86 protein-coding genes, 2 tRNA genes and 1 pseudogene (2 of these 89 cut by a window edge) are annotated in these 115,343 nt (G+C 41.2%); 45 read left to right on the top strand and 44 right to left on the bottom strand.

What is annotated here, in order from left to right:
- The 3 genes and pseudogenes from DW103_RS04460 to DW103_RS18365 all read left to right on the top strand — a co-directional run.
- A protein-coding gene (locus DW103_RS04460; protein WP_122274454.1) for a polysaccharide deacetylase family protein crosses the window boundary here: on the top strand, nucleotides 1-954 show its 3' portion. Its footprint begins 348 nt before the window's first position; 954 of the gene's 1,302 nt are visible here — the last part of the coding sequence; the start codon falls outside the window, past its left edge; its stop codon occupies nucleotides 952-954.
- Nucleotides 955-1,154: 200 nt separating this feature from the next.
- Nucleotides 1,155-2,777 (top strand): annotated as a pseudogene (locus tag DW103_RS18370) (pseudouridine synthase); the annotation flags it as partial.
- A gap of 84 nt (nucleotides 2,778-2,861) precedes the next feature.
- Nucleotides 2,862-3,776 (top strand): GNAT family N-acetyltransferase, encoded by a 915-nt coding sequence (locus tag DW103_RS18365; RefSeq protein ID WP_255418437.1) that lies wholly within the window; start codon nucleotides 2,862-2,864, stop codon nucleotides 3,774-3,776.
- Here the strand turns inward: DW103_RS18365 and DW103_RS04450 are convergent.
- Entirely contained in the window at nucleotides 3,758-4,597 is an 840-nt protein-coding gene (locus DW103_RS04450) for an SDR family NAD(P)-dependent oxidoreductase (RefSeq protein ID WP_122274452.1), read from the bottom strand. The two genes, DW103_RS18365 and DW103_RS04450, sit on opposite strands and share 19 nt — an antisense overlap.
- Nucleotides 4,598-4,986: 389 nt before the next feature.
- On the opposite strand from DW103_RS04450, the gene DW103_RS04445 reads away from it, so the two are divergent.
- The 4 genes from DW103_RS04445 (at nucleotide 4,987) to DW103_RS04430 (ending at nucleotide 11,461) form a co-directional block, all read left to right on the top strand.
- Complete coding sequence (locus DW103_RS04445; RefSeq protein WP_122274451.1) at nucleotides 4,987-6,924, top strand: ABC-F family ATP-binding cassette domain-containing protein; 1,938 nt, start codon at nucleotides 4,987-4,989, stop codon at nucleotides 6,922-6,924.
- 88 nt (nucleotides 6,925-7,012) lie between these two features.
- Complete coding sequence (nagA, locus tag DW103_RS04440) at nucleotides 7,013-8,179, top strand: N-acetylglucosamine-6-phosphate deacetylase (protein WP_122274520.1); 1,167 nt, start codon at nucleotides 7,013-7,015, stop codon at nucleotides 8,177-8,179.
- Between the two features lie 19 nt (nucleotides 8,180-8,198).
- A complete protein-coding gene (gene nagA, locus DW103_RS04435; RefSeq protein WP_122274450.1) occupies nucleotides 8,199-9,365 on the top strand; it encodes an N-acetylglucosamine-6-phosphate deacetylase in 1,167 nt (388 codons plus the stop codon).
- Nucleotides 9,366-9,472: 107 nt separating this feature from the next.
- Complete coding sequence (locus DW103_RS04430; protein WP_122274449.1) at nucleotides 9,473-11,461, top strand: glucosamine-6-phosphate deaminase; 1,989 nt, start codon at nucleotides 9,473-9,475, stop codon at nucleotides 11,459-11,461.
- A 72-nt stretch (nucleotides 11,462-11,533) separates the two neighbouring features.
- Here the strand turns inward: DW103_RS04430 and DW103_RS04425 are convergent, their stop codons facing one another.
- Nucleotides 11,534-12,127 (bottom strand): DUF4251 domain-containing protein, encoded by a 594-nt coding sequence (locus DW103_RS04425; RefSeq protein ID WP_122274448.1) that lies wholly within the window; start codon nucleotides 12,125-12,127, stop codon nucleotides 11,534-11,536.
- A 215-nt stretch (nucleotides 12,128-12,342) separates the two neighbouring features.
- Here DW103_RS04425 and DW103_RS04420 point away from each other — a divergent pair, with 215 nt between their 5' ends.
- The 3 genes from DW103_RS04420 to DW103_RS04410 are packed head-to-tail and all read left to right on the top strand — an operon-like array spanning nucleotide 12,343 to nucleotide 16,096.
- Complete coding sequence (locus DW103_RS04420) at nucleotides 12,343-13,056, top strand: 2-phosphosulfolactate phosphatase (RefSeq protein ID WP_122274447.1); 714 nt, start codon at nucleotides 12,343-12,345, stop codon at nucleotides 13,054-13,056.
- Between the two features lie 19 nt (nucleotides 13,057-13,075).
- Nucleotides 13,076-14,104: a Gfo/Idh/MocA family protein gene (locus tag DW103_RS04415; protein ID WP_122274446.1), complete on the top strand. Its 1,029-nt coding sequence runs from the start codon at nucleotides 13,076-13,078 to the stop codon at nucleotides 14,102-14,104.
- A gap of 39 nt (nucleotides 14,105-14,143) precedes the next feature.
- The gene (locus tag DW103_RS04410) at nucleotides 14,144-16,096 is read left to right on the top strand and encodes a glycoside hydrolase family 97 protein (protein ID WP_122274445.1); all 1,953 of its coding nucleotides are present in this window, start codon (nucleotides 14,144-14,146) and stop codon (nucleotides 16,094-16,096) included.
- A 109-nt stretch (nucleotides 16,097-16,205) separates the two neighbouring features.
- On the opposite strand, the gene DW103_RS04405 is transcribed toward DW103_RS04410, so the two are convergent.
- Both DW103_RS04405 and DW103_RS04400 read right to left on the bottom strand, forming a co-directional pair.
- On the bottom strand, nucleotides 16,206-17,465 hold the full coding sequence (locus tag DW103_RS04405) for a DUF3843 family protein (protein WP_122274444.1): 1,260 nt from the start codon (nucleotides 17,463-17,465) through the stop codon (nucleotides 16,206-16,208).
- Nucleotides 17,466-17,513: 48 nt separating this feature from the next.
- Nucleotides 17,514-19,559, bottom strand: a complete 2,046-nt coding sequence (locus tag DW103_RS04400; protein ID WP_158576668.1) for a HAMP domain-containing sensor histidine kinase — start codon at nucleotides 19,557-19,559, stop codon at nucleotides 17,514-17,516.
- Nucleotides 19,560-19,800: 241 nt separating this feature from the next.
- Between DW103_RS04400 and DW103_RS04395 the strand changes: the two genes are divergently transcribed.
- On the top strand, nucleotides 19,801-21,567 hold the full coding sequence (locus DW103_RS04395; RefSeq protein WP_122274442.1) for a DUF4114 domain-containing protein: 1,767 nt from the start codon (nucleotides 19,801-19,803) through the stop codon (nucleotides 21,565-21,567).
- A gap of 182 nt (nucleotides 21,568-21,749) precedes the next feature.
- Here the strand turns inward: DW103_RS04395 and DW103_RS04390 are convergent, their stop codons facing one another.
- Together DW103_RS04390 and DW103_RS04385 are read right to left on the bottom strand one after the other, a co-directional pair.
- Nucleotides 21,750-23,285: a hypothetical protein gene (locus DW103_RS04390; protein ID WP_122274441.1), complete on the bottom strand. Its 1,536-nt coding sequence runs from the start codon at nucleotides 23,283-23,285 to the stop codon at nucleotides 21,750-21,752.
- Nucleotides 23,286-23,332: 47 nt separating this feature from the next.
- Entirely contained in the window at nucleotides 23,333-26,161 is a 2,829-nt protein-coding gene (locus DW103_RS04385; protein ID WP_122274440.1) for a TonB-dependent receptor, read from the bottom strand.
- Nucleotides 26,162-26,380: 219 nt separating this feature from the next.
- Between DW103_RS04385 and DW103_RS04380 the strand changes: the two genes are divergently transcribed.
- Nucleotides 26,381-26,857 (top strand): toxin-antitoxin system YwqK family antitoxin, encoded by a 477-nt coding sequence (locus DW103_RS04380; RefSeq protein ID WP_122274439.1) that lies wholly within the window; start codon nucleotides 26,381-26,383, stop codon nucleotides 26,855-26,857.
- A 139-nt stretch (nucleotides 26,858-26,996) separates the two neighbouring features.
- Here DW103_RS04380 and DW103_RS04375 read toward each other — a convergent pair whose 3' ends face one another.
- On the bottom strand, nucleotides 26,997-28,835 hold the full coding sequence (locus tag DW103_RS04375; protein ID WP_122274438.1) for an LTA synthase family protein: 1,839 nt from the start codon (nucleotides 28,833-28,835) through the stop codon (nucleotides 26,997-26,999).
- Nucleotide 28,836: 1 nt separating this feature from the next.
- Nucleotides 28,837-30,450, bottom strand: coding sequence for an ABC-F family ATP-binding cassette domain-containing protein (locus DW103_RS04370; RefSeq protein WP_122274437.1), 1,614 nt, complete (start codon nucleotides 30,448-30,450; stop codon nucleotides 28,837-28,839).
- A 165-nt stretch (nucleotides 30,451-30,615) separates the two neighbouring features.
- Between DW103_RS04370 and DW103_RS04365 the strand changes: the two genes are divergently transcribed.
- The 4 genes from DW103_RS04365 (at nucleotide 30,616) to DW103_RS04350 (ending at nucleotide 36,806) form a co-directional block, all read left to right on the top strand.
- Nucleotides 30,616-31,014 carry a hypothetical protein gene (locus DW103_RS04365; RefSeq protein ID WP_233545597.1) on the top strand — a complete coding sequence of 133 codons (399 nt, stop codon included), beginning with the start codon at nucleotides 30,616-30,618 and terminating at the stop codon, nucleotides 31,012-31,014.
- Nucleotides 31,015-31,258: 244 nt separating this feature from the next.
- Nucleotides 31,259-32,368: an efflux RND transporter periplasmic adaptor subunit gene (locus DW103_RS04360; RefSeq protein ID WP_122274436.1), complete on the top strand. Its 1,110-nt coding sequence runs from the start codon at nucleotides 31,259-31,261 to the stop codon at nucleotides 32,366-32,368.
- Between the two features lie 6 nt (nucleotides 32,369-32,374).
- Nucleotides 32,375-35,500 carry an efflux RND transporter permease subunit gene (locus DW103_RS04355; RefSeq protein WP_122274435.1) on the top strand — a complete coding sequence of 1,042 codons (3,126 nt, stop codon included), beginning with the start codon at nucleotides 32,375-32,377 and terminating at the stop codon, nucleotides 35,498-35,500.
- Between the two features lie 49 nt (nucleotides 35,501-35,549).
- Nucleotides 35,550-36,806: a TolC family protein gene (locus DW103_RS04350; protein WP_122274434.1), complete on the top strand. Its 1,257-nt coding sequence runs from the start codon at nucleotides 35,550-35,552 to the stop codon at nucleotides 36,804-36,806.
- Between the two features lie 86 nt (nucleotides 36,807-36,892).
- On the opposite strand, the gene DW103_RS04345 is transcribed toward DW103_RS04350, so the two are convergent.
- Both DW103_RS04345 and DW103_RS04340 read right to left on the bottom strand, forming a co-directional pair.
- A complete protein-coding gene (locus DW103_RS04345; protein WP_158576666.1) occupies nucleotides 36,893-37,117 on the bottom strand; it encodes a type II toxin-antitoxin system RelE/ParE family toxin in 225 nt (74 codons plus the stop codon).
- On the bottom strand, nucleotides 37,111-37,386 hold the full coding sequence (locus DW103_RS04340; RefSeq protein ID WP_122274433.1) for a hypothetical protein: 276 nt from the start codon (nucleotides 37,384-37,386) through the stop codon (nucleotides 37,111-37,113). Before DW103_RS04340 ends, DW103_RS04345 begins: the two co-directional genes overlap by 7 nt.
- A gap of 87 nt (nucleotides 37,387-37,473) precedes the next feature.
- On the opposite strand from DW103_RS04340, the gene DW103_RS04335 reads away from it, so the two are divergent.
- Genes DW103_RS04335 through DW103_RS04325 form a run of 3 tightly spaced genes read left to right on the top strand, consistent with a single transcriptional unit; the run spans nucleotide 37,474 to nucleotide 39,873 of the window.
- Nucleotides 37,474-38,247 (top strand): EFR1 family ferrodoxin, encoded by a 774-nt coding sequence (locus tag DW103_RS04335; RefSeq protein WP_122274432.1) that lies wholly within the window; start codon nucleotides 37,474-37,476, stop codon nucleotides 38,245-38,247.
- Nucleotides 38,248-38,263: 16 nt separating this feature from the next.
- Nucleotides 38,264-39,250 (top strand): TlpA disulfide reductase family protein, encoded by a 987-nt coding sequence (locus DW103_RS04330; RefSeq protein ID WP_122274431.1) that lies wholly within the window; start codon nucleotides 38,264-38,266, stop codon nucleotides 39,248-39,250.
- A complete protein-coding gene (locus DW103_RS04325) occupies nucleotides 39,247-39,873 on the top strand; it encodes a hypothetical protein (RefSeq protein WP_233545596.1) in 627 nt (208 codons plus the stop codon). The genes DW103_RS04330 and DW103_RS04325 overlap by 4 nt, the downstream gene beginning before the upstream one ends.
- Nucleotides 39,874-39,916: 43 nt before the next feature.
- On the opposite strand, the gene DW103_RS04320 is transcribed toward DW103_RS04325, so the two are convergent.
- From DW103_RS04320 to DW103_RS04270, 11 genes are all read right to left on the bottom strand, one after another.
- Nucleotides 39,917-40,351, bottom strand: a complete 435-nt coding sequence (locus DW103_RS04320) for an RNA-binding S4 domain-containing protein (RefSeq protein WP_122274430.1) — start codon at nucleotides 40,349-40,351, stop codon at nucleotides 39,917-39,919.
- A gap of 151 nt (nucleotides 40,352-40,502) precedes the next feature.
- Nucleotides 40,503-41,066: an aminoacyl-tRNA hydrolase gene (gene pth / locus DW103_RS04315; protein ID WP_122274516.1), complete on the bottom strand. Its 564-nt coding sequence runs from the start codon at nucleotides 41,064-41,066 to the stop codon at nucleotides 40,503-40,505.
- A 109-nt stretch (nucleotides 41,067-41,175) separates the two neighbouring features.
- A complete protein-coding gene (locus DW103_RS04310; protein WP_122274429.1) occupies nucleotides 41,176-41,760 on the bottom strand; it encodes a 50S ribosomal protein L25/general stress protein Ctc in 585 nt (194 codons plus the stop codon).
- 190 nt (nucleotides 41,761-41,950) lie between these two features.
- Entirely contained in the window at nucleotides 41,951-42,805 is an 855-nt protein-coding gene (locus tag DW103_RS04305) for an SDR family oxidoreductase (RefSeq protein WP_122274428.1), read from the bottom strand.
- A complete protein-coding gene (locus DW103_RS04300) occupies nucleotides 42,802-44,028 on the bottom strand; it encodes an NADH:flavin oxidoreductase (protein ID WP_122274427.1) in 1,227 nt (408 codons plus the stop codon). Before DW103_RS04300 ends, DW103_RS04305 begins: the two co-directional genes overlap by 4 nt.
- A gap of 22 nt (nucleotides 44,029-44,050) precedes the next feature.
- Entirely contained in the window at nucleotides 44,051-44,812 is a 762-nt protein-coding gene (locus DW103_RS04295) for a DUF1295 domain-containing protein (RefSeq protein WP_370453453.1), read from the bottom strand.
- 54 nt (nucleotides 44,813-44,866) lie between these two features.
- A complete protein-coding gene (locus DW103_RS04290) occupies nucleotides 44,867-45,160 on the bottom strand; it encodes a PG0541 family transporter-associated protein (protein WP_122274426.1) in 294 nt (97 codons plus the stop codon).
- A 14-nt stretch (nucleotides 45,161-45,174) separates the two neighbouring features.
- A complete protein-coding gene (locus DW103_RS04285; protein ID WP_122274425.1) occupies nucleotides 45,175-48,294 on the bottom strand; it encodes an efflux RND transporter permease subunit in 3,120 nt (1,039 codons plus the stop codon).
- A 13-nt stretch (nucleotides 48,295-48,307) separates the two neighbouring features.
- Entirely contained in the window at nucleotides 48,308-49,330 is a 1,023-nt protein-coding gene (locus DW103_RS04280; RefSeq protein WP_122274514.1) for an efflux RND transporter periplasmic adaptor subunit, read from the bottom strand.
- Between the two features lie 38 nt (nucleotides 49,331-49,368).
- Nucleotides 49,369-50,724 carry a TolC family protein gene (locus tag DW103_RS04275; protein WP_370453457.1) on the bottom strand — a complete coding sequence of 452 codons (1,356 nt, stop codon included), beginning with the start codon at nucleotides 50,722-50,724 and terminating at the stop codon, nucleotides 49,369-49,371.
- 64 nt (nucleotides 50,725-50,788) lie between these two features.
- On the bottom strand, nucleotides 50,789-51,391 hold the full coding sequence (locus DW103_RS04270; protein ID WP_122274513.1) for a TetR/AcrR family transcriptional regulator: 603 nt from the start codon (nucleotides 51,389-51,391) through the stop codon (nucleotides 50,789-50,791).
- 238 nt (nucleotides 51,392-51,629) lie between these two features.
- Here DW103_RS04270 and DW103_RS04265 point away from each other — a divergent pair, with 238 nt between their 5' ends.
- Nucleotides 51,630-52,535, top strand: coding sequence for an AraC family transcriptional regulator (locus DW103_RS04265; RefSeq protein ID WP_122274512.1), 906 nt, complete (start codon nucleotides 51,630-51,632; stop codon nucleotides 52,533-52,535).
- 21 nt (nucleotides 52,536-52,556) lie between these two features.
- Here DW103_RS04265 and DW103_RS04260 read toward each other — a convergent pair whose 3' ends face one another.
- Entirely contained in the window at nucleotides 52,557-53,075 is a 519-nt protein-coding gene (locus DW103_RS04260; RefSeq protein ID WP_122274511.1) for an HdeD family acid-resistance protein, read from the bottom strand.
- A gap of 382 nt (nucleotides 53,076-53,457) precedes the next feature.
- Here DW103_RS04260 and DW103_RS04255 point away from each other — a divergent pair, with 382 nt between their 5' ends.
- Nucleotides 53,458-54,636: a glycoside hydrolase family 99-like domain-containing protein gene (locus DW103_RS04255; protein ID WP_122274510.1), complete on the top strand. Its 1,179-nt coding sequence runs from the start codon at nucleotides 53,458-53,460 to the stop codon at nucleotides 54,634-54,636.
- A gap of 28 nt (nucleotides 54,637-54,664) precedes the next feature.
- Here the strand turns inward: DW103_RS04255 and DW103_RS04250 are convergent.
- Nucleotides 54,665-54,740: transfer RNA gene (locus tag DW103_RS04250), tRNA-Gly, on the bottom strand.
- A gap of 74 nt (nucleotides 54,741-54,814) precedes the next feature.
- Here DW103_RS04250 and argB point away from each other — a divergent pair.
- Nucleotides 54,815-55,582: an acetylglutamate kinase gene (gene argB / locus DW103_RS04245; protein ID WP_122274423.1), complete on the top strand. Its 768-nt coding sequence runs from the start codon at nucleotides 54,815-54,817 to the stop codon at nucleotides 55,580-55,582.
- Nucleotides 55,583-55,841: 259 nt separating this feature from the next.
- The gene (locus tag DW103_RS04240; RefSeq protein ID WP_122274422.1) at nucleotides 55,842-57,311 is read left to right on the top strand and encodes an ATP-binding cassette domain-containing protein; all 1,470 of its coding nucleotides are present in this window, start codon (nucleotides 55,842-55,844) and stop codon (nucleotides 57,309-57,311) included.
- A 132-nt stretch (nucleotides 57,312-57,443) separates the two neighbouring features.
- Here DW103_RS04240 and DW103_RS04235 read toward each other — a convergent pair whose 3' ends face one another.
- The 4 genes from DW103_RS04235 to DW103_RS04220 form a co-directional block, all read right to left on the bottom strand.
- Nucleotides 57,444-60,332: a pitrilysin family protein gene (locus DW103_RS04235; protein ID WP_122274421.1), complete on the bottom strand. Its 2,889-nt coding sequence runs from the start codon at nucleotides 60,330-60,332 to the stop codon at nucleotides 57,444-57,446.
- Nucleotides 60,333-60,422: 90 nt separating this feature from the next.
- Nucleotides 60,423-61,292: a hypothetical protein gene (locus tag DW103_RS04230; protein WP_122274420.1), complete on the bottom strand. Its 870-nt coding sequence runs from the start codon at nucleotides 61,290-61,292 to the stop codon at nucleotides 60,423-60,425.
- Between the two features lie 20 nt (nucleotides 61,293-61,312).
- Nucleotides 61,313-62,851, bottom strand: a complete 1,539-nt coding sequence (locus tag DW103_RS04225) for a RagB/SusD family nutrient uptake outer membrane protein (RefSeq protein ID WP_122274419.1) — start codon at nucleotides 62,849-62,851, stop codon at nucleotides 61,313-61,315.
- Nucleotides 62,852-62,876: 25 nt separating this feature from the next.
- Nucleotides 62,877-65,828 (bottom strand): TonB-dependent receptor, encoded by a 2,952-nt coding sequence (locus DW103_RS04220; RefSeq protein WP_122274418.1) that lies wholly within the window; start codon nucleotides 65,826-65,828, stop codon nucleotides 62,877-62,879.
- Between the two features lie 903 nt (nucleotides 65,829-66,731).
- Here DW103_RS04220 and DW103_RS04215 point away from each other — a divergent pair.
- The 13 genes from DW103_RS04215 (at nucleotide 66,732) to DW103_RS04155 (ending at nucleotide 87,595) form a co-directional block, all read left to right on the top strand.
- Complete coding sequence (locus DW103_RS04215) at nucleotides 66,732-69,890, top strand: TonB-dependent receptor (RefSeq protein WP_122274417.1); 3,159 nt, start codon at nucleotides 66,732-66,734, stop codon at nucleotides 69,888-69,890.
- Between the two features lie 31 nt (nucleotides 69,891-69,921).
- Nucleotides 69,922-71,463, top strand: coding sequence for a RagB/SusD family nutrient uptake outer membrane protein (locus tag DW103_RS04210; protein WP_122274416.1), 1,542 nt, complete (start codon nucleotides 69,922-69,924; stop codon nucleotides 71,461-71,463).
- Nucleotides 71,464-71,489: 26 nt separating this feature from the next.
- Nucleotides 71,490-72,281, top strand: a complete 792-nt coding sequence (locus tag DW103_RS04205; RefSeq protein ID WP_147381173.1) for a hypothetical protein — start codon at nucleotides 71,490-71,492, stop codon at nucleotides 72,279-72,281.
- Between the two features lie 520 nt (nucleotides 72,282-72,801).
- Nucleotides 72,802-75,741: a TonB-dependent receptor gene (locus tag DW103_RS04200; protein WP_122274414.1), complete on the top strand. Its 2,940-nt coding sequence runs from the start codon at nucleotides 72,802-72,804 to the stop codon at nucleotides 75,739-75,741.
- 18 nt (nucleotides 75,742-75,759) lie between these two features.
- Complete coding sequence (locus tag DW103_RS04195) at nucleotides 75,760-77,295, top strand: RagB/SusD family nutrient uptake outer membrane protein (RefSeq protein WP_122274413.1); 1,536 nt, start codon at nucleotides 75,760-75,762, stop codon at nucleotides 77,293-77,295.
- Nucleotides 77,296-77,311: 16 nt separating this feature from the next.
- The gene (locus DW103_RS04190) at nucleotides 77,312-78,109 is read left to right on the top strand and encodes a hypothetical protein (protein ID WP_122274412.1); all 798 of its coding nucleotides are present in this window, start codon (nucleotides 77,312-77,314) and stop codon (nucleotides 78,107-78,109) included.
- 483 nt (nucleotides 78,110-78,592) lie between these two features.
- Complete coding sequence (locus tag DW103_RS04185; protein ID WP_122274509.1) at nucleotides 78,593-79,753, top strand: site-specific integrase; 1,161 nt, start codon at nucleotides 78,593-78,595, stop codon at nucleotides 79,751-79,753.
- A gap of 77 nt (nucleotides 79,754-79,830) precedes the next feature.
- The gene (locus tag DW103_RS04180; RefSeq protein WP_122274411.1) at nucleotides 79,831-81,105 is read left to right on the top strand and encodes a replication-associated recombination protein A; all 1,275 of its coding nucleotides are present in this window, start codon (nucleotides 79,831-79,833) and stop codon (nucleotides 81,103-81,105) included.
- A 188-nt stretch (nucleotides 81,106-81,293) separates the two neighbouring features.
- Nucleotides 81,294-82,361: a 3-phosphoserine/phosphohydroxythreonine transaminase gene (serC, locus tag DW103_RS04175; RefSeq protein WP_122274410.1), complete on the top strand. Its 1,068-nt coding sequence runs from the start codon at nucleotides 81,294-81,296 to the stop codon at nucleotides 82,359-82,361.
- A 2-nt stretch (nucleotides 82,362-82,363) separates the two neighbouring features.
- On the top strand, nucleotides 82,364-83,287 hold the full coding sequence (locus tag DW103_RS04170; protein WP_122274409.1) for an NAD(P)-dependent oxidoreductase: 924 nt from the start codon (nucleotides 82,364-82,366) through the stop codon (nucleotides 83,285-83,287).
- A gap of 152 nt (nucleotides 83,288-83,439) precedes the next feature.
- A complete protein-coding gene (locus DW103_RS04165; RefSeq protein ID WP_122274408.1) occupies nucleotides 83,440-84,687 on the top strand; it encodes a DUF1015 domain-containing protein in 1,248 nt (415 codons plus the stop codon).
- 192 nt (nucleotides 84,688-84,879) lie between these two features.
- Complete coding sequence (locus DW103_RS04160) at nucleotides 84,880-85,503, top strand: HAD family phosphatase (protein ID WP_122274407.1); 624 nt, start codon at nucleotides 84,880-84,882, stop codon at nucleotides 85,501-85,503.
- A 97-nt stretch (nucleotides 85,504-85,600) separates the two neighbouring features.
- Nucleotides 85,601-87,595: an ATP-binding protein gene (locus tag DW103_RS04155; protein ID WP_122274406.1), complete on the top strand. Its 1,995-nt coding sequence runs from the start codon at nucleotides 85,601-85,603 to the stop codon at nucleotides 87,593-87,595.
- Between the two features lie 162 nt (nucleotides 87,596-87,757).
- Here the strand turns inward: DW103_RS04155 and galE are convergent, their stop codons facing one another.
- From galE to DW103_RS04110, 9 genes are all read right to left on the bottom strand, one after another.
- Complete coding sequence (gene galE / locus DW103_RS04150; protein WP_122274405.1) at nucleotides 87,758-88,798, bottom strand: UDP-glucose 4-epimerase GalE; 1,041 nt, start codon at nucleotides 88,796-88,798, stop codon at nucleotides 87,758-87,760.
- Between the two features lie 26 nt (nucleotides 88,799-88,824).
- Entirely contained in the window at nucleotides 88,825-89,397 is a 573-nt protein-coding gene (gene rsxA, locus DW103_RS04145; protein WP_122274404.1) for an electron transport complex subunit RsxA, read from the bottom strand.
- An 11-nt stretch (nucleotides 89,398-89,408) separates the two neighbouring features.
- The gene (locus tag DW103_RS04140; protein ID WP_122274403.1) at nucleotides 89,409-89,993 is read right to left on the bottom strand and encodes an RnfABCDGE type electron transport complex subunit E; all 585 of its coding nucleotides are present in this window, start codon (nucleotides 89,991-89,993) and stop codon (nucleotides 89,409-89,411) included.
- Nucleotides 89,986-90,636: an RnfABCDGE type electron transport complex subunit G gene (locus tag DW103_RS04135; protein ID WP_199652966.1), complete on the bottom strand. Its 651-nt coding sequence runs from the start codon at nucleotides 90,634-90,636 to the stop codon at nucleotides 89,986-89,988. The genes DW103_RS04140 and DW103_RS04135 overlap by 8 nt, the downstream gene beginning before the upstream one ends.
- A 2-nt stretch (nucleotides 90,637-90,638) precedes the next feature.
- Complete coding sequence (locus tag DW103_RS04130) at nucleotides 90,639-91,610, bottom strand: RnfABCDGE type electron transport complex subunit D (RefSeq protein ID WP_122274401.1); 972 nt, start codon at nucleotides 91,608-91,610, stop codon at nucleotides 90,639-90,641.
- A 12-nt stretch (nucleotides 91,611-91,622) separates the two neighbouring features.
- Nucleotides 91,623-92,954 (bottom strand): electron transport complex subunit RsxC, encoded by a 1,332-nt coding sequence (gene rsxC / locus DW103_RS04125; RefSeq protein ID WP_122274400.1) that lies wholly within the window; start codon nucleotides 92,952-92,954, stop codon nucleotides 91,623-91,625.
- Between the two features lie 12 nt (nucleotides 92,955-92,966).
- Nucleotides 92,967-93,845 carry a Fe-S cluster domain-containing protein gene (locus tag DW103_RS04120; RefSeq protein ID WP_122274399.1) on the bottom strand — a complete coding sequence of 293 codons (879 nt, stop codon included), beginning with the start codon at nucleotides 93,843-93,845 and terminating at the stop codon, nucleotides 92,967-92,969.
- Nucleotides 93,846-93,852: 7 nt separating this feature from the next.
- Nucleotides 93,853-94,272, bottom strand: coding sequence for a SoxR reducing system RseC family protein (locus DW103_RS04115; RefSeq protein ID WP_122274398.1), 420 nt, complete (start codon nucleotides 94,270-94,272; stop codon nucleotides 93,853-93,855).
- A gap of 101 nt (nucleotides 94,273-94,373) precedes the next feature.
- Nucleotides 94,374-95,942 (bottom strand): DUF3078 domain-containing protein, encoded by a 1,569-nt coding sequence (locus DW103_RS04110; protein ID WP_233545595.1) that lies wholly within the window; start codon nucleotides 95,940-95,942, stop codon nucleotides 94,374-94,376.
- A 507-nt stretch (nucleotides 95,943-96,449) separates the two neighbouring features.
- On the opposite strand from DW103_RS04110, the gene DW103_RS04105 reads away from it, so the two are divergent.
- From DW103_RS04105 to DW103_RS04095, 3 genes are all read left to right on the top strand, one after another.
- Nucleotides 96,450-98,060, top strand: a complete 1,611-nt coding sequence (locus tag DW103_RS04105) for a CTP synthase (RefSeq protein WP_122274397.1) — start codon at nucleotides 96,450-96,452, stop codon at nucleotides 98,058-98,060.
- Nucleotides 98,061-98,066: 6 nt separating this feature from the next.
- Complete coding sequence (gene yidC / locus DW103_RS04100; protein WP_122274396.1) at nucleotides 98,067-99,974, top strand: membrane protein insertase YidC; 1,908 nt, start codon at nucleotides 98,067-98,069, stop codon at nucleotides 99,972-99,974.
- A 317-nt stretch (nucleotides 99,975-100,291) separates the two neighbouring features.
- The gene (locus tag DW103_RS04095) at nucleotides 100,292-101,119 is read left to right on the top strand and encodes a DUF6057 family protein (protein WP_122274395.1); all 828 of its coding nucleotides are present in this window, start codon (nucleotides 100,292-100,294) and stop codon (nucleotides 101,117-101,119) included.
- On the opposite strand, the gene kdsB is transcribed toward DW103_RS04095, so the two are convergent.
- Nucleotides 101,094-101,858: a 3-deoxy-manno-octulosonate cytidylyltransferase gene (gene kdsB / locus DW103_RS04090; RefSeq protein ID WP_122274394.1), complete on the bottom strand. Its 765-nt coding sequence runs from the start codon at nucleotides 101,856-101,858 to the stop codon at nucleotides 101,094-101,096. The genes DW103_RS04095 and kdsB overlap by 26 nt on opposite strands.
- Before the next feature lie 13 nt (nucleotides 101,859-101,871).
- Complete coding sequence (locus DW103_RS04085; protein ID WP_122274393.1) at nucleotides 101,872-104,139, bottom strand: cation:proton antiporter; 2,268 nt, start codon at nucleotides 104,137-104,139, stop codon at nucleotides 101,872-101,874.
- A 70-nt stretch (nucleotides 104,140-104,209) separates the two neighbouring features.
- Between DW103_RS04085 and DW103_RS04080 the strand changes: the two genes are divergently transcribed.
- On the top strand, nucleotides 104,210-104,848 hold the full coding sequence (locus tag DW103_RS04080; protein ID WP_122274392.1) for a helix-turn-helix domain-containing protein: 639 nt from the start codon (nucleotides 104,210-104,212) through the stop codon (nucleotides 104,846-104,848).
- A gap of 6 nt (nucleotides 104,849-104,854) precedes the next feature.
- Here the strand turns inward: DW103_RS04080 and DW103_RS04075 are convergent, their stop codons facing one another.
- The gene (locus DW103_RS04075) at nucleotides 104,855-106,249 is read right to left on the bottom strand and encodes a nodulation protein NfeD (protein ID WP_122274391.1); all 1,395 of its coding nucleotides are present in this window, start codon (nucleotides 106,247-106,249) and stop codon (nucleotides 104,855-104,857) included.
- 261 nt (nucleotides 106,250-106,510) lie between these two features.
- On the opposite strand from DW103_RS04075, the gene DW103_RS04070 reads away from it, so the two are divergent.
- The 5 genes from DW103_RS04070 (at nucleotide 106,511) to xpt (ending at nucleotide 112,016) form a co-directional block, all read left to right on the top strand.
- A complete protein-coding gene (locus tag DW103_RS04070; RefSeq protein ID WP_122274390.1) occupies nucleotides 106,511-107,020 on the top strand; it encodes an RNA polymerase sigma factor in 510 nt (169 codons plus the stop codon).
- A 98-nt stretch (nucleotides 107,021-107,118) separates the two neighbouring features.
- Complete coding sequence (locus DW103_RS04065; protein ID WP_122274389.1) at nucleotides 107,119-108,141, top strand: low specificity L-threonine aldolase; 1,023 nt, start codon at nucleotides 107,119-107,121, stop codon at nucleotides 108,139-108,141.
- 58 nt (nucleotides 108,142-108,199) lie between these two features.
- Entirely contained in the window at nucleotides 108,200-110,059 is a 1,860-nt protein-coding gene (locus tag DW103_RS04060; RefSeq protein ID WP_122274388.1) for a metallophosphoesterase, read from the top strand.
- A gap of 14 nt (nucleotides 110,060-110,073) precedes the next feature.
- Complete coding sequence (locus DW103_RS04055) at nucleotides 110,074-111,444, top strand: nucleobase:cation symporter-2 family protein (protein WP_122274387.1); 1,371 nt, start codon at nucleotides 110,074-110,076, stop codon at nucleotides 111,442-111,444.
- A 5-nt stretch (nucleotides 111,445-111,449) separates the two neighbouring features.
- Nucleotides 111,450-112,016 (top strand): xanthine phosphoribosyltransferase, encoded by a 567-nt coding sequence (gene xpt / locus DW103_RS04050; protein WP_122274386.1) that lies wholly within the window; start codon nucleotides 111,450-111,452, stop codon nucleotides 112,014-112,016.
- A gap of 86 nt (nucleotides 112,017-112,102) precedes the next feature.
- On the opposite strand, the gene aldA is transcribed toward xpt, so the two are convergent.
- The 5 genes from aldA to DW103_RS04025 form a co-directional block, all read right to left on the bottom strand.
- On the bottom strand, nucleotides 112,103-113,539 hold the full coding sequence (gene aldA / locus DW103_RS04045; RefSeq protein WP_122274385.1) for an aldehyde dehydrogenase: 1,437 nt from the start codon (nucleotides 113,537-113,539) through the stop codon (nucleotides 112,103-112,105).
- Nucleotides 113,540-113,717: 178 nt separating this feature from the next.
- Complete coding sequence (locus DW103_RS04040) at nucleotides 113,718-114,242, bottom strand: histidine phosphatase family protein (protein WP_122274507.1); 525 nt, start codon at nucleotides 114,240-114,242, stop codon at nucleotides 113,718-113,720.
- Between the two features lie 68 nt (nucleotides 114,243-114,310).
- Nucleotides 114,311-114,382, bottom strand: a tRNA-Met gene (locus tag DW103_RS04035).
- Between the two features lie 133 nt (nucleotides 114,383-114,515).
- Entirely contained in the window at nucleotides 114,516-114,833 is a 318-nt protein-coding gene (locus DW103_RS04030) for a chaperone modulator CbpM (RefSeq protein ID WP_122274384.1), read from the bottom strand.
- Nucleotides 114,834-114,848: 15 nt separating this feature from the next.
- A protein-coding gene (locus tag DW103_RS04025) for a DnaJ C-terminal domain-containing protein (RefSeq protein WP_122274383.1) crosses the window boundary here: on the bottom strand, nucleotides 114,849-115,343 show its 3' portion. Its footprint extends 417 nt past the window's final position; only the last 495 of its 912 coding nucleotides appear in the window; its start codon lies beyond the right edge, outside the window — the gene reads right to left on this strand; the stop codon is at nucleotides 114,849-114,851.

Raw genomic sequence — 115,343 nt, 5'->3', positions numbered from 1 at the left:
CCAGCTGAATTTAAGCACCAAGTAGAGAAACAGGAAGACAAGATTAAAAGTCTTTTTGGAGTTAAACCGAAAGTGTTCCGGAATACTGAACTAATCTATTCCGATGAAATATCAGAATTAGTTTACAGCATGGGATACAAAGGAATGCTCACTGAAGGAGCCAAGCATATTTTAGGTTGGAAAAGTCCGAACTATGTTTATTCCTCCTGTGTGGAACCCAAATTGAAATTGTTGTTGAAGAATGACCGTTTCAGCGAAGACCTGTCCGACCGTTTCAGTAATTACAATTGGAACGAATATCCGTTGACTGCCGATAAATATATGTCGTGGATTGCCGCAACACCCGAATCGGAACAGATTATCAATCTCTTTATGAATTACGAAGTATTAGGTTCGCTGCATCCTGCAGAAACCGGAATCTTCGAATTCTTCAAGGCTTTACCCCGTTTTGCTGCGGAAAAAGGTATCGGTTTTTCTACTCCGTCGGAAGTTTTCACTTTGATGAAACCTGTGGATTGTATTTCAGTCCCTTATCCGATGTCGTGGGTGGATGAGGAAAGAGACTGTAGTTCCTGGTTGGGGAACGTTCTGCAACAGGAGGCATTCCGTAAATTGAACGAAATCGGCGAACGTGTCCGTCTGAGCCAGACCCGTCGTATTCATCAGGATTGGTATTATTTGCAAAGTAGCGACCATTTCTACTATATGAGTACGAAGCATATAGGAGCCGGCTTCAGTCCGTATGATAATCCCTATGATGCATTTAATAACTATATGAATGTCCTGTCAGACTTTATTGTCCGTGTGAACGCCGAATTCCCGGAAACCATCGAGAATGAGGAGCTGAACTCACTCCTGACGACAATTAAGAACCAGGGCGAAGAAATTGAACATTTGCAGAAAGAAATCGACAAACTGAAAAAGAAAACAGCAAAGAATGCTGTCACCGAATAAGACAAACTAACTGAAAAGAGGTAAAGAAAGGTTGTCCTTATAAAATGCTCCGATAAAATAGTTCTATTTTTTGGAGCATTTTTGCTGTTTGCTGATGAGCTTTTTCTTTGATTTTTAAATTATTTGAACCAATTCAGATAAAGATTGCCTTTTCTTCAGATTTACCTTACTTTTGTTATCCAATGTATTTAAGTAAAAAAATGAACAAATTCCATCCTTTCCCCCAGTCGGTTTCCCGGATTTCTTTGCCGGAAAAGTTCACTTATCCGTTTCATTATACACCACATCCTCTTTGTGTAATGGCTGCGGAAGAGGTACAAAAATATTTGGAGGAGAAAGAAGAATGGAAAAAGGAATTGGAGAATGGGAAGATGTTCGGAGTGTTGGTTGTCCGGACAGATGCAGGGGAAATTGGTTTTCTGGCTGCATTTTCCGGTATTCTTGGAGGTAGAAACCTGCACGCTTATTTTGTGCCTCCGGTGTATGATTTGCAGAAACCGGATGGTTTTTTCCTGGTTGAGGAAGAACAAATTTCTGCTATTAACGTCTGTATCCGGCAACTTTCGGAGGATAAAAATTATATAGACTGTAAACAGAGGTTATCCGAAGAAACGGTTCTTGCCCAACAAACAATAGAAGAGGCTAAAAGACTACTGAAAGAGGCAAAAGAGATACGTGAAAACCAACGTCGGAATAATCCGGACGAGGGGCTGCAGGCAGCTCTGATACGGGAAAGCCAATTCCAGAAAGCGGAATTGAAAAGGTTGAAACAATACTGGAATAACCGTATCATATCCCTACAGGCTGAAGTCAAAGCGTATGAAACCGAAATTGAAAGACTAAAAACAGAGCGTAAGAAACGTTCTGCTGCCCTCCAGCAAAAGTTGTTCGAACAGTTCCGAATGCTGAATGCCCGCGGGGAAATAAGGAGTCTATGCGACATTTTCAAAGACACAGTGCAGAAGATACCACCTGCCGGGGCCGGTGAATGTGCGGCTCCCAAATTATTGCAATATGCCTATTCTAACGGACTTCGGCCCATTGCGATGGCTGAGTTTTGGTGGGGCAATTCTCCTAAGACGGAAATACGGAAGCACGGACTTTATTATCCGGCTTGCAAAGGGAAGTGTGAACCTATATTGAAACACATGTTGCAAGGGTTGGACGTAGAGACAAATCCTTTGTCGGAGGACCTTTGTCGGGATACGGAGCTTGAAATCGTATGGGAAGACAGCTATTTGTTGGTTGTCAACAAGCCAGCCGGGATGTTGTCCGTTCCCGGCAAACTGGGGCTCGATTCTGTTTACCGGCGACTTAGAAGCCGTTATCCGGAGGCTACCGGGCCGATGATTGTGCACAGGCTGGATATGGCCACATCCGGACTGTTACTTGTAGCGAAAACAAAAGAAGTGCATCAGAATCTGCAAGCACAATTCAAAAACCGGACGGTCAGGAAACGGTACATTGCACTTCTTTCCGGTATTATCCCGGCAGACAAAGGGAGTATAGAACTTCCATTATGTCCGGATACGCTCAATCGTCCCCGGCAAATTGTAAGTTACGAATACGGAAAGCCGGCTGTCACCTTCTATCAGGTACTTGCACGGGAAAACGGGCAAACATGTATCGCATTTTATCCACAGACCGGACGGACGCATCAACTGCGTGTGCATGCTGCTCACCCGCAGGGACTCAACACTCCAATCACCGGTGACGAACTTTACGGAATAAAAGCGGACCGGCTCTATTTGCATGCGGAATATCTGGCATTCAGGCATCCGGTCACAGGTATTACTATCGAGGTGGAAAAGAAAGCCGGATTTCATTCTGACGTGCCATTACCCCCTATCCGCCAAGAAGAATACCGATTAGACTGGTCTTCTTTGAACCCGAAAGAAATAGAAAATATGAAAGACGAACTGACGGAACTTTGGGAAGCGTCGGTTCGAAGCACGCATCATTTCCTGACTGAGGCCGATATTCAATTCTACAAGCCATTAGTCCGGAATAATTATTTGACAGCCGTCCAGCTTTATCTGATTAGAAATGAACAGAATAAAACGGTAGCTTTCATGGGGCTTAGTGATGATATGATTGAGATGCTTTTCGTTCTCCCCGATGAGCAAGGGAAGGGATATGGTAAGCAACTGATTGATTTTGCTGTTCGCGAACAACATATTTATAAAGTCGACGTCAACGAACAGAACCTGCAGGCAACCTTTTTTTACCTGAACCGTGGGTTCGAAATCGTAGGAAGGGATGAAACGGACCCTTCGGGAAATCCTTTTCCTATTTTGCATTTATATCTGAAGGAATTTTATTTACAAGGTAAAAAGAGTACAGGGTTGAGAATTAGAAGAATTACAGATAACAAGAAAAACTTCCTTGACCTTCTTTTACTGGCAGATGAACAGGAATCGATGATTGACCGGTATCTGGACCGGGGAGAGATGTTTGCTTTATATAAGGGTGACAGTTTGAAATCCGTATGTGTCGTGACAGATGAAGGGAATCGCACTTTCGAAATCAAAAATATTGCCACTTATCCGCAATATCAAAAACAGGGCTATGGAAAGCTTTTGATTCAATTTCTCTTCGGATATTATCGAGGCAAATGCCGGAGCATGCTCGTCGGCACAGGCGACAGCCCGTTGACTATCCCTTTCTATGAACATTGTGGTTTCACCTACTCTCATCGTATCCCGAATTTCTTCACAGACAATTATGAGCATCCGATATTCGAGGGAGGAAAACAACTGGTGGATATGGTGTATTTGCAAAAGAGCCCGGATGAGGGAGGCGTCTATGTATTTTCCTCATAAATCATCTTCTTCGTCATTCCTCCGTCAATCGTAATGTTTTCGCCGTTGATAAAATCATTTTCTTCCCGGCAAAGGAATAAACACATATTGGCAATATCCTCCGGTTTGCCAACCCGTCCGGATGGGTGTTGTGCATGGTCGCCCGGATAAAGCAGATCATAGTCGTGTGTTTGTATCCATCCCGGTGAAATTGAATTGACAGTAATATGCCATTGTGCGAGCGACAAAGAGAGGGCATGCGTCAATGAATAAATTCCCCCTTTGGAAGCCGCATAACCTTCGCTTCCGGGTTCACTCATCAGGTAACGGGTAGAACAGATATTGACAATTCTTCCGAAAAGATTAGGAGTCTGCAATGCCTGCCGGTGAATAGCCAATTGTCGTGAAGTAATAAATGCCGGTCTCAGATTGACGGACAAAATCTTGTCGAAATCTTCCACACAAGTCTCCGTGATAGGAGAGAAGCGGCTTATACCTGCATTGTTGATGACAATATCAATATCGCCCCAATCCTCGAAGATACGCTGCATACAGTTCTCCAGAGCCTCTTTGTCGCTGACATCCAGATGATAAAAGGATGTTCCGGTTTTTCCGGCCGTTTCTTTGCCTGCTGTTTCATTCAGGTCGCAGAACGCTACTCTGTGTCCGGCAGCCCGAAACGTTTTTACGATAGCTTTGCCGATACCTTCAGCCCCTCCGGTTACAAAAACTCTCCTGGTTTTGTGAAGAGCAGTGTTCTTTTTTCCATAACCGTTTTTACTTCCACCGGACTTCTTCGCCTGGTAATCTTCATATTTCTTTTCAAGATAGTTGTCTGCCATGATGAGTTTCTTTAAAAGGAAAATCGACCGTATTCGGTTATGCAAAGTTATAAAGAATTAGCTATACTTTTCACAACTATTCAGTTTCTCTTTCATTCCTATAAAGGTCAACCTTTATTATGTTTTAGTTTTAACCGAGTCAACCTGACTTATATATAAGACGGATAGTAGTCAACGATAATCGTTAACATACAACGTTGTCGTAGTGCCATGCCGATGGCACAGGAGTGCCACCACTATGGCATAACTGTGCCACTATGATGGCACTGTAGTGTCACGCTATTGGCACTGGTCGGGACTAATGGAGTCTCTAAAGATTATCGCAAGCCTTGTAATCTTGCAAAACCGAACTATTTTGTATACGTTTGTGCCTTTAAAAGAAGAAGAATATGATTTCGGTAGAAGGACTGACCGTCGAATTTGGCGGTTTTACGCTATTTGATGATGTTTCGTTTGTGGTAAACAAGAAAGACCGTATCGCATTGGTAGGGAAGAACGGGGCAGGCAAATCGACGATGCTCAAGATTTTTGCCGGCTTGCAATCACCTACTTCCGGAGTTGTGAGTATACCGAAAGAAACGACTATCGGATATTTGCCTCAGCAGATGAAGCTGGCAGATACACAAACCGTACGGCAGGAAGCAGAACAGGCTTTTGAACATATTCAGGAAATGGAGCAGGAGATAGAACGGCTCAATCTGCAATTGGCTGAACGGACTGACTATGAATCCGATGCTTATCAGAAACTGATTGAACGGGTTACGTCTCTTTCCGAGCATTTCCAGATGATGGGAGGCAATAATTATCAGGCGGAACTGGAACGGACGCTTGTCGGACTGGGCTTTTCACGTGAAGACTTTGACCGGCCTACGGCTGAGTTCAGCGGGGGATGGCGTATGCGTATAGAACTGGCGAAATTGTTGCTTCGAAAACCGGATGTCCTGTTGCTGGACGAACCGACCAACCATTTGGATATCGAGTCTATACAATGGTTGGAGACATTTATCGCTACGAGGGCTAATGCTGTTATTCTGGTTTCGCACGACCGGGCTTTCATCGATAATACGACGACGCGTACAGTCGAAATAGAACTGGGACATATCTACGATTATAAGGTGAAATATTCCGAATATGTCGTGCTACGTAAAGAACGAAGAGAGCAGCAATTGCGCGCCTTCGAGAACCAGCAGAAGATGCTGGCCGAAACGGAGGCGTTTATCGAACGTTTCCGTTACAAGGCAACGAAATCTACTCAGGTACAGTCACGTATCAAACAGTTGGAGAAGGTGGAACGTATCGAGGTGGACGAGATGGACAATGCAATGTTGAGTTTGAAATTCCCGCCGGCTCCGCGTTCCGGTTCTTATCCGGTGATAGTGGAGGATTTAGCTAAAAGTTATGGCGAACATCTGATTTTCGAACGAGCTACTTTTACCATTAACCGGGGCGACAAAGTGGCTTTTGTCGGAAAAAACGGGGAAGGGAAATCTACGCTTGTGAAGTGTATCATGGGCGAAATCACCGATTTTACAGGTAAGCTGGTTTTGGGACATAATGTGAAAATCGGTTATTTTGCCCAGAACCAGGCCCAGTTGTTGAATGAAAATCTGACCGTTTTCGATACGATTGATTATGTGGCACAAGGAGATATCCGGACAAAAATACGGGATATTCTCGGAGCTTTCATGTTTGGCGGAGAGGCGGCGGATAAGAAGGTCAAGGTGCTTTCCGGGGGAGAAAAGACACGCCTGGCGATGATACGCTTATTGCTCGAACCTGTCAACCTGCTTATTCTCGATGAGCCGACCAACCATCTGGATATGCGTTCGAAAGATGTGCTGAAAGAGGCTTTGAAGGACTTCGACGGTACTGTTATCGTTGTGTCCCACGACCGTGAGTTCCTCGATGGGCTGGTCGATAAGGTATATGAGTTCGGAAATCAGCGCGTTGTCGAGCATTTGGGCGGTATCTACGACTTTTTGGAACATAAAAAGATGGACAGCCTTCGTGAACTGGAACGGGCAGCTCGTAATGCAGTTGCCTCGGCTACAGCCGATGAAGTGCAACCGACACAAAATAAACTATCTTATGAGGCTCGTAAAGAACAGAGTCGCCTTATCCGGAAATTGGAGAAGGCTGTGGCTGATTCCGAAGCTAAGATAACAGAGCTGGAGGCTGCTATTGCTCTTATCGAGACTCGTTTGGCTACCCCCGAAGGGGCGGCGGACACATCACTTTACAATGAATATTCGGCACTGAAAAAGGATTTGTCCGATACGATGGAACTGTGGACGGAGCAGACAATGGAATTGGAAGAAATAAAATAAATTTTTTAGCCTTCCTTTTTCCGTGCCTTTTGATTTTCTTGCTACTTTTGTCTCTGAAAACAAAAAACAACAACTTAATTCTTGCATCATGTTAACGCAGATAATAAATGGCAAGATCCTTACTCCGCAGGGTTGGTTGAATGACGGCTCTGTTCTGATAAGTGATAATAAGATTTTGGAAGTGACAAACTGCGACCTCGCAGTAGTAGGGGCAACCTTGATTGACGCCAAAGGTATGTATATCGTTCCCGGAGGAGTTGAAATCCATGTACATGGTGGTGGCGGACGCGATTTTATGGAAGGAAGCGAAGAGGCTTTCCGCACGGCTGTGGCTGCTCATATGCAACATGGTACTACCAGTATTTTCCCGACACTTTCTTCCTCCACTATCCCGATGATACGGGCGGCAGCCGCTACGACGGAGAAACTGATGGCGGAGAAAGACAGTCCCGTATTGGGGCTGCACCTCGAAGGACATTACTTCAATATAAAAATGGCTGGCGGACAAATCCCGGAGAATATTAAAAACCCGGACCCGGAAGAATATATTCCGTTGCTGGAAGAAACGCATTGCATCAAACGTTGGGATGCGGCTCCCGAACTTCCGGGGGCCATGCAATTCGGTAAATATATCACTTCGAAAGGTGTGGTTGCTTCCGTAGGGCATACGCAGGCTGAATATGAGGATATTCTGACTGCTTATGAGGCCGGCTATACGCATGCTACTCATTTCTACAATGCCATGCCGGGATTCCATAAACGGCGGGAATATAAATATGAAGGGACAGTTGAAAGTATTTACTTGATTGACGACATGACGGTGGAAGTAGTGGCAGACGGTATTCATGTGCCGCCTACTATTCTTCGTCTGGTCTATAAGATAAAAGGGGTGGAGCGTACTTGTCTGATTACCGATGCGTTGGCATGTGCCGCCAGTGACAGCCAGACGGCTTTCGATCCCCGTGTTATCATAGAAGACGGTGTTTGTAAGTTGGCGGACCGTTCTGCTTTGGCCGGCAGTGTGGCGACGATGGACAGGCTGATACGTACGATGGTGCAAAAAGCTGAAATACCGCTGGAAGATGCTGTCCGTATGGCTTCTGAAACACCTGCCCGCCTGATGGGAGTTTACGACCGTAAAGGTTCCTTGCAACGTGGAAAAGATGCTGATATCCAGATACTGGACAAGGATTTGAATGTGCGGGCTGTCTGGGCTATGGGTAAACTGGTGGAAGGTACGAATAAGTTATTTTAGTGATTGAAAAAAGAATACGATGCTGACACAGATTATAAACGGACAAATTCTGACTCCGCAGGGCTGGTTGAAGGATGGCTCAGTCCTCATAAGTGATGGTAAGATACTGGAAGTAACCAACAGTGATTTGGCTGTAATTGGCGCTAAGGTGGTTGATGCCAAAGGTATGTATATCGTTCCCGGTTTTGTGGCGATGAACGTACACGGTGGTGGTGGCCATGATTATAAAGAATGTACGGAAGAGGCGTTTCGAGCTATCACTTTTGCCCATCTCAAGCATGGTGCTACTTCGATATTCCCTACTCTTTCAGCCTCTCCTAAACCGACAATATGTGAGGCGGTCAGGATTTGTGAAAAGCTGATGGCAGAGAAAGGCAGTACCATTCTGGGATTGCATGTGGAAGGCCCTTATCTGAATGCGAAGATGGCTGGAAACCTGTATGCCGATGCCATTAAGGACCCGGACAGGGATGAATATACTTCTATCCTGGAAAGTACCGGTTGTATCAAACGATGGGATGCAAGTCCGGAATTGCCCGGTGCACACGAATTCGCCCACTATTTGCAATCAAAAGGTGTTTTAGCGGCCATCACACATACGGAAGCTGAGTTTGACGAGATAAAAGCAGCCCGTCAGGCTGGTTTTACCCATGCGGCTCAGTTTTATAATGCTATGCCGGGTTTCCACAAACGGCGTGAATACAAATATGAAGGAACTGTGGAAAGCGTCTTCCTTATGGATGATATGACTGTGGAAGTCATAGCGGATGGCAAACATTTGCCTTCAACTATTCTCCGTCTGGTTTACAAATTGAAAGGAGTGGAACGGACTTGCCTGGTAACGGATGCACTTTCGTATGCTGCCAGTGATTTGGAGCCGGCTACCGGCGCCCGCATCATCATTGAAGATGGCGTTTGCAAATTGGCAGACCATTCTTCGCTGGCTGGCAGTATCGCAACGATGGATACGCTTATCCGTGCGATGGTGCAGAAAGCTGACATCCCATTGGCGGATGCTGTTCGCATGGCTTCCGAAACTCCCGCCCGTCTGATGGGAGTGGAGCACCGTACAGGAACCTTGCAGCGTGGTAAAGATGCGGATATTGTTGTGCTGGACAGAAATCTGAATATCAGGGCTGTTTGGACATTAGGGCATTTGGTGCCGGAAACAAATACATTGGTGTGAATCTTCTTTGATAAATAAAATTGATATTTGGTTATGACTAAATCTATCAGGGAATTGTTATATTTGTAACTTAAGTAAAATAATTCATACTAAATCAAAGAGTAGACATGAAGACAAACCTTAGTTCTCAGATTACCCTGACACGTATACCGCAAAGGTATTACCGTCCGGAGAATGCCTTTGAGCATTCAGTATTAACTCGTTTGGAGAAAATACCGACAAATATTTATGAATCGGCCGATGAAGGAGCTTTCGCCATTGCAAAGGAAATAGCAACACAAATTCGCAAGAAACAGGAAATCGGGGAAAATTTTGTTATAGCTCTTCCGGGAGGGCGTTCTCCCTTGAGTGTGTATAAAGAGCTTATTCGTATGCACAAGGAGGAACAACTGAGCTTTCGTAATGTGATTGCTTTCGTTGAATACGAATTTTATCCGCTTTCGGCACCTTCCGCCGGTAATGTGGCCCGTTTGAAAGAGGCTTTATTTGACCATATCGATATCGCTCCTGAAAATATATATGCTCCCGACGGTTGTATGCCGAAGGATGCTATTCTGGATTTTTGCCGGCTGTATGAGGAACAGATACAGAATGCGGGTGGGCTGGATTATGTGTTGTTGGGTATTGGTTCTGCCAGCAACATCATGTTCAATGGACCCGGCTCGATGGCTAGTTCGCGTACTCGCCTGGTTCTGTTGGAAGGAGCTGCCCGCAAGGAAGCTGCGCGTACGTTTACATCGATGGACAATGTTCCTGCCGGTATTATTACGATGGGTATTGCAACAGTGATGAAAGCTCGCAGCATTATCCTGATGGCTTGGGGAGAAGATAAAGCGACGATTGTGGCAAAAACTGTCGAAGGAAAGGTGAGCGATGCTACTCCTTCCACTTATCTGCAAAATCATACCAACGCCAAGGTTGTCGTGGACTTGTCGGCAGCTTATGACCTGACTCGTATCAGTCATCCTTGGTTGGTTACCAATTGCGAATGGGATAATAAGCTTATCCGCCGTGCAATCGTTTGGCTGTGCCAACTGACTAATAAGCCTATCCTGAAGTTAACAAATAAGGATTATAGCGAACACGGTTTGGGAGAATTACTAGCCTTGTATGGTTCCGCTTACAATGTGAATATCAAGATATTTAATGATATCCAGCATACGATTACCGGATGGCCGGGCGGTAAACCGAATGCAGACGATTCAAACCGTCCCGAACGTGCCACCCCGTATCCGAAGAAAGTAATCGTTTTCAGCCCGCATCCCGATGACGATGTTATCTCAATGGGAGGAACTCTTCGTCGTCTGTGCGACCAGCACCACGATGTGCATGTCGCTTACGAAACTTCCGGTAATATAGCTGTTGGAGATGAGGAGGTTATTCGTTATTGCGAATATCTGCGTGATGTTTGTGACAAATATTCGCCCGAAGGCTCTGCCGTAAAGAATAAGGCGGAAGAAATCATCAATTTCCTGCGTTATGAAAAGGTAGAGAACGGCGAACCCGAACGTAAGGATGTGCTCTTTATGAAAGGAACTATCCGTCGTGAAGAAGCTCGTCACGGCTGTCGTTATTCGGGAGTGAAAGACGATCATGTTCATTTCTTGGATCTTCCGTTCTATGAAACGGGATTGGTAAAGAAGAACGAATTGGGAGAAGCCGACAAAGAGATTGTAAAGAAGCTTTTATTGGATATTAAGCCGGACCAAATGTTCGTAGCCGGCGATCTTGCCGACCCGCATGGCACTCACAAAGTTTGTCTGGATGCCGTATTGGCGGCTATCGATGAGGTGAAGGACGAAGAATGGATGAAGAATTGTCGTGTATGGATGTATCGCGGAGCTTGGGCTGAATGGGAAATGGACCATGTTGAGATGGCTGTTCCTATCTCACCTGAGGAATTACGTCATAAGAGAAACGCTATCCTGAAACATCAGTCACAAGCGGAAAGTGCTCCGTATCTGGGGGACGACGAACGTCTGTTTTGGCAACGTGCGGAAGACCGTAACCGGGCGACTGCCGAACTGTATCATCAGTTGGGTCTTGCCTCTTATGAAGCGATGGAAGCATTTGTTCAGTATATTCCTCTTCGCTAAGAGGCGGAATGATAATAGCAAAAAGGGACGCTTTCAACCGGAAGTGTCCCTTTTCGTTGTCTAATATATGAATTAATAAGTCGTTCCCTGGAATATGTTAGACTCTGAATAAGGAAGTAATGTTCCTGTCATAGTCAGGTCGTTTCCTGAGAAATTCGGGTCGACAGTTACGGAAGCATTGTTGTTGCCGCTATACAATACCAGATTAATAGTCGCGGAGATAAAAATGCCTTGTACGCTCATGGACAGGTAAACATTACCGTTTTTTTCCTGTTTGACCTGTATGTTTGAGGCGGAGCCTTGTACAGTGATGCCGCCTAATCCGTTAGGACCGGGGTAAGGAGAATTGGAGGCAATCTGAACCATTGCTTGTCCGTCATTCAGGGATACGAAATTTGTATTTGAATTGACATAGTAGACACGACCGCTCAATGGTTGTACGGAATTAGCTTCCAAAACAAAAGATTTGTTGGTGATTGCCTGCATTGCATTATTGAATGCCTCTTCACCCATAATAGAGTCCTTTGCTAATCTTTTTTCTCTCTTTTCTTTTCTTTCCTGTTTCTTTTCAGCTTTTTCTGCAGCTTTGCTATTTTGAGCCAGCGCATTTGTCGTTCCACCCAGTATCAGGGCGAAGACCACCATTAAAGATAAAACTCTTTTCATACGATTTAGTTGATTTAGTTTAAAACGTTTTTCAAAATGTACTAAAAAAACAAGCGGATAATGAAATTGTTTCTACCTGGTATCGAAATACATATATAATAACATACCGTCGGAATATTTAGGTTAATCCAATGATTCTTGATTGAAACTTGCCTTGCATAATACATTTAACTAAATTATAATGTACTTTTGTGTTGCAAAAAAGATATGAGAAGATGAAGATTGATGTCTGTTTTTCACCGGCTTTATATCCGGTATATCATAATTCTGAAGCTGTAGTGGTGGTAGTCGATATTTTTCGTGCGACGACAACGATGGCTGCGGCTTTCAGTAATGGGGTACGTAGTATTCGCCCGGTTGCTACGGTAGAAGAGGCACAGGATTATAAGGTAAAAGGTTGGTTGGTCGGAGCGGAGCGAAACGTAATGCGCTGTCCGTTTGCCGATTTTGGTAATTCACCTTTTGATTATACACCTGAAAAGGTGTCGGGTAAGGATGTCGTGTTTACTACCACCAACGGAACTCGTGCCATAACAATTGCAAAATCTGCTTACCGGGTGATAACCGGAGCTTTTATTAATTTGCAGGCTGTTGCCGATTATTGCCTGTTGCATCGGCATGATGTGGTAGTGTTATGTTCCGGCTGGCAGGATAAAATAAATATAGAAGATACTCTTTTCGGAGGTGCTTTAACGGATGTTTTACTTCAAACCGGTTTGTATGAAACGGCCGGAGATGCTGCTGTTATTGCCAAGGATATGTGGGAAGCTCACAAAGATAATTTGATTGCTTTTCTTGACCCGACGGAACACATGGCCCGTCTAAGAGCCAACCATTTGGAGGACGCTGTCCCTTATTGCCTCTCATTAAGCCTGACTGGTAAAGTTCCGGAACTGATTGTCGAAGACAATACATTAATATTACGTTGATAGTAGAAATAAAACAGATATGGAAACACAACAGACAAAAGTGCGTTTTGGAGTAGTCGGTACGAACTTTATCTCTGATTGGGTGATTGCCGGAGCGCGGCAGGATAAACGTTTTGAACTCGTCGCTATTTGTTCCCGCAAGCAGGAAACGGCTGATGCTTTTGCTGCCAAACATCGGATTCCTTATACATTCACTTCACTGGAAGAAATGGCAAAAAGTCCGCTGATTGATGCCGTTTATATTGCGTCTCCAAATTTCCTTCATGCCGAACAAAGCATCCTTTGTATGCGTTACGGTAAACATGTGTTGTGTGAGAAACCTTTTGCATCTAATGTCCGTGAGGCAAGAGAGATGATTGCGGCTTCTCATAAATATAATGTAGCGTTGATGGAAGCTATGAAACCGACATTAACGCCGAATTTTTTGGCTGTACGGAATAATTTGAAACGCGTCGGAACTGTTCGCCGTTACTTTTCCTGCTACTGTCAATATTCGTCTCGTTACGACAAATTTAAAGAAGGTATCGTATTGAATGCTTTCAAACCTGAATTATCCAATGGAGCCATGATGGATATCGGCGTTTACACCGTTTATCCGATGGTTGTCCTGTTTGGTCGTCCGAAAAAGATTGAAGCATCCGGTATTGTCCTTTCTTCCGGAGCAGACGGACAGGGAGCTGTCAACTTTGAGTATGAGGGAATGAATGCAACTGTTCTTTATTCGAAAATAGCGAACTCTTCTTTGCCTACGGAGATACAGGGAGAGGAGGGAAATATCACTTTGGACCGGATTAATATTATTAGTAAAGTTGCTTATGCACCCCGTTTGGCTGCTGCTTCAGGAAAAGCTCCAGCCGTTGAGCCGGATGATATAAGCGTTCCGACTGAAAATGATGAATATTATTATGAGGTGGCCGAATTTATTGATTTGATACAAGCCGGAAAACGCGAGTCGACAGTGAACAGTCACGAACATTCGCTGATTACGCTTGAGATTATCGATGAGGTTCGACGTCAGTTGGGTATTGTATATCCGGCTGATAAATGATTGAAACAGATATACATATTTTAAACAAACAAAAATATCATGAGAAAATTAACTGTATTATTAATGGCTTTTATCTTATTCTGTGGCGCGGAAATGCATGGCAAGAATATTGACATAAAGTCTCCGAATGGTTCATTGAAAGTGAACATTGAGTTGAAAGATAAAATCTATTATTCCGTTTATGCCGGTGACGATTTGTTGTTGAAAGATTGTTCTTTGTCCATGGACTTGGGGAAAGAAGTGTTGGGGCAATCACCTAAGTTGCGTAATATGAAGCGTGGTGTTATCAACGAAAGCATAAAACGTGAAATACCGATTAAGAATGCGTTGGTGAAGAACTCCTGTAATACCTTACGTTTGAATATGTCCGGCAATTATGCTGTGGAGTTCAGAGTTTTTGACGACGGAGTTGCTTATCGCTTCGTAACTGAAAAGAAAGGTGAAATCGATGTATTGCAAGAAGATTTTACAATTAATTTCCCGGACAATTATTTGGCTCATATTTCTAAGACTTCCGGATTTAAAACCTCTTATGAGAATCCATATTCACATGTGAGGACAGCCGATTACAAGGAGTCGGATGAAATGAGCTATTTCCCGGTTTTACTGGAAACGAATCAGAATTATAAAATCCTGATTTCAGAGGCTGATTTGTCTGATTATCCTTGTATGTTTGTGAAGAGTACCGGCAACAATGGTTTGAAATCTGTTTTTCCCAAATGTCCGTTGGAATTTGGAGAAGATGGAGATAGGAGCCTTAAAATCGAAAAAGAAGCTGATTATATTGCTAAAACTTCGGGTACACGCAATTTCCCCTGGCGTTTTTTCGTAATCACGGATGATAGCCGTGGAATTGTTGCAAATGAGATGGCTTATAAATTGGCAGCCCCTTGTGAATTGGAGGATTATAGTTGGGTGAAACCCGGCCAGGTGAGCTGGGAGTGGTGGAATGGTGCAACTCCTTATGGACCGGATGTAAACTTTGTTTCGGGCTATAATCTGGATACATATAAATATTTCATTGATTTTGCAGCTAAATATGGTATTTCATATATCTTGATGGATGAAGGATGGGCCTTAAGTACGAGAGACCCTTATACTCCTAATCCGAAAGTGGATGTTCACGAGATTATTCGTTATGGAAAAGAAAAGGGAGTCGGTGTCGTTTTATGGCTTACCTGGCTGACGGTTGAAAATCATTTTGATTTATTTAAGACCTTCTCAGATTGGGGAGTATCCGGTATAAAAATAGATTTTATGGATAGAAGTGACCAATGGATGGTCAATTATTATGAACGTGTAGCCAAAGAAGCGGCGAAACATCGCCTGTTTGTCGATTTTCACGGTTCGTTCAAGCCGGCAGGTCTGGAACGCCGATATCCGAATGTACTTTCGTACGAAGGTGTGAGAGGAATGGAGCAGATGGGTGGCTGTTATCCGGACAACAGCCTTTATTTGCCTTTTATACGAAATGCCGTAGGTCCGATGGACTATACTCCCGGTGCTATGATAAGTATGCAACCGGAAGCTTATCGGGCAGAACGTCCCAATGCCGCAAGTATCGGTACACGTGCTTATCAGTTGGCTCTTTATGTCGTTTTTGAAAGCGGCGTTCAGATGTTGGCTGATAATCCGACTCTGTATTACCGGAATCCGGACTGTACGGAGTTTATAACAGGAGTACCTGTCACATGGGATGAAACAAAAGTACTTGATGCTAAGATTGGTGAGTATGTAATTGTGGCAAAACGCAAAGGAGAGCAATGGTTTATAGGTGCTATCTGTAATGGAAAAGAGAAAGAACGTGAATTTGAGATACATTTGGATTTCCTAAAGGATAGTAAAAATTATCAGATGACCTCTTTTGAAGATGGAATCAATGCTGCTCGACAAGCAATGGATTATCGTAAAAAAGATACGGTGGTTAAGTCCGGCGATAAACTTCAAATAAAATTAGTACGGAACGGAGGATGGGCGGCCGTACTGAAATAAATTAACAGAGAAAACGTCCGGATACCAGATAAGGAAGCATCCTTTTGCTGGTATATCCGGGCGTTTTCTTTTAAACCAGATACTTTTTTCTGGAATTTATGTTTACGTTTTAATAATCTCTCAGGAAATATCTGGACAGGAATTGCCAGTTTTCATGAATAATTGCTTTCCCTCGTTCCGGGCTGATTTGACTTTTTATTTGCGCGTCAGCCAGCATATCGCGTTCTTCCAGCTCTTTTAATAAATGAACGCTGCATTGATGGACTATGAAAAAGGATAGGGCCTGAGACTCTGCTTTTTTCTTGTCATAAAAAGGATTGTGTTCGTCTTTGATATATTCGATGCCATTAGTCAATACTTGCAGGCCTTCTGTCGGGGTGGCATAGATGGCAAATTTCCGGAAAGAGTCATCTTCGGCAGAAGCCTCGCTGCTATCCAGTCCCAGTTTGTTGGTTATAAAATCCAGAAAATCACGTTTATTGCTGAAGTATACGAGGAGCTTTCCTTCAGTTGCCGTAATAAATTTATCGTAATGTTCTTTATAAACAGCTTGGTTTTCTACGAGGGCCGGGTCGACAAATGTCTGTGTCTTTTCGCCTTCCGCCACAAAATTTTCGTGGTCGGGATGGGTTTCGGGCAAGATTAACGACAGCCATTTGGGGGATGTATAAGCTAGAAATGGTGTTTTGCTGATGTGGGCAAGTGAATCATGGATTATCATAATTACCTGTGTATTACTTTCATTTCCCGGATTTTCTTTGCTATAGGTTTTGAAAGTTTCCGTCATTTCTACTTTTGCTGCGGGCGTCAGATACGAATTGTAATGGAACCAATACAAAAGCTCATTGTATTTTTCTGTTGTATCGTAACGTGTTTCGGGAGCGAATAACTTTTGCATCTGTTCGTTCTCGGGAGCTGTTGCCCATTCGTCGCAAAATAGTTGATAAACCAGACGGGCTGTTTCAATGCTGGTTTCATTATCCGGACTGACAAAGGTTCCCTTGCGAGTACCGTAATATTGTTGTATGTAATGCCAGATTAGAAAACAGATATCTTCGTAGTTTACTTCGTCGTCATAATAATGGTCATCTGGTATATAGAAGGGAAGATAATTACCAAACAGACGTTTGTGTTCGAGTATGAATGAACGCCAGATATTTAACCTTGAGATGACATCTTCGAAATAAGCTGCTATGCGGATGCAAATTTGTGAAACTTCTTCTTTCTCGAACGAATAGGCCAACCGGGTTTGTTCCATTATATCATAAATCTGATTGGCTATATTGGTGTAATATAGGTCAATAGGAGTTGATTGTTTATAAGGATGCAGTTGCAACCAGTCTTTCGGATAGATTTTAATGTTTTTCATGCACTTCGATAGTTAGAAATTATTAAGCGCACAAATGTAATAATAATTTTAGAGGTTCAATGAATGTGTAAAAATAAAGCGGGCGCCATCTGTATATTCTTTATCAATCAGGACTTCCCCTTTGAATCTTTCAGCAATGATGCGGCAAATGGAAAGGCCCAAGCCCGTTCCTTGTATACATTCGTTCAACTTTTCAAATCGTTCGAATATAGCATCCTGCTTATCGGCTGGGATACCGCATCCTGTATCTGTAACGGTGAAACGGACAAAACCTCCTGCTTTGTCGATTGTATAAGCAAGTTCGATAAAACCTGTTTCCGTGAACTTGGTGGCGTTACCAACCAGGTTGATTAACACTTGTTGCAGACGGAGTTTGTCGGTGCTGAGAATGAATGTTTCGTCATCGGGTGAGAATTTTAGCTTTACTCCCGGTTTTACGCGGTGTTCAACACTGGTGAGGGCACTACGGCAGCAATCTGCCAGATTTTGTTCGGCAAAAGTAAAACGATATCGTTCCGACTCCAGGCGGGATACATCCAGAATGTCGTTGACGAGGTTCAGCAACAAAGCTGAATTTTCAGTAATAATATGGGTATATTCTTTTCGTTCGTCTCCATCTTCCATTTCATCTTCCAGAATTTGGGCAAAACCTACGATTGCATTCAATGGAGTACGTATTTCGTGGCTCATATTGGATAAAAATAAACTTTTGAGACGGTCTGACTCTTCAGCCCGGTCACGCGCAATACGTAATTCTTTTTCCGATTCCAGCAATGCTGACTTGTCTCTCTGTAATTCGTTTTTAAGCCTACAGGCGTGCAAGTAAACAATTGTACCTAATATTAAAATACATATAAGAAGAGTAATCAAGGCAAACGTCCATTTTAATTGTTGTTGTTTGGCTCCTAGTTCGAGCTCTTTAACCCGAAGTTCTTTGACTTGCAACTCAAGGTTATTCATATCGTGCAAGGCATGCAATTGGCTTAGCTGACGAACAAATGCCGCACTGTTCATTTCTTCATTTAGTTTAAGTGTCGTACGGTATTGGATAGCAGCCTCACGTGTATTTCCCATGTCGAATAATATTTCCCCTTTTAGTCTCATCACCTCAGGGTTGTAGTCAAGTTCTATCGCCTTGTTTACCTTTTCCAGTGCTTTGACATATTGTTCTGTTAGTTTATAATAGTTTGCTAAGCTAAATAAATAATAGTAATCGACATATCCGTCATCTTGTTTATCCAGATAAGAGTTCGCATGTTCGATGTGTTTTTTAGCGGCATTAGCGTTTTTTTCTGATACATATAGATTGATGTAATATGCGTTCATGAGTACAATACAACGGGCATAGGGAAAAGATGGGTCTGGACCGAATTCTCCGTTTTGTATTTTTTCAATCAGTTCTTCTAATTGCTGCAGATGAGTATGGGCGTCATCAGAACGTCCCAGTTTTATCTCAGATTCAATGATATTGTTTAAAAACTGTGCAAGGTAACGTTTTTGTTTGGGATTGTTTTCTAATAATACCAGACCTTCAAGAAAAAACCTAAGAGCTGTACTGTCTCTTCCGACACGTTGGTTGATGAGTCCTAGTGTTTCGCTGCTACAGATTATACCATTATCATTTTTGTTTTCTTTAGCCAAGTTGTATAAACGGATTGCTAAGTCTGCCGATTTTTCCAATTGGTCGCTCCATAAATAAGATTGACAAAGAAATGTTTGTGCGTCAAAATAATTATCTGTGTATTTTCCTAATACTTTAACCATTGAGTCTGATAAAGCAACATAATGATTAATGCTGTCTTCATTGGCTTTGTTGTAGTAGAAACGGGCTAAGCTGCGAATAGCCCAATCTTCTTTTTCTTGAACTTTGGCTTCTTGAGCTTCTTTTCTCATTTGTTGTAACCATTCGACGCCACTTGAATCGTCTAAATGTAAAAGAGACATTTTTTCCAAGAGTTCCAAACGTATACTGGCATTGGAGGTCTTTGCTAAAAGTTTTATCAGACTATCTTGGTCTTGTTTCGTCTCAGCACTATAGATGAAGTGGAAACTACCGATTAAAGTCAGTAAAAGTATAATATAGGTTCTTTTCATTCGAATATAGAGTTTGTTAAAATTAGAAATGGTTCTCATATAGAGTCTTTGCAAATGTAATTAGAATATTTGGAATTAATATATTTTGGTGTGATTGAAAATCAGACGTCTTTGTAGTGAATAGTTAAAAATACTTAGAAATGGCTGAAATAATATGCTTAAAGTGAAATTAATAATAATAAACAGTGGAATTGTTAAAAATTAATACTTACTTTGTAAATAAACAAGAGATTTTACAACTATGAGCACAAACATTCGGATTTATTTAAAAAAAATGGTGTATGGACTCTTGGCATTGTTACTTGTTTCCTGTACGGATTCTGATTTGGGGGAAACAATAAATGGCGGAGATTCATCTAAGCAATTGTGTGCAATAAGTGAAATTGGTACACAAACAGTCTCGTTCAATCTCAAATATGATGTTCCGGAAGGGTATAGGGTCGCATTTGAGGTCTATAAAGAAAATCCGGTAGAGATTAATGCCGGAATGATAATAAAAAAAGTAGATGTATCACCTATTTTGACAGGTGTAACGAATGGAAAAGGCGAATATGATTTATCTCGCTCTCTATCGGAACAGGTGAAGGAAGTGTATGTTTATTCCTCCTATATAGGAGTGCCTCCTTTGCTTTACGGAAAGATAGAGAATGGTACTGTTGTACCTGAGGAAATTGAATTTTCGGAGAGTGCGGAAACTAAAGCGATAAGCCGTGCTTCGAATAATTTCCCGTTCTATACACTTGGAGGGTGGAATTCTTTGGGAAAACCTGATTATGTCAGTAAAACAGAAAAGATTAGCAGTTCTGTTTTGCAAGCAGTCAATAAGGCCTTCCCTGAGTGGAAAAAGGCTAATCCGGAGTATAACAAACGGACGGATATTTATGTGGAGAAAGATGCAGAAATCTGGATTAGTATGTTGCATTCCGGCAGTCTGTTCGATAATGTTCTCGGGTATTTCACTTATGAAGGAGATATTAAAAATGTAGATCCAAATTCCATTCATGAGATTATTGCTTTTCCGAGAGCAAATATTGTACGGTTGTTTAGTTCGGGACTCAAAGCTGGCGATGCTGTGCAATTGAAGTATTATAATTCGAAAACGGGAAAGTATCAGACTACTTTCCCTAAAGGAACTTCTATTGGTTGGGTTATAAGGACAGATGGATATAGTTTGTTACGCAGGTCTGTCAATGAAGGTCTTTTCCGCTTTTACTCTTATCCGGAATGGAATCCGGAATCCGGTAATAAAAATCATACGGTATTATTTAAGAAAGATAACTTTGTCGTTGTCGGTTTTGAAGACTTGCCAAATGAGTGGATTAATTATATGAAAGGAGATGGCGATTGCAATGATTTGATGTTCCATGTTTCATCTTATCCTGAAGATGCTATTTCGTATGAAATACCGGAAATTCCGGATGGAGGCGGTGATATAGACGGGACAGAAGAAGTTGACGGCATTCAGCCTTTGTCTGAAATTCTGGATTTGCCGGATGACGATCCTTTCTGGTCGGATTTATTTGTGGCTTCAAAATCAACTTATACGCGAAAAGTATCAGATAATGATGCCCCGGAAAGTTATGGTAGCGTAATTGGAGTAAAGGATGAATTGATAATAGCAAACTCTAAGACAATGGAAAGCTTGATAGTAGATCAAGGACCTTCCATATATCGTGCATTCGTAAAAACAACTATTCGCAAAATTGCCACGAAAGCAGATCCTCCCAAAAAGAAGAAATTTGTGAAAACAACTATTCGTGGTATGATTGTATATATTGAGGTAGATGATTATGATGATGAATATATGGGAATGAATGCATTCTCTTTGCAAAGAGATGTTCGTGGGACGCTTATCCAGAAAATTAATTCTGCCAGGGAACAGCTTCAAAACAATATTCCGGTTCGTATTATTGTTGAAATGGAATTTGAACCGGTACCGGAAAAAGAGTTTATAGAAATATTACCGGTGGGACCATATTCTCCATTTTGTTCTTTTAATGGGGAATAGCAATTAACTTTCTTAGAAGAAAGCTTTGAGAATATCCTTAGGGTTCTTTCATGATAAACCGGCATATATCCTAACGCTTTATGGATATATGCCGGTTTTGTTAAGAAAGAACCTTAAGGAACTTTTTCAGTACCCTCATCTCGCGACGGGAGCCTTTTTATGTGGCAAAATCATATAAAAGATTAATAAACAGTGTTCTGCGGGTCGAAGTTTGTCCAACCTTTCAGCCAGTTGTCAGCATCGGAGTCGCTTTTGAAAGCACCGATATAATCTACTTTTTCGAAGAAAGAGTCGCTCAACATAGCATCATCGAACAGGTTGGAATGTCCTAATAGCGGGCTACCGGATTTCGGACCATAATTAGGAGAAGCGGCTAAACTGTTCGGCTGATTCAGACCCAGTTCTGCAATTGTTTCGAAGTACTTGTTGCCTGCCTGTTTCAGGAAGAAATCGTGCGAGAAGGAAATTTTACCTGCTTCTTCATTCGTTCCGTCGATTGAATACAAGTCTTTCCACGATTTATTTACGTCGGAACCTAATACAGTCATCTGGGCAAAGTACAGGTTGTTGAGTTTCAGGTCGCCGTTGGTAGCCCATGTCTGGGTTGTACCTTTTTGGTTATCTAATAACAAACCTACCGGATAACCCATCGCAACTGTATTGAAACAATTCAGCTTACTATTACGACGAATTTGCATAGCTGCCTGGAATGTTCCTGTCTTAGAACCGTTGTTCGGGTTCAAGACTCCACCATTGATATAATCGGAAGTATTGGTAAAGTCGCTGGCTTGTCCTATCGGACCTACAAAAGTAACGTTGCTGAATGTACAAGTCGTGAAAGGATTTTTAGTTGAGCCATCTCCATCATTATCGGATTCAAAGCCGTTGGACAGAGAAGTATCTGCGATTTTCGGATTACGTACACTCAGCAGGAACTGCAGTTTACCGGAAAAACCGTTGTCGGTATCGAATTCGTCGTCCCAACCGTGGTAAGCTACCAAATATTTGCAATTGACCGTACCGCCGAACCATTCGTAAGAGTCATCATTGGAATAAGATACCTGCAAATGGTCTACCTGTGTACCTCTTCCGATAGAACCGAAGGTGATACCGTTAATTTCTTCGTCAGTTCTGAATGGATAACCGGCAAATTCCACGCGAACATAACTGATGATACCCGAATTGTCATTATCATCATCGCCTCCGTAAACGGTTCTCGGACCTCCTTCAATTTGTTTTGTTCCGGCATTGTTCTTAGCCTTTCCGCAGATAATCAATCCACCCCAGTCACCCGGACGGCGTGAACCCGGAGCTTGTTCCGAAGTCATTACGATAGGTGCATCGGCTGTACCTTTGGCAAATAATTTACCGCCCGGTTCAACAATCAGAGCAGCCTTAGTATCTTTATCGCCTTTGATGACGGTTCCCGGTTCGATTGTCAGTTCCACTCCGTCGGCAACATAACACCAACCTTTCATAAGGTAAGTACCTTTCTTCAATGTATATTTTCCTTTCGGCATTGTAAATTCCTGTTCTCCGCTACCTAACTGGCTAACGGTTCCGTCTTCACCTTTGAAGAGGATGACATCTTCCAGTTCGTTTTTCTCATCCGGATTTGTACCGGGTTCCGTACCTTTCTCGTCGTCACTACATGCAGTCATGGAGATGACGGTTGCTACCATTGTAAAGAATACATTTGCTAAACTAATCTTTTTCATATTCTCTCTGTTTAATTAAATAATAAAGATATTTTTGTTTTATGATATTATAAGCTGTAACTCAGGGTAAGGAAGAAGTTCCTACCCGGTTTGTATTGTTTTGTAATTTGTTCGCGCTCTTGAAGCACATTGTTGGAGTCGTAGAACTTGGGATATTGGATGAATGTCACTTTTTCGCCCAGCAGGTTGCGGACACTGGCTTTCACTTCCCATCGTTTAGCAAACTTCTTGCTGAAGTTCAGGTCAATAGTATTGCGTGCCAATTCGTAAGTATCGGGAAAATCGTTGTTTACAGAACCGCCTTCCGTCATGTCGGCATTCCCTACTTCCATGATACGTTTCCCAATGCGATTGTATAAAATGCTGGTATTGATACCATAGCGGTCGTTCTGATAGAAGAACCCCGTGTTAATAAGGTAAGGCGATTGTCCCTGCATGGGACGGTTCTTATCTTGACTACCTTTCTCAAAATGGACCTTACTGTTGATATATGCCCCGTTGAAATTCCAACTGAAGTCTTTCAGACCGATGAAATCCAGGTTTTTCTTGATTTCGACTTCCACCCCATAATTGTCGGCATTTTGGGCATTTACGTAAGTATAGGTATAATTACCTCCATTATCGATATAAGTCCATTCGATAGGATTGTCGAAGCGTTTGTAGAACAAGGCCACCGAAGCAACTTCATTTGGTGTCGGATAATATTCGTACCGAAGGTCTACATTCTGAATATAAGCCGGTTTCAGGTCCGGATTACCCATGACACTGCTGAACAGCTCGAAATCGTAATAAACAGAGTTGGACATTTCGCGGAATTCCGGACGATTTGCCGACATACCGTAAGCTAAACGCAGCTGATTTTGTTCATTGAATTTGTAATTGGTATTCAATGAAGGGAACAAATGATTGGTCGGATAATTATATTCTTTGCTTTTCCAGTCTTTAATCGTTGTGTAGCCGGTTAATTGTATCCGGTTGTATTCATAGCGTACACCGGCATAAATATCCATTTTACTGACAGGAATGCTTACGCCGAGGTATCCGGCAGCCAGAATGTTGTTCCCTTTGTAACTGTCACGATTATCGGTGTCTTCATAGACATACAACTTGTCGACTCCAAGATATTGAGGAGTCAGGATTTCATTTACAACATCCATGTATTCGAAACCGGAAGGTACATTTTGCACATTCCAGCGATAAAAGAACGCCCGGTTGTTGTATTTCCGGTTGCGGTATTCGGCATAAGCACCGGCTTTCAGGGTGGGACGGAGGCTGCCAAGGTTAAAATCGCGTTGGTAATTGAGTGCCGCCGAACCGATGTTTTCGTCTAAGCGATAAAAGAAACGTTTTATTTCGTTCTGGTCGATATGCATTTCGCCTTCATGTGCATCTCCTGCGAAACCGTTTTCTTCGCGATTGATGATGCGCCGGTCCGGCTGATTCTTATTGGCATAGGCATAACCGATGCTCCAGTCTAACTTTGAATTATCGCGATTGTGCGTACCGGTGAACTGTCCATTGTAGGTAGTACGGCTATTATAGAAATATTCCTGTTGCTCCTGGATATATTGCCCGCTATTGAAGAGGACACCGTTACGAGTGGTATAGCGACTTTGCCCAAGCTGATTGATGATGTTTTTAAACTCATATTTATCCTGCTCATTTGGCATGAAAGTCACATTGACCATACCTCCCAGACGAATGTCGTTACTATATACATTATCCGTATATCTGTTTTTGTAATCCGATTGGTCTTTTACTACGTCATACAAGCTGTAACGCGCATTCAGCATATCCAATTGGCTTTTGTAAGCATTGGTATAATTCACTGCGGCGATAATAGCGAGACGTCTGCCATCCTCCAAGTCGAATTTATGACTGAGAGAAGCATTCAGGCGCAAGTCGGCAAACGGAGTCTTGGTCTTGATGGCCCAATTGTTGTTGAACCCGTTACGAGTAATCTGGTCGACAGCTGTTTTGTCATTATTGTCCAAGCGGCTGGTATAAGAGCCTTCCATTTTACGCATGCCATTGTCGAAACCTAAAAAGTCGGTTCCACTTCCCGGGCTGTACATGAAATCACGGAAATGAGTCCGGTCGTTTACGCTTCCTCCTACCGAGAAAGAAAAGCTATTGCGATCCGGAACATCTTTTGTCTTTATTTTGATGAAACCTCCGGAGAAGTCGGCAGGGAGTTCCGGAGCGGGACTTTTCACCACAATCATATTATCCATCTGCGAACTTGGGATAATATCGAAGGAGAATGCACGCGAGTCCGCTTCGGAGCTCGGTACGGCGCCATTGTTAATCCACACATTGTTATACCGTTGTGCCAATCCGCGGACCATCACGAATTTACCGTCAATGATAGAGATACCCGGAATGCGGCGAATCACCTCGGAGGCATCCCGGTCCTGTGTCCGTATAATCTGTTGGGCGGAGATACCGGATTGTACCAGCAGGCCGGTTTTTGTCGCTTTCAGTATTGCAAGGTCCGTATTCTGTTTTACCTGTGCAACCACTACAACTCCTTCAAGTGCTAGGTTTGCTTCGCTCATCTCGACATTCAAGACTGTTTTCTGTCCTTTGGATATAACCACATTATTTAGCTCGATGGTCGTATAGGATATATATTTGATTGATATTTTATAGCTCCCAGGAGTTAAGTCCGGTATCAGGAAGTTTCCATCTGTATCGGCTACAGCTCCGAAAGTAGTCCCTTCTATTTGTACGGTAGCTCCGATTAACGGCTCTTTATTGGATTTGTCTGATATGGTTCCTCCGATGGAACCTTTTGTGTCGTCTGCCAGTGTTGTTATCGTGTTTATTAATAAAAAGAATAAAAAGATATAACCTTTCTTGTAAACATTTTTCATACGTTCTTTTCCTTTATATAATTTGCTGCAAAGATAACGTAGGGGGTGTTACGGCTTTAAGACAGCCATTGGACAACTCTTTTACAAATTGGTTACAAATTGGTTTCTTGGTGTGAAAATCCGGGTTTCGGATGTTCGCAATATGAATGTCATATATTTAAAATGCTTGTGAAATATGTGTAGGTTATTTTTGCAGCAATTAAACTACAAGCATTGAATATGATAAAGAAAGCGTTACCTATTGCTTTGTTTTCCGTTTTATCGGGAACAACTTGTCTGGCGCAGGACTTAGTCTTGAGTGAAGGACAATATTACACAGATGAAACATTGACAGAGCTTTATACCGGTCGTTATACGGAGTTTTATGATGACGGGATGTTGAAGATGGAGCTTTACCTGAAAGATGGACGCCCCGAAGGAACCTACGTGATATATTATCCCGATGGAAAAATAGCTGAAGTCCGTGCCTACTATCACGGTCTTTTTCACGGAGAATGGCGCACTTACAATGAAGCCGGAAATTTGGTCGGCATGGCCACTTACAAGGATGGGAAGAAAGATGGTCCCTGGCGCATATGGAACGACAAGGGTATCCTTGTTTTTGAAATGTTTTATACTGAAGGAAAGAAAAGCGGGATCTGGCGTTCATGGGATGACGACGGCAAGCTTGTAAGCGAGGAAAAACAGGAAGAATAAGGAAGAAAACATCCCTGAGCTTTTCCCTTGGATATGCTGCTATGGACAATGCCGGAGTTTCATTGCGAGTGGGGTTCGAATTTAAGCCGATAGGTTTATCCGAATATTCTTCTCCATAAATATAGGATTTGCTAATTGCTTACCGTCTCCCTAAATCGTCATACAGCGTTTGCAACAGGGCTTTCCCTTTGTTGAGACGTGTCTCACTGCTTTCTTTGGGTTCTTCTATCAGAGGTTTATTACCTTCGTTGTCGAATACCGAGACACCGGTGCTGTCGATGAAACCGAAGCCGTTCGGATAGGTATAGAAGGCATATTTAGGGGCGGCCGGACAGAATATATCTTTGCTGAAAGTATATTCATCGTGCGGTAAACCCAGCTGATGAAGCAGGGTGGCGGCAAGGTCTGTCTGATTGGCGAAAGTGTCCACTATACGAGGCTCTTTTACGGCGCCGCCAATCCAGAGCATCGGGATGTGGAAACGACGGGGTTCGTAGTCGGTCAGTTCGGCAGGATAGTGGTATCCGTGGTCGGAGACGAATATCACAAGGGTGTTTTCCCAGACAGGCAACTCTTTCAGTTGGGCGATGAAGCTGCCGATACAGCTGTCCGTAAAGGCTACCGAATTGGGATAAAGTTCATCCAGACGGTGGTAAGGCACTTCAAACGGCTCATGACTGCTTAAAGTGAGGAAAGTGCTTAACCAGCGTTTGTCCGCCGGCCGGCTTTTGATGTCGTTCAGCAGATGCCGGAACGTGATGTCGTCATTGGCTCCCCATTTATTCAGCAGGCTGGTGAGCGGAAAGTCGCGGTCTGCCGTAATCCGGCTATAGCCGGAACTGAAGAAATAGCTCTGCATGTTGGTGAAATTAATGTCGCCGCCATACAACATATCAGCCGTGTATCCTGCCGGACTGAGACTCTTGGCAAGGGAGGGGAGAGTCTGGCTCTTGACCGGATACTTCATAATGGAGGTGGTGGGCTGCGCCAGATAACCGTTCAGAACGGATACGATACCGCGGTCCGTACGGAAAGAGTTGGCATACATATTCGTAAAGAGTATCCCTTCTTTGGCAAGCCGGTTCAGATTGGGTGTGACGAGGCTGTCGCCGCCGACTGCTCCGACTACATTTGCGGTGAAACTCTCCATCAATATTATCAGGATATTGGGGCGTTGAGTGGTTAACAGCCGTGTCGAGTCCGCCTCCGCATCTTTACAGGCATCCGGAGATTGCAGGAGCAAATGTTGCTTCCGCTCTTCTTCGGAAAAGAAGTTGAATTGCGCTCCGAAGTCCTGTTGCTTGCTGAGTGAAGCAATCAGGCTGAAACAGGGATTGATGGCGGAATGGTTCAGGAACTGGTTGTTGCTGAAATAAACCATTCCCACATTGGCAGTCGAGGTGGTTACTCCTCCGCGTATCGGGATAAACATTAAACCGCCCAGAAGCAATACGGCAAATGTCCCTCCAATCCGTTGCCGCACCGGTTTTTCAGGAAACAGCGGTACGATAAACCGTTTCAGTACCCAGTAAATACCGAAAGCATATACGGCAAACATCAGCAGCTGTACGACAAATTGCCCGAGCGGCACACTTGCCATCGCGTCTGCCGGCGATTGAAGATAGAAGAATAGCGTGGCATCCAGCCGGAACCCCCAGTAACCGTACAATGCTACATCGACGGCGAAGATTGCGGCAATCAGGATAGCCATAATCAGAAAGTACCCCTTCATCAGCACCTTATAGAACTTACCGGGCAACCAGACCGACACCAGTATGCAAAGTAGCGGAATGGCAGTCAGGTAGCCCGCAATCGTACAGTCCAGCAATAAACCATGAGCGATTACTCGCAGATAATCAGCAAACGGACATCCGTCTGCCAAAGCATGGTTGTAAAGCATGAACACCGGCTTCTGAATAGCAAGTATCGGAAGCCAGATGACAAATAAGGCGAGAAGGAATACTATTCTTTTCTTCATATTACTTATATAACTTTTCCCGCAATTCGGCAACCTTCGGGTCGGTGATGTAATCATCGTAATCCATCATCCTGTCGATGATACCGTTCGGGGTCAGCTCGATAATGCGGTTTGCCACGGTCTGAATGAATTCGTGGTCATGGCTGGAGAACAGGATATTGCCTTTGAATGTTTGCAACGTATTGTTGAAAGCCTGGATAGACTCCAAATCGAGATGATTGGTCGGCGTATCCAAGATGATGCAGTTGGCATCCGTCAACATCATCCGTGAAATCATGCAACGCATCTTTTCACCTCCGGACAAAACGCTCACTTTTTTCAATAACTCTTCGCCGGAGAACAACATACGACCGAGGAAGCCTTTCAGGAATACTTCGTTCGTATCGGGTGAGAACTGGCTGAGCCATTCAATCAGATTATAGTCCGAATTGAAATAGGCGGAGTTGTCCAGCGGTAGATAAGTCGTAGTAATGGTCTGTCCCCACTGGAATGTGCCTGCATCGGCTTTCTCCTCTCCGTTGATAATCTGGAAAAGGGCGGTCATGGCACGCGGGTCGTGGCTGATAAAGACAATCTTGTCGTCCTTCTCCACATTGAAGTTGAGGTCCTGGAAGAGCATTTTGCCGTCAATGGATTTTGTCAGGCCTTTTACTTCCAGTATCTGGTTGCCCGGCTCACGGTTGGGAGTGAACAAGATGCCGGGGTAACGCCGGGACGACGGCTTGATTTCTTCAATATTCAGTTTCTCCAGCATCTTCTTGCGGCTGGTAGTCTGTTTGGACTTCGCTACGTTGGCGCTGAAACGGCGGATGAATTCTTCCAGTTCCTTTTTCTTTTCTTCCGCCTTCTTGTTCTGGTTCTGCTGTTGACGGAGTGCCAACTGGCTGGACTCGTACCAGAAACTATAATTGCCGGCAAACATTTGCAGCTTACCGAAGTCTATATCTACCGTATGTGTGCAGACGGAGTCGAGGAAGTGACGGTCGTGGCTGACAACCAGCACCGTATGTTCGAAGTTGGAGAGATAGTTCTCAAGCCACATGACGGTTTCAAGGTCCAGGTCGTTGGTCGGCTCATCCAGCAGCAGGTTGTCCGGCTGTCCGAAAAGGGCGCGTGCCAGCAAAACACGTACTTTCTGCTTACCGCTCATGTCTTTCATCAGGGTATAGTGAAACTCTTCCGAGATACCCAGGCCGCTTAGCAGGGCTGCCGCATCGCTTTCAGCGTTCCAGCCTTCCATTTCGGCAAACTTCTCTTCTAGTTCCGACACACGGATACCGTCGGCATCGCTGAAGTCGGGCTTGGCATAGAGAGCGTTCTTTTCGCTCATGACTTCCCAAAGCGTGGTGTGCCCCATCAGAACCGTGTCCAATACCGTATACTCGTCGAACGCGAAGTGATCCTGGCTCAATACGGAAAGTCGTTCGCCCGGTCCTAACGAAACCGTTCCGCGTGTAGGGTCGAGCTGCTTGCTGATAACACGGAGGAATGTTGATTTGCCGGCGCCGTTGGCACCGATGATACCGTAGCAGTTGCCCGGTGTGAATTTCATATTTACATCCTGAAAAAGGATGCGCTTCCCGAACTGTACGTCCAGATTATTAACCGTAATCATATCTTTTTACCTATTGATTGCTATTAAAGAGGTTGCAAAGGTAAGAAAAATATCTCTGACTTTTCTCTCGAAAGAAAAGTAACGAAAAGTTCAGGGTCACGCCTGACGACTTACCTCGTTTTTATCTGAAATGTAGTAGAAACGTAACGGATTTATTCCGCATGTATGGAAAGAAATGAATATATTTGTGCCAAAAATACCGGGAGAGTGGTGAAGTATCTGCGTAATTCTATATTCAAATACCTGATGGTAGTACTCTTTTTGAGTTACTATGTAGGGGGTGTAGCCTTTACGCACGTGCATCATTTTGCTACTTATACGATTATCCACTCGCACCCTTACCTGCCCGGTTCCGACGGACAACCTCAACATTCCCATAGCCAGGAAGCGTTGGATACCATCGAGATACTGAATTGTTTGTTGACAGAGGCTCCGCCCGTCCTTCATTTCGGAATGGTTTGGTTATTGCTTGCCGTATTTACTCAACCTCATACGTTTCGCTCCTTGTTGCGGATTCTCCGTAACAATAGCCTCCGCGCACCTCCTGCCTACGTCCTGTCTTAAAATTCGTACCTACGAATCCGGAATTATGTACGATGCTGATTGAAAATAGATAGTATACTATTTTGTTTTTGACGCCGTCGTGAATGTTTTCGACGCCATCAAAAATATTAATGACGCCGTCAAAAATATTCACGACGGCGTCGAAAACAGATTTCTTCGGCAGCTATTTTAAAAAAGTATCTATTCCGGTTTTAACTTCCTGCCTGTGAAAGGTAATTTATAACGCAATAATACTTATATCAATATGAAAAGAATATATATGCTGTTGCTTGCTGCAATAGTGTTGAGCTCCTGCCATACTAACAAGCAGGACGAAGGAGATACTACGGATGTTACTTTGAAAGGGGACACGATACAAATCGGAGTCGGTTCGCCTATCCTTTCACGCTTGAAAACAGAGAAGGTGGCAACTGAACCTTATCGTATGGAATTCAGTACTTCCGGTGTGGTGAAGGCTATCCCTTCCAATTATGCCGAGATAGCATCACCGTTTGCCGGCCGTATCGCGAAGTCGTTTGTCCGTCTCGGACAGAAAGTAGTGCCGGGAAGCCCGATATTTGAAATCAGTTCGCCTGACTTCTTCGAGACGGGGAAAGCTTATTATCAGGCCAAACAGGAAATGGAACTGGCGCTGAAAAGCCTGAAACGCGAGAAAGACTTATTAAGCAATAAGGTCGGTGTCCAGAAAGAGCTGGAAGAAGCCGAAGTCAATTACGAACTGAAAAAGAAAGATTATGAGAATGCGGAAGCTGCTTTGAAAGTTTTTCAGATAAATCCGGACGAGCTGGTGCTGGGACAACCCCTGATAGTGCGTTCCCCCATAGCCGGCGAAGTGGTAAAAGATAACATCGTAATCGGCCAGTATTTGAAGGAAGATGCTAATCCTGTTATCATTATCGCCAATCTGAATAAGGTCTGGTTCGTGGCACATGTGAAGGAAAAGGATATGAGTCTGGTGCAGGCCTTGGATGATGTGGAAATCCATTTGGTGGCATTGCCTGAACAACCGTTTAGCGGCCAGATTTATCATATCAGCGAGATGCTGGACGAAGAAACCCGTTCGGTGGAGATTCTGATTGAATGCGACAACAGTTCACGCCTGATGAAGCCTGCCATGTACGGAACGGTGACACTGAGCGATAAGGCTGCCGAAGTGATTCGTATTCCGACTTCCTCCATCTTGCAGGAAGAAGACGCTAATTACGTTCTTGTTGCGCTGGGCAATCATAATTACCGGAAACAGAAAGTGACGGTTGGAAAAAGCCGGGATAACAAGACTGTTATCTTGTCCGGACTGAAGCCGGGCGACGAGATTGTCTCTACAGGTGCTTTTTACTTAATCGATGTAAGATAAGGCCCTATGAAAAGACTGATATATTTAGCGATACACCGGCGAGGGCTGATGTTCGTATTGTTTATATTCCTGGCTGTAGTGGGTTACTATTCTTGGACAAAATTGGCTATCGATGCCTATCCTGATATTGCAGACACGACGGTACAGGTCGTAACCCAAGTTCCCGGACTGGCAGCCGAAGAGATTGAACAGCAGATTAGTATTCCTATCGAACGGGCGATGAATGGGATGCCCGGCCTGAATGTGATGCGTAGTAAAAATACGTTCGGCTTGTCGACCGTCGTTCTTGTTTTTGATGATGGCATTGAGGATTACTGGGCGCGTCAACGTGTGGAGGAGCGTTTAGGGGACGTGGAACTTCCTTATGATGCCGTTCCCGGACTGAACCCGCTGACTTCACCGACCGGCGAAATCTTCCGTTATGTGCTGGAAAGCGACCGTTTGGATAGACGTGAACTGACGGACTTGCATAAATGGGTGATTATTCCGCGCCTGAAACAGGTGACAGGTGTTGCCGATGTCAGTAATTACGGCGGTATTACCACCCAGTATCAGATTGAGGTGGATCCACATAAGATGGACCAGTATGACATTACTTTAGGCGATATTACGGAAAAGATTGAAAAGAATAACGTGAATGCCGGCGGCAGTATGTTGAGCCGGGGCGACTTGAGTTATGTGATTCGCGGTATCGGGTTGGTAAAGGATTTGGATGATTTGGGACGTATCGTTATCAAGACGGTAAATGGAGTTCCTGTCTACCTGAATGATATCGGTAAACTGAAATATGGGACATTGGAACGTAAGGGTGTACTTGGTTTTACCGATGGAGTACGGAATATTTCCGACGGGGTGGAAGGGATTGTGCAGATGCTGCGCGGTGAAAATCCCTCACAAGTGCTGGAAGGCGTTCATGCTGCCGTAGATGAGTTGAATAACGAGACATTGCCCGAAGGAACCCGTATTCATGTGTTCATGGACCGTACAGACTTGGTGAATACGACGTTGCACACCGTTTCGCATACTTTGTTCGAAGGCATGGTGCTGGTTGTTCTGGTGTTGATACTCTTTTTAGGAAACTGGCGGGGGGCTTTGCTGGTTGCTTTGACCATTCCTCTCTCGCTGTTGATTGCTTTTATTTTGATGCATGTCACGAATATACCGGCCAATCTGCTTTCGCTGGGAGCTATCGACTTCGGTATCTTGGTGGACGGGGCTATCGTGATGATGGAAACAATTCTGAAGAAACGCGAACGCCATCCGGACGAAATGCTGACGGAGGATTCCATCCTGCGCCGTACGACGGAAGTAGCCCGTCCTATCTTCTTTTCCACTCTGATTATCATTACCGCTTACATGCCGCTATTTGCCTTCGAGCATATAGAGAAGAAGCTTTTTACACCGATGGCCTATACCGTAGGTTATGCTTTGCTGGGGGCACTTTCCGTCGCCCTGCTGCTTATTCCGGGACTGGCTTTTATCGCTTATCGTAAGCCGCGTAAACTTTATCATAACCGTTGGTTGGAGAAACTATCGGAAATATATCATAAGCAGATTGTCCGTTTGCTGGAGAAACCGAAGCAGGTCATTCTTCCGTTACTGCTTATCCTGGTGGGGGCCGGGGTGCTGAGCTATACGGTAGGAAAGGACTTCCTTCCGCCTTTGGACGAAGGGTCTATCTGGATACAGGTACAGTTGCCTCCGGGTATCTCCATTGAGAAATCGAAGGAGATGGGAGCCGAATTGAGAAAAACGCTGAAGCAGTTCGACGAAGTGTCGTATGTGATGACGCAAGTAGGTCGTGACGACGAAGGGGCGGAGGCATTTTCTTTGTCTCATGTGGAGTGCGGAGTCGGACTGAAGCCTTATAACACTTGGAAGTATGGGAAGACGAAGGCGGATTTGATTGAAGAGATGTCGGAGAAATTATCTACCATGCCCGGTTATTCCGTCGGCTTTTCTCAGCCGATTATCGATATGGTTATGGACCAGATAGCCGGTGCACATAGTGATTTGGCACTTAAGATTTATGGAGACGATATCATCGAAACCCGTCACATTGCCGAGAAAGTAGCGAATGTGTTGAAGGAGATACCCGGAGCAGCCGACGTGGCTGTCGACCAAGAGCCTCCGCTTCCTCAGCTTCAGATTATAGCGGACCGCGACCGGATTGCCCAGTATGGCTTGAATGTCTCGGATGTGGCGGACCTTATTGAGTTGGCTATCGGCGGTAAATCTATTTCCCAGATATTCGTGGGGAGCAAGAGTTATGATGTTATTTGCCGTTTTGGCGACGAGAGCCGCAATTCGCCCGAACGTATCGGGAACTTGCTTCTGACAACGGATGCCGGAACGAAAGTGCCGCTTTCGCAGGTGGCAGACATCAAGATGACGACCGGCGCCAGTACGATAACCCGTGAGATGAACAAACGCCATCTGACCGTCCGTGTCAACTTGCGCGGGGTGGATTTGACGGCTTTCCTGAACAAAGCGAACAATCTCATCGATAAAGAGGTGGAATACGACCATGAGGCTGTTCATCTGAAATGGGCGGGACAATTCGAGAATCAGCACCGCGCCTATAGCCGCCTGGCTGCTGTGGTTCCGCTTGCGTTGGGTATTATGCTGTTGTTATTGTTTGCCGCTTGTGGAAAGTTCCGTCAGGCAGCTTTGATGATGTGTGTGGTTCCGTTGGCCTTGTTTGGCGGAATGTTGGCATTGAACGTGCGCGGAATGACACTGAATGTATCGTCCGCCGTTGGTTTTATCGCCTTGATTGGGGTGGCTATCCAGAATGGCGTGATTATGATTTCGCATATCAATAACCTGCGGACCCGTGAACGCGAGTTCAAAGATGCTGTTATTACAGGGGCCAAACACCGTTTCCGCCCTATCCTGATGACGGCTACGGTTGCGGTGTTGGGGTTGTTGCCTGCCTCCTTGAGCACAGGTATCGGGTCGGATGTGCAGCGTCCGCTGGCTACGGTCATTGTATATGGTTTGCTGTTTGCTACTATTATTACGCTCTACGTACTTCCGGCTTTGTATTATATGATAGAGAAACATTATATAGACAAGGAACCGTTGAAAGAAGTAGATAAGAGTATCGGAAGCGGGGAGTCGCTACTATAATGATTAATCATTATTTATGTGATGATATAAACAACTAAAAAACAAATAAATGAAACTATATTTATCCATAATCAGTTTGTCTGTTGCTTTGACGGCTTCAGCCCAACAGTTGGTTCCGCTATCTTACCGCCAATATATGGAGAAGGTTGCGTCGGGAAATCTGGAATATGCGGCAGAACAATTGAATGTCAATGTGTCCGAAGCGGAGCTGACGGCGGCGAAAGTATTCAACGACCCGAATCTCTCGGTCTCCTATTTTAATAACGAGAATAACAGTTTGCAGATGGGAGAAGGGGTAGAAGTGGAGTTAAGCAAAACCTTTACCTTTGGCAAACGCAGTGCCGGTATTGCTTTGGCCCGTAGCGAAAGCGAGTTGACAAGCGTGTTACTGGCCGACTATTTCCGCAATTTGCGTGCCGAAGCGTCCGTATCGTATCTGGAAGCTTTGAAACAATATGAGTTATATAAGGTAAAGGAAAATGCTTATGAGACCATCCGTCGGTTGGCGGAAAGCGACAGTGCCCGCTATGCACTGGGCAAAATCATGGAAATCGATGCGACGCAGAGTCGCTTGGAAGCAGGTATTCTGCAGAACGAACTGTTGCAGGCTGGTGCTGAGTTGCATAATGCTTTTTCCAACCTGAACTTGTTGACGGGGACGACTGCCCGCGATACACTTTTCCAGCCGGAAGCTACTTTGCGTATGACTCCGCGTGATTTTGCCATGGAGGAACTGATTGCAAAGGCCTGTGAGAACCGTGCCGACCTGGTGGCGGCTCTGAAGAACAAGGAAGTTGCATCCCGTGCTCTGAAAGTGGCACGTCGCGAACGGAATACGGATGTGGATTTGTCTGTAGCTGTCAGCCGTAATTCCCGGGTGCATAATGAAGAAGCGCCGGCTCCTCCTTTTACCGGTGTGACGGCGGGTATCGCTATCCCATTGAAGTTTTCTAACTTTAACAAGGGGGCTGTTCGTGCTGCCCGTTTCCGTGAACAGCAGGCCGAGACTCAATATCAGCAAGCTTTACTTCAGGTGCAGACAGAGGTGATGCAGGCCTATCGCAGTTATCAATCTTTCTCGAAACAGGTGGAACATTACGAGAATGGCATGCTTCGACAGGCTCGTGAAGTGATAGACGGAAAGATATACAGTTATAATCGTGGCGAGGTTTCACTCTTGGAGGTGTTGGATGCACAACGTACTTATGATGAGGTGCAGGCGCAATACATAGAAACGTTGTTCAATCATAGCACGGCTCTGGTAGAATTGGAGAAAAGTGCTGGGATTTGGGATGTGGAATTGTAAAAGGAAGCAGATTGATAAATAGACATTGTTTTGGCGAAAAGTCTTACGGCTTTTGCGGAAAAAGCGTAAGACTTTTTGCCATAACTCTATAGTCTTTTGTCCTGTATCCGCTTGGATAGCTTGTTTGCGTATTTCTTTAAACTTGGTTCTGTGAATCCCAACCGAGGATTAGCTTGCAGTAAAGTTGTAGCATGGATAATCTTATCCAATAATTGATTAGCATACTTATTCCCAGTCTTGTAATGATAATACTTAAGGATGTTGGTTAATTGGATTTTAGCAAGGTTAGACCAATATATCTCTTTTACCATGATGCCATATTCTTTCTTAGTTCTTTTTCCAGTTCCTCTTGTTTGGTACATCGTCCATATTTAAAATCTTCTTCTGCTTCTGCAACCATGTTTTGTAAGTTTTCATCATTGGGGGCCCAAGGATAAGCATTTATTACTTTTTCCTCTTTATCCGATGCCTGGCACAGTCTTTTAATGTACTGTTCCACTTTGCAAACAGTCGCTTCGTCCATCGATTTGATGTAGCCTATCAGGTTTTCTTTCCGTAAATTTAGTTCCATTGTAGTCATAATCACTTGTCTTTAGGTTTCTTAATGCAACAAAGGTAAGATATAAATCGGAATATTCTTTACTTTGTGTTCAAAACAAAATGCCTTATGATATTCTATTTTACAGGGACAGGTAATTCGCTTTGGGTGGCAAAGGCACTTGCCGTAGCCCTCCGTGAACCGTTGGTTTCGATAGCCGAGCAGTTGCAAACCGGAAAAGAGGAACTTATCTGTCCTTTGCGGGAAGACGAGAAAATACTATTTGTTTATCCGGTTCATTCCTGGGGGCCGTCCATTCCTGTGACTCGTTTTGTTTCCCGCCTGAAATTAACCGGTTATGCGGAACAACCTGTATATTCTGTTTGTACATGCGGTGATGAATGTGGTTATACTGCGGACATGTTGGCTAAAAGGTTGGCTGCGCGAGGGATTAAACAGACCGCAGCCTACTCCGTTATCATGCCGAACAATTATATTTTGATGGCTGGATTTAACGTAGATAGCAAGGATGTGGAAGAGCAGAAATTGAAAGAAGCTCCGGCTCAGGTTGAGGCGATAGCCGAAGCCATTCGCCGGCATCAAAACGTTAATTTATACAAGAAAGGGAGTATGCCTTTCCTGAAAAGCTATTTTGTTTACCCTCTTTTCGCTAACTTTGCAACGGGACGTAACTCCTTTCGGGCGACAAATGCCTGTATATCCTGTGGATTATGCGAAAAGATTTGTCCGACCGGTACGATTTCGCTGGTCGACGGAAAGCCGGTTTGGGCAAATACCTGTGTGCAATGTGTCGCCTGTATCCATCGTTGCCCGGTACGTGCTATCGAATATGGTAAAGAGACTGTGAAAAAAGGACGTTATCATCATCCCGATATTAAATAATTAATCAAACAAAAAGATGAAGCAATTTGTATTTATGTTATTGGCAGCTTTGTTGATGACAGCTTGCCAAGAGACGCCAAAAGGTTATGTGATAAATGGAGAAGTAGAGGGAATGCAGGAAGGAAAAGTTTTCTTGAAATCATTCCGGAATAAGATGTTTTTTGATGTGGATACCGCAGATGTGAAAGCCGGTAAATTTACTTTTAAAGGGAAGGTTGACCAACCTCTTTTGTTCGGCCTGGCTACCGAAGAGATGGATTATCCGCTTCAACTCTTTGTAGAGAATACAGACATGAATGTGAAGATAGGCAAGAAAGGGGAAACGATTACTGTCACCAACTCTCCCGTCAATGATATTTTTCTGGAAAATGCAGGGAAGGTTTTTGAAAAAGGTTTTGATATAGATAGTTTAGTGACGAAATATCCGGACTCTCCGGTTGCTGCATTTTATCTTTATCGTTATTTTACGTATCAGTTGCCGCTGGATGAACTGAAAGCAACTCGTGCCAAACTCGCTCCGGTTTTGGCTGATTGTCCTTATGTAAAAGACTTGGATGGGATTATCCAACAACTGGAGAATGTGCAAATAGGAAAGACTGCTCCCGAATTTACATTGCCGGATACGGCGGGTGTGGCTGTCTCCCTCTCTGATTTCAGAGGAAAGTTTGTGTTGTTGGATTTTTGGGCTTCCTGGTGTCCTCCTTGTCGCCGTGAAAACCCGAATGTCGTGAAAGCTTTCAATACATACAAGGATAAGAACTTTACGGTGATTGGTATTTCTTTAGATAAGGATAAGGCGAAATGGTTGAAAGCAATTGCTGATGACAATCTGACTTGGACGCATGTTTCCGATTTGAAATACTGGGATTCTGAAATTCCGGCACTCTATGGTGTCCGCGGTATTCCGGCTAATGTTCTGCTTAATCCGGACGGAGTTATTATTGCCAAGAATATTACCGGTGAGGAATTGCAGCAGACACTTCAAAAGGAATTGGACAAATGATGAAAAAGTCTGCTCTCTTCATGTTTTTCTTCCTTCTCTGCGGCAACCTTTTTGCTGCGGAGAAGAAAGGCTTTGAAGTTTCTGTCCGTGAGGCTGTTGCCCGGCAGATGCAAACTTATCCGAAGTCTACTCTGAAGGATTTATATAAGAATTTCTTTCAGGACAAATTCGGTCCCGGACATATTATTAGCGATACGACAGCTGCCGGTAATTATCTTCGCCGGGAACTTAATTCTTATTCTAAGATAGAAGGGGCTGTTGCCGAACCGACCGGCTGGGAAGGTAATTTCCTTCGGGTAAATCTTTCGGTTATCAAGACCGGACAAATTTCTTATGATACTTTCTTTGATGCCTTCGTACGAAGTGTCAATGGTATCCGTCCTGTTACCGTGGCGGAGTGGCAAAAGGAATGGTTGCAAATCGAAACCATTATTCGATCCATGAACTTGACCTTGCCTGATTATGATGCAGACCGGAAGGAAATAGAGGAACGCTTGAACCGGGGAGAGTATGTAGGCCACCATAGCAAAACGTTTGAGGAGACCTACAATCCACACTACCGGATTATCAGTAAGCAAATATTTGAAAAAGAATTGCAACCCTTGTTAGATGACATCCGGTAAATGAGGCATATAAAAAACACTAAAGACTGTTTTTTATTATTTTCTATTCTTCGTCATCCTCGCTATCGAAGTCGAAATCGAAGTCAAAACCGTCATTTAACAGACCGGGGTCTGTAAATTGTTCCAGTTCCCGACGGTCCTTTTTTGTCGGACGGCCTAAACCGCGGGCACGGTCTACGAAGCCGGAAATACGATTCATTTCCAGTATTTCGTATTGTTCCGGTGGCGTTACGTTCTCCAGATAATCGGGAACGAGTTTAGCACCCATACGGCGTTCGGTCAAATCAAGCACCTTGAAAGAGAATGTAACAGGCGGTTTACGTACCTGGATAATATCTCCGACTTTGATCATGCGTGATGCTTTCACATTAACACCGTTTATCATCACCCTGTTTTTCTTGCAGGCTTCCGCTGCTATTGTTCGTGTTTTGAATATGCGGGTGGCCCACATCCATTTATCTATACGGACTTCGAGCATTTTTTTGTAGTTGGTAGTTAGTAGTTGGTAGTTAATAGTTGGTAGTTAATAGTTAATAGTAAAAGCTTATAATTAGGAACAAATTTAATTTCCAACCTAACAACAAACCCTCTTTTCTACTAACGACCAGCTACCAGCTACCAACTACTAACTACTTATTATTAAATATATTCATTGTATTTTGTACTCCTGCCAAACAGAAGCTTTTGATTATTTCTACGGCCCGTTTCATTTTTTCGGGCATTAAATCGAGTTCTTCCTGTGGAAACTTACCCAGAACATAATCGATTTGTCCGCCTCGGGGAAAATCACATCCGATACCGAAACGGAGGCGGCTATACTCTTGTGTACCCAGTATTTGTTGGATATTCTTCAGCCCATTGTGCCCCGCATCACTTCCTTTCGGTTTCAGCCGGAGCGTGCCGAAAGGTAAAGAAAGGTCATCTACTACAACTAATAGATTCTCTACCGGAATATTTTCTTTCTGCAACCAGTAACGGATGGCATTACCGCTCAGGTTCATGAATGTATTTGGTTTTAATATAACCAATTCGCAGTTCTTGACACGCATTCGGGCAATGGCCCCATAGCGTTCCTCAGTAAAAGGTACGCCACCCTCTTCTGCCAGTGCATTAACTACACGAAAACCGATGTTATGGCGGGTTCCCCAATATTCGGAACCTATATTACCAAGTCCTGTTATCAGATATTTCATTGTTCGTATTTTTGTCACGGGGTTGTCCCCTCGTCAGTTCTATATAACAAAGGGAAGAATACTCTGCCGAATATCCTCCCCTTACCTTATTATTTAGAATAATAAATTCTTATGCTTTTGCCTGAGCACCACGAGCGGCACGAGTCAACTGAACGGCACAAACAACAGCGTTCTTAGCGTTCATCAGCTCCAGACCTTCGAAGTGTAAAGAACCAACCTGCATTGTTTTACCTAATCCCAGGTGGTCTACATTTACATGCAATTGTTCAGGAATAGCAGTGTAAAGGGCTTTTACTTTCAGCTTTCTCATTTGCAAGCTCAACTTACCACCGGCTTTCACACCTTCAGCATGACCTTCCAGTATTACAGGAACTTCCATTACAACCGGTTTCTGGTCGGAAACTTCTAAGAAGTCCATGTGCATGATAGCGTCGGTTACAGCCTGAAACTGGATATCTTTTACGATAGCCATTGTCTTTTTACCACTGATAGTCAATTCTACAACAAAAATTTCCGGAGTATAAACCAAGTTACGAACACTGTCTTTGGTAACGCTGAAATGTATTACTTCTTCACCACCGTACAATACTGCAGGAATTTCGTTGTTCTTACGCATAGCTTTTAAAGCTCTTTTCTGGTCAGCAGAAGTTGCTGCGACTTCTCTTTTGCTGCCTTCTAATTGAAATGTCTTCATTTTCTTAATTTTTTGTGTTACTCAAAATTAGATGTTTATGCTTTCTAATTTCCCATCACACGTACGGGGGTTAAAAGCGGTGCAAAGGTAAATCTTTTATTTTTATTTGCAAAATAATATCCGAATGAAATAAAAATTCATTCGGATGGAAAAAGAATTGCATCCGAATGAAAATGATTGTGCATTCGGTTCAAATTCGAAAGCCTTTTTGACGGAGAATTTCTTCCGTACTGTCCCAAAGTTCTTTCTGCGCTACATGATGCCGGATACGTTTGGATACGTTTTTTTCTTTACAGTTGGCAAAGCAACAACCGTTCTTCTCTTTTACTTGGTCCGAAAGAGCCAAATAGATGGCTGTTGCCGCACCTTGCGAAGGAGTTTTGATAAATGGACGGAATAAGATGTCAGTCAACGGATCAAACCAAGCATGCATGGTTATCATATTTGTACTGACGATTCCTGGATCTGTTGCATTTACAATGATTCCTCTATCTTTAATCTGTACGGCTAACTCTTGGGTGAACAGGAGAAGAGCCAGTTTCGTATTTCCGTATACCGGGATACGGGAGAAATGTCCGCTTTTTCCTTTCTCGAAGAATTCGGGTTCTATTTTGCCGATAGCGTATGTGCAGGAAACTGTATTAACGATGCGAGCACCCGGCTCCATCAAAGGCAATATTTTGCGTGTAAGCAAATAGGGGGCAACATAATTGACACTGACGATGGTCTCCAGTCCATCCTCTGTTCGGCGGACTTTCGTAGTCAGGATACCTGCATTATTTATTAGCAGGCTGACGGGTTGCCCATCTTTTAACAGTTGTTCGGCAAATGCCGAAACGGATGACAGGGAAGCCAAGTCTATTTTACGAATTTCTATCCGGCTGTTTTTGCTTGTTATGCGGATATGATTACATATCGGTATTGCCTTTTCCGGGTTTTGACAAGCCATGATTATAGGAAAACCCTCTTTAGCAAGAGCTGTCGTGATGACTTGTCCCATTCCTCCGTCTGCTCCGGTTATGATGGCTAATCCTTTTTCCTTCATTTATATTCCAGTTTTTTTATTTCTTTAATAATGCTTTGAGGCAAATCTTTTATCTGTTTGTGACAAGCCATCTCCAATGAATACATGCGGGCAATGCAATAATTGCTATGTCCACAGTCACACCGGGTTTGCAGCCCCTCTTTCATGTGATTGACAAATGCCGGATCGTTTAGTAAGGCACGGGCCATACTGACGAATTCGAAACCGTCATTCAGCACTTCTTCAATCTTTTCCCTTGAAATCAGGCCTCCTACATAAACGAGCGGCATTTTCAACGCGGCTCTGAATTTGAGTGCATCTTCCAGAAAATAAGCTTCTTTGAATGGTTCGGACGGTATCATAAAACGTCCTGCCATTTTTACCCCGACAGGAAGCCAACCGGCAGGCATATAGTGGGTCATAGTATGGATAGGCATGGTTCCTCTCATCACGTACATCGGGGCACGGCTGACAAATCCTCCGCTCAGTATCAAAGCTTGTGCTCCGCATTCATTTTGAAGGGTATAGGCCACCTCAAGCGTTTCGTCCAATTCCATTCCTCCTTTAAAGCCGTCGCGCATATTCATTTTAACCAATACAGCCATGTCGGAACCTGCAGCTTTTATTACTTCATCCATACACATTTTCATAAAACGCATCCGGTTTTCCAAGCTGCCGCCATATTCATCTTTACGATGATTGGTGTAGGGGGAGAGGAACTGACTGATTAGATACCCATGTCCGGCATGTATTTCTACGGCGTCCATTCCGGCTTCCCGTGCCAGTTTTACCGCATCACCGAAAGCTTTGGATATCGCTATGATTTCGGAAGGTTTCATGCCGCGAACAAAAGTCGGGGAGTAAATATTGAAACCTGTTGATGCAGAAATGGGTGTACATCCACAAATATTTTTATGCGACATATTCCCACAGTGTCCAAGTTGAATAGATGCTGCAGCACCTTCGTTATGGATGGCATCCGTGATTTTTCTGAGTCCGGGAATAATCTCAGGTCGCATCCAGAGCTGGCGGTCAAAAGAAAGTCCGCTTTGTGTTACGGCTGCATAGGCCAATGTCGTCATACCGATACCGCCGGCAGCTACGGATTTATGATAATTGTATAGCATATCCGAAGGAGAATTTCCCGGGCACATGCTTTCGAATGCCGCCGCCCGTATTGTACGATTTCTAAGGGTAAGCGGCCCAATCTTTGCCGGTGTAAATAGTACAGATTCTTTATTCATTATCACTTTTTATTTTTATGTATCAATATATAAAGGGAATGACTCGTTTGCGATTACCGATTTCATTGCCGAACATTACTTTGTATTTGTGGTAAATCGTATTTGCTCTCGGAATCAAATTTGCTATTGTCCACCATGCAAAAACAGCTCCGCTTGCACTCCAAGTTAAGATAGCAAAACCGCACCACTCGATGATTTCTCCAAAATAATTAGCAGATGTTACATAATTAAACATTCCCCCTTTAGGCAGATAATGTCCGTTGTCTCCAGGTTTACGCAAATGACGGACGATATAATCCGATTGCAGATTGACTCCCATTCCTGTAAAAAAGAGAATAGTACCGATGATGAATTGCGGACTACGCAACCATTCTGTTGTGTACATATCCGCAGGGGCTAAATGGAACAACCATTCTCCTTGCATATAACCGTTCAGCAGATTGAAGGTTATACCCATAAGCATAATACCGGCCGGCATCTTACTATTCCCTTTTAACAGGAGAGGAAAAATAAAAGAACGCTGAAAATAATGCAGTTCAAAGAAGAGAAAAAAGAGTAGGGGGACTGTTTCAAATTGACGTGCCGAACTGTTCCACAACAGAAACATGACGATAAAAACAGGAGCCTCCATACAGACCCATGCTATCCGGTTTGGAATGGGAAATCCCCATTTACGGTCGAATAACATTCCATAACCCGCTTCCACAAAATAAAGTGCAATGAAAACAATAGCTGCAATGGCAGACATTGTAATTAGGAATAAGGTGAAATATTCGTGTGTCATTATTCTTTATTATTTCTCTTCGTTATGTATTGAAAATCAGCAATTCTTGTTTGTTTATATTGTTTTTTCAATATTCCAAACAAAAGCACGTAAACCTTGTGCTTCTGTTTGCTTATCTATTTGATGAAGCAACTCAAGGAAATGATCTACTTTTTCATCCTCGACCATTGTGAGAATGGAAGAGTTGAGAGTAGGCCAAGCATGACTGCCATAATGAGGTTCACCTGTCCTTGAACCACGTCCTTGTGTTTCTTCCCAATATGTGAAACCGCGAATATTATTACGATCCATGATACTTAATATTATTTCGTAATATGCTTGATTAAACGATATAAAGATAGCTTTCATTTTTGATATTTTTATTATACATTAGAATTATTACGAGCTAATTTCTTTCTTCTGCGTCGTACACCGTTTCCGGCAAATACACTGTATACGACAGGAACGATAATCAAGGTAATCAGAGTTGAAACAGAGAGTCCCCATGCCACGGTCATACCCATAGAACGCCACATTTCGGAACCTTCACCTGTGCCGACAGCCATCGGTATCATACCTAATACAGTTGTTAATGTTGTCATTAATACCGGACGGAGACGCGATTTTCCAGCTGTGACAACTGCCGTTAGGATACCCATGCCACGTTCGCGGCAAAGAATGGTATAGTCAATCAGTACGATACCGTTTTTCACAACAATACCCATCAACATAATCAGACCAATCAGTGCCATAACTCCCAGTGGTGTCCGCGTTACAGATAATCCTAAGATAATACCGGTAAAGGCAAACGGGATGGAAAACATAATCACAAACGGGTCGGTTAGTGATTCAAACTGAGCTGCCATCACGATAAATACCAGTATGATAATCAATATCATTAAAATAGTCAAATCCGTAAATGTATCCATTTGGTCTTCATAAGTACCTCCTAACTGCCAGCTGATATCAGAGGGAATATCCATATTTTTCAGCTCATTACGGGCAGCAGTTACGATGTCACTCATTGCTGCGCCTTTTCCGACAACAGCTGAAACGGTGATGATACGTTCGCGGTCTTTTCTCTCGATGGTAGGAGGGGTCATACGTTCGACGACGTTACCCAAATCGCGAATACGGATACCTTGGCCGTTGGCATTATAAATCATAATGTTTTCAATATCTTCAACGGATTGACGAAATTCAGGGGCATAACGTACTTTTATATCATATTCGTCTCCGTCTTCCCGATATTTGGATGCGGTTGAACCATTTATACGATTACGCAGTGACATAGCTGCAGTAGTAATATTCAAGCCGTTGAGTGCCAGTTTCTCACGGTCGAAATCGACCTGATATTCCGGAATATAGTCTTCGCGGCTGATATTTACTTGCGAACATCCTTTTACTTTCAGCATACGTTGGGCCAACTCTGTGGCAACAGCGTCTGTACGGGCAAAATCGAAACCATAAATTTCTACGGAAACGGCATTTTGTCCTCCCATACCTTCTTCTTGTCCGCCTTCGATAACTTTATATCTTTTAATTTCAGTAAACTGCTTCAAGTCTTTACGCATTTCCTCGCATATCTCGACTAATCCACGTTCGCGGTCGCCAACACTACTTAGATTGATGTAATAATCAATGATATGTGTACCGTTATTACTCAATTGAGCCCATGTATTATCGGAGTCAGCTTGTCCTTCTGTGAAGTTACATGTTTTGATTTCCGGATATTTATTTCGGAAGAGTTCATCGACCTGTAAAGCCAGTTTACGGGTAATATCCTGACGCGTACCCACCGGAAGTTCGATGTGGACACTGATTTGCGCATTATCTTGTGTCGGGAAAAACTCTGTCTTTATCGTTGGAACGAGCAGTAAGCTACCGCAAAATATAAGCATTGCTCCGAATATGACCGTTTTCCGGTGCCGGACAGCCCAGTAAAGGAAACGGGAATAATAATAATCCAGTTTATCCAATGCTTTTTCAATCGGGGTAAAAAATAATGTATAAAGACGTCCTTTTTGGGGATTTAGGCGGAGCAACTGTGAACTGAGCATTGGTGTTAACGTCAAAGCCCCGACCGTAGATACAATCATAATAATACTAACAATCCATCCCAACTGTTTGAATAGAATACCGGCCATTCCGGTTACCATTGTCAATGGTAGGAATACCGCCAGCATGGTCAGGGTTGAAGCGACAACTGAAATAGCCACTTCATTTGTCGCATGTACGGCTGCCTGTTTCGGAGCACTACCTTTTTCTATATGGGTTGTAATGTTTTCCAAAACAACGATTGCATCATCCACAACCATACCAATCGCGATGGATAGTGAACTCAAAGAGATAATATTCAACGTATTTCCTGATGCCAACAGGTATGCAAAAGAGGCAATCAATGAAATCGGAATTGTCAGGATAATGATAAATGTCGCTCTCCATCGTCCAAGGAAAATGAATACGACCAACATAACGATGATGAACGTGATAAAAATAGTTTCTTTCAAACTGTCAATTGTATTCAGGATGTTTGTAGAGGTATCCATAATAACACCTAATTTAACATCAGAGGGAAGACTTTCTTGTATTTCCGGTAACCTCTGATGCACCTTTTTGGCAATATTTACGGAGTTGGCACCAGATTGTTTCTGAATAACAATCATACCTCCTTTTTTACCATTGTTATATGTCTCCTGTGCACGTTCTTCAATACTATCTTCGATTCTGGCGACATCACGCAAATAGATAGTTTTCCCCTCTTTATGCCCGATAACAAGGTTGTCCATCTGGTGGGCATCAGTAAATTCTCCTTGTACACGTAATGAATAAGCATTCGAACCGATGTCGACACTACCGCCTGGTGTATTCCTGTTTTCTTGGGCGATGATAGAAGAAATACCTTCTACTGTAACACCATAAGCTTCCAGTTTGTAAGGGTCACAATACACTTGTATTTCACGGGTTGGTGTACCGGAAATCGATACGGCTCCAACGCCGCTGATACGTGCCAACGGGTTCGATACTTTATCATCCAATATCTTGTAAAGTGCATTTGTACTTTCCTCGGCTGTTACCGATAATATTATAATGGGGATATCGTTAGTCCCGAATTTGAATATAATCGGATTGTCCACATCGTCCGGCAACATCGGTTCGGCTACGTCAAGTTTATCGCGGACATCATTTGTTGCAACATCAATATCTGTTCCATAATCAAATTGAAGAGTGATGATGGATATATTCTCACGGGATTGCGATGTAATATGTTTCAAATCGCTCACACTGTTGAGTACATTTTCCAAAGGTTTGGATACGTTCATTTCAATGTCTGCAGCACTGGCACCCGGATAGGAGGTCATTACCATGATGGTGTTTGTCTCGATTTCCGGCAACAGGTCTACTGACAGCCTGGTTAAGGAAAAAAGACCGAAAATAACAATAGCTACGAAGATAAGAGCTGTTGTTACCGGTTTTTTTACCGCGGTTGCATATATACTCATATTAAATTATTTCTTATTGTTCGATTTCAACTTCCATTCCGTTGTTTAATCGGCTTTGACCCGAAACTACAATTTGGTCGCCGTTTTCCACACCCGAAATGATTTCATATCTATTCCCCATACGACGTCCAAGTTCAACTTTTTGATAAGAGACTTTGCCATCTTTATATACGTATATATAGCGATCGCCGGCGCCGGATTGTTTTACGATGGCCAAGTCGGGAACAACTACGTGATTTTGTGTCCCGAAAGTCATAATTACTCGTGCAAACATACCGGGACGAACCCGTTCATCGGTATTTGAAATCTTTATTTCAACAGGAAATGTTCGCGTTTCCGGATCAATGCTAGGATAAATCAGGCTTACTTTTCCTTTGAATACCTCGTCTCCATAAACATCTAATTTGATGTCCACGTCATTTCCTTTTTTTACTTTGGTGAAGAAGCTTTCCGATACATTGACAAGCAGTTTTACCGGTCGGATTTCTTCTACGACAAAGATGGGGTCTGCTCCGCTATACATATCGCCGCTATCGTAGTTACGTGCCGTGATTATACCGGTTATAGGACTCAGCAGTTTTGTATTTTCCTGTAAGTTTTTATATGTCGTACGGCTTATTTCCAATTGGGTTTTTTGTGCATCCCAAGCTGATTTGGAAGCACCTCCCACTTTATAAAGCTCATCGATACGTTTAAACTCCAATTCTTGATTGTCCAGTTGTATTTTCGTCTGTTTCAAGTTTGTTTCATCCATTTTGACGAGTACTTGTCCGGCCTTTACATGGTCGCCGACTTCAGCAAATAGTTTTTCAATGCGAAAAGGAGTTTGCGGTGCTATTTTATTGCTTACATTCGCTTTTACGGTGGCTGTGAATTCACTGATTTGATCTACGTCCTGAGACGAAATGGTTTCAACTTTCACTTTCACTTTTTCAGGGGCAGTTTGATTCTCTTCTGCCTTCTTTTCTCCCGAACAGGACATCAGCAGGGCCAATGTAATAAGCGGTAAAATATTCAGTATCTTACTTGTCTTCATATTGTAAACGGTTTTTATTTCTTTTATTATCATTATTATTAAAAGTTTTGTTGTCCCAGTACTTTTTCCAAGTCTGATTTTGCAACGATATAATCATAGATGGATTGATTGAAGTTTAATCTGGCCTGAGTAAGAGCTAGTTCCGAATCGTTCAGCTCGAGCAATGTTCCGGCACCGGTATCATAACGTTTCTGTGCAATCAAATAGCCACGTTCTGCCTGTTCCACCCCTTTTTGTGAGGCACTGAATCGTTTTATACAGGTATTCATATTATCCATGTACTGTTTTATTGCCAGTTGCAGGTTACGTTCGGTGTCTTCCCGTTGTAAATTAAGTTGTTCGATGGAGTTTCTGGTTTGTTTGATTTTATAGAATTTGTTTCCACCCGTAAATATGGGAATTGATAAAGTTACCCCTATCATGGAATAAGGGTTCCACAGATAGTTTCTGAACTTAAAGTCATTATTCATGGCTGTCCATTGATATAAACCGGTGAGAGAAAGAGTAGGCAGATAATCGTATTTTTGCATTATCAACGTCTTTTCCAATTGTTTATTTTGAATATCTATCTGTTTCAGGTCTGTATTGTTATCCAGCGATGTGTTGGTGGACAGATAATCCTCGAAAAGTTCGGATTCAAAATCAGTCAATTGTCCTTCGCAATCAATATCCATTTCGAGCTCCATTCCTAATAATGCTTTCAATTGCCATTTAGCCAATGTCAACGCATTTTCAGCTTGCAGCATATTCGGTTCACTGTTCTTTACTGTTACGTTAGCGCGTATAAGGTCGTATTCAGCAACTGTTCCCTGTTCGTATTTCTTTTTTATATCTATGTAATTCTCCATAGCATTATCGTAACTCTCTTTAAATACGCGGTAAGAATCATTTGCTAACAATACCCCATAATAGCTTTTCTTTACTTGGTTGACCATCCCTATTTTTGAAGAACGAGCTTGTTCTATTGCCATTTCTACATCAATAGCCGAAATGCTTAAACTTTTCCATAGGGATGCGTTGACAAGTGGCATGGAAGCATTGAACCCCAAATTCCAATTGTTATCACGACCCACTTCTATACCCTGGCTCAAATCAGGAGCATCCGTACCTTCCGGCAGTTCCGAGCTACCCATTTCAAAGCCATCCATGTACATTACCTGTTTTTTCAGCGTACGGTTATAATCGGCTGCAAAATTTATTTGCGGAAATAAAGAAGCGTATGAACCTTTTTGTGCATATTTTTTCTTTTGGATTTCCTTGTCGGCAACTTTTACAGTCGGATTTTCACTTAACGCAATCTCTAATGCTTTGTCCAAATCTAATCTCAATGTCTCTTGAGCTTTGATGGATGTAAACATCAAAGTGGATAGTAGTAGAAATACTATCCGCATCATCTTTGCACTAATTAATTGTTTCATCTAAAGTGAATTTGATTTTTGGATTAAAATATCAGTAATTTTATTGTATTTGTGTATGTCTGAGTTGGTGTCGTTCCAGTATGGAGATTCCTTTTTCCGTAGAGATGCCTCTTAAGAAAGTTAAAAGAATCGTATTGAATACTTCTGTAATAGAATAATTCGAGAATGTTTTAGGCGGATGAATCATTTTTACTTGCTCTTTAGCTAAAAGCGCAACAATTCCGAAGTTGATATTGGGAAGGAATACTCCTTCTTTGACACCAAGATTAAGGAGCTTTATGCATTTTTTAAAAAACAAATTCTTTTTTTCTTCTGTTTTTTGCAGTGCTTTGGGATATCGTTTCAAATCTTCGTAAAATTTTCGATTGAACCAACGAGGGTGTTTCATGAATTCCTCATAAAATAATAAAATGATATCCAGTGAATTGAAAGCTCCTTTTTCAAGTTGTTCCAAATAGAGCCTCATTTTATTATAGTTCAATTCGAAACCTTCAAGCAGCAATGTCTCTTTGTCTTCAAAAAATTCATAAATCGTTCGTTTGGAGATACCCATATTATGAGCGATATCATCCATGCTGACACTCTTTATTCCGTATTGTGCGAATAGGTCGAATGCTGTTAGCATTATTTCTTCTTTTATCATATTTGATTTTTCTGTTTTTTTTAGTGACATATACTGAATGGGGCAAAGGTCTGCTTAATTTAGAAAACCGAAAAGGTTTATTTAGTTACGAAATTAGTCGGAAACGAAAACATCTTGCTCCCTGTTTTTGCTAATTTATGCTTTATCTTTTTTATGAATTGGTAAAAAAATGAAACTTTTGCTTGTTTATTCGAAACAATGTTTATCTTTGCAAGAAACGATATGTAAAAACATTTGTATGGAAAAGCTTCCTATAATAGAGTTAGCGGAATTGAATAAGAGTATAACTACTCGTGATAGTTTTCAAGATATTTTCTCGATTGTTGATTTCGATGGCAGTTCTGAAATAGGTGAATCAGATGCACCGGAACATTATGTTCCTATGCGTTTGGATGTTCTTTTAATGGTATTGGCTTTGGAGGGAACGACAGAGCTCAGGCTGGATTATATACCTTATACGATTGGTCCGAATTGCTTTGTGACGATTATGCCGACTCATACGCTTCAATTGAGTCGGATAAGTAAGGATTTTAAAGGTCGGTTGATAATTGCATCCCGGGAATTCCTGGATGGCTGTAACCCGGGAAACAATCGGACGCATTCTGTCGCCAATTATATGGAAATCCGGAAAAATCCTTGTACGGAACTGGAACCGGAAGAGACAGCTAAATTAGAATCTTGTATCCGGGTAATCAGGGAGAAGATGAAGGAACGGACTCATTTCTTTCAAAAAGAGGTCGTACAAAATGCATTTATCGGCTTCTTGCTGGAAGTAGCCAATATTTTTATGAGTAAAAAAGACCGCCTTGTCAAGCCGACTCTTTCCCGGAAAGAAGAATTGTTTGAGCAATTCCTGCAACTTCTTTTCGAGCATTGCAAGGAACAGCATGTTGTAACATTCTATGCGGAGAAGTTATTCATCACTCCTCAGTATTTATCGTTGATATTAAAAGAATTGACCGGAAAGTCTGCTAATAAGTGGATAGATGATGCTTTGATAGTGGAAGCTAAAATTCTTTTGAAAGCACCTCAAGCTACAGTACAACAAGTTGCTGATATCTTACATTTCTCAGACCAGTCGACTTTTGGAAAGTTCTTTAAGAAACATATGGGCATTTCACCGATGGAGTACCGCAAATCTTGATAAACGGTACTCCTCTGTTTTTTATTTTTTGTTGAATTTATACCAATTGATAAGTTCGGATACACCATAGATAATGCAGGCAATGCCAAATATTACAAATGTATTGGCCGCAGCACCGAATGGATAAACTAAAATCATAATTCCTGTCAGCAGAATCAAGACCGGTATGACATAGAACCCGTAGGGCACAATTGCCCATTTGCGCGCAGAAACCAGCGAAACGATTTGCTGTATTCCGGCAATTACAAGTAATGCTCCTAATATATACATCAGAATGCTAACAAAAAATTGTGGCATAATCACCAGCCACGCGCCAAACAACATACTGCCCGCTCCATCTATCGGAAACATCGGATTGGGTTCACCTTCTACTTTTTCACGAGTGAAATAATTTAACAGAGAAAAGACTCCCGGTAATATGAAACATACACCTATGGTTATAACCAAATAAGTCACAGCCGCTTCAGGCCATAAAACCAAAACAAGTCCCAGTGCTAATGCGAATGCACAACGCAAGATTGAACTATTCAAATTTTTCATATTCATATATATTTTGCAATATCCCTATTTTATATATAACAACGAAGGTACACTATTTTCTTTTCAAATAGCGAATTATAACGTATCTTTTCAAGTTTCATTCCCATATTTTGTTTTCTAATCTGAGTGCCACTGCGGTGGCACAGTAGTGCCATCTGCATGGCACTGGAATTTCTTTTGGTAATGCCGAAATGTTCTATGACTTCAGAGATAAGAAAACTTGGACTGAGAAAAAAATAGCGGAATGAATCATGGAGCAAAGTTGTAGAGCTTCGGAGAAATCTTAAATGTAGAGAATGATGTGATAAATTACGGGAATAACTATATTTGTCAGCTAATTTCATAAAAACAGGATATGTGTGTAATCTTAAAAAGTAAAAATATGAAAAAACGGGTGTATTTATTGTTGATATTTTTGAGTTGCTCAGTTATTTTGTTCGGGCAGGATAGGAAAGCAAAATATGATGTGGCGGCATTTGTTTATCCGGCATATGCTTCAGATGATCCGCGTTTACGTCCATTTTGGCCGATGGGGATAGGAGAGTGGGAAACTGTTATGACGATGCAAAAAAGAAATCCGGGACATTATTGGAATCGTAAACCTTTATGGGGATATATAAATGAGGCGGACCCCGCTGTGATGTCGATGGAGATAGAGCAAGCAACGAAGCATGGCGTGAATGTCTTTATTTTCGATTGGTATTGGTTTGATGGCCGGCCTTTTATGGAGACAACACTGAATAATGGCTTCTTAAAAGCAGATAATGTAGACAAAATGCAATTTTATTTGATGTGGGCAAACCATGATGTATTAAATGTTTGGGATACTCGATTAGCTGATGTGAAAGAGGATAATGTTATTTGGACAGGAAAAGTTGCTCGTCAGGAGTTTGAAAAGATTTGTAAACGGAATATCGAGAAATATTTTAAGCATCCTCAATATTATAAGATAGATGGGAAACCTGTATTTATGATTTATGATATACCGCAACTGATTGCTGGTTTAGGTGGTGTAGAAGAAACGGCTGAAGCATTGAAGTGGTTTAAAGAAGAAACAAGAAAAGCCGGTTTCCCGGGACTTGAACTGCAAATAACGATGTGGGCTATTAATATGAATTATAGCGGATTTGATGCGGGGAAAACAACTAATCCGGAGAACGCATTTGTGAAAAAGCTAGGCTTTACCAGTGCTACGCATTATCAATTTGCCCATTTTACCAATGTAAATGAAGATTATAATGTAATTATGGATGCTGTTGAAAAAGAATGGGCACGAATCGATTCTTCTTATGATTTTACTTATTATCCTCATATCAGTGTAGGTTGGGATAATAGTCCCCGGACAGGCAAAAGTGCTGTGGTAAGAAACAATACACCGGAAAATTTTGAAAAAGCGCTTCGTAAAGCTAAAACTTTTGTTGACAAACATCCGGAACAGAAACCATTGATAACAATAAATAGTTGGAATGAATGGACAGAAACCAGTTACCTGATGCCTTGTGATGTTTATGGATATGGTTATTTGAATGCAATCAAACACGTATTTGTTGATGAGAAATAGAAGGCTATTTTTTTCTTTTCCACCGCAATGGAGCGGTAAGCGGGGTTCGAACCCGTGACCTTCGGCTTGGGAAGCCGACGCTCTACCAACTGAGCTACTACCGCGTAAGCGGTACAAAAGTATATAAATCTTTTCTTTTTTAGTAACTTTGGCGCAAAAAATTAAAAGAAAATGTAAGATGGAGAAATTAACTCTGATAAAAGTTGGCGGTAAAATTGTCGAAGAAGAAGATACTCTGCGTATTCTGTTGCGTGATTTTTCGCAGATTGAAGGTTATAAGGTGTTGGTGCATGGGGGAGGACGTTCGGCAACAAAACTGGCAGCACAATTGGGTATTGAAAGCAAGATGGTAAACGGACGCAGGATAACAGACGCTGAAACCCTGAAAGTTGTAACAATGGTCTACGGAGGCCTTGTTAATAAAAACATAGTGGCTGGTTTGCAGGTTTTGGGGGTAAATGCTCTTGGGCTAACAGGTGCGGATATGAATTTGATGCGTTCGGATAAACGTCCTGTGGCAGAAGTCGATTATGGGTTTGTGGGAGATGTTAAGGAGGTAAATGCTGATTTGCTGGCTTCGCTGATTCATCAGGGAATAGTACCGGTGTTAGCTCCGTTGACACATGACAGGCAGGGCAATATGTTGAACACGAATGCTGATACAATTGCCGGTGAAGCTGCAAAAGCTTTGGCTAAACATTTTGAGGTGACTTTAATGTTTTGTTTTGAAAAGAAAGGGGTTCTGAGAGATGAGAACGATGATGAAAGTGTCATTCCGGAAATAAATCGGGCTATTTTTAAGCGCTATGTAGAAGATGGGGTGATACAGGGGGGGATGATACCTAAGTTGGAAAATTCTTTTCAGGCAATAGATGCCGGAGTTAAACAGGTAATCATTACACAAGCATCGGAAATTCATTGTGGTAAAGGTACCCGCGTGTTTTAAAATGTAACCAATATGATTGTAAAAGTTGTAGTATGCAACATATTTTGATTAGATAGTGATAATAAGTAATATTTTTCATTATATTTGCTGCGTAAATATTTGAAATTCGGTTTTAGAAAACGATATTGGGATAAAGTACAGGTTATTGTAACTAATTTGCGAAGAAATAATTTTAAATGTATCACCTGTGCAAAATGAAGGGAGAGCTTGTGAGAGTTCTCCCTTTTCTGTTTACCTTTGTCCGTCTAATGAAAAAATAATGGAGAATAGAAAGGTTATAGTCAATATACAAAATGTAGAAACCCGTTTGCCGGAACTGCGTTTTGCGACTCCTCTTAATTGGGTAATAGAAGAAGGGCAACAATGGGCTGTGATTGGTCCGAACGGTGCCGGAAAAACATTGATTGCGGATGTTATGCAACGTAAGTTCGCTTTTAAGGAAGGTGAGGTCTCTTTCGGCTGTGAGGGAAAAGTGAGTGATTTGGTTAAAAGCATAGCATTTAAGGATATTTATTCGTTGGCAGACTGCCGTAATTCATATTATCAGCAACGATGGCATTCGACGGAAACAGATGATGTGCCGACCGTAGAAGAGATATTAAAGGAGGATGCCGGTCAAGAGGAGCTTCACCAGGTGTTAGCTCTTTTTGGTATAGAGGAGTTATTACCGAAACGATTAATTTTCTTATCAAGCGGAGAACTTCGCAAGTTTTTAATTGTTAGGACTTTACTTAAACATCCGCGTATTTTGATATTAGATAATCCGTTTATCGGTTTAGATGCACCGTCACGTGGCGTTTTAATAGATATGCTACAGCAAATGACAAAATTGAAAGGTGTCCAGGTGGTATTATTGTTATCTAATCCGGATGATATTCCGAAAATGGTTACTCATGTATTACCTGTAAAAGAACGCAGATGCTTGGAAGTTAAGACTCCTGAGGAATTTTTGCGGGATAAAGAGCTGATTTCATCATTGTTCCCTTCTGAAAATGAGACAGGGGAACCGGGATTTAAAGATATTCAGCTTCCTGTTGACGGGGAAAAAGCGCATTCGGAACATAAGGTAACTTTCCGGATGGAACATGTTTCAATAAAATATGGTTCGCGTACGATTTTGAAAGATTTGGACTGGGAGGTGCGGAATGGTGAAAAATGGGCTTTGTTCGGACCCAATGGGGCGGGAAAATCTACACTGCTTAGTTTGGTTTATGCAGATAATCCCCAATCTTATGCTAATACATTGTATCTGTTTGATAAAAAACGCGGTTCCGGTGAAAGTATATGGGACATAAAGAAACGTATCGGTTACGTGTCTCCGGAAATGCATTTATACTATATGGAGAATGTTCCGACTCTCAATATTGTAGGTTCCGGCTTCTTCGACTCCATTGGATTATATCGTAAATGTTCGCCGGAGCAGCAAGCTGTAGCTTTAGCTTGGATGGACATTTTCGGTATAGCCGATTTAAAAGAACGGTCATTTTTGTCGCTTTCGTCGGGAGAGCAACGCTTGGCGCTTTTGGCTCGTGCATTTGTAAAAGATCCGGATTTGATTATTTTGGATGAACCTTTACATGGATTGGATGTGAGCAATAAAAAAAAGGCTGCCGGTATCATCGAGAAATTTTGTTCCCGTCCGGGTAAAACATTAATATATGTAACACATTACCCACATGAACTTCCTGCTTGCGTGGACAAATGCTTTGAGTTAATAAAACATACCTAACCGATTGTTCCAACGGCAAGGAACAAAAAAATCATGCTGATGAAACAAAAGTTTCCAAAGGTTGGAACAAAAGTTTCATCAGCATGAAATAGGTGGAACTAAACTATGTTTTCTTCTACCTTCTGTAATATTTTATTTAGAAGAGAATAGCTTATTCTTATTCAGTCGTATCACTTTTCCATATTTGGACAGCGCATTCAAGTCTACACGTTTAGGGTCACCCACAATCCCGATTGCAACAGGACGGCCTTTCACGTTTTGCTGATAGAATTTTAGCACATCCTCGAACGAGAGTGAATGAATTAACGGCAACTGTGTTACAGCCGGATCCTGTGTAAAGCCTAAGCGTTTCCATGCTTCATATACCTGACTTTTAGAACGGAAGCCGGGTTTGGAAGTCTGAATGCCTTCACGCAAATAATCTTGGATATTTGCAATTCTATCCGGATATTGAGGCATATCAGTCAGCAAATTCATGAATAACTCGATAGCTTGAACAGTCTTATCCGCCTGGGTTCCTATATAACCGTAAAAATAAGCGTTTTTATCTTTCAAAGGAGGCGTGACTTCTGCAGCATCTGCCGTATAAGCCATGGAACGATATTCACGTACTTCCTGCATGACCAAACCGCCGAAACCATTTCCGAAATATTTCGTGAAAGCATCGTAATAGACATCGTCTTCCGGTTTATAAGGATTTCCTTCTACATAAAACATAATCTTGCTTTGAACTGCGTCATTATCCGATACAAAATAAATTGTATTTTCATTATAAGATACTCTCTCTTGTACTATCGGAGAATTAGTCGCTTTCTCCTGAGCCTTCAAAGGAAGATTTTTGCTTAATATGTCGTATACATTATCAAAAGGCATGGAGCCTACATAATGAATTTCCGCTTCATAATCCGTAGCACGGTTAAATTCTCCGGTCAGGTTACTGATATTTAAAGCGATGATATCATCTATGGACATTCGATTAATATACTCGGATTGGTTTTGATATAATAAGTAATCCTGTAAAGCATCTTCTAACGAACTGGAATTTTTATCCTCGATAGCCCGCATCTGATAAGCCGAGCCTATCATATTGTTCAGCTGTTTTTCGTCCAATTGAGGCATCAGAATCTGACGAGTCAACAGATTACAGGAGGCTTCCAGATTTTCTTCATAACCAGACATTGTAATATACAAATAATTATCATCTACATGAAAATTACAAACAGCACCCAAAGCACTCATTTCCCGTTTTAAGGCTTGCGGTTCATAAGCACCCATAATACCTGCGTTATTCATTAGATTGACTGCGTATTGAAGTTTAGGCATTTCGTGGGTACCCACACCGTATTTTAATGTAAGCGTAAAGATTGAATTTTCTTTGTTCTGCGTGTAGAACAAACGGGAACGTTCATTGACTGATTTAATTTGTACATCGTTAAAATCCGCATATACAGGCGGTAGTTTGCGAACCGGGAGTTTACGGAAATTCTGCGCATATTGCGAAACGGCATCACGCGGAGGATTTATCGGTTCAAACTTCGGTTTTGCCAGTTTCTCTGCTTTAGGAGCTTTACCGGGCTGGAAATTTAAGGCAATATAATCCTTTCCGAAATATTTGTTGGCAACCTCTTTAATTTGGTCGATAGTGATTGCATTCAACAGCTCTTTGTAATTAAGAACGTTATTAATGTCTTGATTGCTAATGAATGCAGATAGAATTTGTTGTGCTTTCGAGTACGAAGATTCAAAGGATAGGTCAAAATCACGCATCAAAGTTGCTTTCACGGATTGCAATTGTTCGTCGTCTATTTCTCCATTTTGCATCTTTTCTATTTCCTTCAACAACATTTTTTCTAATGTTTTCATTGAGTCGAACCGACGTTGGTTAACATCGTAATAGGGTACGCCATATATCAGAATACGCCCTTGTTCCCGGAAGTTTATCAATTCGGCTCCTGCTTCCAATACATCTCCGGAAAGGGATAATTTATCCAATAATCCGGTACGATTGCGGTTTGATAACAGATTTACGCAAACTTCCAGGGCCAGTTCATTGGCATCTCCTATAGCTACTCCTTTATATGCGAGTTCCAATGTAGGAAAGTCGGAAATTTTAGCTGTATATTCCGTACGTCCTTTTATGTCAACTTCCGGATATTCTTTCCGCTCCGGACTTTTCTTCGCTTCCAAACGGCCGAAACGGTCGTTCACTAATCCTACAACATCCTTCATTTTTACATTCCCTACCAGAATAAGCACCATATTTTCAGGTACATACCAGTCGTTATAGAATTTTACCAGACCTCCTAGGCGCGGATTTTTCAGGTGTTCCTGCAGTCCGAGTACGGCACGTGAGTAAGGGTGTCCGGGGAAGATATGTTTCAACATAAAATCGGATTGCAAAGACCCTCTCATATCTTGGCTTCGATTGAACTCTTCATAAACTGTTTCCAGTTCCGGTTGGAAAGCGCGGAAAACAGGATTGATGAAACGTTCGGAATTCAAGTCCAACCATTTGTATAATTGTGAGGGAGGGAATGAACTAAAATACATTGTTTGATCGTAACCGGTCATGGCATTGAGCATTTTCCCACCCATATTATCTGTTAATTTCGCAAATTCATTCAGAGCCGTATATTGGGAAGACTCAATAGTCAACTTGTTTATTTCAAGTGAAATCGCCTCTTTCTTTGCAGGGTCTGTTTCATTGGCCATTTCATCGTATTTGGCAATAATTTGCTCATAAAGCGGTTTCTCTTTTTCCCAATCCATGGAACCGATAGTTTGTGTTCCTTTAAACATCATGTGTTCCAGATAGTGAGCCAGACCGGTCAAGTCTTCCGGGTCGTTTACAGCTCCAACTTTTACTCCGACCATACCAAATATATCAGGTTTGGTACTGTCTTCCCAGACATACACTGTAAGCCCGTTTTTCAACTTGAAGCCTTTAAGACCTTGTGCGGACAATGTGTGTGTGACACATAGCAGTATCAGCATACAAAATAAACCTACTACCTTTTTCATATATTCATCGTTTAATTTGAAATTGCAAAAATACAAAAAGGGAGATCAAATATAGATTGAATCTCCCTTTTGTTTTATATCAAATGGATATTATTTGATTTCTCCCAGAGATATGTTCAGTTTTTTACTCCTTACCTGAGCAGACTTGAGGGTATTCCCAATCTGAATATCTTCCATGAACAGATGAGGTAATCCTGCATTTCCCCCTTCAATAATAACAGCGGCGAAATAATCGAAATGGATAATTCCATTCTTACATGTTCCGACAATATCTTCTTTCAAAAGAAAGTTTCCTGTATTCGGATCAACGGCGGCATATTGATAATTGCCATAATCAGCTTCTTTGACAACCTGACCTGCCGGAATAGTAGCGGTTCCTGCTTCTTTATCGATAATAATTGTCATTGTGCCTAATGCGACATCAACTCCCGCACATGATTGCAGACCGTTCAAATAGAGTATCGTTTCATCATCTGTATCCGGACTGAGAGTGACGGTTACAGTTACATCACCTTCTGTATTATATTCATAGGCAGACAGCGTTTTCTTCCCTAGATATTCAGCTAATGGGTGAGATGCTGTCGTAAATGATTTAATATCGGAGTAAACGATACTGTTTGAAGAGATAACGTAAGCCCGAACTTGATAGGTTATTCCCGGATCAAATGTGCTTGTCAGTTCAAATTCGGAAACTAATGTGTCATTTGGCAAGACAATGCCGTTATCAGCTGTCGGTTCGCTTTCTGTACTGATAACAACGCCTGCTTCAATTGCTTTCGGTTCACCGAATGCGGAAACCGAAACGTTGAATGTGGCGTCATATTTGTTAACAGTTACATTATTCAATGCTACTGTCGCCTTTGCCACCTCCGGGACTCTGGTATCATCCAAAGTTCCATAATCAGTACAGCTTGTACACAAAACTGCGGCAAAGAATAAATAGGATATTATTTTTTTCATAACTCAATTACTTTTAAATATTATTTCACCTTACTTTCTGTAGGAGCCGGATTTTGGTCTGCAGCCGAAATAGCATCGCTATTATCAAGTTCTCTCAATGGAATTTGATATAAGAAATACCAACTTCCGGCATCTATTGTATAACGGGCACTACTTAAATGGTTTGAACCGGCATAGTTACGGTCGATACCTTTTTTCAAACGAAGATGATCAAATAAGGAGAAACCTTCACCCCACAACTCCAAACGACGCTGTTGATATACTTCATCAACTGTTACAGAAGCTTTATTCCAAGAAGGATCTCTTTCAGTCATCAATTCTTTCAACACACGGGCTGCGCCGCCACCGTCACCTTTATGGGCCAAAGCTTCAGCTTCTGTCAAAATCATTTCCGATGCACGCATATATACATAATCGGCTTCCCAGTTAGGTACTTTTTTGAATTTTATATTTGTGTATTCAGGAAATTTTGCTTCTTGTTCTGTGTATTTCACTCCCGTACTTGAGTGTTTAAACAGCTTCTTTCTGACATCTGTCGGTGACATCGAGTCATACAATTTCGCATCCATTTTCTGGTAATTTCCTACTTCTCCACCATAACCAGCCTCGTACGAACACATAAATGAAAAGAAAGAAGCAAACGCCGTAGTTGTTTCTGCTGTAATATCTGCTCCCCATAACCATTCGGATGCATTGATATTATTAAAGGCATTATCAGCCAAAAGTTGCTCCGGTGTGTAAACGGAATATCCTTCCCGGGCTAAACGCGCGTAGGTGATTGCTTCATCCCAATTATTCATGACTAAACAAACACGTGTGTACAATCCTGCCGCAACTTGTTCATCTATCATGGTTTTATTAGGACGATTCCAACCTTCTAATAAAGTCATTCCTGTTTTAAAATCTTTACAGATTTGTGCATAAACTTTTTCTAACGGGGCACGTCCGGCAACAGCATCTTCACTTTCCGCAGGAGTCAATACAATAGGAACTCCCGGTGCTTGTTCGTTTCCTACATAAGTTTGTTGAAACATTTGAGCCAGATAAAAATGACCTAAGCCTCTCAATGTATAGGCTGCTCCCAAATAAGCCCGGAGTGTTTCATTTTCGGTATCGGCCGAGATTTTAACAATGATATCATTTGCTTGATTGATAACTGTATAAAAGAAATTCCAGTAAAAGAATGAACGCACATATCCTTCTCCCCAGTACTCCAATGTATAATCGAATGTGAAGAAACCATTGCCACGAGTTTCAAAAGCGAGATCATCATTCATGACATCACCTAAATGGTAAATAGACATTAAACCAAAGTCATTATGATTTGGATTGGTAGCAGTAGCAGTTCCTTGTGTATCGTATTGATGTAAATAATTGTTCAATCCTAGTACAAGAGGTTCCACAACTTTAATTAATGCATCCGGATTGGATTTTTCGATGGCATCAATTTCGTCTTTAGTTGCGACACCCGCATTTTCTATATCGAAAAATTCATCACCACAGCTTGTTAGTGTTAAACACGCGAAAGCTGAAAGTAAAAATTTCTTTGTTATATTCATAATTCTACGTTTTTAATACGATTTGTTAAAATTCTAAATTTATACCGAAAGAAACGGTTCTCATTGCAGAATAGTTATAACCGGTATCGCCGGTAAAGCTCTGGCGAGGGTCGAATCCCTTCCGAGCAGAAGCTAAGAACATGTTATCCCCAACAACGTACAAACGTAATTTTTCAATTTTAGCTTTACTCATCCAACGCTTCGGGAACGTATAGCCTAAAGTGATATTACGTAAGCTTAAATAAGAAGCTTTCGTTAAACTATAATCGCCGGATACCGATTGGTCCAAAGATCCGTCTTGTAAACGGGGTACATTCGTATAACGGTTTTCCGGAGTCCAACGATTGTAAATGTCCTTATGCCAGTTAGTTCCTGCTGTTCCTGAATGCATCAGTCCGCTGTACTGAGAATCATATACCCAACCTCCAATCTGATAAGCAAAGCTCAGGTTTAAATCAAAACCTTTGAAATCCACGAAGGTGCTGAAACCGCCATAAACTGCGGGAATCGGAGATTTGTCTAATTCATAACGGGTTGCATTGGAAGTACCATTCACTGTTTTTTGCCCGACAACATTACCATTCTCATCTTTTATATCTGCATAATATAGGGCATCACCATTATCCGGATCAACACCTGCGAATTTATATTCATAATAATTATAAATGGATTTTCCGATTTTGCGATAGTAATTTCCTACAGCCCAACCGTCTTGCGGTCTATCGGGAGGTAATTCCAATAGTTTATTGGTATAATGAGTCAAGTTAATTGCAAAGTTCCATTTCAGGTCGTTTGTATTAATAATATCGTATCCAAGTTCGAGTTCAATACCTTGATTACGCATACGCATTGTATTTTCCCAGATAGAACTTGGCAAACCCATCGATGGAGGAAGAGGCTTGGCATACAATAAATCTTTAGTCGTTTTATTGAAATATTCGATATTACCACTTAATTTGTCCCAAAAACGGAATTCCACTCCCGCATTGAAATTATTACTTTTTTCCCATGTTATATTGGGATTTCCACGGAAAATATAATTGATACCGATTGCACCGCCATTGCTTACTACTTGATATTGGTCCAAGTAGGGTTGATTGTTACCAATTCCATCATTACCCTGTGTACCGAAGCTGGCTTTAATTTTTAAATCGTTTATCCAGTCTGTGGATGAGAGGAAGTCTTCTTGTTTTATACGCCATGAGGCACCGGCCGACCAGAAATTACCCCAGCGGTGGTCTGGATGAAACTTGGAGGAAGCATCTCTACGATAGCTTGCAGACAAATAATATTTTTCATCATAATTATATTTAACTTGTCCGAAGTATCCTTCTAATGAATATTCTGCGGCACCGGAGGTTGCATCGCTCAGTTTTGCACCATTCGAAAGTTCCGGATTGTCTGGAACCAAGAAATTTTCTTTTCGTGCCGTTAAGCTTTCTACACGGTCGTTTTTCGTTTCATGTCCTAATAAAACATCAAAATCATGCATTCCGAATTTGCGGCTCCAGTTTAATAACTGATTTGCGTTCAGCACATAATAGCGTTCGGTAGACACCGTGCTGCGTCCGTTTACGTTGGCGGCATCACCTCCGATTGGCGTTTGAAACTCAACCTGGCGTGTATTAAAGTTATCGATGCTGGCATTGACTGTTAATTTGAAATCCTTTAAAAAGCGGAATTCAGCATAGGCTTTTGCTTTAATGACATCAGCTGTGGTTTTGTAAATATTATTCAGCTGTTGATCGATAGGATGGTTGTTCGCACCGAACGGATGTTTTCCCATTTCGGTTCCATAATCATATAATACATTCCCATTGCTTCCATACATACGGTTTCCTTCCGCATCATACATATAAACCGGATAAATTGGTGCAATCACCTGTCCGAAAAAGAAAAGACTGGATGTATTATTTCCTCCAACATTCGGAGAGTCTGATTCTGCATTTGTAAAAGCTAAATTGAAACCAGCTTTAAACCAATCGTTTACTTCCTGATCCACTTTTACACGAGCATTAACACGTGAAAAATCGGAATTTACAGTATAAGCATTATCATATAAATAGGCAGCGGAAGCATAAAAGGTCGTTTTTTCCGTACCTCCACTTAATGAAATTATATTTTCCTGGCGCATACCCGGACGCAGAGCTTCATCCATCCAATTGTCATGATACAGAAGTTTTGCATTGGGGTTCAAACGACCGGTAGCAGGATCTACCAATTGATTGTTGGGTACGTTATAGTTGTTATATCCACCTAATGCTTGAACCAATTCATTTGTTGCATACTGGCCTGCGCCCAGATATGAATTTTTACCTTCGTAATAATTTTGGTTTCTCAAGCTTTCCCAAAATAATTCATAATATTCCTTCGGGCTGTCCAAAACATCATATTTAGCAACTCCACGGGTATTTACACCTGTACGATTTTCAAATACAACTTTTGTTTTACCGCTTTTACCCCGTTTGGTGGTAATCAAAACAACTCCGTTTGCTCCACGCGCACCATATAAAGAGTTTGCAGCGGCATCTTTCAAAACGGTCATTGATTCAATGTCACTGGGAGCAATTTGATTCAGGCTTCCTTCATAGGGTACACCGTCCAAGACGATTAAAGCTTTTTTCCCGGCAGAAATGGAACCGATACCTCGTACATAAATATCCGCGCTTGATCCGGGTTGTCCGGAACTTTGTGAAATTTGTACACCGGCAACACTTCCTTCCAAAGATTTAGAAACATTAGAAGTTTGCATTTTTGCAATTTTTTCTCCGGATACTGTAGCAGCGGAACCTGTAAAAGAAGATTTTTTTGCTGTACCGTATGCAACAACCATGACTTCGTCAAGCATCTGGCTATCAGCTTCTAAGATGATTTCAACCTTCGATTTTACCGGCAGCTCTTGTTGTTTCATTCCTACAAAAGAAACTACCAGAGTTTTTGCAGAACTTGGTATTTCTTTGTATATGTTGAAAATCATAAAGTTTGCGTTTTATCGGTAGAAAATAAAATCAGCATCTCAGATGTCAAAACAAAGAGACTTGTCTGTAGCAAAATGAAATAATTTAAAACAACAAGATGACAATATGTACTTTATAAATCTTAAAATAAGCAACATCTGTTTTTTTATGTATTTTCATTCTTAATCATTATAATTGAATAGTTCATTCTCAAATAGCCATATCAATAATATTAAAACATACAATAAGATGGAGAAATGTGAGTGCATGATTACAAGCTTGATTATTGGAAAATTGCAAACGACCTAATTGTTAAAAATATTCTCCAATGATTAACATCATCTCTCTAAAAACTATTTTGATTATTTCCGGGATATTTTCTAATGGAAAATACAATAAGAAAAATAGACAATCCGAAATTCAGCATTGATGGCATCTCTTAGAAGCGATTGTATAAAAGATTACATTTTGATAATTTCACGTAGTGACGTTATGATAATGAAATTAAAAATCACTTCTACCACTATAGAAAGAAAAAACACCATTTAGGGGGTATTATACATATTATTGTAGGTATGTAAGATATACTTCATTCTAATGGATTTCTACTCTTGTGAACCTTCGTTGTTTTTAACATAGGAAATTTCGACAAATAACAGTAAAGGTGATAGAGGTTAAAAATAGATAATTTTAAACAGCTCAAAAAATGTTGCCATAGGCTGTATTTTTATTCAAACAGCTTATTTTAAACGTTCTTTTGTTAATTAACACCCTCATTTTCGTAAAATACTGTTAGTTTTTAGTTGTTATAATAAATTTATTGTTACATTTGCGTTCTCTTACATATTTTACATATATAGATTCGTGTAAAAATTAAATAGTGCAAATTAGTTATTTATAAGTTAAACAAAAAAAGTGTGTCTATGAAAAGGTTGACTTATCTTTTGTTTTGCCTAATTTTAGGTATCGGGATGGCGGCTGCTCAAACGACGAAGGTAACAGGTACTGTTACCTCCGCTGAAGACGGCGAACCCATCGTTGGAGCATCTATAGTAGTGAAAGGAACTACTATAGGTACAGTTACAGATTTTAACGGTACATTTACGTTGGATGTACCAAGTTCTGCAAAGACTCTGGTCTTCTCATATGTTGGAATGGAAGGCCTGGAGCTTCCTGTACAAAAGACATTACAGGTTGTCATGAAACCTTCTTCGACGGATTTGGACGAAGTGGTTGTTGTGGCATATGGTACTGCTAAAAAAGAATCTTTTACAGGTTCGGCTGAAGTAATTAAGCCTGATAAAATTGAAAAAAGAACAGTAGCGAATGTTACTAAAGCACTGGATGGTATGGCAGCCGGTGTACAAACGACCTCCGGTTCCGGTCAGCCCGGTTCCGGTTCATCGGTTGTAATACGTGGTTTTGGTTCTATCAAAGCTTCTCAGAATCCACTCTACGTAGTAGATGGTGTTCCTTACGATGGTAATATTAATGCAATCGCCCCGAGTGATATCGAATCGATGACCATATTAAAGGATGCCTCCGCGGGAGCCCTTTATGGCTCACGTGGAGCAAATGGAGTTGTAATGATTACAACTAAAAAAGGGAAAGAAGGAACACTGGCTGTTAATCTAAAAGCAAGTTGGGGTATTGCTTCGAGAGCTATTCCCCGATATGATACTATGGATGAAAGAGGTTATTTGGAAACTATTTTTCAATCCTACAAAAACGACCAAATTGCGAGCAATGGCTTATCTCCTGAAGCTGCAAGTGTAGCAGCATTACAAGCAATGGGGTCTGGCGCGAAGGCTATTTTTGGTACCAACCAAATGTATAATCCTTTTAATTATGGTATTACGGAATTGATAGACCCTGCTACAGGTAAAGTTCGCCCGGATGCAACACTTCGCTATCACGAAGATTGGATGGATGAAGTAACGGCTAATAATCCTCTGCGTCAGGAATATATTTTAAATATGTCCGGTTCACAGAATAAAACAAAATATATGTTCTCTCTGGGTTATCTGAATGAAGACGGTTTGCTTAAAACGACCAATTTCCAGCGTTATACGGGGCGTATAAATATTGATACGGAATATAAGAATTGGATGACAGCGGGTATGAGTGCAAACTTTGCACGGACCACGAGTAATACATCCCAGACATCAACTTCCGCTTCTTCAAACGTATTTTATTCGGCACAGTTGATGGGCCCTATATTCCCGGTACATGAACTTGATGGAAACGGACAAGTAAAATATGGTGCCGACGGCGCACCTGTTTTTGATTATGGCTCATCTCGTCCGGCCGGTGCAAGCGGTGGTTTCAATAGTGTCGCAACTTTATACGATGATAAATACGGTAGAGATGATGACAATTTAAGTGGACGTACCTATATTGCTATCGGTGATTTAAAAGAAGGTCCGTTACAAGGTTTGAAACTAACGGCAAATTTTGGTTTCGACTATATAAATCGCAATTCTTTTACCTATTATAATCCCTACTTCGGAAATTCGGCCAGCGTAAAAGGCTCATTAGCTAAAGCTAATTATCGTTATTTCAGTTACACATTCAACCAGTTACTGACTTATGATAGGAAATTCAATGAAAAACATCATGTTGATTTATTGGCTGGTCATGAATATTACGACCATAGTTACAATTCTCTAAATGCTTCTAAAACAGGATTTCCTTTCGGGGGACTCTATGAATTAGCAGCCGCTACTACTATTACAGACGCATCTTCTGTTGCAGATAAATACACGATTGAATCTTATTTATTCCGGGCAAATTATGATTACATGGATAAATATTATTTATCAGCCAGTTATAGAACTGACGGCTCTTCCCGCTTTAACAAAGATTACCGTTGGGGTAATTTCTGGTCGGTTGGTGCCAATTGGCGTATGAGTAATGAAGACTTCTTGCGTGATGTGGATTGGTTGAATAATCTTTCTGTCAAATTAAGCTACGGTGTACAAGGTAATGATAATGTCTTAAATAGTGCCGGTGAGCAGATATTATATGCTTGGCAATCTTTTTATGATTTAGGTTGGCCGAACGCATCCATGAATGGAGCGCTTATTTCTTCTTTGGAAAATACGAATCTGAAATGGGAACAGAACGGAAATTTGAACGTGGGTGTCGAAGCTAAAATATTCGATCGTTTCACTGCATCAATCGAATGGTATAAACGTAAAACAACAGATATGTTACTTGACTATCCAATGGCATCTTCTTTAGGTTTCGACAGTTATCTGAGAAATATCGGTAGTATGCGTAACACAGGGTGGGATATCACATTAAACGGACGTTTGGTTGAGACCAACGATTTTACATGGAATCTGACTCTTATGGGGTCTACTGTTAAAAATAAGGTATTACACCTGGCAGATAAACCTGAAATTATTAGTGGAAACTATATTATAAAAGAGGGCGAAACCCTTAACTCTTTCTACACGGCTAAGTCGGCAGGTGTTGACCCAGCTACAGGTGACCAATTGTATTGGGTTTGGGACACAGATAAAGATGGTAATCCCGGCGAAGCTTATATTTCTTCAAGTGCGGACAAAGCGACTAAATCAAAGCAGATTATGGGTAGTCGTATTCCGAACCTGTATGGTTCATTTACAAACGACTTCAGATTCAAAGGTTTTGATTTGAGTGTTATGTGTACTTATTCTATCGGTGGTAAGATATTGGATGGCGTTTACAATACCTTTATGTATGGTAATTATGTGGGACAAGCTAAACATCAAGATTTAGCAAGAGCTTGGAAACAGCCTGGTGATATTACAGATATACCAAAAGTTCAGATTGGAAAAACCTATCCAATCACGGATGACAACCTGATTAATGCTTCTTATCTGACTATTAAAAATATCACATTCGGTTATTCATTGCCTTCAAGAGTGTTGAAAAATATCTTTTTGAGAGATGTTCGACTGACAGCTACTGCAGACAATTTGGTATTGTTCTCCCATCTGAAAGGTATGGACCCGCAATATAACTTCAGTGGAGGTACTACATTTGTTTATACACCATCGAGAACGATTTCATTCGGTGTAGATATTAAATTCTAAGTAGAACCATTAAAATAAAGACATAGAAAGTATGAAAAGAATTATATATATGTTATCTGCTGTCGGGTTGCTTACTCTGGGAGCTTGTAACGACCAATTAGATACAAATCCGACGGATAGAGTTTCCGGGACGATTATTTTTAGTGATGCCAACGGTGCGGAAGTAGCGATGAATGGTATTTACCGTGCAACTTATGTTGCAGGTTGGGGAACCGGTTGGGCGGATGAAAACCCCGGTTTTACGGGTATTTATCTGGCCGGAGATTTAATGGGTGAAGACCACTTGATGTTAAGTCAGGGACAAGGATGGTTTTATGAAGATTATCGACTGAATGTTCGTCAGGATTATACGCACAAGCAAGGTCGTCCTTATCAGTTCTGGAATATTCATTACACGTTGATTTCCAATACGAACTATATTATTGCTCAAGCTCCGGGAGCCAGTGGAGATAAGAATTTACTGAATTCGGTATTAGGACAAGCGTATGCAATGCGTGCTTATTGTTATTTCCAATTAATACAGTTATATCAACAGACTTATAAAGGGAATGAATCTGCTCCGGGTGTACCTCTCTATACCGAGCCTACAACCAGTGCTTCTGTAGGTAAAGCTCGTGGAACCGTAGAAGATGTTTATGCACAGATTGACTCTGATTTGAAAGAGGCAATATCCTTATTAAAGGATTGTGGTATTGCGCAAAAGCATGCTTCACATATTGATTATTATGTGGCAAATGGTATTAAAGCACGTGTCTGTCTGGTTCAAGGCCGCTACGAAGAAGCCGCTGCAGCTGCAAAAGAAGCACTGACTAAACCTGGGTTAACTCCTGTTGAAACCGTAGCCTCCTTAGGAGGATTCAATAGTTCCAAATTATCAAATGTTTTGTGGGGAGTTGAAGTAATAGCCGACCAAAGCCAGCATTTCGCATCTTTCTTCAGTCATATGGATGCGGATGCTCCGGGTATGTATGCGGAAAAAGCTCCTCAGTGTATATCCAGTTGGTTGTACAACAATATTCCGGCAACGGATGATAGAAAAGCTTGGTGGAGAGGTGAATTGGAAGATGAAGTGACCGGAACATCCATGCAATCCTATTGCCAGATTAAGTTTAAATTCGCAAATGTAACAAACCGTACGGGTGACTATATTTATATGCGTGGGGAAGAAATGTTACTGATTCTTGCAGAAGCCGAATGTCATTTGAAGCATTATACGGAGGCTCGTAAATACATTTCCGAGCTGGGCGGTAAACGTGATAAAGATTATGCTACGCGTTTGGCTAAATACTCTGACTCCGACTCTTACAATCAGAATACCATAGCACCCTTGCAAACATTGATGGATGAGATATTATTCCAACGTCGTGTGGAATTATGGGGTGAACAAGGACGTATTTTTGATTTACAGCGTCTGAAATTAGGATACAATCGTGATTATGAAGGTAGTAATCATACGGAACTTGTTAAAAACAAGGATACGAATGCAGGTTCTAAAGAGTTTATCATGACACTTCCCCAATCTGAAATAGATGGTAATGAAAACATCAGTGCTTCAGACCAGAATCCTTTTTAATGTTTAATAATAAAGAGATTACAAATATGAAATTAAATATTTTAAAATCATTATCCCTATTGTTCCTGATGATGACAGCGTTAGTCGCCTGTTCAGATTCGGAAGGAACGATTTATAGTAGTGATGAACCAAGCTACGCATTTGCCAGTGCTCTTCAAAAAGTTGAAATGGTGTCTTCAGACGAAAATAAAATCTTGGTGCCGGTTTATCGCGGTAATACAAGCGGAACTTCTACATTGGAACTCACATTAACACCGGCAGCAGGTATTGACCCCGGTCTATTTAAACTTGCAACTCCATCTGTCTCATTTGAAGATGGCCAGTCTGTTGCCGAAGCTATCATCTCATACGATGATATTAACGCCTTGGGAGCTGCTGATATTTACTCGTTGACATTAAGTTTTGATGAAGCAAAATCATCTCCCGCAAATGTCAGCTCCATAGTTGTTAGAGCTCAGCGTAAATTAACATTCAAGTCAATTGGAGTTGGATTATTTACGTCAACATTTTTCGCTGATGGAGCAGGAAATCCATATCAGGCAGAAGTTACTGTAGAAAAAGCGGAAGAAGCGAATGTATACCGTTTACTTGATGTTTATGAAGATGACTATCCAATCCTATTTGCTACAGATGACAAAGGAGAAGTTATCGCTTTTGTAGATCAGGAAACAGGTTATGTAGATCCTGATTATGGTATGATTTCAATAAGATTAGAAGATGTTGAAAAGGTGGATAATACATACAATTTCCTTCTAAGATTCTACGTATCGGCAGGTTCGTTCGGAACTGCTGTAGAATCTATTGAAATGCCTAATTAATATCAAGTACAACCTATCCGAAATGAGTTAGTTTGAAAGTATTATTTTCAAACTAGCTCATTTCCTGTTTTTTACTCAGTCTTAACTTCTCCAGCTATTCATCCATACAGTCCTTGCGTTCAACGAACGTGAAACGCAAAAACATCGAACGTATTTTTTTCGTTCTACGTTCGTATTTTTTCCGTTCATCGAACGTTGAACGGAAGGAATATAGTAATGAATGACCTTCCCTGAAATTAGTTTCAGAGTAAAGCTATTAATTGTTTGCTCTTACAGGTAGTATTGTTGTTCTCTATCTACGGAAATTTTCGAACTATATCGGTTAAATCAAGTAGAAAATTAGTATTTTTACTTGTCCCTTGTTTTTGTTTATCAAAATAGTAGTTTGTTGCAAATATCTATTTGTCAATCATATACGCAATATTGAACAGGTGAATATACACTTGTAAAATTCTTACTTAAAAAAGTATCAAAACGCCCGGTAGATACGTAATATATTTATTATCAATGAATTACATCAATGCGTAGTTCTGCAAAAACTCTGGTAGTTTCTTTTGTAGGAATGAAACAACAAGAGCTGCCGGTAAAATCATCGCTTAAGATTGTTTTAGAAGTTGACAATCAGATGCTTGATGAGGTGATGGTCGTAGCTTACGGTACGACTAAAAAAGAGTCATTCACCGGTTCTGCAGAAGTTGTGAAAGCGGATAAAATAGCATCACGACCTATTGCGAATATGAGTAAAGCAATAGAAGGCCAAGTTGCCGGTGCTCAAGTAACATCCGGTTCAGGACAACCGGGATCAGGTGCTTCTATTATGATTCGTGGTTATGGTTCTATTAATGCAACCGCAAATCCACTCTACGTAGTAGATGGTGTTCCTTATGATGGAAATATTTCAGCTATTAATCCGAATGATATAGAGTCGATAACGATATTAAAGGATGCTTCGGCAGGGGCACTGTATGGCTCACGTGGGGCAAATGGTGTCGTAATGGTTACAACAAAAAAAGGAAAAAATGGGAAAACTTCTGTAGAGCTGAAAGCGAATTGGGGTATTGCTTCGAGAGCTATTCCCCGATATGATACAATGGATGAAAAAGGGTTTTTGGAAACCATATTTTGGAATTTTAGAAATAAGCAGTTCGCAAATGGCATGCCTGCTAAAGAGGCAGGTCTATATGCATTACAGAGGATTGGTAATCCGAATGTTGGTGTTTTAGGAATAAACGAAGAGTTTAATCCTTACAATTATGCGATTGCCGATTTGATTGATCCGGTCACCGGGCAAGTAAGATCTGATGCCACATTAAAATATCATGAGGATTGGTTGGACGAGGCTACAGCCTCCAATCCCTTACGTCAGGAGTATCAAATAAGTGTAACGAATGGTAATGATAAAACGAAGAGCATGTATTCGTTGGGATATTTGAGTGAAGACGGTTTGTTGAAAACAACTAATTTCAAACGCTTTTCCGGTCGTGCCAATATTGATACAGAAATTACGGATTGGTTTAAAGGTGGAATCAATGTGAATTATTCCCGTAACGAGAGTAATACTTCCTATGAAAATAACTCTTATACCTCAAACGTATGGTATTCCGCCCAATTGATGGCTCCTATCTATCCGATATATCAGAAGAATTCCGATGGTTCGAATGTATTGGACAAAAATGGGACTCCCGTTTTTGATTATAGTGCCAACAGACCTTCCGGGGCAAATGCCAACTGGAATATGATTGCTACGTTGTATGATGACAAACGTTCATCGACGAGTGATAACCTGAGCGGTCGTACTTATATCACTTTAGGGGATATGGATAAAGGAATTTTGGAAGGTTTGAAGTTTACGACGACATTTGGATTCGACTTGATTAATTCGTCAAGTATGACTTATTACAATCCTTATAATGGAAACTCAGTAGGGGTCAACGGTTCTTTGGAGAAAGCGACCGGTCGCACATTCAGTTATACTTTGAATGAAATTCTATCGTATAATCGTACATTTAACCAACATCACATAGATGCATTAGTAGGGCACGAATTTTATCAATATCAATATGAATATTTAGGCGCTTATAAGACAGGTTTCCCCTTTGGCGACTTATTTGAATTGGATGCAGCCATTAATACTTTAGAGGCTAGTTCTTATAAAAATGAATATGCGATACAATCTGTCTTCTCCCGGTTTAATTATGATTATGCCGATAAGTATTATTTGTCATTGAGTTATCGTACGGATGGTTCTTCTCGTTTTTACAAAGATAACCGCTGGGGAAACTTCTGGTCGGTTGGTGCTAATTGGCGCCTTAGCCAGGAAGCTTTTATGGAAGATTTGGATTGGGTGAACAATATGTCTGTAAAAGCCAGTTATGGTGTACAGGGAAACGATGCTGTCGGTTCATTGTATGCATGGCAACGTTTGTATGGATTTAACCACAATGCCAATTATGGTGGAACGACTATATCATCTCTTGAAAACAAAGAGTTGAAGTGGGAAAAGAATGGCAATTTGAATATTGGTCTTGAATTCAAACTTTTTGATCGTGTGGATGCTTCTATCGAATGGTATAATCGTAAGACTACGGATATGTTGATGGCTTATCCGATGGCGACCTCGACAGGTTTCGATTCTTATTATGCAAATGTCGGCAGTATGCGTAATCGCGGTTGGGATATATCACTGGGAATTGACGTTTTAAAAGCGAGAGATTTTAATTGGAAAATGACTCTTATCGGCTCTACCGTTAAGAACAAAGTGTTGAAATTGGCAGACAAACCTGAAATTATTTCCGGAAGTTATATTATAAAAGAAGGAGAAACATTGAATTCATTCTATACGGCAACAGCAGCGGGTGTTGACCCTTTAACCGGTTTGCAATTGTATGAAGTTTGGGATTTGGATAAAAATGGCGAACGTACTTATTATAAAACGACTTCGGGATCCAAAGCTACAGCGTGTAAAAGCATACAAGGTAGCCGTATCCCTAATCTGTATGGTTCCATCGGTAACGATTTCAAATATAAAGGTTTCGATTTGAGTTTAATGTTTACTTATTCCATTGGTGGAAAAATTTTGGATAGCGTATATAATACTTTGATGTATAGCAACTACATTGGCCAGGCCCGTCACCAACATTTGGAGCGTGCTTGGAAGAATCCGGGAGATATTACGGATATAGAACGTATTAACATCGATAAAACACACATTACAACAGATAATGATTTGATTAATGCGTCTTATTTTGCCTTGAAAAATGTAACTTTTGGTTATACCCTTCCATCTAAATGGTTAAAGAAGATACAGTTTGAGTCTATTCGCTTGACGGCAACTGCCGATAATTTATTCATGTTAACCCATTTGAAAGGCTTAAATCCTCAGTACAATTTTTCTGGTGGAACGAACTTTGGTTACGTACCGACACGTACGGTATCTTTTGGCATAGATGTTAAATTCTAAATTAAAAACATTGAAGAGATGAAAACGAAATTTATTAATATATTCCTTTTGGTTGTCGGATTGATGTTAGGTGCTTGTTCCGATAATTTGAATACGGAACCGACTACTTCGACTACAAGCGAGGTTGTGTTTCGAGATGTTACTTCCGCGCAAACAGCTATGAATGGTATTTATCGTTATATGTATACTGCGGGCTGGAGTGTTAACTGGTCGGCGGAAAACTGTGGCCTATCCGGTATTTTACTGACTGCCGATTTGATGGGAGAAGATCACCTTATGGCAGATCCTGGTCAAGGTTGGTTTTGGTATGATTATTGTTTAGATGTCCAAATGGATTATACCCATACTTCCGGCCATCCCTATGCTTTCTGGAATTTCTTTTATACTAGTATCTGTAATATCAATTATATTTTGGCAACAGAAAACACATTGCCGGGTGATCCTGCAGAGGTGAAAAAATTGATGGCACAAGCTTACGCCATGCGTGCGATGTGTTATCATTATTTGATACAGATTTATCAGCAAACTTATGTAGGAAATGAGGATGCTGCCGGTGTACCGATTTATACGGAACCTACAACAAAGGAAACTATCGGTAAACCCCGTGGTACGATAAAAGATACTTACTTGCAAATTAATGCCGACATCAATAAAGCGATAACTCTATTTGAAGAAGTTGGAATAGAGAGTCACGAACATGCGTCTCATATAGATTATTATGTGGCTAATGGATTTAAAGCTCGTATTTGTATGACTCAGAATCTGTATGCCGATGCAGAACAAGCGGCAACGGAGGCTCTAAAAGCTCCCTATGCGCGTGTGGCAACGGTAAATGAGATGAAAGGTATGAATAATATCACAATGCCCAATGTTTTATGGGGAATGGAAGTAATAGCAGAGCAAGGTTCTGGTTTCGAGGGTTTCTTCTCTCATATGGATGCCGATGCGGAAGGACTGTATGCTTCTTCTGCTCAAAAATGTATTGATGCCTCTTTGTATTCCAGAATACCTCAGTCGGATGAACGCAAAGGTTGGTTCCGTGGCAAACTGGAGAAAGATGGAGAAGGCTCAAATTTCAGCTATTGTCAATTGAAATTTAAAATGGCAAATTATAGTAATCGTATTGGTGATATTATTTATATGCGTTATGAGGAGATGTTACTGATTAAGGCAGAAGCTCAGTGTATGCAGGATAAGTATTCGGATGCCCGTTTGACTTTAACAGAATTATTGGAACAGCGGGATGCTAATTATGCAGAAATGTTGAATAATTTCACTGATAGTAAAAACTATAATAGTGATACGAATGGCCGTATCGTCTCATTAATGGATGGCATTTTACTTCAACGTCGTATAGAGTTATGGGGAGAAGTAGGCCGTTTATTTGATTTGAAACGTTTAGGATTAGGTTATAACCGTGATTATGAAGGTTCGAATCAGACAACAGCTCTAGCAACAGATCCTGGAGACTTACGTTTTGTTTTACCTTTGCCGCAGTCAGAGATTGACGGTAATGTCAATATCTCCGATGAAGATAATAATCCTCTTTATTAATCGAATAGAATTTAGGATGATGAAAAAATATATATTTAATAATACAATTGTCTGGTTATTCGGGAGTGTGTTAATTGCTTTAGCATCCTGTAGTCAGGACAATCAAGGGGCTATGTATATCCCTGAAAATAATGAAGCCGTTTTTATAGTAAAATCAGCAGAGTATCTGTTTACTCCGACTGATCCGCAAGAATTTGCGATAACAGTTAAACGTTCTTCGAGTATTGGTGCGGCAGAAGTGCCGGTGACTAATGATATAGCCAGTGGCGAATTTACTATACCGGCTACTGTTTCTTTTACGGACGGAAGCCTTGAAAGTACATTGAAAATCACTTTTGACCAAGAAAAGTTAGAGGCTGGCAAAAGAAATGTAATTCATCTTTCACTTCCAGAATCAAATATTTCAACTTACCAGACAGATATGGTTGTTACTATTACTCGTGATTATAGTTGGGAGTTTTATGCACATGGTAGCTACTATTGGGGATTGTTTGGCGCAGCAGGTAACACTGATATTTATCGTTGTGTAGAAGCTCCTGAAAATTATCGTATCATGGGGCCGATGACCGAAGGGTACAACTTGCAATTTGCAGTAGCTGAAGATGGTAGTGTTTCATTTCCTGAACTGAATTCTTATGGTGGCTATGAGTTTACCACAGGATACAACCATCCCAGCTATGGTATGGTTTATCAGGAGTATTATCCGGAAGATGCGGAATTTGACGTAGATAGCAAAAAAATAACGTTTTATGTGTATTCTTATGTGGGTGCGGGAGGTTTCGGATATTTCAATGATGTTTATACTTGGGAATAGTAAAAACTTATTTTAAATAGAACTATTTTATCTGAATGAGTTAATTCGAAATCAATTGATTTCGAATTAACTCATTTCTTATTTGTCGTTTCAGGATTTGTTCTTATATTTGTTCACATACTTAACAAGACGATGATTGTTTTATAGAAGCATCTTCTGTTTACAGACATGTTTCTGAAAGTTAGTACTTTATACGTACGTGTGTTTTCGTCTGTTTGGAAAAAAAGGATATTTGGGTGATGAATAAGAGAGTGAAGAAGATTAGAAATAGTTATATTTTGTTATACAATTAAAAGGTTACAATGCTTGGCGTTGCAACCTTTTTTGTTTTTAAACTAGGATATTTATGCGTGCAGGATAGTTTCGGGATGATTTTATTTATATAGCTCCTGTGATAATGATAACAACTTTTAGTTAGCATAGCATTAAATAAAGAACATAATATTGTTTCTTCGTGTTTTCATTCAGAAAATAATGTACAACATGGAAAAAGTTATTTACAACTTGGTGTTCAACCGGAAAAAGCAGTTGAACTCGGAGGGGAAGGCTCTAATACAAATAGAAGCCTACCAAAACAGGCAGAAAAAGTATTTCTCGACAAAGGTTTATGTAAAACCTTCTCAGTGGGATAACAAAAGACGTGCCGTGAAGAACCACCCTAATATGGATGCACTGAATCAGTATCTGGCAGATTATATATCAAGTCTGGAGAGGATTGAATTGGATATGGTTCAAAACGGGAAACAGTTTAACATCAAGGACTTGAGTGGGAAAAATATAGACATATCAACATCTTTCACGGCTTTTATGAAAGGAGAGATTATGCATGGAAATTTGAAGGAATCGACTTTGAAAAACCATATGTCAACATTACAAGTCTTATGTTCATATAAAGAGGATGTAAGCTTTGATGAGCTTACTTTTAATTTTTTGTGCGATTTTGAATATTATCTTTTGAAACATCAATATCATCGGAATACAATAGCCAAGCATATGAAGCATTTGAAACGGTATGTGAATCTGGCAATTAATAAAGATTTGTTTGATTTGCAAAGGTATCCTTTTCGAAAATACAAAATTAAGTATATGGAGAGTAAGCGCGGACATCTGACTCCGGAGGAACTTGAAAAGCTGGAGACGATAAATGTTAATCTGAGAATGACTCTTCGGCGCTCGTTGGATATGTTTTTGTTTAGTTGCTATACCGGATTACGTTTTTCTGATATTGTAAATATCAAACAGGAGAACTTTCATATAATTGATGATAAACTTTGGTTGATTTATTCATCAGTAAAAACTGATGTGAATGTTCGTCTTCCTCTGTTTCTTTTATTTGAAGGGAAGGCGCAAGTTATTTATGAACGGTATAAGTCGAATTCCAAAACATTGTTTAATATGCCGCTATCCTCAAATTCGAATGTGAATAAGCAATTGAAACGAATTTGTCAGATGGTAGATATAGATAAAAAGGTGTCTTTTCATACAGCACGTCATACGAATACTACATTATTATTGTATAATGGTGCAAATATTACTACAGTACAGAAGTTGTTGGGACATAAAAGTGTTCGAACAACGGAGATTTACAGTAATATAATGGATATGACGGTTGTTCGTGATTTGGAAAGTATGACGCTAAAATAGCAAATAATGCTTTGTCGAGAGAAAGTTTTAACCTGTTTATTCTTTGAAAAGTAAATAAAATATACGACTTTTGCTACATGATGAATCAGCCGTTAGCAGAGAGGTTACGTCCAAAGACGTTGGATGATTATATTGGGCAGAAACACTTGGTGGGACAAGGTGCTGTTCTTCGAAAAATGATTGATGCCGGGCGTGTGCCTTCTTTTATATTGTGGGGACCGCCGGGAGTAGGAAAAACTACTTTGGCACAAATCATTTCAAACAAGCTGGAAGCACCTTTTTATACATTGAGTGCTATTAGTTCCGGCGTGAAGGATGTACGGGAGGTGATTGAAAAAGCGAAAAGTAACCGTTTTTTTAATACGGTTTCGCCGATTCTTTTTATTGATGAAATTCATCGCTTTAGTAAATCACAGCAAGATTCTTTGCTGAATGCTGTGGAAACGGGAGTGGTCACTTTGATTGGAGCTACAACGGAAAATCCCTCATTTGAAGTGATTCGTCCTTTATTATCCCGTTGTCAGGTATATGTACTGAAGTCATTAGAGAAAAATGATTTGTTGACGTTGTTGAATAAAGCAATTACAGAAGATGTAGTATTGAAGGATAAAAGTATTATCCCGACAGAAACGGATGCCATATTGCGTTATTCGGGGGGAGATGCCCGCAAGCTTTTGAATATACTTGAACTTGTGGTGGCTGCGGAAGAAGGAAATGAGAAGATTGAAATAACGGATGAAAAAGTAGTTGAACGTTTGCAGGAAAATCCGGCTGCTTATGATAAGGGAGGAGAGATGCATTATGACATAATCTCAGCTTTTATCAAATCGATACGAGGTAGTGATCCGGATGCTGCTATATATTGGCTGGCCCGGATGGTAGCTGGGGGAGAAGATCCTGAATTTATTGCTCGTCGATTGGTTATTTCAGCCTCGGAAGATATCGGATTGGCGAATCCCAACGCGTTGTTGTTGGCAAATGCCTGTTTTGAGGCGTTGAAAAAGATTGGCTGGCCGGAAGGACGGATTATTTTAGCGGAAACAACAGTTTATCTGGCATGCAGTCCTAAAAGTAATTCGGCTTATATGGCGATTAATGATGCGTTGGAATTAGTAAACCGGACAGGAAATTTGCCTGTACCGCTTCATTTACGTAATGCTCCGACTAAGTTGATGGCAGAATTAGATTACGGGAAAGACTATAAGTATGCACATGATTATGAAAATCATTTTGTCAAACAAGAGTTTCTTCCGAAAGAGATTTTGAACGAACGGTTATGGAAAGGGCAGGAGAACCCGGCGGAACATAAACTGATAGAACAAATGAAACGTTTATGGGGCGACAGGTACTAGAAATTGACAATAGATAAATAAAAAATGAAAAATAGATGGATAAAAGCTATCAGAAATAATGTAATGATAGCGTTTTGCTAATATTTTTCGGATTTTAATTTTCAAAGTTCAATTAAATTCGTACATTAGCCGCCTGTTTTTAGAAAAATCGTTATATAAATTATATTTAACATTAAAAAGACATTGGTATGAAGAAGCACAATTTTTATGCAGGTCCCTCTATCTTGAGCGAGTTTACAATTAAAAATACGGCTGCTGCGGTAGAAAATTTTGCCGGTATGGGTTTATCTCTTCTTGAAATTTCCCATAGAAGTAAAGAGTTTATAGCTGTAAATGACGAGGCTCGTGCACTGATTAAAGAGTTGCTGGATATTCCTGCCGGCTACGAAGTTGTATTCTTGGGTGGTGGTGCAAGCATGCAGTTCTGTATGGTGCCTTATAACCTTTTAAATAAGAAAGCATCTTATCTGGATACCGGCACGTGGTCTTCCAAAGCAATTAAGGAAGCAAAGTTGTTCGGCGAAGTGGAGGTCGTTGCATCTTCTAAGGATAAAAACTATATCTATATCCCTAAGAATTATACAATTGCGGATGATGCTGATTATTTCCATTTCACAACGAATAATACGATTTATGGTACGGAGCTTCGTAAAGATCCGGATGTAAAGCAGCGTTTGGTTGCGGATATGTCATCAGACATATTCTCCCGTCCGATAGATGTTTCCAAATATGATATTATCTATGCCGGTGCACAGAAGAATCTGGCGCCAGCCGGTGTAACATTGGCTATTGTTCGTGTGGATGCATTAGGGCATGTTGATCGCCCCATCCCAACTATGCTGAATTATAAAACTCACGTTGATAAGGATTCGATGTTCAATACACCTCCTGTTTTACCTATCTATGCAGCTTTGCAGACATTGAAATGGTACAAGGAACAAGGTGGAGTGGCTGCAATGGAAAAGAAAGACCAGGAAAATGCAGCTATCTTGTATGATGAAATTGAACGTAATAAATTGTTTAAAGGAACTGCTGTTCCGGAAGACCGTTCTATTATGAATGTTTGCTTTGTAATGAACGATGAATATAAGGAGTTGGAAGACGAATTCAGTAAATTCGCTTCTGCTGCCGGTATGGTTGGTATCAAGGGACATCGTTCTGTAGGAGGTTTCCGTGCTTCTTTATACAATGCAATGCCTAAGAGCAGTGTGGAAGCATTGGTTGCTTGTATGAAAGAATTTGAAAAACAGCATTAATTATGGCAAAAATATTAGTAGCAACAGATAAGCCTTTCGCTGCTGTGGCAGTAAAAGGTATCCGTGAAGTCGTGGAAGGTGCAGGTGACGAGCTTGTTCTGCTTGAAAAATATGGTGAAAAGGCAAAATTGCTGGAAGCTGTAAAAGACGTGGATGCCATCATTATTCGTAGTGATATTATCGATGCGGAAGTATTTGACGCCGCAAAGCAATTGAAAATTGTGGTTCGTGCCGGTGCCGGTTACGATAATGTGGATTTGGCTGCAGCAACTGCTCATAATGTTTGTGTGATGAATACTCCGGGGCAGAATTCCAATGCTGTTGCCGAATTGGCTTTCGGAATGATGGTTATGGCTGTGCGTAACTTTTATAACGGAACGTCCGGTACCGAATTGAAAGGGAAAAAACTGGGTATTCATGCTTATGGAAATGTGGGTCGTAATGTAGCTCGTGTTGCAAAAGGTTTCGGTATGGAAATTTATGCTTTTGATGCTTTTTGTCCGAAAGAAGTCATTGAGCAAGATGGTGTGAAGGCTGTTGGCTCTGTAGATGAACTTTATGCAGCCTGTGATGTTATATCTTTGCATATACCGGCAACTGCCGAAACGAAGAATTCTATCAATTATGCTTTGGTTAATAAAATGCCAAAAGGCGGTTTGTTGGTAAATACAGCCCGTAAAGAAGTAATCGACGAAGCCGGATTGATTAAACTAATGGAGGAACGTACTGATTTAAAGTATGTAACAGATATTATGCCTGCGGCAAATGCGGAATTTGCGGAAAAGTTTGCAGGTCGTTATTTCTCTACTCCGAAGAAAATGGGAGCTCAGACTGCCGAAGCTAATATCAATGCAGGTATTGCAGCGGCTAAACAGATTGAAGGTTTCTTGAAGGAAGGTATTGAGAAGTTTCGTGTAAATAAGTAATCTGGCGGAAAGTAAATCCTTTTGTAAGAAGTGATAAAAGGTCATAAGTCAGAATTGAATATTTGATAAGGTCCGTAGAAATACCTGTTTTATGCAATTGTGTTTCTACGGACTTTCTTTTAAATTTGTAATATCTAAAACTCGTATTTAAAATGGCAAAGATTAAACCTTTTAAGGGAATTCGTCCTCCCAAAGATTTGGTGGAACAAGTAGCTTCTCGTCCTTACGATGTTTTAAATTCGGAAGAAGCTCGTGAGGAAGCGAAAGGGAATGAAAAATCATTATATCATATAATCAAACCGGAAATAGATTTTCCGGTGGGAACAGATGAGCATGATTCGGCTGTTTATGAAAAAGCCGCTGAGAACTTTCAAAAGTTTCAGGATAAAGGCTGGTTGGTACAGGACAAGAAAGAACTGTACTATGTATATGCTCAAACAATGAACGGCCGGACACAATATGGTCTGGTGGTCGGAGCTTATGTGCCCGATTATATGAATGGCATTATTAAAAAACATGAGTTGACTCGTCGGGATAAGGAAGAAGACCGCATGAAACACGTTCGTGTGAATAATGCAAATATAGAACCTGTATTTTTTGCTTATCCGGATAATGCGGAATTGGATGCTATCGTGAGGAAATATACGGCTAACATACCGGAATATGACTTTATAGCCGAACAAGATGGTTTCGGACACACGCTTTGGGTTATTGATAACGATGCGGATATTGCTCGTATTACAGAATTGTTTGCAGCTATGCCGGCTATGTATATCGCTGATGGGCATCATCGTTCCGCTGCCGCTGCCTTAGTTGGGGCTGAAAAGGCCAAACAAAATCCCAACCACAGGGGAGATGAAGAATATAATTATTTCATGGCGGTATGTTTTCCTGCCAATCAGTTGACAATTATTGATTATAACCGTGTAGTGAAAGACTTGAACGGTTTATCCGAGGAAGAGTTTTTAGCTAAAGTCGCTAAGAATTTTGTTGTAGAAGAAAAAGGTGCAGAAGTTTACAAACCGGTGGCTCTCCATAACTTCTCTCTTTATTTGGGAGGTAAATGGTATTCTTTGACTGCAAAACCGGGAACTTATGATGATAATGATCCTATAGGTGTATTGGATGTAACTATTTCTTCCAATCTGATATTAGATGAGATTCTGGATATAAAGGATCTTCGTTCTGACAAACGTATTGACTTTGTGGGAGGAATACGTGGATTGGGTGAATTGAAACGACGGGTGGATAGCGGTGAAATGAAGGTGGCATTAGCTCTTTATCCGGTCACTATGAAACAATTGATGGATATTGCAGATACAGGTAATATCATGCCACCGAAAACTACTTGGTTTGAACCGAAATTACGTTCCGGATTGGTTATCCATAAACTGATATAAAAAGATTCGGATATTTCCGGGAAATGGATTTTGCAGGTTTTGGTAAGCTTTTATAGCATCAAAGTTCTGTAAAATCCATTTTTTGCTTTATTCCTCTACACTATTTTAAATGATAAGTTGTCTGACTATCCGGGATTTTTTCACGATAACATAGAAATCCGTATCTTTGTAAACATATTATAGAATAAAATTATGTCTGCGATAAAAAATATTGTTTTTGACTTAGGAGGTGTATTAGTCGATTTGGACCGTAATCGGGCCGTCAAACGTTTTGAACAGATAGGTGTGAAGGATGCTGAGCAGCTAATTGATGCCTATGAGCAAAAAGGAATTTTTCTTGAAGTAGAAAACGGAACAATCGATAGTGACGAGTTTTGCCGTAAATTATGTGCTCATGTAGGTAAGGAATTGTCTTTTGAAGATATAAAATGGGCTTGGATGGGCTTTATTGTAGATGTACCGCAATACAAGCTGGATTATTTATTGGAGTTGCGTAAAAATTATCGTGTTTATTTGTTGAGTAATACGAATCCCATTATACAATCGTGGGCAAGAAGTCCGGAGTTTACCTCTGTCGGTTTGCCGATATCCGCTTATTTTGATAAGATGTATACTTCTTATGAAGTAGGAATAACAAAACCGAATCCTTTTATTTTTGATTTTATGATTAAAGATGCTGATTTGAAACCAATTGAAACACTTTTTGTAGACGACGGAAGTAGTAATATAGCAGTGGGTAAGCAGCTGAATTTCAGAACTTATCAACCGGATAATGGAGAAGATTGGCGTGATGCCGTATCTGCTTGTTTATTATAAGATTATTTTTAACACCTTGTCTTTATGCGATTTCATAGTTTACCTTATAGGGTATTTAATATTAAATGATTAGTTTTGTCTTTTAAAATACAATGAAATGAATAAAGATTCATTGACAGTTGGAAAATATGATGGTTTATCCCGTGAAGAACTGATAAAATGTTTGGATGCTCTGGAGCGGGAAAAAACTCAAATTTTGAAGAACTATGAAGTACGTACAGAACAACAAAATGATTATCAGGCCCAAGAAAGATTAGCTATTTTAAAAGCTGCGGTAAATATAGGGGATTCATTAATATGGGAGTATGATGTAGAAAATGATACAATCCATGTTGATTATGAACTGAATGCTTATGGGCGTAAGGCCCCTTCCCGTCTGAAAATTGAACCTTTCAGGAAAAGAGAAGATTTTTTGAATACCATTTATCCTGACGATCGGCAGAATGTTTATTATAATCATTTTATACGTCTTATTAATGGTGAAATCAGCAGTTATAGTATTCAGTATAGACGACTGTTTGAAGACCAGATTGTTTGGGTAGAAGCTAATGTTCAGCCCTATAAGTATGATGCACATGGGAAGCCTAGCCATGTGGTTTATTATTTGTCTGATATTACGGAACAAAAATTATTTCAGGATAAACTTTATAAGCTTGAAGATAAGTATCGTAAAATTATAAAAGCAATACCCGATGCTGTTTTTACTTTAACAGAGAACGCTGAAATTTTGGATATTTACGCAGGGACATCTCAAAATCTAATTTATACATTTCATTTACAGGAAGGTAAGATGATTGACGATTTGTTCCCTGATGAAGTTGCAATATCTTTGCATTCGGCGATAACTACGACTGTACAAACGCAAAAGGAACAAAACCTATATTTTCCCATATTATCCGGAGAGACCAAAAAGTATTATTATAGTCGAATCATACCTTATGAGACAAATGAGGTTTTAATCATGTTGCGTGATGCAACAGAGTTTCTGCAGAATAAGAAACAAGTGGATTTCTTAAACGATTTGATGCGGGCTATTCTTGATAACATTCCGGTAATTGTCGTTGTGAAAGAAGTTGTAAATGATTTCCGTCTCTTGTATATCAATGCTGCTGCAGAAGATTTTATGGGGATGAAAACTTCTGAGGCTTTAGGTAAAAATGATTTCGATATATATCCGGAGCAGGAGCAAGCGGAACGTATTCGTAAGATAGATATGGAAGTTCTGGAGAATTTACAGAACGTACAATATGCGGAAAAATATGTTACGCCGAAAGGAGAACATAAAGTAATGAATGTTATTCGTGTTTTGATTAATAATCCGACAAGAAAGGATTCTCCCTTACTTATTTCTATGGTATGGGATATTACCCGGGAAATGGAGAATGAGCTTCAGTTAGTGAAGGCGCGGGAAGCGGATAAATTGAAATCAGCTTTTCTAGCCAATATGAGCCATGAGATTCGTACCCCGTTGAACGCAATAGTCGGCTTCTCTTCGTTACTGGCAGAAGCGGAAAGCCAAGAAGAAAGCCAAGAGTTTATTTCTATTATAAATAAGAATAATGAGTTATTGTTGCAGCTTATCGATGATATTCTGGATATATCCAAGATAGAAGCAGGTATGCTTGAGTATTCTTACTCGGATATAGATTTGAAAGATATCTGCATCGAACTATATAATATTCATTCGCTTAAGATAAAGCCTGGTGTGAAAATGCTTTTTGATTTTGAACATCCTTCGATTCTGTTACATACGGATGAGCGCCGGGTAAAGCAAGTTATGTCTAATTTCCTGACTAATGCGATTAAGTTTACGGGAAAAGGTACAATTACAATCGCTTATGAGTTAAGAGGAGATACAGTATATGTGTCGGTTGAAGATACCGGTTCCGGAATTTCAGCCGAAAATAAAGAGACTATTTTCGACCGTTTTGTGAAATTGAATAGATATCAGCAAGGAACAGGTCTTGGGCTTGCTATCAGTAAAATGATAATCGAACACTTAGGTGGTTCAATAGGGGTTGATTCAGAAGAAGGGAAAGGCTCTACATTCTGGTTTACGTTGCCTTTGGTATCTTTCGGGAATAGGGTTTAAAGACTTACGTCTTTTATGAAAAAGTCTATCATGTTTTGCTGAAAATCCTATAGTCTTTTACTGGATAGAGTTGGATATGTTTTTAATCTAAAGGGGAGGGTTGTATAAAAATTAAAAGTAAACCCCTCATGGCCGAGGGGTTTATTAATATATCATGTGAGATTATTGGATACCGTCTTCTTTCAGCTTAACTTGCCATTTCCATGCGGAAGACAGTGTATCTTCTAATGTCTCTTTTGCTTTCCAGCCTAACACTTTATTTGCACGTTCGGGGTTGGCCCAGACTTTTTCAATATCACCTTCGCGACGGCCTACGATTTTGTGAGGAACTTTTACTCCAGTTGCCTTTTCGAATGTGTTAATCAGTTCTAATACTGAAACACCGTTACCGGTTCCCAGATTGAAGATTTCTACATTTTGCTCAGTTTTGTCACCTAACATACGATCCATCGCTATGACGTGGGCTTTTGCCAAGTCTACAACATTGATGTAGTCACGGATACAAGAACCGTCAGGAGTGTTATAGTCGTCACCGAATACACTTAATTCTTTCCGGATACCGATTGCTGTCTGTGTCAAATAAGGAATCAGGTTCTGAGGTACACCGTTAGGTAATTCTCCGATTTCAGCAGTCGGATGGGCACCTATCGGATTAAAGTAGCGCAGGATGATACTCTTAAATGGAGCACCGGCGTGGATTGTGTCGCGAATGATTTCTTCGTTGATTTGTTTAGTATTTCCATAAGGAGAGGTGGCCGGTTTAATTGGTGCGCTTTCTGTAACCGGCAGATTTTCAGGATCCGGTTGTCCGTATACGGTACAAGAAGAAGAGAAAACAATTCCTTCTATACCGAATTCCGGCATTAGCTCAAGCAAATTTACCAGTGTCACGATGTTGTTGCGGTAGTATTTCAACGGTTGCTGAACAGATTCACCTACGGCCTTACTGGCTGCGAAAAGGATGATGCCTTTAATTCCCGGATGAGCTTTCAATGCTTCGCGTGTTGCTTCTTTATCTTTCAAATCCAGTTTGATAAATTCCGGACGAATACCAGTGATGCGTTCGATACCATCCAATACTTCAATATTGGAGTTTGACAAGTCGTCAATAATGACAACTTCGTAACCTGCGTTTTGCAGTTCTACTGTGGTGTGTGAGCCAATGTAGCCGGTTCCGCCGGCAACTAAAATCTTCTGTTTCATTTTAGTGTTTATTTAGATTAGTACTGTTATACAATCCCGGAAAATCCCATAAATGCCATTGCCAGCAAACCGGCAGTGATAAGGGCGATAGGGGTTCCTTTCATTCCTTCCGGAACGTGGGTTAAAGCCAGTTGTTCCCGAATACCTGCAAAGATAACTAAAGCTAACGCAAATCCAATGGCTGTAGAGATTGCATATACGACCGATTCCAATAAATTGTATTCTTTCTGAATAACAAGGATTGCAACGCCCAAGATACAGCAATTTGTCGTAATCAGCGGAAGGAATACTCCAAGTGCTTGATATAGAGCGGGAGAAACCTTTTTCAGGATGATTTCAACCATCTGAACGAGGGCTGCGATAATCAGAATAAAGCTGATTGTTTGCATAAAGCCCAAACCAAAAGCATCCAAAATATATTTCTGGACCAGGAAAGTCACAATAGTGGCAATAGTCAGAACAAATGTCACGGCAGCTCCCATACCGGCGGCTGTTTCTACTTTCTTGGATACTCCCAGGAACGGACAAATACCTAAAAACTGAGCCAGTACAACGTTGTTGACGAATACAGCGGCAATAAATATCAGTATATATTCCATTTTCTTTCTTTTTATGCTTTACGCAGTTTGTTTACAATAGCCACCAGGTATCCCAGTGCGATAAAGGCCCCCGGAGCCAGTACAAAGATTAACGAACCGTATTGTTCGGGCATCAAAGTCAATCCGAATAATTTGCCTGTACCCAATAATTCGCGGGCAGCCCCCAGCAAAGTCAGTGCAAGGGTAAATCCGAGTCCCATACCAATTCCGTCGAAAGCGGAAGGAATAATCCCGTTTTTCGCTGCGAATGCTTCGGCGCGGCCCAGTACGATACAGTTTACCACAATTAACGGAATAAACAGTCCCAAGCTGGCATACAATACGGGAACGAACGCTTCCATGCACATTTGTACAACAGTTACGAAAGTGGCAATTACCACAATGTAAGCCGGGATACGTACCATATCGGGTATCAGGTTCTTTAAAGCCGAGATGACAATGTTCGAACAGAGAAGCACGAACATGGTGGCTAGTCCCATACTCATACCGTTCAATGCCGATGAGGTTGTTCCCAATGTGGGACACATGCCCAGTAGGAGTACGAATGTCGGGTTTTCGTTGATGATGCCATTCATCAATATTTTCAGATTACTCATTGTTTTTTCCTCCCTCTTCTCTTGTGTTAGCAGTTGATGATTTGCTTGTCGCACCGGTCAGTCCGTCAGTCCCGGAAAAAGCGCTATACGCACGGTTTACGGCATTCAGGAATGCGCGGCTGGTAATGGTTGCGGCAGTTATTGCGTCCACATCCCCACCATCTTTGGTTACCTTCAGTTCTCCGTCGGCCAGCTTACGTCCCAATACACTTTGTTTGTTTTTATCTGTACTGAACCAATCCTGCATTTTTGCTCCAAGACCCGGAGTTTCAGCATGTTGCAACACTGAGTAATTGAGCAATTTGCCATCGGCATCAAAACCTACGATTACTTTGATTTCACCGCTAAAGCCTTTCTTTGTATTGCTTTCGACGGCTGCACCGACTAATTTCCCGTCTTTGGTTGCCGGATAGATTTTCAGTGAGTCGCCGTCGCCGGTGACAGCCATATAAACATCTTCCGTCGGTTTATTGTCAAATTCGGGTGTGACATCTTTGATTGCTTTTTCAAGAGCGGCAGCTTTTGAGGTGGCAATCGGGCCGGTCGTATACATATTTACACCGGCTAATATCGCTCCTGCCACTATACAGATAATGGTAAGTGAAAGGAACATATTGAGTAAGGTCGATTGTAATTTTGCCATGCTTATTTTCCTCCGAAATGTTTAGGTTTCATGTAACTGTTGATTAGCGGAGTCACTCCATTCATAATGAAGATGGCGAATGACATACCTTCCGGGTACGAACCGAACAGACGGATAACCGTTGTCAGGATACCGATACCCACGCCATATACCAACATACCGCTTTTACTCATCGGCGAAGTCACATAGTCGGTTGCCATAAAGATAGCTCCCAGCATCAGACCTCCGGATAGCAGATGAACGAACGGGTCTGCATATTGTGCCGGATTTATCAGATGCATGATTCCGGTGAAAACGAATACGGTAGCCAGGACAGATACCGGAATATGCCAGGTAATGATTTTTTTCCATAACATATAAAACAGTCCAAGTATAAGTGCCAATGCACTCACTTCGCCCAGACTACCTCCCATGTTACCTACCAGCATGTCCGACACGGCCGGAAGCTTGTCCAATGCACCTTCGTTCATCAACGACAGTACGGTTGCACCGGTAGTCGCATCCGTATAAGTCATCGGGAAAGCATTCAACGCATCTACTATCGGCCAAGTAGTCATTTGAGCCGGGAATGAAATCAATAGAAAGATACGACCGGTCAACGCCGGGTTGAAAATATTGTTTCCCAGTCCGCCAAACGACATTTTACCAATACCGATAGCAGCCAAAGCTCCGATAGCAATAATCCAGATTGGCAAATTTGACGGTAGGTTGAAGGCTAATAATACACCGGTCAGGATGGCTGAACCGTCATACAGAGTCGGTTCCTTTTTCATCAGGAACTTTTGAATCAGATACTCGAACAGGACACAAAAGAATACCGACGCTACGGTAACAATCAGTGCGCCTAATCCGAAGAAGTAGAGTGATACCAGGAAAGCCGGAACAAGGGCAATCAGTACACCATACATATTCTTACTTATGCTGTCACCACCGTGGATATGGGGTGAAGGAGATACGATTAGTTTATTTTCCATGTTGCTCTTATTTTATGACTTTCTAGCACGAATAATACCCATTACTTTTCCTTTACCTGACCGGATGTAGTCCAGAAGCGGACGGTTGGCGGGGCAGGTGTAACTGCATGAACCGCACTCGATACAGTCGGTAATATAATTCTTCTCAGCAAGTTCCCATTCCTTAAACTCTGTTGCGTTCATCAGTAGGGTGGGGTTGAGACCCATCGGACAGACATTTACGCATTTGGCACAGCGGATACAATCGTGCATCGGTTTGCGGACAGACTCTTCTTGTGTCAGAAGCAATACCCCGGAACTACCTTTTGTTACAGGTACTTCGGCACTAATAAGGGCTTTCCCCATCATCGGGCCGCCACCGATAATTTTACCGGTATTTTCAGGAATACCGCCGGCTGCCTCAATCAATGTACTGATAGGTGTTCCCATACGAACCAGAAAGTTCGACGGATTGGATACGGCTTTTCCGGTTACAGTCACGACACGTTCGAACAGCGGTTTGTTTTTCTGTACGGCTTCGTACACTGCATAGGCTGTACCTACATTCTGTACAACTGCGCCGGCTGAGATTGGTAATGCGCCGCTTTTCACTTGGCGCCGGATAACTGCGTCGATAAGTTGTTTCTCACCTCCTTGCGGGTATTGCACTTTTAACGGCATAATTTCGATACCCGGATAGGAAACAGCCTGTTTTTGCATCAGAGCGATTGCATCCGGTTTATTGTTCTCGATGCCGATAATCGCTTTGTTTACATGAACCGCTTTCATCAGCAGTGTAACGCCTACGAGTATTTGTTCGCTTTTTTCCAGCATCAACGAATGGTCGGATGTAAGGTAAGGTTCACACTCTACGGCATTGATAATGATGATTTCGGCTTTATTGCCGGGAGGAGGCATTAATTTCACCTGAGTGGGGAAAGTGGCGCCTCCCAGACCCACAATGCCTGCTGCCGCGATTTTGTCTACAATTTCCTTGGATGAGAGTGTGCACTCTTTGACCAAAGCATCGCTGCGGTCTATTGTTTCTTCCCATTCATCCCCTTCTACATCTATATATATAGCAGGGCGTTTGTAACCGCTTGAATCAATTGCATTATCTATTTTGTTTACTTTCCCGGATACCGACGAATGAATGTTTGCCGATACAAAACCTCCTGCTTTAGCAAGCAATGTCCCTACTTTTACCGGGTCACCCTTCTTGACGACTGCCTGGGCCGGAGCTCCGATATGCTGGCTGAGTGGTATGATAACCTGCTTGGGAGTCGCCAACACCGTAATTTTCTTATCGGCAGACAGTTTATTTTCGGGCGGATGTATACCTCCGATTCGAAATGTCCTTAGCATACTATTAGATTTTTATTTTAGATTTGTTTCTTCTTTTACTTTAGGTGTTGAAGCCGGAGCCTCCTTGGGTTCAACTTTGCGCGGAGGAAAATTGAGTTCATGGATAGCTCCCGTCGGGCAAACGGCTACACATTTGCGGCACAAGCGGCATTTTGTATAATCGATGTAAGCCACATTGTTTTCTATGGTGATTGCTTCAAACGGACATTCTTTCTGGCATTTGCTACAGCCGATACAGGCGTTTGCACAAGCCTTTTTAGCAACTCCACCCTTGTCTTTATTGACACAACTAACGAAGATACGGCGTGATTTCGGACCTTTCTTACGCAGTTCGATGATGTTTTTAGGACAAGCTTTTACGCAGGCTCCGCACGAAGTACATTTTTCTTCATCTACTTCGGCAAGCCCTGTTGCCGGATTGATGTGAATGGCATCGAAGTTACAGACTGAAACACAGTCGCCATACCCCAGACAACCGAATGTACACCCGGTTTCACCTCCGTACAAAGTGGATGCGATGGAACAACTTTGAACCCCATCGTACCGGTTGGTGCGCGGACGGGCTTCACAGGTTCCGTTGCAACGTACTACAGCAATCATCGGTTCGGCGCTAGCTGCTTCTTTTCCGAGGATTGTAGCTACTTTACCCATCACTTCGGCTCCGCCGACGGGGCAAAGCAGTCCGTCCAGACTGTCAGCTTTTACACAGGCGGCAGCAAAACCACCACATCCGGGATATCCGCAACCACCGCAGTTTGCTCCAGGCAAAACCTCCTGAACTTGTGCAATACGAGGATCTTCGTATACTTCAAATTTCTTGGAAGCGGCGTACAGAAAAACTGCACCGATTGCTCCAATTGCTCCTAATGAAATAACGGCAATTAAAATCATGATATTTTTATCGATTAAGTTTCTTCAAAGTAAATACAAATTGCTTTTTTAGTTTATCGCGTAAAAAATATAAGATGCAATAATAAAGAACTAAGAGCAGTAATCCGGTTAATCCGCTTGTGGTTTCTTTCCATTGCATACTGTTTCCGGCAACAATCGCTACTACTACAAGTATGAGCGGAAGTACGAAGGCGAGAAAGACAGCCTTCAATCCGAGTGAGCTTTGGCCGCATAGCCAGACCTCTTCATCCAGATGATATTTCCCGGAATTGTCAGGGACTTCGATAATTTTGACTTTGCTCTCGGAGGCTGCACACATACTTTGTGCATGACATCCTGAGCAAGCTGATTGCTGAATAATCCTGACATAAACAGAACCGTCTTCTATTTTCTCTATGATTCCTTTATGATTAATGCTTTCGCTCATATTTGTAATCTCGACATTGCAAAACAGAGGCAAAAGTACGTATTATTTAGTAATAATGTTTATATTATTCCTTTATTTTTAGTCTGGAGTCTTAATGATTCTTACCATTTGTAACTAAATCCGAATGTAAGGGATTCGTTCATCTGCAGGTAGGAGTCGAATAAATCTTCATTCTTATTACCTAAATCGTCGAAACGGAGATTCAGGTTGATTTGGGTGGAGAAGAAACGGCTGATTGTTAGCTCCACTCTGTTTTGAAAATCAACAATTATTCTGTGATAACTTGTGTTGTAGTTTAAGAAAGAAACCCAAGTCGTGTTTTTATTGAAACGCCAAGTCGTGTTTATCTTAAAGTCGGAACCGACGTAAGTCTGGCTATTCTTAATTCGACCGTCTTCATCCACTTTGCTACCGTCGAAACCGTGGCGACCGAAGTCGAAATTTTCTCGAAGGCGGGAATATCTGTGCGTCAAAGACAATGGAGACATGATGGCACTTAAGGATAAATTATTGTATTTGTTCTTTTTTACCAATTTCTTATTGAGGCTATAATTCATACCGACACCGATAACGGTTGTAACTGGCGCTAAGAAACCGGTAAGGCGGGTTACCTTGTTATTCGTGTTGTATGTGTTGACCAATTTACTGTTGATATCGGCATCGAATGAATAATACCATTTGTTGTTGAATGTCTGGTAACCGAAGTTGCTATGCAACCGGAGATTGCTATCCGTGAAGCTAATGCTTCTGACAGTATCCTTAGGTGCGTTATTGGCCGATAATCTTAGCTCTAACTCGTTGGTGACACGTACTTTGTTTTTATTATAATCGTATCTGAAATAATTACGGGTATTGAAATTTACATTTGAGTTTTGATTAGCAGCATGCCAGTTCGGTGAAAAGTAAGCTTGTGCGAATTGCATGGAACTTTCGAAATGCGAAGTCCAATAACGTCTTTCCGTGAGAAACTTAACGGGTGCATCCGTTTCAGTGAGATTTTTCTCCTTTTCAACTTGTATCAATTCCGGCTCATAGGTATTTTTCTTGATTTCTTGTGTTTTTACGATATCAGTAGGCAGGTCGCGTTGTGAATAACGGAAATATTCCGGATAGTTCAGCCGGATATAATCGTATGCCATGTTTTCTAATTTCCGGTCGATAACTTCTTTCCGGAACAGAGTGGTGTCCGGTTTGAACAAAGAATAGTCGGGAGTAGGCAGCTCAAACTGTTTTTTATCGTACAATTCCAAGTCGGCCGGTATGATTCCTCCTTTAAACAACGGAGGCAAGAACAACGGATTTACAATAACTGTATCTTTAAATGTGACTGTTTCATCAAAGACTGTAGACGGATCTCGTACCCAGTTTATCAAATATAAAGCTTCCGGCGACAACTCAAGCTCGTCTTTTTTCAGAAAACGAAGTAAGTTTTCATTCGGGGTAGTAGGAGAAGAATATGTTTGATTCAATTTTTCGAGTTGCTCACGGAGACTTAGAATATTATCCAGTTCCATATTATCTAATTCCAAAAGGGGAAATGTGTCAATTTGTGCTGTCTGAGGCGGCTCTTGAAGTTGTTCTTCAGTCAGAACATTAACATCCTGCGCGTTTATAACGTCACAGAAAAACAATATAATAAATAAAGCAAAAGGAAACTTCTTTATAATCATAGTAACTTTTTACATTAATTGATATATTCGGTGCGAAATTAGCTAAAAAGTATGAGATGTACTAATCTTTTACATCCTATAACAAACTTAACGTTGCCAACGTATGTTCTATAAAATTTGTGGTGATACGTATATTGCGTTGATTTGTAAATTCGATTCTTTATGGAGGAATGATTTATATCTTGCTATATTTGAGTATTTTCCTCCCTATCTATTTCTTCTTTTCTGCCATGGAATTTACTGGCCGATAATTATCAGCCACTTGGCCGACGGTTATCAGCCAACTGGCTGATAATTGTCAACCGATAAATGGCACGGGTAAAAATTTCAATTTCATAGGCATGGATTTTTATTTTGTAGGTATGAAAAAATTATCTTGTTGGTATGGAATAAATCGCTTCTGCCGGAAAAAAGATGACAGCCCTTGTCATGTGGATGAAAATAATTAACTTTGCAGTTTTGAAATGCTAGTACGCAATTACAAAAGATAATTAAAATATTACTATCGTGGCAGATACAAAGTACATCTTCGTTACGGGCGGCGTAGTCTCTTCATTAGGTAAGGGTATTATTGCCGCATCATTGGGTAAATTACTTCAGGCAAGAGGTTATAAAGTTACCATCCAGAAATTTGACCCTTACATTAATATTGATCCGGGAACATTGAACCCGTACGAACATGGGGAATGCTATGTAACCGTGGACGGACATGAGGCGGATTTGGACCTCGGACATTATGAACGTTTCCTGAATGTCCAGACTACCCGTGCTAACAACATTACGACCGGACGCATTTATCAGAGTGTAATCAGTAAAGAGCGGAAAGGTGATTATCTGGGTAAGACCGTGCAGGTTGTACCTCATATTACAGATGAGATTAAACGTAATGTGAAATTACTCGGTTCCAAATACAAATTCGATTTTGTAATTACTGAAATCGGTGGGACGGTTGGTGATATCGAGTCGCTTCCTTTCATAGAAAGTGTACGCCAGTTGAAATGGGAATTAGGCAAGAATTGTATTTGTGTACATTTGACGTATGTGCCGTATATTGCAGCAGCAAAAGAATATAAGACAAAACCTACTCAACATTCTGTAAAGCAGCTACAGGAGTTGGGTATCCAGCCGGATGTACTGGTTTTGCGTACCGAACACGAATTAAGCACTAATATTTTAAGTAAAGTGGCTTTGTTCTGTAACGTTTCGCAGGATGCTGTCATTCAGTCTATCGATGTACCGACAATCTATGAGGTTCCGTTGGTGTTGCAGCGTCAGAAGATGGATGAGGTAATTCTTCGTAAAGTTGGTCTGGAAGTCGGTCCTACGCCGGAAATGAAAGCATGGCACCAGTTCTTGCAGCGTAAGGTGGATGCAACCGAAACGGTCAAAATCGGCCTGGTCGGTAAATATGTGGAATTGCAGGATGCTTATAAGTCTATTGACGAGTCATTGATGCAGGCTGCTATTTATAACGACCGTAAATTGGATTTGCATTTGTTTCATTCGGAAAAGCTGACGGAAAATAATGCAGCCGAATTGTTGAAGGATATGGATGGTATACTGATTGCTCCGGGCTTCGGACAACGTGGTATCGAAGGTAAGTTTGCCGCGTTGAAATATGCGCGTGAAAATGACGTCCCGTGTTTTGGTATCTGCCTGGGTATGCAGTGTATGGTGATTGAGTTTGCCCGTGATGTAATGGGAATGACCGATGCCAACTCTACCGAAATGGAACCTAACACTCCTTATAAAGTAATCGATTTGATGGAGGAGCAGAAAAACGTAACGAATATGGGTGGTTCCATGCGTCTGGGAGCTTACGATTGTGTCTTGAAAAAAGGTTCCAAAGCTTATGAAGCATACGGAAAAGAACATATCCAGGAACGCCATCGTCATCGTTTCGAATTCAATAGCGAATACCGCGATAAGTTTGAGGCTGCCGGAATGATGTGTGTGGGTGAAAATCCAGAATCCGGTTTGGTGGAAGTGGTTGAAATTCCTGCATTAAAATGGTTTGTAGGTGTTCAGTTTCATCCTGAATACAACAGTACGGTTGTGAATCCGAACCCTCTTTTCGTTAGCTTTGTGAAGGCAGCAGTTGAAAATAAAAAACAATAATTTTAGATGGATAAAAACACGATAATAGGTTTTCTGCTTATTGGAGTAGTCTTATTTGCGTTTACCTGGTTGAACAAACCTACACCGGAACAGTTGGAGGCCCAGCGCCGGATGCAGGATTCAATAGCGCAGGTGGAATATGCAAAACAGTTGGAACAGCAGAAAGAGGAGAACAAAGAGGCAAAAATGGAAGACGCATTGGCGGATTTGCCCGATTCGGTTCGGGTAGCCCGTTTGCAGAGTAGCTTTGGCGTTTTTGCTGATGCGATGGTTGGAGAAGATGCTTTTACTGTTTTGGAAAATGAGCTGATTGAAGTTCGTTTGTCTAATAAAGGAGGACGTGTCAGTTATGTCCGTTTGAAAGAGTATGATAATTACCAGGAAAAGCCGCTGGTATTGTTTGACGGAGCTGATTCCAAATTTGACTTTACCTTGGTTACGGCTACCAACCGTGTTGTAAATACGGGTGATTTGTATTTTACTCCGGTAAAAGGTGCGGATGCCAATAGCTTAATCATGCGCCTGAATACGGGAGAGGGCAGTTCTCTGGATTTTATTTATTCCTTGAAGCCGGATAGTTATATGCTGGATTTCTCCATCAAAGGTACAGGATTGAACGGTGTTTTGTCTCCGAGTACGACTGCTTTGGATTTACTTTGGCAACAGAAAATCACCCAGCAGGAAAAAGGGCGTAAATTTGAAGACCGTTATGCCACGGTTTACTACAAATTTATGGCCGATGACGTGGAATATCTGAGCGAGACAAAGAACGACAGCAAGCAGTTGTCCAATCGTCTGAAATGGATTGCTTATAAGGACATGTATTTTTCGTCTATCCTGATAGCCGGGAACGAAGGTTTCGAATCGACTACAATCGATTCTAAAATGCTGCCGGCGGATGGCCCATATCTGAAAGATTATAAAACGACAACTTCTGTTCCTTTCGACTTGAAGGGGAATGAGGCGACCAATCTGCGTTTCTATTTCGGTCCGAACCAATTCTCGTTGCTGAAATCGTTCAATGAAGGTGTTTCTTCCGAAAATAGGTTGGATTTGGAAAAGATTGTTCCGCTGGGTTGGGGAATATTCCGTTGGGTGAACCAATATTTTGTAATTCCTTTGTTTAATTTCCTCGGACAGTTTATTCATAGTTACGGTTTGTTGATTTTCCTGCTTACCGTGATTGTGAAACTTATTTTATTCCCGTTGACTTACAAGTCTTATATGTCGTCTGCGAAAATGCGTGTATTGCGTCCGCAGGTGGAAGAGCTTAATGCAAAATATCCGGGACAGGATAAGGCAGTGGAGCGTCAGCGTGCGACGATGGAATTGTATAGCCGTGCAGGTGCAAGCCCTATGGCCGGATGTGTGCCGATGTTGTTGCAGATGCCTATTTTGGTGGCATTATTCATGTTCTTCCCGTCGGCAATCGAATTGCGTCATCAGAGTTTTCTTTGGGCGCATGATTTATCTACTTACGATGCGATTATTAGCTGGAATGCCAATATACCGTTTATAACTCCATATTTTGGAAATCACATCAGTTTGTTCTGTTTGCTGATGACTATAACGAACATTATTTATACAAAGTTCAATATGGATCAGACAAATACCGGACAGCAGCAGATGCCGGGTATGAAGGTGATGATGTATATGATGCCGGTGATGATGCTGGTATTCTTCAATCAGTATGCATCCGGTCTGACATATTATTACTTTATCTCGACTTTGATTACGATTTTGCAGACTATTATTTTCCGCTATACAATCAACGAAGACAAGTTGCTGGCAAAGCTGGAAGCAAATAAAAAGAAGCCGTTGAAGAAGTCCGGTTTTATGAAACGTCTGGAAGAAGCTCAAAAAGCGCAGCAAGCTCAGTTGGATAGACAAAAACAACAGAGGAAAAACAGATAATATTCGTTTAGGACGGATAATAGATTTAGAGAAGATGTTTCGAATACCAGCCTGTTCCTTCATATAAGATGAGGACAGCTTGGTTTTCGAAGCATCTTTTTTTATAGGTAAAGTAAGTTGAATATGAATAAGAATAATAAAAGAATAATCTTCATGCGTTGAAAATAAATGGGTTTGTATGGTTTGAATTGCGAAAAAGATTCTATATTTGTATCCGTATGAAGATAAGTCGGTGGGTAGTGTGTAAAGTTGAGGCTTATTGGATGCAATTTCCATTTGTGGGGTTATAGGGTTTATAAAGGTATAAATAGTTTCACATGGTAAAAAAGGTTGTTCTTTTGCAAGGCATTGCAATAGGAATTTTTGCTATTGCCTGTGTTTGGTTTTTTCAGAGTTTTTATTCCGGAGACTTTCTGAAAGGAGAAGGAAATGCTTTTTTGTATACAATCGATTATTTTATTTCTTATGGAGATAAACCTGCGTGGCTTGCTTGTTATGCAGGGGATTTTCTTATGTCTCTTTCGACTCCGCAAGGTTTTCCTTATCTGCTCACTGCAATTTTGCTTCTGGAGTGGTGGCTGATTTTTCGCATTTTGAAGAAATTTGATGTGGGTGAGATGGCTTTTTTGTTTGCTTTTTTTCCTATAATGTTTGAATGGGGCGGATATTGTAATTCGAATTATTTGTTATCGTCTGTCTTGTCTTTTATTATTTCGCTCTCCGTTTTCTTTGAATATACACAAATCAGAAATGTAAAAGCCAGTATGGTTTTCGGGCTTTTATCATTGCCTGTTATTTATGTTTTGGCAGGAAATAGACTAAATACTTTTGTGATATTGATTTTGCTTTATGAAGCCGGGAAAAACAGGAAACAATGGGGATATTGGTTGGTGTTATTGATTGCTTGCGGATTTTTACCCAATTTGATGCAGCATTTATATCACATGAGCGGGGAACAAGCATACCTGTACCCTTACTATGGAATTCCGGCATTATTTCCGGCCATATTGTTCTGTTTTAGTTTGCTGTTGTTGCAAATAAAATCAATCAGAGATATGCGTATAAGCATTTCTTCTGTTTCTGTGACAATCGTTGTTTTATTGGCTGCTCTGGTTGCTTCTATCGGGTTTTATGCTGATTATTAAGAAAAGCCAATGCTTTTTCCATATCTTCGGGTGTATCGATACCGATTGTTTCACGGTTGGTAATACCCACTTTTATCCTATATCCGTTTTCCAGCCAGCGGAGTTGTTCCAGGCTTTCAGCTAATTCGAGCGGTGATTGGGGCAGGAGGGTGATTTCTTTTAGCGTGTCGGCCCGGTAAGCATATAAACCGATGTGTTTATAATAGGTATGGTTAGGTAGCCATTCCGTGTATTTTTTCCCTCTCATATAAGGAATAATGGAGCGGCTAAAGTACATGGCTTCACTGTTTTTATTCAATACGACTTTCGGAGAGTTGGCATTGAATAAGGTCGTTTCGAAGTCATCGTCCGGTCGGAAAGGCTTTACGAGTGTTGCAATTTCTACTTGCTCGTTGTTGAAGCAGGCTTTTAATGTTTCTATTTGTTCCGGGTGGATAAAAGGTTCGTCTCCTTGTATGTTTACAACGACATCATACCCTTTTCCTGCTTTACAGTAAGCTTCGTAACAACGGTCGGTCCCGCTACGATGTTGGGCGGATGTCATGACCACATTACCACCGAAGTTTTTGACGGCAGTCTCGATTCGTGTATCATCGGTTGCTACACAAACATTGTCCAAAACGCCTTCAACTTGTTCGTAGACGCGCTGTATCATCGGTTTCCCGGCCATGTCTGCCAAAGGTTTCCCCGGAAAACGGGTAGAAGCGTAACGCGCCGGTATTATGCCAATAAATTTCATATATTCTTGTTTTTTAGTTATTTACTGTTTTGCCTTCACTCAGGCGGAGTACTTTTTCATGTTCACCTACAATCCATACAATATCTCCCTCCTGGAATATAGTTGAAGGAGACGGATTCTTAATGGAGCTGTTTCCTCTTTCGATACCAATCACCAAGCAGGCTGCTTTATCCCGAATGCCGGATTCTAAGATGGTACGTCCTATCAGGCGGGAGCCTTCTACTATGATGAATTGTTCCATATTCACTTCTTCCGCTTGTACTTGTCCGTTTTTTTGTGCTGTTTTGTATCGTTCTTCCAGATATTGGCGGAAATGTTCGAGGTCATCGTCAGCTCCGACTACTACCAGCTTGTCGTAAGGATAAAGCCGTTCTTCTCCTCCCGGAATATTGATACGTCTGTCTCCGCGAATAATTGTTACGATATTTACATTACATTTTTGCCGGAAGTTTAATTCTTTCAGTGTTTTGCCCATACTGGGAGAATTTTGTTTTACTTCAAAGTCCGCCAGATGCAGGTCTCGTTCCAAAAGGTGATTGGCAAAACGTTGATTGATAGGTGCTTTCCGCTCGTTTTCCATCTCCCTGGCTGTCAGGTTGGTGAAAAAGTGACGCTCCATCAGGATAGATTGCCGTTTTAGCCGTTTCGAGAAAATAACGATGACAATAACGGTTGCGGCAATTGCCAGTACAATACCGGCAGCCATATTCAGAAGGCGGGCTACAGGCAGCATTACCATGCCGATACAGAGTATAATACGAAGAATAATCAGCGAGACTAATGGTCCCCGGTTGTATTTATTATCCAGCCAGAGTTGTTGGAATTCGACTGAATGATTTTTTTTCATCATGATAGCTCGTAGCATAGGTGATATCAGCAACAATATTAAAACGAGTGAAATAATTTCCCCGCGTATACCTGGAAGTTCCTTTATTATAAAAGGAGAGATAAATTGCAACCAGATGAAAATAAGTACGAGTGTAACAGCCGTATAAGTTCCGACTATACGAACCAATGCTTTCAACAGTTTATTCCAGGCACTCTTTTGCCGGATTGTATTTGAACCGGAGGAGTAGCGCTCAAGGAATTTCATCCACGATTTCGGAATGATACGCTCGGCTATTTGCCAGGCTGGTTCTGCCATACGAATCATATAGGGTGTGAAGAATGTCGTAATAACGGAAACCGCAACAACAATCGGATAAAGAAAATGGCTTGTTACGCCTAATGAAAGCCCTAAGGCAGCAATGATAAAAGCAAATTCACCGATTTGAGCAAGTGAAAATCCTGATTGTATCGCTATTTTTACAGGTTGTCCGGAAAGTAGGACGCCAAAGCCTGCAAATAATATTTGGCCGACTATGACTACAAGGGTAAGGATTAAAATCGGGAATTTGTATTCCCAAAGAAGTTCCGGGTCTATCAACATTCCGACCGATACAAAGAATATGGCTCCAAATAAATCTTTTACCGGTTTTATGATTCGTTCAATGCGCTCAGCTTCAACGGTCTCTGCCAAAATAGAACCCATCACAAAAGCCCCGAGTGCGGATGAAAAACCGGCTTTTGTTGCGATAATGACCATTCCGAGACAAAGTCCGAGACTGACAATCAGAAGTGTTTCATCATTTAAAAATGTTTTCGTCTTTTTCAGGAAAGAGGGAATTAAATAGATACCGATTACAAAACAAAAGAGCAGAAATACTCCCAGTTTGACAACGCTGTTCAGTAGTTCCATACCTTCTACATGTTTGCTGACAGCTAAGGTGGACAGTAATACCATTAATAATACAGCGAAAAGGTCTTCGACAACCAAAATGCCGAATACGACACCGGCAAAACGCTGATTACGCAGCCCCATGTCATCGAAGGCTTTGAATATAATGGTGGTAGATGACATGGAGAGCATTCCTCCGAGAAACAGGCTGTTCATGTGGCCCCAACCCAAAGATAATCCGGTTGTATAGCCAAGAGTCATCATTCCAATCACAATCGTGATAGCCCCAATGACGGCTGTGCCTCCGACTTTCATCAGTTTTTTGAAACTGAAATCCAAGCCTAAAGCGAAAAGAAGAAAGATTACACCAATATCTGCCCAGATACGGATACTCTCCACATCCGATACTGTCGGAATTTGTTTAATAGAAGGACCAGCCAGGATACCGGCAACAATATATCCAAGTACAACCGGTTGCTTTAATTTTTTGAAAAGCAAGGTTATCAATCCTGCAGAGATTAAGATGACGGCGAGATCTGATATTAAAGATGCAATCTGAGACATGCTTTCATTGTTTTTCCGTTGGCAAAGTTATGTATTTATTTTAATTTTGCCTTTCAAATAATCTGCCAAAATGAAGAAGAAACATCCGATAGAAGCGTTGATAGAGCAGGGAGAACATCAGCAACTCGATTTTAAGTTTGAAGTGAGCGATAGTAAGAAGATTGCCCGTACATTGAGTGCTTTTGCCAATACCGACGGGGGGCGGTTATTGATAGGTGTAAAAGATAACGGAAATATATCCGGTGTTCGCAGTGAAGAAGAATATTATATGATTGAAGCTGCTTCCCGGATGTATACACGTCCGGAGGTTCCGTTTGAGGCGACACGCTGGGATGTAAACGGGAAAACAGTCCTGGAAGTTTATATCGCTCCCAGCCCGGATAAACCTTACGAAGCTCCGGATAAAGATGATAAATATAAAGCTTATATCCGTGTCGCCGACGAGAATATTCTGGCAAACGAAGTGTTAATCATGGCTTGGCAAAAAAAGCATCAACCGGATGGTACTCTCTTGAAAATCAGTAAACCGGTAGAACGTTTGTTTGCTTATCTGGATGAAAATCCGTCCATCAATATCCGCCAATTTTGTCGTATCGGCCGTATCAATTACTATACGGCTAAAAACATATTAAGCGATTTATTGGCAATCAATGCTTTGCAATATATCGTAGAAGATAAACACATCCTATATCGCCGAATTTCTTCTTAGTGGTTCTTATGAAAGGATATCCGGAATGGTTTCCACATAAACCTGTGCATTTTCGAAACGGGTAATTTTGACCTTACGTCCTTTGTCGATAAAACCGGACTCGGAAACGCCATCATAAAATTCTCCATTAACGATTACCTTTCCGGATGGGCGCAGCACAGTTGCGGCTGTCCCTTCTTTTCCTACCAATGAAGATAGGTCGGGTGAAGAAATTGAATCTTCCAGGTCGGTATTCAGTGCTACTTTTCTGAATATTCCTTTGTGCCCTATTTTGTTGGATAACCAAATCATCAGGACAAAACCTGCTACTAATCCGACTAGGACAATCAGGATTGCTTCTCCTAATTCTTTTTGGCTGACAGTCTCAAAATTAAAATTATTGTTGCCTAATAAAGCCATTGTCAGCCCGCCAACCACTAAAATTATACCACTGATACCTGCGACTCCGAAACCGGGAATGACAAATACTTCCAATCCAATCAGAAGAACTCCGATAATGAAAAGAAGGATTTCCCAATTGGCAGCCAAGCCGTCTATATAGAGAGGAGCAAAGTAAAGAACAGCGGCTAATACTGCTGCAGCCGATGGAAATCCGAGTCCAGGCGTTTGCATTTCAAAATAGATTCCACCTATTATAATAATGATAAGAATAGATTGTAAAAAAGGATTCATCAAAAAACCTTTTATTTCGTCAAACCAATCGGGTTTATATGTTTTTATTTCGTAATTTTTGTATCCCATATATTGGGTGATAATTTCATCTGTTGTTTCTGCTATTCCGTCGCAATATCCCCATTTTTGTGCTTCTTGGGCCGTAAAAGTCAAGACCTTTCCGGTGTCTATCAGGTTCGGTATTACAACGCGTTCGTCAACCATAGCCTCTGCAATTTTGGGATCTCGTATCCATTTATATAGAGTGTCTTTTCCTTGGATAATGGTATCTTGTCCGTGTGCTTCGGCTGTGGAACGCATCATGGAACGCATATACGACTGATATTTGTCCGGCATGGCGGAACCGGTTTGATTGACCACAGTGGCAGCTCCGATATTCGCGCCTTTTCTCATATATATTTTTTTACATGCGATTGAGATAAGTGCTCCTGCGGAAGCAGCATTGTTATCGACAAATACATAAACGGGTATCGGATTGTATAAAATTGCCGTACGCATCGAATCCGCAACATCAACTAGACCTCCATACGTGTTCAGGTGGAGGAGAATAGCGTCTGCACCTAAAGCATTGGCTTCTGATAAACCGTTACTCAGATAGAGGCGGGCTGTATTATTGATTTCTTTTTGTATATCAATTTTATATACCAGTGCCGGTTGATTTTCCGCCGATATAAAAGGTATTGCCAGCATAAATAGGGCAATCCAAAAAAGTGCTGAATTTTTTTTCATTTTTTATTATTATCTGTCTCTTTTACATTATGTATGAATTTGTAACATACATGTTGTGAATTTTGTATTTTAAAGGCTCAAAAACTTGTAAATGCTATTCATTTTCAGGCCCGTTTGCTATTTATATATTAAGTTACGATTTTTAATATTAATATTTCTCAAACCGGGTTCTTTTTAAAAAAGAATCTCTATATTTGTCATGTTCTTCAATGGTGAAGGACAATACTTAACCGGTATTAACCTTTATAAAAAGTAAATAATATGAATGCGTTGCAATTTCAGAAAAAATTATTGAGCATGCAAGAAAATATGATGAATTTTGCATTGATGCTCACCGCAAATCGTGATGACGCCCAGGATTTGATGCAGGATACAACGCTGAAGGTTTTAGACAATCAGGAAAAGTTCGTTGACAATATTAATTTCAAAGGATGGGTCTTGACCGTAATGCGTAATATATTCATTAATAATTATCATAAGATTGTGCGTACGCAAACTGTTGTAGATCAGGGTGTGGATTTGTACAATTTGGATGTAGTAAATGATTCGGGCTTTGATTCTCCGGACGGTGCTTATCAAATCAAAGAAATAACAAAAGCAATTAATAGTTTGAACGACGAACTGAAGATTCCATTTTCGATGTTCCTCAGTGGTTACAAATATAATGAAATAGCTGATAAACTTTGTGTACCTCTGGGAACGGTGAAGAGTCGTATTTTCTTTGCCCGTCAAGAGCTTCAGAAAATTTTGAAGGATTTTCATCAGGGATAATGTTAATGTTTAAGATAAACATGTAAAAATAAACGGGAGTGTCCGCAAGGGTACTCCCGTTTATTTTTATTACTTTTGGCGCAAAATATCAAAAAGAAATGAGAAGTTTTGCAAGTGATAACAATTCCGGTGTGCATCCCCTTATTATGGATGCAGTCATAAAAGCGAATGATAATCATGCTGTTGGATATGGTGATGATTCCTGGACATCAGCGGCTACAGCTAAAATGAAAGAAGTATTCGGCGAAATGGCATCGCCTTTTTTTGTTTTTAATGGTACTGGTGCTAATTCGGTAGCCCTGCAGGCGGTTACACGTCCGTTTAATAGTATTTTGTGTGCTGAAACCGCTCATATTAATGTGGATGAATGTGGTGCTCCGGCGCGAATGACAGGATGTACTATAGTACCAATTCCTACTTTAGACGGTAAACTTACGCCGGAATTGATTCGCCCGCGGTTGCATAACTTTGGTGTTTGTCATCATTCACAACCAAAGGCTGTTTATATTTCACAAGTTTCTGAACTTGGAACTGTTTATACGGTTGAGGAGGTAAAAGCCATAGCGGAACTGCTACATGAATATAATATGTATTTGCATATGGATGGAGCGCGCTTGGCTAACGCTTGTGTATATCTGAACTGCTCTATGAGAGAAATAACGGTAGATGCGGGGGTTGACATTTTGAGTTTTGGAGGAACGAAAAATGGTATGATGATGGGAGAGGCTGTTATTTCTTTCCGTCCTGAGATAAGTGAAAATTTGCAGTATTATCGGAAACAATCTGCCCAGTTGGCCTCTAAGTTGCGTTATCTGTCTTGCCAATTTATTCCTTATCTGGAAAATAACCTATGGCTTGAGAATGCAAAGAAAGCTAATAACTCTGCTTTGCGATTGGCTGAGGCATTGAAAAAATATTCGCAGATTAAGTTTACTCAAAAAATAGAATCCAATCAATTGTTTTTTACAATACCCTCCGAACCATTGAAGAAGTTGCAGGAAAAATATTTCTTTTATATGTGGAATGAAGAGGCTAATGAGGCTCGTCTGGTCACATCCTGGGATACAACAGATGCGGATATAACGGACATAGAGCAAACCTTGAAGGATATTTTTGCATAAGTCTCCTTCCTTTTTACTATTTTTGCTATCTATTAATTATTATAAAGAGGTAGACGATATGAGACAAGTGGTTTTGTTGGTGATAGCTGTACTTTCGCTATTACCCGTAGGAAGGGTTTATTCCAAAAACGGTGATAAGAGGGATGATAATACCCTGCGTATCATGAGTTATAATATCCGGAACGGAATGGGGATGGATAATTCAACAGACTACCAGCGTACGGCAGATGTTATTATTAAGGCTTGTCCGGATGTTGTTGCAATACAAGAAATAGATAGCGTTACCGGTCGTAGCGGGGGAAAAGATGTTTTGCGTGAGTTGGCGGAACGAACCTTGATGTACTACACATATGCGCCTGCTATCAATTATGATGGAGGTAAATATGGTATCGGTATGTTGAGTAAAGAAAAACCGCTGAATTTCCGATATTTGTCTCTTCCCGGTCGGGAGGAACAACGTGCTTTATTGATTGTGGAATTTGAAAAATATATTTATTGTTGTACCCATTTGTCACTGACAGAGGAAGATAGGATGTTGTCATTGCCGATTATACGGCGAGAAGCCGCGACTGCCCAAAAACCTTTGTTTATTGCCGGTGATATGAATGCTTCCCCGAATTCGGACTTTATCAATGCTTTGCAAAAAGATTTTGTTTTGCTGACAGATTCCAAGCAATTTACTTTTCCTGCCGATAAACCAACAGAAACGATAGATTATATTGCGGCTTATGCAAAAGATACGGCGGCTTTTACTCGTATTTCTTCCCGCGTATGGGACGAACCGATGGCTTCAGATCATCGTCCGGTAGTAACCGATATTATTTTTATGCAACCGGCAGCTAAAATATTCCGTACCGAACCTTATTTGCAAAATCCTGTCGGAAATGGAATTACGGTTATGTGGCAGACAACTGTTCCTACTTATAGTTGGGTTGAATACGGTACAGATAAGAATCAGCTGAAGAAAGCTCGTACTTTGGTTGACGGGCAAGTAATTTGCAATGATATCCAACAGAAAATCCGCCTTGAAAATCTTGAGCCCGGAAAGACTTACTATTATCGCGTATGTTCACAGGAAATTATGTTGTATCAGGCATACAAAAAGATATTTGGTGAAACTGCTGTCTCTGATTTTCACTCTTTTACTCTTCCAACTGCTTCAAGTTCTGATTTTACAGCTGTCGTTTTTAATGATTTGCATAAACATTCTGCAACATTACAAGCTTTATATAAGCAAGTAAAGGATTCAAAATATGATTTTGTTATTTTCAACGGAGACTGTATTGATGATCCGGCTAATCATGATGAAGCAACCCGTTTTCTGAGTGAATTGAACGAAACGGTTGGCGCTGCAAATGTTCCGGTGTTTTATTTGCGTGGAAATCATGAAATTAGAAATGCTTATTCTATTGGCTTGCGCAATTTATTCGATTATGTAGGTGATAAAACATACGGAGCTTTCAATTGGGGAGATACCCGTTTTGTAATGCTGGACTGTGGTGAAGATAAACCGGATACGCATTGGGTTTATTATGGTTTGAATGATTTTACGGATTTACGTGAGGCACAAGTCGGTTTTTTGAAAGAAGAATTGTCTTCCAAAGTATTTAAGAAAGCTGCCAAGCGTGTGTTGATACATCATATCCCGGTGTATGGAAATGGAGATGATTATGCTCCTTGTCCTGAGTTGTGGGGCAATTTGTTGTCAAAAGCTCCTTTTAATGTTTGTTTGAATGCCCATACTCACCGGTATGCTTATCATCCGAAAGGTAGTGTGGGGAATAATTTCCCGGTTATTATCGGTGGAGGTTTTGATATGAATGGAGCAACTGTCATGATTCTTCAGAAAAAAGGAAAAGAGATGTCACTCCGTGTCCTGAACACAAAAGGAGAAGTATTGCAAGAGCTAAATTTATAAGAAGAGAGGTATTTATGGAATTAAATACAGGAGAGGAGAAAGAAATCTTTGAACCGGTAAAGCAGACAGACCTGATTTATGGAATAGATGATCGACCTCCTTTCAAAGAGGCAGTATTTGCTGCGTTGCAACATTTATTGGCTATTTTTGTGGCTATTATTACGCCACCTCTCGTTATTGCAGGTGCGCTGAAGCTGGATTTAGAGACTACAGGTTTTTTGGTATCTATGGCTCTTTTTGCTTCCGGTGTATCTACATTTATACAATGTCGCCGTATTGGCCCGGTAGGAGCTAAATTGCTTTGTATTCAGGGAACTAGTTTTTCTTTTATCGGGCCGATAATATCAGCAGGGCTTTCCGGTGGTCTTCCATTGATATTCGGAGCCTGCATCGCGGCAGCTCCAATCGAGATGGTTATTAGCCGGACTTTTAAATATATGCGGTCGGTGATTACTCCGTTGGTATCTGGTATTGTTGTTTTATTGATTGGGCTAAGTTTGATAAAAGTGGGAGTTGTGTCCTGTGGAGGTGGTTTCAGTGCGATGGATAATGGAACATTCGGAAGTATTGAAAATATCGGGGTGGCTGCAACAGTTTTATTGAGCGTTCTTTTCTTCAATCGTTGTAAGAATAAGTATCTTCGCATGAGTTCAATTGTATTGGGATTATGTATCGGATATGCGCTAGCTTATTTCTTGGGGATGGTGGATATGGCGGCTGCAGCTTCGCAGAAATTAACAGGTTTCAACATACCGATGCCTTTTAAATATGGATTGGACCTTAATATTTCGGCATTTGTTGCCATTGGTCTTGTATATTTGATTACTGCTATTGAGGCTACCGGCGATGTGACGGCGAATTCAATGATTTCTGGAAAGTCGATAGAAGGTGACAGTTATTTGAGAAGAGTGTCAGGCGGTGTACTGGCGGATGGAGTTAATTCATTTATTGCGGGTATTTTTAATTCCTTTCCTAATTCTATATTTGCCCAGAATAATGGAATAATCCAGCTTACAGGCGTTGCCAGCCGGTATGTCGGTTATTATATTGCCGGTATGCTTGTTCTGTTGGGACTATTTCCGATTGTCGGCATAATCTTTTCATTGATGCCAGATCCGGTATTGGGCGGTGCTACTCTATTAATGTTTGGAACAGTTGCTGCGGCCGGTATTCGTATTATAGCTTCGCAAGATATTAATCGGAAAGCTACATTAGTATTGGCAGTTAGCCTGTCTCTCGGTTTGGGTGTGGAATTAATGCCGGATATTTTGAAAACTGCTCCCGAGGCAATTAAGGGTATCTTTTCTTCCGGTATCACGACCGGGGGGGTGGTTGCCATCATTTCCAATATATTGATACATGTAAAAGAAGATAAAACTGAATAAAAGATATGGAATTACTTAAACAGCGTATTTTGCAGGATGGTAAGTGCTATCCGGGTGGTATTTTGAAAGTGGATAGTTTTATTAATCATCAGATGGATCCAATGCTCCTGTATAAAGTGGCAGAGGAGTTTATTTATCGCTTTCGGGATGCCAATATCAATAAAATTGTCACAATTGAAGCAAGTGGTATTGCACCGGCAATTATGGTTGGTTATATTATGCATCTGCCTGTTGTTTTCATTAAGAAGAAACAACCGAAAACGATGGAAAATATGCTCTCGACTGTTGTCCATTCTTTTACGAAAGATCGCGATTATACGGTTTGCATCAGTAATAATTTTCTGACGCCGGACGATCATATTTTGTTTATCGACGATTTCTTGGCTTATGGAAATGCGGCACTGGGTGTTCTCGATTTAATTAATCAGTCGGGTGCTGTATTGGAAGGTATGGGATTTATTATTGAAAAAGCATTCCAGAAAGGTCGTCTGCCATTAAAAGAAGTGGGTGTACGTGTGGAAAGTCTGGCTATTATCGACAGCTTGGAGGATTGTACGATTACAATTCGATGAACTATTTGAGGAAAAGAGTATAAAAAGTCGCAGCCGGTATTAAACAAGATAACCTGGCTGCGATTTTATTTTGTAAAGTAACTCGATTATTCTTTTGTTTCCAGATAAACGACATGAGTTTGCAGGTATTCTTCCAGCCCATGTTTTCCGTCAGCTCCACCGATACCGGATTTGCGCCATCCGGCATGGAAACCTTGCATTGCTTCGAAGTTTTCACGGTTGATATAAGTTTCGCCAAATTTCAGAGAACGCATTAGTTTGAATGCACTATCCAGATTTTGCGTATAGACGGAAGAGGTCAGGCCGTATTCGCAGTCATTAGCCCAGTCGATGGCGTCATTGATATCCGTATATTCAACAATAGGAAGTACAGGACCGAATGTTTCTTCCTGGATGATATCCATCTTTTGGGTAGCACCGTCTAATAGTGTCGGTTCAAAGAAATAGCCTTTTGTTCCGATACGATTACCGCCACATAGCAGATGAGCACCCTGTTTGATTGCTTTTTCCACTTTTTCCTGTATGGAAGTCAGTGCGTTTGCTTCAATCAGCGGTCCCATATCCAAGTCGGCAATTTCGTTGGGGTTTCCTACTTTTACTTGTTTCATGCCGGCGATTAATTTCTCGGTAAAGACTTCTTTGACCTTTTTATCTACATATACGCGTTCCGCACAATTGCAAACCTGACCGGTATTGATGACGCGGGAAGCAATAATGGATTTAACAGCCAAATCAATGTCTGCGTCGGCCATTACAATTGCAGGAGCTTTTCCACCCAGTTCTAAGGATACTTTCGTGATATTAGGCGCTGCAGCAGCCATTGTCTGTTGTCCTGCTCCGACACTACCGGTAAGGCTGACCATACCGACTTTGGGGTTGGATGCCAATTCCTGTCCGATAACGGAACCACGTCCGTTCACTAGGTTGAATACACCGGTCGGCAGTCCTACTTCTTCTACAATCTGTGCAAATACATAAGCATTTTCAGGAGTCAACTGGCTAGGTTTTATCACGATTGTATTACCAGTAATCAGTGCGGGAGCCGCTTTTCGGGCAACCAGAAAGAACGGGAAATTCCACGGTAAAATACCGGTTGTTACTCCGATTGGCTTTTTGAATAAGAAAATACTTTCGCGAGGACGGTCGCTGGGAATAATTTCTCCCTCATAACGACGTGCCCAACCAGCCATATAATCTAAATAATCTGCGGTAAACAACACTTCAACATTTGCCAAACCTTGTGTTTTACCACCTTCCCGAACGATAATGTCGGTCAATTCTTTTTCACGCTTGCGAATACCTTCTGCTATTTTCTTTAAATAAGCGGCACGTTCGATGGAAGGAGTCCGTTCCCATTTGTCTTGCGCTTTCTGTGCAGCATCAATAGCTTTTTTAGCATCTTCCACCGTGCCGTCAGGCATGCGTGAGATAACTTCTTCTGTTGAAGGGTTTAATACTTGAATCCACTTGCCAGTGGTATTTTCGACGAATTTGCCGTCGATGAACATTTTTAAATCTTTCATGGTCGCATCTTTCTTTTAATGGAATAAATCAAATTTAAGCGTGTCTAAATATAAGGGTTAATTTCTTTCTTGCAGTTTGAAAAATGATATTAGAATTTACATAAATGATATATTTTCAAGCTTAATTGTCTAAATATCATCTTGTGATTCACGGAATAAGGTTAACGAGGGAGAGTTTTTATGGGAATGTGAAATACAAGCAGGCGGTATTTTTCATGATAGGTAGTCTCAGGATATCTTCGGCAGGGCGGTGTTCCAGCTGTGCGATAATGGCTCGGTTGAAACCACCATGACCAATGGCCAGGATGCGTTTCCCTGAAAATTCTCTTAGCAGGAAAGTTATAAAATCTTCTGCTCTTTTATACATAGCCTCTATTGTCTCGACACTTTCCGGCAGTGTGGTAAAATCCATCTCGTCGGCCACTTTCCCTGTATAAATACCCCAGTCCATTTCGCGTAGAAGCGGGGTTTTCACCGGTTGTATGTTTTTTCTGCGTGCTACAGCCATTGCTGTGTCGTAACTGCGTGCCAAATCGCTGCAGACAATCACATCCAGTTTTTCGTTTTCCAGTTTGTCGGCCAGCCATTCAGCCTGTTGTTTTCCCAGTTCCGACAGATGTCCGGGAAGTTGTCCTTGCATGATATGCAGTTTGTTTTCTTCTGTTTCACCGTGTCGGCTCAATATCAATTCAATCTGTTTCATATCGTTCATTTTTCGGCAAAGATAAATAAAAAAGCCTCCGGCTTTAAGAACCGAAGGCTTGAATTTAGTTGCGGAGGCAAGACTCGAACTTACGACCTTTGGGTTATGAGCCCAACGAGCTACCACTGCTCCACTCCGCGATATAGTTGCTCTCATTTCTGATTGCGTGTGCAAAGGTACAAAAATAATATTACAATCCAAATTTATTTACAAATAGTTTGTAATATAATCTTCTATATCGGGTGTGAAGGCCTTACGGACAACAATTTGATATTATAACTCGGCTATATTGTCAAAATCGTTATTTTCGTATAGTCTCAGCTTGTGCTTTAAATGATTGATTTCTTTTTGCATGGATTTTATTCGTTCCAACAAATGGTGGATGGCATCTATGCCTTCTACATTGATGGACAAATCATAATACATGCGTGTATATCTTTCCACGTCATACAACTGGGATGCAGGCAGGTAGCTTTCTCCTTCAACAGTGTCTATTTCTATCAGGCCCCCTTTTTCCAGCGTATAAAGAAATGATGGGTCGATATGGCATATCCGGCAATATTCGCTGACTATAATTAAATCTGTTTGCATAACAATCCTGTTTTTTTAATTGAGATTTTGTATTTCGCGGAACAATTCTTTTTGTTTGTCCGTCAGATTGGTCGGGATATCAATCGAGTAGGTTACGATTAAATCGCCGGACTTTCCTTCTTCTTTATAAACCGGGAAACCTTTGCCTTTCAGGCGTACTTTCGTATTGTTCTGGGTTCCGGGTTTTATGTTGAGTTTTACTTTTCCGTCCATTGTCTCTACGATTTGTTCTCCACCGAGAATTGCCGTGTAAAGGTTTAGGGGGGCAGTTATGTAGAGATCATCACCTACGCGTTTGAAGCGACTGTCTTCCGGTATGCTGAAAGTGATGTATAAATCACCTGAGGGTCCACCGTTTACGCCAGGTCCGCCCTGACCTTTCAATTTAATGGTTTGCCCATCGGCGATGCCGGCCGGTATCGTGATTCGCAGATTTTTACCATTAACTGTAATAATCTGCTTGTGGGTTTTGGAGGCATCCATCAGGGATACCTGCAATTCTGTCGTATA

The sequence above is a fragment of the Parabacteroides sp. AM08-6 genome (assembly GCF_003473295.1).
Taxonomy (GTDB): domain Bacteria; phylum Bacteroidota; class Bacteroidia; order Bacteroidales; family Tannerellaceae; genus Parabacteroides.
The sequence above is the reverse complement of the archived record's forward strand: the minus strand, read 5'-3'. Positions and strand labels throughout refer to the sequence as shown.

Coding starts and splice junctions, on each gene's coding strand:
- DW103_RS04275 (WP_370453457.1), bottom strand. CDS start 50,724: ATGATGCGGATAGTATTTCTACTACTATCCACTTTGATGTTTACATCC.
- nagA (WP_122274450.1), top strand. CDS start 8,199: ATGCTGACACAGATTATAAACGGACAAATTCTGACTCCGCAGGGCTGG.
- DW103_RS04060 (WP_122274388.1), top strand. CDS start 108,200: ATGAGACAAGTGGTTTTGTTGGTGATAGCTGTACTTTCGCTATTACCC.
- DW103_RS04135 (WP_199652966.1), bottom strand. CDS start 90,636: ATGGCAAAATTACAATCGACCTTACTCAATATGTTCCTTTCACTTACC.
- DW103_RS04260 (WP_122274511.1), bottom strand. CDS start 53,075: ATGAAAAATTTGAATAGTTCAATCTTGCGTTGTGCATTCGCATTAGCA.
- serC (WP_122274410.1), top strand. CDS start 81,294: ATGAAGAAGCACAATTTTTATGCAGGTCCCTCTATCTTGAGCGAGTTT.
- DW103_RS04450 (WP_122274452.1), bottom strand. CDS start 4,597: ATGGCAGACAACTATCTTGAAAAGAAATATGAAGATTACCAGGCGAAG.
- DW103_RS04190 (WP_122274412.1), top strand. CDS start 77,312: ATGATGAAAAAATATATATTTAATAATACAATTGTCTGGTTATTCGGG.
- DW103_RS04405 (WP_122274444.1), bottom strand. CDS start 17,465: ATGAAAAACATTAAAATCTATCCGAAAGACTGGTTGCAACTGCATCCT.
- DW103_RS04210 (WP_122274416.1), top strand. CDS start 69,922: ATGAAAAGAATTATATATATGTTATCTGCTGTCGGGTTGCTTACTCTG.
- DW103_RS04325 (WP_233545596.1), top strand. CDS start 39,247: ATGATGAAAAAGTCTGCTCTCTTCATGTTTTTCTTCCTTCTCTGCGGC.
- DW103_RS04205 (WP_147381173.1), top strand. CDS start 71,490: ATGAAATTAAATATTTTAAAATCATTATCCCTATTGTTCCTGATGATG.
- DW103_RS04130 (WP_122274401.1), bottom strand. CDS start 91,610: ATGGAAAATAAACTAATCGTATCTCCTTCACCCCATATCCACGGTGGT.
- galE (WP_122274405.1), bottom strand. CDS start 88,798: ATGAAACAGAAGATTTTAGTTGCCGGCGGAACCGGCTACATTGGCTCA.
- DW103_RS04265 (WP_122274512.1), top strand. CDS start 51,630: ATGGAAAAGCTTCCTATAATAGAGTTAGCGGAATTGAATAAGAGTATA.
- DW103_RS04360 (WP_122274436.1), top strand. CDS start 31,259: ATGAAAAGAATATATATGCTGTTGCTTGCTGCAATAGTGTTGAGCTCC.
- xpt (WP_122274386.1), top strand. CDS start 111,450: ATGGAATTACTTAAACAGCGTATTTTGCAGGATGGTAAGTGCTATCCG.
- DW103_RS04185 (WP_122274509.1), top strand. CDS start 78,593: ATGGAAAAAGTTATTTACAACTTGGTGTTCAACCGGAAAAAGCAGTTG.
- DW103_RS04370 (WP_122274437.1), bottom strand. CDS start 30,450: ATGATTACGGTTAATAATCTGGACGTACAGTTCGGGAAGCGCATCCTT.
- DW103_RS04415 (WP_122274446.1), top strand. CDS start 13,076: ATGGAAACACAACAGACAAAAGTGCGTTTTGGAGTAGTCGGTACGAAC.
- DW103_RS04160 (WP_122274407.1), top strand. CDS start 84,880: ATGTCTGCGATAAAAAATATTGTTTTTGACTTAGGAGGTGTATTAGTC.
- DW103_RS04340 (WP_122274433.1), bottom strand. CDS start 37,386: ATGACTACAATGGAACTAAATTTACGGAAAGAAAACCTGATAGGCTAC.
- kdsB (WP_122274394.1), bottom strand. CDS start 101,858: ATGAAATTTATTGGCATAATACCGGCGCGTTACGCTTCTACCCGTTTT.
- DW103_RS04095 (WP_122274395.1), top strand. CDS start 100,292: ATGGTAAAAAAGGTTGTTCTTTTGCAAGGCATTGCAATAGGAATTTTT.
- yidC (WP_122274396.1), top strand. CDS start 98,067: ATGGATAAAAACACGATAATAGGTTTTCTGCTTATTGGAGTAGTCTTA.
- DW103_RS04380 (WP_122274439.1), top strand. CDS start 26,381: ATGATAAAGAAAGCGTTACCTATTGCTTTGTTTTCCGTTTTATCGGGA.
- DW103_RS04030 (WP_122274384.1), bottom strand. CDS start 114,833: ATGCAAACAGATTTAATTATAGTCAGCGAATATTGCCGGATATGCCAT.
- DW103_RS04430 (WP_122274449.1), top strand. CDS start 9,473: ATGAAGACAAACCTTAGTTCTCAGATTACCCTGACACGTATACCGCAA.
- DW103_RS18365 (WP_255418437.1), top strand. CDS start 2,862: ATGAAAGACGAACTGACGGAACTTTGGGAAGCGTCGGTTCGAAGCACG.
- DW103_RS04165 (WP_122274408.1), top strand. CDS start 83,440: ATGGCAAAGATTAAACCTTTTAAGGGAATTCGTCCTCCCAAAGATTTG.
- DW103_RS04215 (WP_122274417.1), top strand. CDS start 66,732: ATGAAAAGGTTGACTTATCTTTTGTTTTGCCTAATTTTAGGTATCGGG.
- DW103_RS04170 (WP_122274409.1), top strand. CDS start 82,364: ATGGCAAAAATATTAGTAGCAACAGATAAGCCTTTCGCTGCTGTGGCA.
- DW103_RS04075 (WP_122274391.1), bottom strand. CDS start 106,249: ATGAAAAAAAATTCAGCACTTTTTTGGATTGCCCTATTTATGCTGGCA.
- DW103_RS04375 (WP_122274438.1), bottom strand. CDS start 28,835: ATGAAGAAAAGAATAGTATTCCTTCTCGCCTTATTTGTCATCTGGCTT.
- DW103_RS04310 (WP_122274429.1), bottom strand. CDS start 41,760: ATGAAGACATTTCAATTAGAAGGCAGCAAAAGAGAAGTCGCAGCAACT.
- rsxC (WP_122274400.1), bottom strand. CDS start 92,954: ATGCTAAGGACATTTCGAATCGGAGGTATACATCCGCCCGAAAATAAA.
- DW103_RS04115 (WP_122274398.1), bottom strand. CDS start 94,272: ATGAGCGAAAGCATTAATCATAAAGGAATCATAGAGAAAATAGAAGAC.
- DW103_RS04330 (WP_122274431.1), top strand. CDS start 38,264: ATGAAGCAATTTGTATTTATGTTATTGGCAGCTTTGTTGATGACAGCT.
- DW103_RS04445 (WP_122274451.1), top strand. CDS start 4,987: ATGATTTCGGTAGAAGGACTGACCGTCGAATTTGGCGGTTTTACGCTA.
- DW103_RS04065 (WP_122274389.1), top strand. CDS start 107,119: ATGAGAAGTTTTGCAAGTGATAACAATTCCGGTGTGCATCCCCTTATT.
- DW103_RS04345 (WP_158576666.1), bottom strand. CDS start 37,117: ATGGTAAAAGAGATATATTGGTCTAACCTTGCTAAAATCCAATTAACC.
- DW103_RS04280 (WP_122274514.1), bottom strand. CDS start 49,330: ATGAAGACAAGTAAGATACTGAATATTTTACCGCTTATTACATTGGCC.
- DW103_RS04350 (WP_122274434.1), top strand. CDS start 35,550: ATGAAACTATATTTATCCATAATCAGTTTGTCTGTTGCTTTGACGGCT.
- DW103_RS04230 (WP_122274420.1), bottom strand. CDS start 61,292: ATGAAAAAAATAATATCCTATTTATTCTTTGCCGCAGTTTTGTGTACA.
- DW103_RS04070 (WP_122274390.1), top strand. CDS start 106,511: ATGAATGCGTTGCAATTTCAGAAAAAATTATTGAGCATGCAAGAAAAT.
- aldA (WP_122274385.1), bottom strand. CDS start 113,539: ATGAAAGATTTAAAAATGTTCATCGACGGCAAATTCGTCGAAAATACC.
- DW103_RS04140 (WP_122274403.1), bottom strand. CDS start 89,993: ATGAGTAATCTGAAAATATTGATGAATGGCATCATCAACGAAAACCCG.
- DW103_RS04080 (WP_122274392.1), top strand. CDS start 104,210: ATGAAGAAGAAACATCCGATAGAAGCGTTGATAGAGCAGGGAGAACAT.
- DW103_RS04235 (WP_122274421.1), bottom strand. CDS start 60,332: ATGAAAAAGGTAGTAGGTTTATTTTGTATGCTGATACTGCTATGTGTC.
- DW103_RS04155 (WP_122274406.1), top strand. CDS start 85,601: ATGAATAAAGATTCATTGACAGTTGGAAAATATGATGGTTTATCCCGT.
- DW103_RS04040 (WP_122274507.1), bottom strand. CDS start 114,242: ATGAAACAGATTGAATTGATATTGAGCCGACACGGTGAAACAGAAGAA.
- DW103_RS04055 (WP_122274387.1), top strand. CDS start 110,074: ATGGAATTAAATACAGGAGAGGAGAAAGAAATCTTTGAACCGGTAAAG.
- DW103_RS04365 (WP_233545597.1), top strand. CDS start 30,616: ATGGAAAGAAATGAATATATTTGTGCCAAAAATACCGGGAGAGTGGTG.
- DW103_RS04270 (WP_122274513.1), bottom strand. CDS start 51,391: ATGATAAAAGAAGAAATAATGCTAACAGCATTCGACCTATTCGCACAA.
- argB (WP_122274423.1), top strand. CDS start 54,815: ATGGAGAAATTAACTCTGATAAAAGTTGGCGGTAAAATTGTCGAAGAA.
- DW103_RS04240 (WP_122274422.1), top strand. CDS start 55,842: ATGGAGAATAGAAAGGTTATAGTCAATATACAAAATGTAGAAACCCGT.
- DW103_RS04085 (WP_122274393.1), bottom strand. CDS start 104,139: ATGTCTCAGATTGCATCTTTAATATCAGATCTCGCCGTCATCTTAATC.
- DW103_RS04420 (WP_122274447.1), top strand. CDS start 12,343: ATGAAGATTGATGTCTGTTTTTCACCGGCTTTATATCCGGTATATCAT.
- DW103_RS04390 (WP_122274441.1), bottom strand. CDS start 23,285: ATGAAAAAGATTAGTTTAGCAAATGTATTCTTTACAATGGTAGCAACC.
- nagA (WP_122274520.1), top strand. CDS start 7,013: ATGTTAACGCAGATAATAAATGGCAAGATCCTTACTCCGCAGGGTTGG.
- DW103_RS04395 (WP_122274442.1), top strand. CDS start 19,801: ATGAGCACAAACATTCGGATTTATTTAAAAAAAATGGTGTATGGACTC.
- DW103_RS04120 (WP_122274399.1), bottom strand. CDS start 93,845: ATGATTTTAATTGCCGTTATTTCATTAGGAGCAATTGGAGCAATCGGT.
- DW103_RS04400 (WP_158576668.1), bottom strand. CDS start 19,559: ATGAAAAGAACCTATATTATACTTTTACTGACTTTAATCGGTAGTTTC.
- DW103_RS04225 (WP_122274419.1), bottom strand. CDS start 62,851: ATGAATATAACAAAGAAATTTTTACTTTCAGCTTTCGCGTGTTTAACA.
- DW103_RS04410 (WP_122274445.1), top strand. CDS start 14,144: ATGAGAAAATTAACTGTATTATTAATGGCTTTTATCTTATTCTGTGGC.
- DW103_RS04305 (WP_122274428.1), bottom strand. CDS start 42,805: ATGAAGGAAAAAGGATTAGCCATCATAACCGGAGCAGACGGAGGAATG.
- DW103_RS04180 (WP_122274411.1), top strand. CDS start 79,831: ATGATGAATCAGCCGTTAGCAGAGAGGTTACGTCCAAAGACGTTGGAT.
- DW103_RS04295 (WP_370453453.1), bottom strand. CDS start 44,812: ATGACACACGAATATTTCACCTTATTCCTAATTACAATGTCTGCCATT.
- DW103_RS04290 (WP_122274426.1), bottom strand. CDS start 45,160: ATGAAAGCTATCTTTATATCGTTTAATCAAGCATATTACGAAATAATA.
- DW103_RS04425 (WP_122274448.1), bottom strand. CDS start 12,127: ATGAAAAGAGTTTTATCTTTAATGGTGGTCTTCGCCCTGATACTGGGT.
- pth (WP_122274516.1), bottom strand. CDS start 41,066: ATGAAATATCTGATAACAGGACTTGGTAATATAGGTTCCGAATATTGG.
- rsxA (WP_122274404.1), bottom strand. CDS start 89,397: ATGGAATATATACTGATATTTATTGCCGCTGTATTCGTCAACAACGTT.
- DW103_RS04320 (WP_122274430.1), bottom strand. CDS start 40,351: ATGCTCGAAGTCCGTATAGATAAATGGATGTGGGCCACCCGCATATTC.
- DW103_RS04195 (WP_122274413.1), top strand. CDS start 75,760: ATGAAAACGAAATTTATTAATATATTCCTTTTGGTTGTCGGATTGATG.
- DW103_RS04385 (WP_122274440.1), bottom strand. CDS start 26,161: ATGAAAAATGTTTACAAGAAAGGTTATATCTTTTTATTCTTTTTATTA.
- DW103_RS04200 (WP_122274414.1), top strand. CDS start 72,802: ATGCGTAGTTCTGCAAAAACTCTGGTAGTTTCTTTTGTAGGAATGAAA.
- DW103_RS04255 (WP_122274510.1), top strand. CDS start 53,458: ATGAAAAAACGGGTGTATTTATTGTTGATATTTTTGAGTTGCTCAGTT.
- DW103_RS04110 (WP_233545595.1), bottom strand. CDS start 95,942: ATGATTATAAAGAAGTTTCCTTTTGCTTTATTTATTATATTGTTTTTC.
- DW103_RS04300 (WP_122274427.1), bottom strand. CDS start 44,028: ATGAATAAAGAATCTGTACTATTTACACCGGCAAAGATTGGGCCGCTT.
- DW103_RS04220 (WP_122274418.1), bottom strand. CDS start 65,828: ATGATTTTCAACATATACAAAGAAATACCAAGTTCTGCAAAAACTCTG.
- DW103_RS04285 (WP_122274425.1), bottom strand. CDS start 48,294: ATGAGTATATATGCAACCGCGGTAAAAAAACCGGTAACAACAGCTCTT.
- DW103_RS04355 (WP_122274435.1), top strand. CDS start 32,375: ATGAAAAGACTGATATATTTAGCGATACACCGGCGAGGGCTGATGTTC.
- DW103_RS04335 (WP_122274432.1), top strand. CDS start 37,474: ATGATATTCTATTTTACAGGGACAGGTAATTCGCTTTGGGTGGCAAAG.